The 100,931-nt window shown below is 51.0% G+C and carries 123 protein-coding genes and 3 pseudogenes; 61 read left to right on the plus strand and 65 right to left on the minus strand.

Going from position 1 to position 100,931, the window contains the following annotated elements:
• Window positions 1-231 precede the first annotated feature (231 nt).
• The 13 genes and pseudogenes from cls to Q4C79_RS00605 all read right to left on the minus strand — a co-directional run bounded on the left by cls (window position 232) and on the right by Q4C79_RS00605 (window position 13,503).
• Complete coding sequence (gene cls, locus Q4C79_RS00545) at window positions 232-1,698, minus strand: cardiolipin synthase (RefSeq protein ID WP_303089080.1); 1,467 nt, start codon at window positions 1,696-1,698, stop codon at window positions 232-234.
• Window positions 1,699-1,965: 267 nt separating this feature from the next.
• On the minus strand, window positions 1,966-2,586 hold the full coding sequence (locus tag Q4C79_RS00550; protein WP_303089081.1) for a LysE family translocator: 621 nt from the start codon (window positions 2,584-2,586) through the stop codon (window positions 1,966-1,968).
• A gap of 345 nt (window positions 2,587-2,931) precedes the next feature.
• A complete protein-coding gene (locus Q4C79_RS00555; RefSeq protein WP_303089082.1) occupies window positions 2,932-3,489 on the minus strand; it encodes a hypothetical protein in 558 nt (185 codons plus the stop codon).
• A gap of 419 nt (window positions 3,490-3,908) precedes the next feature.
• Window positions 3,909-4,490 (minus strand): annotated as a pseudogene (gene hisB, locus Q4C79_RS00560) (imidazoleglycerol-phosphate dehydratase HisB); the annotation flags it as partial.
• Window positions 4,491-4,625: 135 nt separating this feature from the next.
• Window positions 4,626-5,693, minus strand: a complete 1,068-nt coding sequence (hisC, locus tag Q4C79_RS00565; protein ID WP_303089084.1) for a histidinol-phosphate transaminase — start codon at window positions 5,691-5,693, stop codon at window positions 4,626-4,628.
• A gap of 90 nt (window positions 5,694-5,783) precedes the next feature.
• A complete protein-coding gene (locus tag Q4C79_RS00570) occupies window positions 5,784-6,440 on the minus strand; it encodes a TetR/AcrR family transcriptional regulator (RefSeq protein ID WP_303089085.1) in 657 nt (218 codons plus the stop codon).
• A 167-nt stretch (window positions 6,441-6,607) separates the two neighbouring features.
• Window positions 6,608-7,630 (minus strand): UDP-N-acetylmuramate dehydrogenase, encoded by a 1,023-nt coding sequence (gene murB, locus Q4C79_RS00575; protein ID WP_303089086.1) that lies wholly within the window; start codon window positions 7,628-7,630, stop codon window positions 6,608-6,610.
• Window positions 7,627-9,009, minus strand: a complete 1,383-nt coding sequence (locus tag Q4C79_RS00580; RefSeq protein WP_303089087.1) for an MATE family efflux transporter — start codon at window positions 9,007-9,009, stop codon at window positions 7,627-7,629. Before Q4C79_RS00580 ends, murB begins: the two co-directional genes overlap by 4 nt.
• Window positions 9,010-9,245: 236 nt before the next feature.
• Entirely contained in the window at window positions 9,246-10,040 is a 795-nt protein-coding gene (locus Q4C79_RS00585; RefSeq protein ID WP_303089088.1) for an ABC transporter ATP-binding protein, read from the minus strand.
• Window positions 10,037-10,942: an ABC transporter permease gene (locus Q4C79_RS00590; RefSeq protein WP_303089089.1), complete on the minus strand. Its 906-nt coding sequence runs from the start codon at window positions 10,940-10,942 to the stop codon at window positions 10,037-10,039. The genes Q4C79_RS00585 and Q4C79_RS00590 overlap by 4 nt, the downstream gene beginning before the upstream one ends.
• 330 nt (window positions 10,943-11,272) lie before the next feature.
• Window positions 11,273-12,307, minus strand: a complete 1,035-nt coding sequence (locus Q4C79_RS00595; RefSeq protein WP_303089090.1) for an ABC transporter substrate-binding protein — start codon at window positions 12,305-12,307, stop codon at window positions 11,273-11,275.
• A 366-nt stretch (window positions 12,308-12,673) separates the two neighbouring features.
• Entirely contained in the window at window positions 12,674-13,216 is a 543-nt protein-coding gene (locus tag Q4C79_RS00600) for a hypothetical protein (RefSeq protein WP_303089091.1), read from the minus strand.
• A gap of 107 nt (window positions 13,217-13,323) precedes the next feature.
• Window positions 13,324-13,503, minus strand: coding sequence for a hypothetical protein (locus Q4C79_RS00605; RefSeq protein ID WP_303089092.1), 180 nt, complete (start codon window positions 13,501-13,503; stop codon window positions 13,324-13,326).
• Here Q4C79_RS00605 and Q4C79_RS00610 point away from each other — a divergent pair.
• Window positions 13,502-14,182 (plus strand): sulfite exporter TauE/SafE family protein, encoded by a 681-nt coding sequence (locus tag Q4C79_RS00610; protein ID WP_303089093.1) that lies wholly within the window; start codon window positions 13,502-13,504, stop codon window positions 14,180-14,182. The genes Q4C79_RS00605 and Q4C79_RS00610 overlap by 2 nt on opposite strands.
• Window positions 14,179-14,595 (plus strand): GNAT family N-acetyltransferase, encoded by a 417-nt coding sequence (locus tag Q4C79_RS00615; protein WP_303089094.1) that lies wholly within the window; start codon window positions 14,179-14,181, stop codon window positions 14,593-14,595. Before Q4C79_RS00610 ends, Q4C79_RS00615 begins: the two co-directional genes overlap by 4 nt.
• Before the next feature lie 122 nt (window positions 14,596-14,717).
• Here the strand turns inward: Q4C79_RS00615 and Q4C79_RS00620 are convergent, their stop codons facing one another.
• From Q4C79_RS00620 to Q4C79_RS00710, 19 genes are all read right to left on the minus strand, one after another.
• The gene (locus tag Q4C79_RS00620; protein WP_303089095.1) at window positions 14,718-15,161 is read right to left on the minus strand and encodes a phage virion morphogenesis protein; all 444 of its coding nucleotides are present in this window, start codon (window positions 15,159-15,161) and stop codon (window positions 14,718-14,720) included.
• Window positions 15,158-16,075 carry a phage minor head protein gene (locus tag Q4C79_RS00625; RefSeq protein ID WP_303089096.1) on the minus strand — a complete coding sequence of 306 codons (918 nt, stop codon included), beginning with the start codon at window positions 16,073-16,075 and terminating at the stop codon, window positions 15,158-15,160. Before Q4C79_RS00625 ends, Q4C79_RS00620 begins: the two co-directional genes overlap by 4 nt.
• Complete coding sequence (locus Q4C79_RS00630) at window positions 16,072-17,595, minus strand: DUF935 domain-containing protein (RefSeq protein WP_303089097.1); 1,524 nt, start codon at window positions 17,593-17,595, stop codon at window positions 16,072-16,074. The genes Q4C79_RS00625 and Q4C79_RS00630 overlap by 4 nt, the downstream gene beginning before the upstream one ends.
• A 2-nt stretch (window positions 17,596-17,597) precedes the next feature.
• The gene (locus Q4C79_RS00635) at window positions 17,598-18,419 is read right to left on the minus strand and encodes a hypothetical protein (protein WP_303089098.1); all 822 of its coding nucleotides are present in this window, start codon (window positions 18,417-18,419) and stop codon (window positions 17,598-17,600) included.
• Window positions 18,419-19,921, minus strand: a complete 1,503-nt coding sequence (locus tag Q4C79_RS00640; RefSeq protein ID WP_303089099.1) for a terminase family protein — start codon at window positions 19,919-19,921, stop codon at window positions 18,419-18,421. The genes Q4C79_RS00635 and Q4C79_RS00640 overlap by 1 nt, the downstream gene beginning before the upstream one ends.
• Window positions 19,918-20,463 carry a DUF3486 family protein gene (locus Q4C79_RS00645; protein ID WP_303089100.1) on the minus strand — a complete coding sequence of 182 codons (546 nt, stop codon included), beginning with the start codon at window positions 20,461-20,463 and terminating at the stop codon, window positions 19,918-19,920. Before Q4C79_RS00645 ends, Q4C79_RS00640 begins: the two co-directional genes overlap by 4 nt.
• 1 nt (window position 20,464) lies before the next feature.
• A complete protein-coding gene (locus tag Q4C79_RS00650; RefSeq protein WP_303089101.1) occupies window positions 20,465-20,782 on the minus strand; it encodes a hypothetical protein in 318 nt (105 codons plus the stop codon).
• Entirely contained in the window at window positions 20,779-21,102 is a 324-nt protein-coding gene (locus tag Q4C79_RS00655; RefSeq protein ID WP_303089102.1) for a hypothetical protein, read from the minus strand. The genes Q4C79_RS00650 and Q4C79_RS00655 overlap by 4 nt, the downstream gene beginning before the upstream one ends.
• A gap of 2 nt (window positions 21,103-21,104) precedes the next feature.
• Window positions 21,105-21,317 carry a TraR/DksA family transcriptional regulator gene (locus tag Q4C79_RS00660; RefSeq protein ID WP_303089103.1) on the minus strand — a complete coding sequence of 71 codons (213 nt, stop codon included), beginning with the start codon at window positions 21,315-21,317 and terminating at the stop codon, window positions 21,105-21,107.
• Window positions 21,314-21,544: a hypothetical protein gene (locus Q4C79_RS00665; RefSeq protein WP_303089104.1), complete on the minus strand. Its 231-nt coding sequence runs from the start codon at window positions 21,542-21,544 to the stop codon at window positions 21,314-21,316. Before Q4C79_RS00665 ends, Q4C79_RS00660 begins: the two co-directional genes overlap by 4 nt.
• Entirely contained in the window at window positions 21,541-21,747 is a 207-nt protein-coding gene (locus Q4C79_RS00670; RefSeq protein WP_303089105.1) for a hypothetical protein, read from the minus strand. Before Q4C79_RS00670 ends, Q4C79_RS00665 begins: the two co-directional genes overlap by 4 nt.
• Window positions 21,731-22,135, minus strand: a complete 405-nt coding sequence (locus Q4C79_RS00675) for a hypothetical protein (RefSeq protein ID WP_303089106.1) — start codon at window positions 22,133-22,135, stop codon at window positions 21,731-21,733. The genes Q4C79_RS00670 and Q4C79_RS00675 overlap by 17 nt, the downstream gene beginning before the upstream one ends.
• The gene (locus Q4C79_RS00680; RefSeq protein ID WP_303089202.1) at window positions 22,125-22,373 is read right to left on the minus strand and encodes a hypothetical protein; all 249 of its coding nucleotides are present in this window, start codon (window positions 22,371-22,373) and stop codon (window positions 22,125-22,127) included. The genes Q4C79_RS00675 and Q4C79_RS00680 overlap by 11 nt, the downstream gene beginning before the upstream one ends.
• Window positions 22,373-22,561: a hypothetical protein gene (locus Q4C79_RS00685; protein ID WP_303089107.1), complete on the minus strand. Its 189-nt coding sequence runs from the start codon at window positions 22,559-22,561 to the stop codon at window positions 22,373-22,375. Before Q4C79_RS00685 ends, Q4C79_RS00680 begins: the two co-directional genes overlap by 1 nt.
• Before the next feature lie 9 nt (window positions 22,562-22,570).
• Window positions 22,571-23,068, minus strand: coding sequence for a glycoside hydrolase family 108 protein (locus tag Q4C79_RS00690; protein ID WP_303089108.1), 498 nt, complete (start codon window positions 23,066-23,068; stop codon window positions 22,571-22,573).
• Between the two features lie 80 nt (window positions 23,069-23,148).
• Window positions 23,149-23,421, minus strand: a complete 273-nt coding sequence (locus Q4C79_RS00695) for a hypothetical protein (RefSeq protein WP_303089109.1) — start codon at window positions 23,419-23,421, stop codon at window positions 23,149-23,151.
• 9 nt (window positions 23,422-23,430) lie between these two features.
• Window positions 23,431-24,096 (minus strand): hypothetical protein, encoded by a 666-nt coding sequence (locus Q4C79_RS00700; RefSeq protein ID WP_303089110.1) that lies wholly within the window; start codon window positions 24,094-24,096, stop codon window positions 23,431-23,433.
• A 29-nt stretch (window positions 24,097-24,125) separates the two neighbouring features.
• A complete protein-coding gene (locus Q4C79_RS00705) occupies window positions 24,126-24,686 on the minus strand; it encodes a hypothetical protein (protein ID WP_303089111.1) in 561 nt (186 codons plus the stop codon).
• Between the two features lie 227 nt (window positions 24,687-24,913).
• Window positions 24,914-25,270 carry a helix-turn-helix domain-containing protein gene (locus Q4C79_RS00710; RefSeq protein ID WP_303089112.1) on the minus strand — a complete coding sequence of 119 codons (357 nt, stop codon included), beginning with the start codon at window positions 25,268-25,270 and terminating at the stop codon, window positions 24,914-24,916.
• A gap of 212 nt (window positions 25,271-25,482) precedes the next feature.
• Between Q4C79_RS00710 and Q4C79_RS00715 the strand changes: the two genes are divergently transcribed.
• From Q4C79_RS00715 to Q4C79_RS00840, 26 genes are all read left to right on the plus strand, one after another.
• Entirely contained in the window at window positions 25,483-25,716 is a 234-nt protein-coding gene (locus tag Q4C79_RS00715; RefSeq protein ID WP_303089113.1) for a DNA-binding protein, read from the plus strand.
• Window positions 25,703-25,990 carry a DNA-binding protein gene (locus tag Q4C79_RS00720; RefSeq protein WP_303089114.1) on the plus strand — a complete coding sequence of 96 codons (288 nt, stop codon included), beginning with the start codon at window positions 25,703-25,705 and terminating at the stop codon, window positions 25,988-25,990. Before Q4C79_RS00715 ends, Q4C79_RS00720 begins: the two co-directional genes overlap by 14 nt.
• 44 nt (window positions 25,991-26,034) lie before the next feature.
• Window positions 26,035-26,886, plus strand: a complete 852-nt coding sequence (locus Q4C79_RS00725; protein ID WP_303089115.1) for a DUF3102 domain-containing protein — start codon at window positions 26,035-26,037, stop codon at window positions 26,884-26,886.
• A gap of 2 nt (window positions 26,887-26,888) precedes the next feature.
• The gene (locus tag Q4C79_RS00730) at window positions 26,889-28,667 is read left to right on the plus strand and encodes a transposase (RefSeq protein WP_303089116.1); all 1,779 of its coding nucleotides are present in this window, start codon (window positions 26,889-26,891) and stop codon (window positions 28,665-28,667) included.
• Window positions 28,668-28,874, plus strand: coding sequence for a hypothetical protein (locus Q4C79_RS00735; protein WP_303089117.1), 207 nt, complete (start codon window positions 28,668-28,670; stop codon window positions 28,872-28,874). It begins immediately after the preceding gene.
• Window positions 28,858-30,003 (plus strand): ExeA family protein, encoded by a 1,146-nt coding sequence (locus Q4C79_RS00740; RefSeq protein ID WP_303089118.1) that lies wholly within the window; start codon window positions 28,858-28,860, stop codon window positions 30,001-30,003. The genes Q4C79_RS00735 and Q4C79_RS00740 overlap by 17 nt, the downstream gene beginning before the upstream one ends.
• A gap of 102 nt (window positions 30,004-30,105) precedes the next feature.
• Complete coding sequence (locus Q4C79_RS00745) at window positions 30,106-30,294, plus strand: hypothetical protein (RefSeq protein ID WP_303089119.1); 189 nt, start codon at window positions 30,106-30,108, stop codon at window positions 30,292-30,294.
• Window positions 30,291-30,491, plus strand: coding sequence for a hypothetical protein (locus Q4C79_RS00750; RefSeq protein WP_303089120.1), 201 nt, complete (start codon window positions 30,291-30,293; stop codon window positions 30,489-30,491). Before Q4C79_RS00745 ends, Q4C79_RS00750 begins: the two co-directional genes overlap by 4 nt.
• Window positions 30,482-30,694, plus strand: a complete 213-nt coding sequence (locus tag Q4C79_RS00755) for a hypothetical protein (RefSeq protein ID WP_303089121.1) — start codon at window positions 30,482-30,484, stop codon at window positions 30,692-30,694. Before Q4C79_RS00750 ends, Q4C79_RS00755 begins: the two co-directional genes overlap by 10 nt.
• Window positions 30,694-30,933: a hypothetical protein gene (locus tag Q4C79_RS00760; protein ID WP_303089122.1), complete on the plus strand. Its 240-nt coding sequence runs from the start codon at window positions 30,694-30,696 to the stop codon at window positions 30,931-30,933. Before Q4C79_RS00755 ends, Q4C79_RS00760 begins: the two co-directional genes overlap by 1 nt.
• Window positions 30,926-31,528: an HNH endonuclease signature motif containing protein gene (locus Q4C79_RS00765; protein ID WP_303089123.1), complete on the plus strand. Its 603-nt coding sequence runs from the start codon at window positions 30,926-30,928 to the stop codon at window positions 31,526-31,528. Before Q4C79_RS00760 ends, Q4C79_RS00765 begins: the two co-directional genes overlap by 8 nt.
• Window positions 31,518-32,357, plus strand: coding sequence for a hypothetical protein (locus tag Q4C79_RS00770; RefSeq protein WP_303089124.1), 840 nt, complete (start codon window positions 31,518-31,520; stop codon window positions 32,355-32,357). The genes Q4C79_RS00765 and Q4C79_RS00770 overlap by 11 nt, the downstream gene beginning before the upstream one ends.
• A complete protein-coding gene (locus tag Q4C79_RS00775; RefSeq protein WP_303089125.1) occupies window positions 32,350-32,961 on the plus strand; it encodes a DUF3164 family protein in 612 nt (203 codons plus the stop codon). Before Q4C79_RS00770 ends, Q4C79_RS00775 begins: the two co-directional genes overlap by 8 nt.
• A gap of 55 nt (window positions 32,962-33,016) precedes the next feature.
• Window positions 33,017-33,295, plus strand: coding sequence for an HU family DNA-binding protein (locus Q4C79_RS00780; protein WP_303089126.1), 279 nt, complete (start codon window positions 33,017-33,019; stop codon window positions 33,293-33,295).
• A 65-nt stretch (window positions 33,296-33,360) separates the two neighbouring features.
• Window positions 33,361-33,822 (plus strand): gp16 family protein, encoded by a 462-nt coding sequence (locus Q4C79_RS00785; RefSeq protein ID WP_303089127.1) that lies wholly within the window; start codon window positions 33,361-33,363, stop codon window positions 33,820-33,822.
• On the plus strand, window positions 33,812-34,153 hold the full coding sequence (locus Q4C79_RS00790; protein ID WP_303089128.1) for a Mor transcription activator family protein: 342 nt from the start codon (window positions 33,812-33,814) through the stop codon (window positions 34,151-34,153). The genes Q4C79_RS00785 and Q4C79_RS00790 overlap by 11 nt, the downstream gene beginning before the upstream one ends.
• A 234-nt stretch (window positions 34,154-34,387) precedes the next feature.
• A complete protein-coding gene (locus tag Q4C79_RS00795; RefSeq protein WP_303089129.1) occupies window positions 34,388-35,494 on the plus strand; it encodes a 2-oxoacid:acceptor oxidoreductase in 1,107 nt (368 codons plus the stop codon).
• An 88-nt stretch (window positions 35,495-35,582) separates the two neighbouring features.
• Window positions 35,583-36,521 carry a hypothetical protein gene (locus tag Q4C79_RS00800; RefSeq protein ID WP_303089130.1) on the plus strand — a complete coding sequence of 313 codons (939 nt, stop codon included), beginning with the start codon at window positions 35,583-35,585 and terminating at the stop codon, window positions 36,519-36,521.
• A 58-nt stretch (window positions 36,522-36,579) separates the two neighbouring features.
• Window positions 36,580-36,915, plus strand: a complete 336-nt coding sequence (locus Q4C79_RS00805) for a capsid cement protein (protein ID WP_303089131.1) — start codon at window positions 36,580-36,582, stop codon at window positions 36,913-36,915.
• A 2-nt stretch (window positions 36,916-36,917) separates the two neighbouring features.
• A complete protein-coding gene (locus tag Q4C79_RS00810) occupies window positions 36,918-37,178 on the plus strand; it encodes a hypothetical protein (protein ID WP_303089132.1) in 261 nt (86 codons plus the stop codon).
• 2 nt (window positions 37,179-37,180) lie between these two features.
• Complete coding sequence (locus tag Q4C79_RS00815) at window positions 37,181-37,612, plus strand: gp436 family protein (protein WP_303089133.1); 432 nt, start codon at window positions 37,181-37,183, stop codon at window positions 37,610-37,612.
• Window positions 37,612-38,124 carry a Gp37 family protein gene (locus Q4C79_RS00820; protein ID WP_303089134.1) on the plus strand — a complete coding sequence of 171 codons (513 nt, stop codon included), beginning with the start codon at window positions 37,612-37,614 and terminating at the stop codon, window positions 38,122-38,124. The genes Q4C79_RS00815 and Q4C79_RS00820 overlap by 1 nt, the downstream gene beginning before the upstream one ends.
• 9 nt (window positions 38,125-38,133) lie before the next feature.
• Entirely contained in the window at window positions 38,134-39,534 is a 1,401-nt protein-coding gene (locus Q4C79_RS00825; RefSeq protein ID WP_303089135.1) for a phage tail sheath subtilisin-like domain-containing protein, read from the plus strand.
• A gap of 10 nt (window positions 39,535-39,544) precedes the next feature.
• Window positions 39,545-40,063 carry a phage major tail tube protein gene (locus Q4C79_RS00830; RefSeq protein ID WP_303089136.1) on the plus strand — a complete coding sequence of 173 codons (519 nt, stop codon included), beginning with the start codon at window positions 39,545-39,547 and terminating at the stop codon, window positions 40,061-40,063.
• 165 nt (window positions 40,064-40,228) lie between these two features.
• Window positions 40,229-40,519, plus strand: a complete 291-nt coding sequence (locus Q4C79_RS00835) for a phage tail assembly protein (RefSeq protein WP_303089137.1) — start codon at window positions 40,229-40,231, stop codon at window positions 40,517-40,519.
• A gap of 28 nt (window positions 40,520-40,547) precedes the next feature.
• Window positions 40,548-40,685 (plus strand): GpE family phage tail protein, encoded by a 138-nt coding sequence (locus Q4C79_RS00840; RefSeq protein ID WP_303089138.1) that lies wholly within the window; start codon window positions 40,548-40,550, stop codon window positions 40,683-40,685.
• Here the strand turns inward: Q4C79_RS00840 and Q4C79_RS00845 are convergent.
• Window positions 40,682-40,873: a hypothetical protein gene (locus tag Q4C79_RS00845; RefSeq protein ID WP_303089139.1), complete on the minus strand. Its 192-nt coding sequence runs from the start codon at window positions 40,871-40,873 to the stop codon at window positions 40,682-40,684. The genes Q4C79_RS00840 and Q4C79_RS00845 overlap by 4 nt on opposite strands.
• A gap of 43 nt (window positions 40,874-40,916) precedes the next feature.
• On the opposite strand from Q4C79_RS00845, the gene Q4C79_RS00850 reads away from it, so the two are divergent.
• From Q4C79_RS00850 to Q4C79_RS00945, 20 genes are all read left to right on the plus strand, one after another.
• Window positions 40,917-43,229 carry a phage tail tape measure protein gene (locus Q4C79_RS00850; protein WP_303089140.1) on the plus strand — a complete coding sequence of 771 codons (2,313 nt, stop codon included), beginning with the start codon at window positions 40,917-40,919 and terminating at the stop codon, window positions 43,227-43,229.
• Complete coding sequence (locus tag Q4C79_RS00855) at window positions 43,229-44,125, plus strand: phage tail protein (protein WP_303089141.1); 897 nt, start codon at window positions 43,229-43,231, stop codon at window positions 44,123-44,125. Before Q4C79_RS00850 ends, Q4C79_RS00855 begins: the two co-directional genes overlap by 1 nt.
• Complete coding sequence (locus Q4C79_RS00860) at window positions 44,122-44,340, plus strand: tail protein X (protein WP_303089142.1); 219 nt, start codon at window positions 44,122-44,124, stop codon at window positions 44,338-44,340. Before Q4C79_RS00855 ends, Q4C79_RS00860 begins: the two co-directional genes overlap by 4 nt.
• A complete protein-coding gene (locus Q4C79_RS00865; protein WP_303089143.1) occupies window positions 44,328-45,431 on the plus strand; it encodes a phage late control D family protein in 1,104 nt (367 codons plus the stop codon). Before Q4C79_RS00860 ends, Q4C79_RS00865 begins: the two co-directional genes overlap by 13 nt.
• Window positions 45,415-45,999 carry a phage baseplate assembly protein V gene (locus tag Q4C79_RS00870; RefSeq protein WP_303089144.1) on the plus strand — a complete coding sequence of 195 codons (585 nt, stop codon included), beginning with the start codon at window positions 45,415-45,417 and terminating at the stop codon, window positions 45,997-45,999. The genes Q4C79_RS00865 and Q4C79_RS00870 overlap by 17 nt, the downstream gene beginning before the upstream one ends.
• A 77-nt stretch (window positions 46,000-46,076) precedes the next feature.
• The gene (locus tag Q4C79_RS00875; protein ID WP_303089145.1) at window positions 46,077-46,454 is read left to right on the plus strand and encodes a GPW/gp25 family protein; all 378 of its coding nucleotides are present in this window, start codon (window positions 46,077-46,079) and stop codon (window positions 46,452-46,454) included.
• Window positions 46,445-47,587, plus strand: coding sequence for a baseplate J/gp47 family protein (locus tag Q4C79_RS00880; RefSeq protein ID WP_303089146.1), 1,143 nt, complete (start codon window positions 46,445-46,447; stop codon window positions 47,585-47,587). The genes Q4C79_RS00875 and Q4C79_RS00880 overlap by 10 nt, the downstream gene beginning before the upstream one ends.
• Before the next feature lie 3 nt (window positions 47,588-47,590).
• Window positions 47,591-48,169, plus strand: coding sequence for a phage tail protein (locus Q4C79_RS00885; protein ID WP_303089147.1), 579 nt, complete (start codon window positions 47,591-47,593; stop codon window positions 48,167-48,169).
• Complete coding sequence (locus Q4C79_RS00890) at window positions 48,170-49,741, plus strand: phage tail protein (RefSeq protein WP_303089148.1); 1,572 nt, start codon at window positions 48,170-48,172, stop codon at window positions 49,739-49,741.
• A gap of 12 nt (window positions 49,742-49,753) precedes the next feature.
• Complete coding sequence (locus tag Q4C79_RS00895; RefSeq protein ID WP_303089149.1) at window positions 49,754-50,479, plus strand: hypothetical protein; 726 nt, start codon at window positions 49,754-49,756, stop codon at window positions 50,477-50,479.
• Window positions 50,476-50,727 (plus strand): hypothetical protein, encoded by a 252-nt coding sequence (locus Q4C79_RS00900; RefSeq protein WP_303089150.1) that lies wholly within the window; start codon window positions 50,476-50,478, stop codon window positions 50,725-50,727. Before Q4C79_RS00895 ends, Q4C79_RS00900 begins: the two co-directional genes overlap by 4 nt.
• 114 nt (window positions 50,728-50,841) lie before the next feature.
• The gene (locus tag Q4C79_RS00905; protein WP_303089151.1) at window positions 50,842-51,168 is read left to right on the plus strand and encodes a hypothetical protein; all 327 of its coding nucleotides are present in this window, start codon (window positions 50,842-50,844) and stop codon (window positions 51,166-51,168) included.
• On the plus strand, window positions 51,165-51,473 hold the full coding sequence (locus tag Q4C79_RS00910) for a hypothetical protein (protein ID WP_303089152.1): 309 nt from the start codon (window positions 51,165-51,167) through the stop codon (window positions 51,471-51,473). The genes Q4C79_RS00905 and Q4C79_RS00910 overlap by 4 nt, the downstream gene beginning before the upstream one ends.
• Before the next feature lie 16 nt (window positions 51,474-51,489).
• The gene (locus tag Q4C79_RS00915; RefSeq protein WP_303089153.1) at window positions 51,490-52,041 is read left to right on the plus strand and encodes a hypothetical protein; all 552 of its coding nucleotides are present in this window, start codon (window positions 51,490-51,492) and stop codon (window positions 52,039-52,041) included.
• Window positions 52,042-52,100: 59 nt separating this feature from the next.
• Window positions 52,101-53,981 (plus strand): right-handed parallel beta-helix repeat-containing protein, encoded by a 1,881-nt coding sequence (locus Q4C79_RS00920; RefSeq protein ID WP_303089154.1) that lies wholly within the window; start codon window positions 52,101-52,103, stop codon window positions 53,979-53,981.
• Window positions 53,982-54,123: 142 nt separating this feature from the next.
• Window positions 54,124-54,303 (plus strand): Com family DNA-binding transcriptional regulator, encoded by a 180-nt coding sequence (locus Q4C79_RS00925; RefSeq protein WP_303089155.1) that lies wholly within the window; start codon window positions 54,124-54,126, stop codon window positions 54,301-54,303.
• The gene (locus Q4C79_RS00930) at window positions 54,275-55,117 is read left to right on the plus strand and encodes a DNA cytosine methyltransferase (protein ID WP_303089156.1); all 843 of its coding nucleotides are present in this window, start codon (window positions 54,275-54,277) and stop codon (window positions 55,115-55,117) included. The genes Q4C79_RS00925 and Q4C79_RS00930 overlap by 29 nt, the downstream gene beginning before the upstream one ends.
• A 52-nt stretch (window positions 55,118-55,169) precedes the next feature.
• On the plus strand, window positions 55,170-55,940 hold the full coding sequence (locus tag Q4C79_RS00935; protein WP_303089157.1) for a DNA adenine methylase: 771 nt from the start codon (window positions 55,170-55,172) through the stop codon (window positions 55,938-55,940).
• Window positions 55,941-56,372: 432 nt separating this feature from the next.
• Window positions 56,373-57,341, plus strand: a complete 969-nt coding sequence (locus tag Q4C79_RS00940) for a PhoH family protein (protein WP_303089158.1) — start codon at window positions 56,373-56,375, stop codon at window positions 57,339-57,341.
• Window positions 57,342-57,386: 45 nt separating this feature from the next.
• Entirely contained in the window at window positions 57,387-57,983 is a 597-nt protein-coding gene (locus Q4C79_RS00945) for a hypothetical protein (protein ID WP_303089159.1), read from the plus strand.
• Between the two features lie 185 nt (window positions 57,984-58,168).
• On the opposite strand, the pseudogene Q4C79_RS13170 reads toward Q4C79_RS00945, so the two are convergent.
• Window positions 58,169-58,315, minus strand: a pseudogene (locus Q4C79_RS13170) (signal peptidase); the annotation flags it as partial.
• A gap of 189 nt (window positions 58,316-58,504) precedes the next feature.
• Between Q4C79_RS13170 and Q4C79_RS00955 the strand changes: the two are divergent.
• The 6 genes from Q4C79_RS00955 to rpoH all read left to right on the plus strand — a co-directional run bounded on the left by Q4C79_RS00955 (window position 58,505) and on the right by rpoH (window position 64,227).
• Window positions 58,505-59,068, plus strand: coding sequence for a DUF4126 domain-containing protein (locus Q4C79_RS00955; RefSeq protein ID WP_303089161.1), 564 nt, complete (start codon window positions 58,505-58,507; stop codon window positions 59,066-59,068).
• Between the two features lie 29 nt (window positions 59,069-59,097).
• Window positions 59,098-59,613 (plus strand): rRNA maturation RNase YbeY, encoded by a 516-nt coding sequence (gene ybeY / locus Q4C79_RS00960; protein ID WP_303089162.1) that lies wholly within the window; start codon window positions 59,098-59,100, stop codon window positions 59,611-59,613.
• A gap of 2 nt (window positions 59,614-59,615) precedes the next feature.
• Window positions 59,616-60,452, plus strand: a complete 837-nt coding sequence (locus Q4C79_RS00965; protein WP_303089163.1) for an HlyC/CorC family transporter — start codon at window positions 59,616-59,618, stop codon at window positions 60,450-60,452.
• A gap of 135 nt (window positions 60,453-60,587) precedes the next feature.
• Entirely contained in the window at window positions 60,588-61,460 is an 873-nt protein-coding gene (locus tag Q4C79_RS00970; protein WP_303089164.1) for a DUF808 domain-containing protein, read from the plus strand.
• An 85-nt stretch (window positions 61,461-61,545) separates the two neighbouring features.
• A complete protein-coding gene (lnt, locus tag Q4C79_RS00975; protein ID WP_303089165.1) occupies window positions 61,546-63,096 on the plus strand; it encodes an apolipoprotein N-acyltransferase in 1,551 nt (516 codons plus the stop codon).
• Window positions 63,097-63,357: 261 nt separating this feature from the next.
• The gene (gene rpoH / locus Q4C79_RS00980) at window positions 63,358-64,227 is read left to right on the plus strand and encodes an RNA polymerase sigma factor RpoH (RefSeq protein WP_368492195.1); all 870 of its coding nucleotides are present in this window, start codon (window positions 63,358-63,360) and stop codon (window positions 64,225-64,227) included.
• A gap of 201 nt (window positions 64,228-64,428) precedes the next feature.
• Here rpoH and Q4C79_RS00985 read toward each other — a convergent pair whose 3' ends face one another.
• The 5 genes from Q4C79_RS00985 to wrbA form a co-directional block, all read right to left on the minus strand.
• Window positions 64,429-65,514 carry a hypothetical protein gene (locus tag Q4C79_RS00985; protein ID WP_303089166.1) on the minus strand — a complete coding sequence of 362 codons (1,086 nt, stop codon included), beginning with the start codon at window positions 65,512-65,514 and terminating at the stop codon, window positions 64,429-64,431.
• A gap of 755 nt (window positions 65,515-66,269) precedes the next feature.
• Window positions 66,270-67,154: an SPFH domain-containing protein gene (locus Q4C79_RS00990; RefSeq protein ID WP_303089167.1), complete on the minus strand. Its 885-nt coding sequence runs from the start codon at window positions 67,152-67,154 to the stop codon at window positions 66,270-66,272.
• A 209-nt stretch (window positions 67,155-67,363) separates the two neighbouring features.
• Window positions 67,364-68,872 carry a catalase gene (locus Q4C79_RS00995; RefSeq protein WP_303089168.1) on the minus strand — a complete coding sequence of 503 codons (1,509 nt, stop codon included), beginning with the start codon at window positions 68,870-68,872 and terminating at the stop codon, window positions 67,364-67,366.
• 252 nt (window positions 68,873-69,124) lie between these two features.
• Window positions 69,125-69,853 (minus strand): oxygen-insensitive NADPH nitroreductase, encoded by a 729-nt coding sequence (gene nfsA / locus Q4C79_RS01000; protein WP_303089169.1) that lies wholly within the window; start codon window positions 69,851-69,853, stop codon window positions 69,125-69,127.
• 66 nt (window positions 69,854-69,919) lie between these two features.
• Entirely contained in the window at window positions 69,920-70,519 is a 600-nt protein-coding gene (wrbA, locus tag Q4C79_RS01005; protein ID WP_303089170.1) for an NAD(P)H:quinone oxidoreductase, read from the minus strand.
• A 77-nt stretch (window positions 70,520-70,596) separates the two neighbouring features.
• Here wrbA and Q4C79_RS01010 point away from each other — a divergent pair, with 77 nt between their 5' ends.
• Entirely contained in the window at window positions 70,597-71,877 is a 1,281-nt protein-coding gene (locus Q4C79_RS01010; protein WP_303089171.1) for a YihY family inner membrane protein, read from the plus strand.
• A gap of 241 nt (window positions 71,878-72,118) precedes the next feature.
• Here Q4C79_RS01010 and dtd read toward each other — a convergent pair whose 3' ends face one another.
• The 3 genes from dtd to Q4C79_RS01025 are packed head-to-tail and all read right to left on the minus strand — an operon-like array spanning window position 72,119 to window position 73,840.
• The gene (gene dtd / locus Q4C79_RS01015) at window positions 72,119-72,580 is read right to left on the minus strand and encodes a D-aminoacyl-tRNA deacylase (protein WP_303089172.1); all 462 of its coding nucleotides are present in this window, start codon (window positions 72,578-72,580) and stop codon (window positions 72,119-72,121) included.
• 1 nt (window position 72,581) lies between these two features.
• Complete coding sequence (locus Q4C79_RS01020; protein ID WP_303089173.1) at window positions 72,582-73,343, minus strand: HesA/MoeB/ThiF family protein; 762 nt, start codon at window positions 73,341-73,343, stop codon at window positions 72,582-72,584.
• A 2-nt stretch (window positions 73,344-73,345) separates the two neighbouring features.
• Window positions 73,346-73,840, minus strand: a complete 495-nt coding sequence (locus Q4C79_RS01025) for a cyclic pyranopterin monophosphate synthase MoaC (protein WP_303089174.1) — start codon at window positions 73,838-73,840, stop codon at window positions 73,346-73,348.
• A gap of 465 nt (window positions 73,841-74,305) precedes the next feature.
• On the opposite strand from Q4C79_RS01025, the gene pgaA reads away from it, so the two are divergent.
• The 4 genes from pgaA to Q4C79_RS01045 all read left to right on the plus strand — a co-directional run bounded on the left by pgaA (window position 74,306) and on the right by Q4C79_RS01045 (window position 80,649).
• A complete protein-coding gene (pgaA, locus tag Q4C79_RS01030; protein ID WP_303089175.1) occupies window positions 74,306-76,711 on the plus strand; it encodes a poly-beta-1,6 N-acetyl-D-glucosamine export porin PgaA in 2,406 nt (801 codons plus the stop codon).
• A 269-nt stretch (window positions 76,712-76,980) separates the two neighbouring features.
• Window positions 76,981-78,873 carry a poly-beta-1,6-N-acetyl-D-glucosamine N-deacetylase PgaB gene (gene pgaB, locus Q4C79_RS01035; RefSeq protein ID WP_303089176.1) on the plus strand — a complete coding sequence of 631 codons (1,893 nt, stop codon included), beginning with the start codon at window positions 76,981-76,983 and terminating at the stop codon, window positions 78,871-78,873.
• A 124-nt stretch (window positions 78,874-78,997) separates the two neighbouring features.
• Window positions 78,998-80,227 (plus strand): poly-beta-1,6-N-acetyl-D-glucosamine synthase, encoded by a 1,230-nt coding sequence (gene pgaC, locus Q4C79_RS01040; protein WP_303089177.1) that lies wholly within the window; start codon window positions 78,998-79,000, stop codon window positions 80,225-80,227.
• Between the two features lie 20 nt (window positions 80,228-80,247).
• Window positions 80,248-80,649 carry a hypothetical protein gene (locus tag Q4C79_RS01045; RefSeq protein WP_303089178.1) on the plus strand — a complete coding sequence of 134 codons (402 nt, stop codon included), beginning with the start codon at window positions 80,248-80,250 and terminating at the stop codon, window positions 80,647-80,649.
• A gap of 433 nt (window positions 80,650-81,082) precedes the next feature.
• On the opposite strand, the gene Q4C79_RS01050 is transcribed toward Q4C79_RS01045, so the two are convergent.
• From Q4C79_RS01050 to rlmD, 6 genes are all read right to left on the minus strand, one after another.
• Window positions 81,083-81,445, minus strand: coding sequence for a roadblock/LC7 domain-containing protein (locus Q4C79_RS01050; protein ID WP_303089179.1), 363 nt, complete (start codon window positions 81,443-81,445; stop codon window positions 81,083-81,085).
• A gap of 127 nt (window positions 81,446-81,572) precedes the next feature.
• Window positions 81,573-82,202, minus strand: a complete 630-nt coding sequence (locus Q4C79_RS01055; RefSeq protein WP_303089180.1) for a peptidase M23 — start codon at window positions 82,200-82,202, stop codon at window positions 81,573-81,575.
• 1 nt (window position 82,203) lies between these two features.
• Window positions 82,204-82,740, minus strand: a complete 537-nt coding sequence (locus Q4C79_RS01060) for an ATP/GTP-binding protein (RefSeq protein ID WP_303089181.1) — start codon at window positions 82,738-82,740, stop codon at window positions 82,204-82,206.
• A 13-nt stretch (window positions 82,741-82,753) separates the two neighbouring features.
• On the minus strand, window positions 82,754-83,872 hold the full coding sequence (locus Q4C79_RS01065; RefSeq protein WP_303089182.1) for a response regulator: 1,119 nt from the start codon (window positions 83,870-83,872) through the stop codon (window positions 82,754-82,756).
• A 21-nt stretch (window positions 83,873-83,893) separates the two neighbouring features.
• Window positions 83,894-85,354, minus strand: coding sequence for a tetratricopeptide repeat protein (locus Q4C79_RS01070; RefSeq protein ID WP_303089183.1), 1,461 nt, complete (start codon window positions 85,352-85,354; stop codon window positions 83,894-83,896).
• 173 nt (window positions 85,355-85,527) lie between these two features.
• A complete protein-coding gene (gene rlmD, locus Q4C79_RS01075; protein WP_368492196.1) occupies window positions 85,528-86,850 on the minus strand; it encodes a 23S rRNA (uracil(1939)-C(5))-methyltransferase RlmD in 1,323 nt (440 codons plus the stop codon).
• 129 nt (window positions 86,851-86,979) lie between these two features.
• Between rlmD and Q4C79_RS01080 the strand changes: the two genes are divergently transcribed.
• Window positions 86,980-88,005 carry a L,D-transpeptidase gene (locus tag Q4C79_RS01080; protein ID WP_303089184.1) on the plus strand — a complete coding sequence of 342 codons (1,026 nt, stop codon included), beginning with the start codon at window positions 86,980-86,982 and terminating at the stop codon, window positions 88,003-88,005.
• 66 nt (window positions 88,006-88,071) lie between these two features.
• Window positions 88,072-88,823: pseudogene (locus Q4C79_RS01085) on the plus strand (IS5 family transposase).
• A 263-nt stretch (window positions 88,824-89,086) separates the two neighbouring features.
• Here Q4C79_RS01085 and Q4C79_RS01090 read toward each other — a convergent pair.
• The 17 genes from Q4C79_RS01090 to Q4C79_RS01170 form a co-directional block, all read right to left on the minus strand.
• Window positions 89,087-89,293, minus strand: coding sequence for a hypothetical protein (locus tag Q4C79_RS01090; protein WP_303089185.1), 207 nt, complete (start codon window positions 89,291-89,293; stop codon window positions 89,087-89,089).
• A 29-nt stretch (window positions 89,294-89,322) separates the two neighbouring features.
• On the minus strand, window positions 89,323-90,543 hold the full coding sequence (locus Q4C79_RS01095; RefSeq protein ID WP_303089186.1) for an integrase arm-type DNA-binding domain-containing protein: 1,221 nt from the start codon (window positions 90,541-90,543) through the stop codon (window positions 89,323-89,325).
• Window positions 90,544-91,311: 768 nt separating this feature from the next.
• Complete coding sequence (locus Q4C79_RS01100; protein WP_303089187.1) at window positions 91,312-91,479, minus strand: hypothetical protein; 168 nt, start codon at window positions 91,477-91,479, stop codon at window positions 91,312-91,314.
• Window positions 91,480-91,562: 83 nt separating this feature from the next.
• Window positions 91,563-93,338, minus strand: a complete 1,776-nt coding sequence (locus Q4C79_RS01105) for a DUF927 domain-containing protein (RefSeq protein WP_303089188.1) — start codon at window positions 93,336-93,338, stop codon at window positions 91,563-91,565.
• A gap of 73 nt (window positions 93,339-93,411) precedes the next feature.
• A complete protein-coding gene (locus tag Q4C79_RS01110) occupies window positions 93,412-94,032 on the minus strand; it encodes a toprim domain-containing protein (protein ID WP_303089189.1) in 621 nt (206 codons plus the stop codon).
• A 27-nt stretch (window positions 94,033-94,059) separates the two neighbouring features.
• Window positions 94,060-94,497, minus strand: a complete 438-nt coding sequence (locus tag Q4C79_RS01115) for a primase-helicase zinc-binding domain-containing protein (RefSeq protein WP_303089190.1) — start codon at window positions 94,495-94,497, stop codon at window positions 94,060-94,062.
• Window positions 94,494-94,676: a PTS sugar transporter subunit IID gene (locus Q4C79_RS01120; protein ID WP_303089191.1), complete on the minus strand. Its 183-nt coding sequence runs from the start codon at window positions 94,674-94,676 to the stop codon at window positions 94,494-94,496. Before Q4C79_RS01120 ends, Q4C79_RS01115 begins: the two co-directional genes overlap by 4 nt.
• 13 nt (window positions 94,677-94,689) lie before the next feature.
• The gene (locus Q4C79_RS01125; protein ID WP_303089192.1) at window positions 94,690-95,040 is read right to left on the minus strand and encodes a hypothetical protein; all 351 of its coding nucleotides are present in this window, start codon (window positions 95,038-95,040) and stop codon (window positions 94,690-94,692) included.
• A 142-nt stretch (window positions 95,041-95,182) separates the two neighbouring features.
• Window positions 95,183-95,392 carry a hypothetical protein gene (locus tag Q4C79_RS01130; RefSeq protein ID WP_303089193.1) on the minus strand — a complete coding sequence of 70 codons (210 nt, stop codon included), beginning with the start codon at window positions 95,390-95,392 and terminating at the stop codon, window positions 95,183-95,185.
• 2 nt (window positions 95,393-95,394) lie between these two features.
• Window positions 95,395-95,604 carry a hypothetical protein gene (locus tag Q4C79_RS01135; RefSeq protein ID WP_303089194.1) on the minus strand — a complete coding sequence of 70 codons (210 nt, stop codon included), beginning with the start codon at window positions 95,602-95,604 and terminating at the stop codon, window positions 95,395-95,397.
• A 356-nt stretch (window positions 95,605-95,960) separates the two neighbouring features.
• Window positions 95,961-96,644: a KilA-N domain-containing protein gene (locus Q4C79_RS01140; protein WP_303089195.1), complete on the minus strand. Its 684-nt coding sequence runs from the start codon at window positions 96,642-96,644 to the stop codon at window positions 95,961-95,963.
• Window positions 96,641-96,958 (minus strand): helix-turn-helix domain-containing protein, encoded by a 318-nt coding sequence (locus Q4C79_RS01145; protein WP_303089196.1) that lies wholly within the window; start codon window positions 96,956-96,958, stop codon window positions 96,641-96,643. The genes Q4C79_RS01140 and Q4C79_RS01145 overlap by 4 nt, the downstream gene beginning before the upstream one ends.
• Window positions 96,959-96,968: 10 nt before the next feature.
• Window positions 96,969-97,178, minus strand: a complete 210-nt coding sequence (locus Q4C79_RS01150; RefSeq protein ID WP_303089197.1) for an AlpA family transcriptional regulator — start codon at window positions 97,176-97,178, stop codon at window positions 96,969-96,971.
• A 147-nt stretch (window positions 97,179-97,325) separates the two neighbouring features.
• The gene (locus Q4C79_RS01155) at window positions 97,326-98,099 is read right to left on the minus strand and encodes a hypothetical protein (protein WP_303089198.1); all 774 of its coding nucleotides are present in this window, start codon (window positions 98,097-98,099) and stop codon (window positions 97,326-97,328) included.
• A gap of 117 nt (window positions 98,100-98,216) precedes the next feature.
• Window positions 98,217-98,390, minus strand: a complete 174-nt coding sequence (locus tag Q4C79_RS01160; protein WP_303089199.1) for a type II toxin-antitoxin system prevent-host-death family antitoxin — start codon at window positions 98,388-98,390, stop codon at window positions 98,217-98,219.
• A gap of 274 nt (window positions 98,391-98,664) precedes the next feature.
• The gene (locus Q4C79_RS01165) at window positions 98,665-98,787 is read right to left on the minus strand and encodes a hypothetical protein (RefSeq protein ID WP_303089200.1); all 123 of its coding nucleotides are present in this window, start codon (window positions 98,785-98,787) and stop codon (window positions 98,665-98,667) included.
• Window positions 98,788-99,452: 665 nt separating this feature from the next.
• Window positions 99,453-100,679 carry an integrase arm-type DNA-binding domain-containing protein gene (locus Q4C79_RS01170; RefSeq protein ID WP_303089201.1) on the minus strand — a complete coding sequence of 409 codons (1,227 nt, stop codon included), beginning with the start codon at window positions 100,677-100,679 and terminating at the stop codon, window positions 99,453-99,455.
• Window positions 100,680-100,931 lie beyond the last annotated feature (252 nt).

Genomic DNA, 100,931 nt, shown 5'->3' on the forward strand with positions numbered 1-100,931 from the left:
TTGTCAATTCAAGCCTCAAAAAACCGCTTCGCCGGTTAATTGTCGACAGACCCTAGGCTAAGGGATAAAATGAGTACCATTCCAAAAATATAGCAGATTTAATTAATTTTCGATACAAGGCAGCAAGCCGCAGACAGTACAAGTAGTACGGCAAGGCGCAGCAACGCCGTAGCGAAAGTTAAGTTAATCTGCTATAGCACCTATTTTATCCCTTAACTTACTGCCGATACCTTACAACAAAGGCCCTACCAAGCGCACGCTATTCTCTACCAAGCTCCACCATTTTGATCGCATTTTCCATGCTTTTACGGTTACATATTCCGATTTCGCCAGATAAGCCTGTTGTTGTTGCAAAATCATTTGAGTAATAGCTTCATCATAAATCGCCAAACTTACTTCTAAATTTAGGAAGAAGCTGCGCATATCCATATTGACGGTACCGAACAGGCTCAACTTATCATCTATCGTCATCGTTTTGGCGTGCAACAGACCTTCTTTAAACAAGGCTATTTTAACACCTGCTTTCAACAACATCGGGTAATAAGCCTGCGAAGCATAGCGCACCATAACGGAATCCACTTTATACGGCAGCACCAAAGTTACTTCGACACCTCGCCGCGCTGCCGTGGTTAGTGCAGTCAACAAAGGATCATCCGGCACAAAATACGGTGTGGTAATCACCACTTTGCGCTCAGCATTATATAAGGCGCACAACAAGGTATCGTAAATCACTTTTTCCGCCTGATCCGGCGCAGAAGGCACTACTTGCACGTTTACGCCACCCGCCGCCACGATTTGCTCTTTTCCCGGCAGAAAAGTTTTTAATGATCCCATCCTCGCTTGCGCCGTTTCCAAGCTTTCATCTTTCTCCAGCATCATATCCGCATAAAACACGGCTGCCATTTGCCACACCAGAGGCCCGCGACAACGCATCATCACATCCACCCATTCCCCGACACCTGCATCGCGCTTGAAATACTGCGGATCAACCAAATTGAAACTGCCGGTATAGCCGACCTGATGATCGACGATTAAAAGCTTACGGTGGTTACGCAGATCCGTACGGGTAAAAAAGCTGCGCCAAGCACTAACCGGCAAGGCAATCTGCACATCCACGCCTGCTGCACGCAATCTGGCCGGCCATTCACCCTGCCAAAAGCCGTGGCTACCGACCGCATCGGCCAGAATCCGGCAATCTACACCCCGTTTGGCCGCCTCCATCACCGCCTGCAACAAAGCGGTAATACGGCCTTGCGGATCAATAATATAAAACTCCAACAAGCAAGAGTGTTGCGCACCGCGTATATCTGCCAGCATATGCTCAAGAATAGTATCAGTGGTATGCAGCAATTCCAGCCGGTTCCCCACCGTAACATCCATACCGGTATTACTGCCGGCAATCCGTTCAATGCCGTTATAAGCCTTGATTTCCCACTCATCGACCTTGCCGTAGTTATCTGTCAGATAGCGGCTGCCGAATGCTTTGAAAAACGCAGTAATCTCAGCGCTGCGCTTATCCCGCCGCCGCCCCAACCGCGGCTCGCCGATTAACAGATACAGTAATGCGCCCGCTGCCGGCAGTAACAAAAGCAAAATCAGCCAGGCAAAAGCGGTACCGGTATTTTTTTGTACATACAGCACCCGCAAACCAAACAATAATGCCAATAAAATGTGCAGTAACAATAACCAGCTTTCCATCAACACCCGCCTCCTTCATTTATAACGCACACTTGATTGTCGCCGCCAAGCAGCAAACCGCCGACAGCACAAGCCGTACAAAATCGATTCTGTTGCCGCTTTAACGCTTTCTTCGGACTTTGACGCAACAACGACGCGGGTAGATATAAAATGCTTCCGCAAAAAACCGAAATCCACCCCAATCGACCACACCACTACATTCATCTCAAGCCCTATGCCATGCCTGTCTGAAAATAAAGCATTAGTTTTTTCAGACAGGCATTTTGCTTACAACATATCGTAAATCAAACCCACTGCAATCAATATAAAAATCAAACCACATAACCGGTTAAGCCACATCAGCCGTCGCCCCTGCTGCAACCATGCCGCCAATGTTTTGCCGCCGACGGTATAAATAAGCTGCCAAGTGGTTTCAATCACAAAAAAAGTCAGCGTTAAAATCAGATATTGCGGCATCATAGGCAACTGAATATTGAGAAACTTCGGAAAAAACGCAGCAAAAAACAGAATCGCCTTAGGATTAGAAAGCGACACCGCTATGCCTGTCTGAAAAAGTTTGGCCGCAGAAGGCTGAATACGCATCCCTACGCTACCCATCGGTTCTGCCGCCTTACGCCAAGTCTGGATACCCAAATACGCCAGATAAAGCGCTCCCAGCACCTTTAAACCGTCGAACAACAAAGGAGCTTGGCGGCTAAGCAGGCCGATGCCCGCCAGCGATACCAGCAGCAGCAATAAAAGGCCGAAACTCAAACCGGCCAAAGTCCATAAGGTTTTACGGAACCCGTAATTCAAACCGAACTGAAAAGCCAACAGCATATTTGAACCCGGTGTAGCGGAAATCAATAACGTTGTACTCACAAACAACAGCCAAGTTTCTAACGGCATTAGGTTTCTCTGGATGAAATGTTGGAAGAATAACGTTCAGACAGGCATTGCCGCCCAAGAACTATCCGAAAGTTTACCATTAGCCATAGTGAAAATGTTGATATAGCGAATTAACTTAACTTTCGCTACGGCGTTGCTGCGCCTTGTCGTACTACTTGTACTGTCTGCGGCTTGCTCCTTGTATCGAAAATTAATTAAATCCGCTATAACTGATGAATATCGGCTTTAACATCCCAAAAACCAAGCCGCAGCGGAAATACCGTCTGCGGCTTAGAGTGTAGGTTTGATATTCAGCCAACAGGTAAAAGTACTCTTACCGTTTGCCGGACTTTCGGCACCGTTTTCTTAAATATGTGAAACGGCAATACCGGAGGAAATTGCTTTTTGCCAAGCTTCGTCAATCTGCCACATCATCGATTCGGTACCGTAAATTTTGGCGGCATTAGGCACACCGTCGACATTAAACAGATAGTGCTCATACAAGCCGTTAGGCATCACATGATTCAACACGATTTTCAGATTGCAACCGTAACCGAGTGCATAAAATTCATGTACGGTACGGATTTCCGACCAGGCAAAACGACGGATTTCACCGCGCTCGCACACGACCAAACCTTCTTCATCGGTGGCGATATAGTTTTCTTCCATGCGAAAACCTTTGAGCGACAGCCAACTGCGCCACATAAACGCCACCACCATAGAAAGAATAATCATGGTCAGGCTCAAGCAAGTCATCGCCAGCGGGCCAAATCCTCGAGTATCAACCACAAAGACAGTTAACCCGCCGCAGGCCAGAATCGGCAGACCGAAAACGGCGATAATTTTAATCATATCCAGAATCGCCTGTTGGCGATGGTTAGTAAAATACCAAATATTACGAGTGGTGTATGGATTGTGTGTCATATTTTTGCTCCCATTCCCGTTGTGTATGATTACAAAACAATGCGACTTAAAACACCTGCTTTGAAATTAAACTACAACAACTACAAAATTTTTTCTTTTTTATCTGTTTCTCCTTACATGTTTAAAAATGCACAAACTCATCTTCAATCGGAAAAACATCGAACAAATAAGGATTAATCAGAATATTTCAAGCTCGTCTCACCGCGACATTTGCTTTTATTCCAATTCATCTTGATAACATTCTAACAATGCAATCTTGAGATAATCAAATTTCATGTTACAAATCTACAAAACAACAGGTTAAACCGTTGGTAATTACCAACGGTTTAACCTGTTTATCATTAAAACAAACGCTATATTAACATTTTAAAACCGGAATCTAACAAATATGCTCATTCTATTTCAAGAATAGAGCGATTTTACGCAGTTAATGTCCCTTTAGTGGAAGGCATTTTGCCCGCCATGCGCTCGTCGTATTCCACTGCCGTCCGCAAAGCACGGCCGAAAGCCTTAAATACCGTTTCAGCCTGATGGTGTGCATTGTAGCCGCGCAAATTATCGATATGCAGCGTCATCATGCTGTGATTGACTAAGCCGTGAAAAAATTCGCTGAACAAGTCCACATCAAATTTACCGATCATGGCGCGGGTAAACTCGATGTTATAAGTCAGCCCAGGCCGGCCGGACAAATCGAGCACCACGCGGCTCAGCGCTTCGTCCAACGGCACGTAGCTGTGACCGTAACGACGGATACCGGTTTTGTCACCCAATGCCTGCTTCAGTGCCTGCCCTAGTGTAATGCCGATGTCTTCTACCGTATGATGATCGTCGATATGCAGATCTCCCCGGCAAGTGATTTCCAAATCAATCAAACCGTGGCGGGCGATTTGATCCAACATATGTTCCAGAAAAGGCACGCCGGTATCGAATTTGGCTTTACCGGTGCCGTCCAGATTAATGCTGACGCTGATCTGGGTTTCGCTGGTATTACGGGCGACGGTTGCGGTACGCATAATGAATGTTCCTGTGAATGGTTTATCAAATATTCTGAAATCGGTACTTTATGAATAATGATTCAAAAACTAAATAAGGCTAAACAGCCATTGCCGGCAACCAGATTTTATTCCAAGTAACTTTTAGCCGAAAAAAGCATTTACCACTTCCAATACGCGGTTATTCTGCTCCGGCGTGCCGATGGTGAAGCGCAGGCATTGGTTTAATAAAGGATGGCCTCCGTGCAACTTTTTAATCAGAATGCCTTGTTCTTTTAAAGCAGTAAACAAAGCATCCGCATCGGGCACGCGCACGGTAATGAAATTGGCTTCGCTATCAAATACCTCAACATCGTCAAACTTCGCCAACTCCTGCTGCATACGTACACGCTGCCGTTTTAAAATATCCACATGCTCCAATACCCAATCGTAATGCTGCAAAGCAAAATGAGCGGTTGCCAAGCTCAACTGGTTCATATTGTAAGGCGGCAGGATTTTGGCCAGCTCATCGATAACCGAAGGATGGCCTGCTGCATAACCGATGCGCAAACCGGCAAAGCCGATTTTACTGAGCGTACGCATCACCACCAGTTTCTCCATGCTGCCTGCCAGCGGCAAAAAGCTGTCGCGGCTAAACGAACCGTAAGCCTCATCAATGACCACCACCCCCGGTGCCGCTTCGATAATGGTTTCAACCTGCTTACGCTCAAAAGCGATGCCGGTCGGATTATTGGGATAAGAAACAAAAACCAGCGCCGGCTGATGCTGTTCTATTGCCGCCAACGTTGATGGCAGACTCAGGGTGAAGTCTTCATTTAACGGCACGCCTACATAATTCAAACCGAACAACGCGGCATTATGTTTATACATTACGAAACTTGGTTCCAGCGCCAACACCGCAGCATCAGGTTTGGCCACCAATAAGCTGATCATCTGTATCAACTCGTCGGAACCGTTGCCCAGCGCTATCCGGGCGCAAGACGGTATTTGGAAGGTATCGCGCAATGTCTCCTGCAAACCGCAAGTGGCGACATTGGGATAATAATTGATGGGCGCATCCGCCAATTTAGCCGCCAATGCCTGTCTGAAAGCCTCGGGCAAGCGGTAAGGCATTTCCATCGCATCCAGTTTGATGGCACCCGGCGGGAGGGCGGCGACAGCATAAGCCGTCATTTGTTGGATATCGGTACGGATAATATCGGACACACTCATGATACTCTCTCTGACAACGAGCAAAAGAAAAGCGCTAATTTATCATAAAATCAGCGCTTACGCCCGTAATACGGGCATGTCCATACCAGATTATCCTTCAACAGGTTCAGCCAATTCTGCCATCACCTGATCGAATTCTGCCAGATATTCCAGATTGAGGAAGGGGCGCAGCAAGCTTAACGTGCGCTCGATACCGCGCAGTTTCGAGTCCTCGCTCAATCCCATACGACCGCGCATGGAGCTGTCGAAATCGAACCAGTATTTGGTGATAATCCACATATTCATCGCCAAGCTGCGCATTTCTTCTTCGGTACCTTGGATGATGCCCATCTCTGCAAAAGAGATAAGCTGGCGCACCATCAGCGGCGCAATACGGGTTTGGGTGAAATCATGGTATTCGCCCAAAAGTTCGTTACTGCGCGAAAGCAGCGAGTTGACATCGCTGAACAAGAAACGGTAGCGCCACATAATATTGTAGACACCGGCCAGATATTCCACCAATTCCACGATGCTCAAAGGTAGTGGGCGATCGGTCAGCAAAGCAAGCAACTCTTCGCTGTAACGCTTATAGAGTTGGATGATGATTTCGTCTTTATTGCGAAAATGATAATAGAGATTACCCGGGCTGATGCCCAAGTATGCAGCGATATGATTGGTGCTTATTTGCCGTTCACCTTCTTCGTTGAACAGTAATAAACTCGCTTCAATGATTTTGGTGTAAGTATTTTGACGAGGCTCTTTAGCCATGATTTTATTCCCTTATTTTTCTACCCGGGCTTCCCCTGCCCGGTTGTGTGATTTAAGTGATCAGCATCGGATTCCGAACACTATCCTGCCGGAAAACTGCATTCCCCTTCGGCCAATCGCGAATAATTACTCGAAATATGATGAATCGCTATCATACACCATAATGACTAGCGTAACCAATTAGGTTCCGCCTGCAAAACCACGCCGAAGCGTTTTTTAACGCAATCCTGTATATACTTTTCCAAATCCTTTACATTTTCGGCACAAGCATTGTCTTGATTAACCAACACCAGCGCCTGTTTGTCGTGCACCGCCGCGCCGCCAATCCGATAGCCCTTCAAGCCGCATTGGTCAATCAACCAACCGGCCGCCAATTTTACCGAACCGTCGGCTTGCGGATAATGCGGCATATCCGGATATTCCGCCAGCAAATCCGCTGCATCGGATGCCGATACCACCGGATTTTTGAAAAAACTGCCGACATTGCCCAATACGGCCGGATCCGGCAGTTTGGAAGAACGGATTTGGCATACCGCCTGCGATACATCTCTCGCACCGGGCACACGGTCGCCGCAGTTGGTCTGCAATACCGCGGCCAAATCGCCGTAGCGCGCCTTCAGCACGAAGTTTTCATTTAAAACAAACGTTACCGCCGCAATCACATAGCGGCCTTTGGCGGATTGTTTGAAGATGCTTTCGCGGTAGGCAAATTCGCATTCGGCATTACTCAATTCTACGAAGCGGCCACTGTCCAAATCAAAGCAGTGCACCGAATCGATCACTTCTTTCACTTCCACCCCGTAAGCACCGATGTTCTGCACCGGCGACGCGCCGACCGTACCCGGAATCAGGCTGAGGTTTTCCAGGCCGCTCAAGCCCAGATCCAGCGTTTTGAGCACAAAATCGTGCCAGATTTCGCCCGCTTGCGCCTGCAACCAAACCTTGCCGTTTTCCCGTTTGATTTCACGGATACCGAGATTGGCCATATGCACCACCAAACCATCGTAATCGCCGTCGAACAATACGTTGCTGCCGCCACCGAGCCACAATACCCGTTCACGCTCGAATTCGGGCAAAGCGCACACTTCAGGCAGCCGCACCGCATCAGCCAATTCCAACCAATACTTTGCCCTGGCCGGCAAACCGAAGGTATTGAACGGTTTCAAATCAACATTTTTTTGTACGTTCATTGCTGCCATCCTTTATCCGCCGCTACGGCCAAACTGTGTTTTTCCAATACCCATATTAATAACAGTGCCGCCACCGCCAGCGATACAATCAAGGCCACCCAAAAACCGAAAATATTCATACCGCCGCCGTTGGCCAGCCAATAACCCGGCAATAGTCCCAAGCCCCAGAATGAAATACCGTGTATCAGCATCGGCGCTTTGGTAACCTTATAACCGCGCAAAGCATAAGAAGCGATACACTGGGTAAAATCAAACAATTGGTACAAGGCCGCCGGCCACAACACCTGCACCGCCAGCGCCAGCACCGCCTCATCGGAAGTATACATGCTGGCCAAGGGATGGCGCAGCACGATCATCACCACCATGGTCAGCAAAGCCAATATCACGCCGAAGGTCACCGCCACGCCGGAAATATAGCGCGCCCGCACACGGTGTCCGCGCCCCAGCGTATAGCCCACCCGAACCGTGGCCGCCGTGCCTATGGCCTGCGGAATCATATAAATCAGCGTAATCAGGCTGATTACAATCTGCTGCGCCGCTACTTGGTCCGCTCCGAATTTGGCCACCAGAAACACGATAAAGGAAAACAGGCTCACTTCCAGAAAATAGGAAAAACCAATCGGCCAACCCAGTTTCCATAATTTTTTCATCGCACCGAAATCCGGCCGGGAGTAGCCGCCGGCCAAACCGAACGGTTTGAAATAATGCTGTTTTTTCACATACAGCCACAAGGCCGCCGCATTAAACCAAAACACCAGCAAAGTAGCCAGGCCGCAACCGGCACCGCCCAAAGCCGGCATACCGAATTTGCCGTAAACAAACACATAATTGAGCGGAATATTGAGCAACAGCGCCGCCCAACTCACCCACATAATCGGTTTGGGCCGGTTCAGGCTGGAGGCGTATGCATGCAAAGCGCGGTGCAGCATCGCCGCCGGCATCGCCAGCGCGACAAAGCCCAGATACCACGCCAGCATGTGTTCCACCTTATCGGATAGATCAAGATAGGCCATAAACGGCGCAATGGCAGCCAACAGCAATATCATCCCGATAAGGCCCAACAGCAAGCCGAACCACAAGCCCTGCCTACCGGTTTCGCCGACTTCGCGGTGCTTGCCCGCCCCCCACAATTGCGAAATCGTGGGATTGAGCGCCGTCATCACTCCCAATAAGGTCACGAAAACGGTCACAAAAGCCGAAGAGCCGAGCGCGACCGCCGCCAAATCGTCCTTGCCAGCCGCCCCCGCCATCACCGTATCAACGAAACCTACGCCGACTGCGGCAATCTGCGCCAACATCATCGGCATCGCCAGCTTCACCAATTCTTTGGCCTCGTGCCAAAATACGGTCGGCGAATAACGGTTGATGTCGAGTAACATAAAAAATTCCGCAAAATTAAAAAGCTGCGCGAAAGCGCAGAGTATCCGGTATCGTTGGTTTCAAAATATTTTTTCAGACAGGCATTCCTGTTTACCGGATTCGGCTAGGCCTGTCTGAAACCGATTGAAACCCCATCGTTTTTTCAGACAGGCATTCCAACTGCAATGCCTGTCTGAAAAAACAACCAGACTAAATGATAAACAAACAGCCCCGCGGGGCTGTGGCAGTGGTTATTTTAACCCAATAACAAGGCGTCGTCCGATACTTTCTCGCCCCGTGTCTGCTCGAAGAGATCCAGTAAGTCCGGCACATCCATCCCTGCACGCTGTTGGCCGGATACATCCAACACCACCCTGCCCTGATGCAGCATGACCGTGCGGCTGCCGTGATCAAGTGCCTGGCGCATCGAGTGGGTAACCATCATCGCCGTCAACCGGTTTTCCGACACAATCTGATCAGTCAGCTCCAATACGAACGCCGCGGTTTTCGGATCCAAGGCCGCGGTATGCTCATCCAAAAGCAGAATCTTAGACGGCTGCAAGCTGGCCATCAGCAGGCTCACGGCTTGGCGCTGGCCGCCGGAAAGCAAGCCGATGCGGTCGGTCAACCGGTTTTCCAAACCCAGCTTCAAAATCGACAACTTCTCGCGGAACAGTTCGCGGTTTTCCTTGTTCAGCGCAAACGTCAAACCGCGCTTGCCGCCGCGCGAATAAGCCAGTGCCATATTCTCTTCAATGCTCAACGCCTCGCAGGTACCGGCCAGCGGATCCTGAAACACCCGAGCCACCAAATGCGCCCGCTTATGGGCCGGCAAGCGGGTAACATCTTGCCCGTTGATTTCGATGGTACCGCTGTCTACCGGCAAATCGCCGCTAATCGCGTTCAAAAACGTCGATTTACCGGCGCCGTTGCTGCCGATTACGGTGACAAACTCACCGTCCTGAATATGCAGACTCATGCCCCGCATCGCCGGGTTTTCAATCGGCGTACCGGCATTGAAGGTGACTTTCAAATTATCCGCACGCATCATGATAACTGTTTCCTTTTCAAACTGCGTTTAATCGCCGGTAAACGCAAGGCAATCACCACCAAAACCGCAGTAATCAGGTTCAAATCGGTTGGTCGCACACCCAAGCCCTGCAAGAAATCGTTGCCCAATGCGAAAGCAATCAGCAAGCGGTATACCAACGCCCCGAGAATGGCCGACAAAGTAATCCACAAAATACGTTTGCTGCCCAAAAGGTTCTCACCGATGATCACCGCTGCCAAACCGATCACGATGGTACCGATGCCGCTGGCCAAATCGGCGCTGCCGGTAGTCTGCGCAAACAAAGCGCCGCCCAGCGCAATCAGCGCATTGGAAATCGCCATGCCCAGCAAAATCATTTTAGACGTCGCCACGCCCTGCGCCTTGGCCATACGCGCATTCACGCCGGTCGCCCGCATCGCCAGGCCGGTTTTGGTGTTGAAAAACCAATCGAGCAAGACTTTGGCCAACACCACGAAGCCGGCAATAATCAGCGGCTGTATCCAAAACTGGTTGCTGAAATCGGAGGCGACAAAAGGCGAAAACACGCTGGGCGCACCAATCAGCGGCAAATTGGGCGTGCCGCCGGTAATCCTGAGGTTGACCGAATAGAGCGCCACCATCACGAGAATACTGGCCAACAGCGGCAGAATTTTGAATGATACATGCAGCCAAGCCGTCACCATACCGGCCAGCGCACCGGCCAGCGCAGCAAATACACAAGCCAGCCACGGATTTACCCCCGCCATCACGCACACGGCGAACACCACCGCACCCAAAGGGAAGCTGCCGTCTGCCGTCAAATCGGGAAAATCCAAAATGCGGAACGAAATCAGTACCCCCAATGCAACCAGTGCATAAATCAGGCCGGTTTCGATACCGCCGAAAAACGCAATCAAACTCATGGAAAATCTTTCTGTTGCGGATAAAAAAGCTCGAATTGCACTTCCGCCGCCTACATCTGCAAGCTCGGTACGGAGCAAATCGGATGCTTACCTAAGACTCTCTAAAATTAAAACCGCACAAGTAGATAAGCTTATCTGCCCTTTGATTTTCAGACAGGCATTGGTTGCTACTCCAACTCACCAACCGTATCGTTAAATGCCTGTCTGAAAACACAGTCGCTTAGATTCAAAAAAGTGCGGGCGGCTTGCACCGTATCATTTTGAATCTAAGCGATTGATACAATCGGCCGCCCTCGAAGCCAGCCGATTGGTCAAGCGGCAGAAACCACCTTATTCCTGCACTTCTTTGGCTGTTTTCAACACTTCCTCAGGCAAAGTAATGCCCTCTGCCGCTGCATTTTTCTTGCTGACAAACAGATCAAGATTGGCGGCATCCATACGCGAAGACGCAATTTCGCCGGCTTTTTTACCGTTCAGAATCTCAACCACAACGCTACCGGTTTTCTTGCCCAAATCATAATAGTTCACCCCCAAAGCCGCCACTGCGCCGCGTTTTACCGAATCGGTATCGGCGGCAATCAGCGGGGTTTTCATTTCCACCGCCGCTTTATAGAGCGATTCGTAAGAAGAAACCACGTTGTTATCCAAAGAGGTATAAATCAAATCCACCTTGCCCTGCAGGCTGCGTGCTGCGGTCAGCACATCGGAAGAGCGCTGCGCCGGCGCGGCGACCACGTTCAAGCCTTGGCCGCCCAATTTGGTTTTCAACTGTTCCAACACGGTAGTGGAATTCACTTCGCCCGGGCTGTATACATAGCCGACATTTTTCAGCGTCGGTACGATTTTTTTCATTAAATCGATTTGCGGATCGAGCGGCAGCTCATCGGAAACACCGGTTACATTGGTACCCGAAGGCTGCCAGCTGGACACCAGCTTGGCGGCTACCGGATCCGTTACCGCAGAATAAACCACCGGAATGGTTTTGGTCGCCGCCACCACCGATTGGGCGCTCGGCGTTGCAATCGCAACGATTACATCAGGATTATCACCGGCAAATTTCTTAGCAATCTGCGCAGCGTTGGCGGTGCTGCCTTGTGCGCTTTGGAAGTCGACGGTCAGGTTTTTGCCTTCTTCAAAGCCCTGTGCTTTTAACTCGTCCAATACGCCTTTTCGCACCGAATCCAAAGCGGGATGTTCGACAATGGCAGTAATCGCCACTTTCTTATTACCTGCCGCAGGCGCAGCGCCGGAAGCGGCAGGAACAGAACCTGAGGCAGGCGCCTCGGCTTTTTTCTCAGCCGGGGAGCAGGCAGTTAAAACCAATGCGGCCAAAACGCTTAAAGGGAGAGCAGCATGACGTACCATAATATTCCTCGTATTTTCCAAATCATTAACGAACTGGAAAGGATATTATTGCAAGTCGTTAAAAAAAGCATCCGTTTTTCCACCATATCAACCGCATCAGGCGCTTTCTTGCCATTATAAGACACCTAATTTTTCCCGATATTAACAACAATAATACCAATAATTTCTAAAAAACAGAATATTAAATCGAAAAAACCATTATCAATAAAATTATATTATTTTTTACACAATTCTCTACAATCAGTTACACTCACCTACAAAATGCATAAAAAATGCCTGTCTGAAAGCTTTCAGACAGGCATTTCCTATAAGCAATCCGGCAAGTTTTGCCAGCTTTAGGCAAATATCGCGACAATGCCGCAATATTCAGCGGCTTTTAACAAAACGATACAAAACCTCTTCCGCGAAGCTGTCGGCCGTTTCGTTATTTTCAAAATACATCAGATTTAATTCTGCGATTTCATCCGGCGCTTCAGCCTCTTGGGGAGCCAAATTCAACACCACCCTTCCAAAGCGGCGCGGCCAGTTATGGCGCAATACTTGAACGTCGCGCACTTGTTCCCACGAAAAATCCTGTTGTACGTAAAATTCATCGCTCGGCTTGAAATGGGCGGCAGCAGCTTGCGCATCGTAATATGCCCAACGCACGCCCAAATCGTCCAACATCACCAAATAGCGCTTACCGTCGGCTTCACGGCAGTGCGCGCGCGCGGCAAACAGGGTAACCACCGCCATATACAAACAAATAAACAGGAACACCATCAACCCGTATTTCAGGTTACTGCCGCCGCCGGCCATAAAATTCACCAGCAGGGCCAGTATCATCAAAATAAAGCCGACCACCGATACGGCTGCCATATAAAAGGCAAAAGATTGCCGGTGGGTTAAAGGATAGATGTGTGACTTCATATTGCTGATAATCTGGTGTTTCTGGTCATTAAAAGAAAATAAATAGGCGCTATTTTACTGTATCTGCAAGCTTTTCACAGCTTTATTCGTTCTGTAACCGCCTGTCTTCAATATATTTTACCGTTTTTCATACGAACTTGACCTTGGCGGCCGAGAATATCCAGCAGCCGGACGAGACAAAAGTTTGCGCCAACTGCCTTACTGCCGCCGGCAAAAGCAGATAAAATAAAATTCAATATCCCCGCCGGTTCGCCGGCCTTCCGTTTCCGAAACCAGCGCTCGGCCATGATATACGACACCACTTTGCTCACTCTGTTTTTAATCGGTTTTTTCGGCGGCGGTCACTGCGTCGGCATGTGCGGCGGTCTCTCCTCGGCATTTGCCCTGCAATTGCCGCCGCATATCAACCGTTTCTGGCTGATTGTGCTGCTTAACTTCGGCCGCATCACCAGCTACACCGCCATCGGGCTGCTGCTGGGTGCCATTGGCCAAATCGGTATTTCGCTCGACCAAACCCGCATGCTGCAAAACGGCTTGTTTGTCGCCGCCCATCTTTTGCTGCTATTCGTCGGCCTCTATCTGGCCGGTATCTCCGGCTTGGCCCGCAACATCGAAAACCTCGGCAAACCGGTTTGGCGCCGCCTCAATCCGCTGCTCAACCGTCTCTTACCCATCCGCAGCGTTCCGGCCAGCTTCGCCGTAGGCATGCTGTGGGGCTGGCTGCCCTGCGGTTTGGTCTACAGCGCTTCTTTGTATGCCTTAGGCAGCGGCAACATCGTTCAGGGCGGTTTATATATGCTGGCTTTTGCTCTGGGTACGCTGCCCAACTTATTGGTGGTCGGCCTGTTGGCCGGCCAATTGAAAGGTTTTCTGCAAAACCGCAACGTACGCCTGATTGCCGGCTTATTTGTCGCCGCTTGGGCGGCTTGGCAACTGATGCGCTTTTTCCTGTTCGCACCGCAATGAATACTTCTGCTCACGCCCTTATCCGCCTGATGACACCCGCCGATTACTCCGCAGCCCATGCATTATGGACTGCCACCCCCGGCATGGGTCTCCATTCTGAGGACGATTCGCCTGAAGGCATCACACGCTATCTTCAGCGCAATCCGGAAAGCTGTTTTATCGCCGAACGTTCAGGCCGGCTGGTCGGCACCGTTCTGGCCGGGCACGACGGTCGTCGCGGCTTTATTTATCATCTGGCGGTTGCACACGATGCACAACGGCGAGGCATTGCCGATGCACTGGTGAATGCTGCGTTGCAAGCGCTAAGAACGCAACAGATACAAAAAGTGGCGCTGTTGATTTACCGTGATAATCACAACGGTAATGCATTTTGGGATAAGCGCCGCTTGAAACCCTGTGAGATAAATATATAAGGGTGGGCGCGATAATTGGGATTAAAGAGGATTAGATGGGATTGGGTGGGATGGGTGTTTTGTAAAACAGTTTCACCTGATGAAACAAAATAAACGGGCTAAGATTTGGCCCGTTTATTTTTTTATACCCCTTTTTTTAGTGCTTTTAAAGTAATGTCTACGAGTGTGCGCTCGGCTCCGGGTTGAAGTTGACCTGTTCCGCTGATGGGAAGGTATGGGCGGGCGGGGATGGTTGCTTTTCTGCCTTTGCCTGCTTGGCCGCCGAGGTGGTGGATAGCGGCGTATTTTTTGTTGCTGCCGATGCGGGCAAAGTCGTTGCCGACTTGGGTGCTGATGCTGGCGGCGAGTTGGCCGGAGAGTTGCAGGGTTTTTCCGCCGTTTTTTGCCGTACGCCGGCTGCGCGACCATTTTTTGCCGCCCCAGCTCTCGCTTTCAAAGTTGTCTTCCGTGAGGGAGGACATTTCGGCGGCTATGGCGCGCATCATGGGGCGGGTGTCGGTGGCGTTTTGGAGCAGTTGGCCAAGGCCGCGTTGCAGGTCTTTGCTGTCGAGGTCGATGGTTATCATTTTTTGCCCTTTATCAAATCCAGCACCCACGACAAGGCGGTTTTGCTGGCCGACAGCCCTTTTTTGAAACGGTTGTCGGCCATCATGTCTGTTAAGGCGGTGCGGGCGATGTCGGGGTGTACGGCTTGGGCTTTGTCGGCGGCAACGCGTGCCATGCGGTTAAGCATGGCTTGGCCTTGGTTGGCGTTGAAACCAACGTTGGGGGCGACGAAGGTGCCGTTGATGCGGATGCCGGTGCGCTGGCCGTAGCGTGCCTCGCCGGTGTATTCGTTGGTGCCGATATCGACGGTAACGGTTTCAAGCGGCGGGCTGGGCTGCACTTTGGCCGCGCCGCGCGATTCGGAAAGCGGCTTGACGCGGCAGCGGCAGCGGTAGTCGAGCGGCGGATAGAGGGTGTTCCACACGGGATCGGTGGCAGCGTACACCTTGCCATGAAGCAAGCGGTGGCTTGCGCGGGTTCGGCTGTCGTTGATGGCTACATATTCCCAATACGGGTGGGTGTCGATGCTCTCCATCATCTCGGCGTAGCGGCCGGCCATGTAGGCCGACTGCATATTGGTAAGATAGATGGTTTTGAGGCGGTGCGGGCTGCCGAGCTGTACGTTTTGGGCGTCGCCGGTATCGGGGTTGGCTACGTCTTTGCGCCCCCACCAGCCTTTTGCTTGAAGTATGGGGGTCAGTTCTTGGCTGAATTTCTCCAGCGTTTGACCGTTTTCCAATGCTTTAAGTGCCGCACTATATATATCGTCCAAAACATCCATTTTGGCGGTTTTGGCAACGGTAAAAGCGGTGGCGTGGGCATCATCGAGCATATCCTGCCAGTCCCAAGATACTTGATGGCCTTTTTGCTTCAGGTAGGCAACGGCGGCTTCGGGCTGCATACCGAACACGGCTTTAATGTCTTCGGGGTTCATCGGCCCATTTCCTCCGCAGCTTCAACCCTGCCGACCAGCCCGGCCAGAAAAATCAGCCGCGCCAGCTCGTTTTGCAGTGATTTATCGTCCATATTCGGATAGGCATCGGTCAAACGGTCGAGCAGGTTGTCGGCGGTTTCGCCTTTTTTCAGATTGTCGACCAAAGCCTCAGTCAGGGCTTGGCCTTGTGCGTTCAGACGGCCTGTATCGGGCGCGAGCGTGTCGATAACGGTGCCTGCATCGGCTTGTTCGGACAAACTTTCGGCAAATTCCGGTACGTCGGCCTGATTGGGCAAAAGTGGCGGTGTCGCAACTTTCGACGCGGCAGCATCAATTGCCTCAACATCATCATCAGACAGGTTGTAAGCCCGTTTCCAGTAGCTGTCGGACAGTTTGACGCCGCAATTAACTAAAATCTGGTCGCGTTCGGCCAGCGTTTTGTCTCCCTTTTCTAACTCGTACAACACAAATTTCGGGCGCGCCGTGCCGGCGGCGTAGTTAAGCTCAAAAATCCAGTCGATTAATTGGTTGATGCAGCCCTCGACGATGCGGCAGTCGTTGTCGCGGATGTCCTCCGTAACCTCCAAACCTGCCGCCGCGCTGGCGTGGTTGGTGTCTTTTTCGGTGGTTTGGTCTTGACCGAGCAAGGCGATGGCAATTTCCGAGCGGCAATAGCGGATAAACCGGTCGTACACGTCGGCGCTACCCTGTTTGCCAGCCGCTTCTTTGATTTCGACGGACGAATCATCGGGAATGGTGGTGACGGCATTGCCAATCAACAGCTCCAGCGCATCGAGCAGTTTTTCGGTGTCGGCATTGGTGTTGCTGCGCGGCTCGCGGCCGATAATCCACGGTGCGCCGAATTTTTCGGCGAACTCCGCCCAGAATTTCAGGCCGCCGCGTTTGAACACGGTAGGCCAATAGACACAAGACAGGTCACCCGTGCCGTAGGGGTTGGTGTAGCCGGCGTTGTGGGTCGGACAGAGGAATTTATAGGCAGGAACGGGTTCGCGCTGACCGAAATCCGTGCCGGCGGCAGTGAAATACAGTTGGCCGTCGGCATCGAACTCAAACCATTCCTGCGGTTTGGCAATGATTTTGGCGGGCAGCCATTGCTTTCCGGCCTGCCAAATAACCTCCAATGGCTGATAGCCGAACATGGCGGCATCAAGAATGCTATTGATCAGTTGATAAATATCGATATCGGCAAGCAAACCGTCTATCAGGCGTGCGGCATCGGGCGATACACCGTCATCTTCGAGACGCCACTCCATGCTGGTTACCGCCGCCTTGCGCCGGCGTACGTGGCCGGCAACGATGGCATCGCCCAATAACTCGCGGTAGACGGCGATATTGCGGCGGCCGAGCTTTTTTAAGACCAAATCGGGGTTGGGCAGCAGGCCGCCGAAGCCGCCGGCGCCGAAAAACTGCCGCATAACGGCCATATGGGCGGTAAGGTTTTCAGGCTTGGCGGCAACGGTGCCAGCAGTGGTTTTGAGTTTGAAATGGGGTTTGTTCATTTTCATGATGCCTGTAAAAATTCACACGATTCTGAACAGCCACCCTCGTTAAGGTAATCATCAGAAACGTGACCGATTAAATCTTTCAGTTTTTTCAAATCCTGAACGTCGCGGTGCTGTCTAAAAAAATGCACACGCCTGCCGTTTCGCCCATTCGTATACTGTTTCTCTATTTCTTCGGGAAACCGGAAGTATTCAGGCGCATCTTGCAGAGCCTTGAGTAACTTAGTATCTGATTTTTTAAAACACCAAACACAATTCCCAAGGTGTTCAGGTATTTCCAAATCAAACGGCTGTTTTTGCCAAAAATCCAAAACGTCCTGTTTTTCAGACGGCCACTTATCTACTAAAGGATAAATAATTTTTCGACTTTCTTTTACTCGGCGCATTTCGTCAGCGCGGATACCTATTGCTGTATCCACACCAACTGTACCGAACATCTCGCGCGCCCAAGAATTAATAACAGCCAGCTTCAGCTCGCGTGTGCAATGTGGATTGGCAATATTTGGCTTGGTGTATTTTGCAATCATTGCAGCATATGGTTCGCCATTACGTGATGCGGTATGGAAATCCACTACCTTATGCCGCGTTCCAAAGCCTTTTTTAGGATTGATGACTGCCTCTAGCCAGATAATTGGCCATTTAAAAAACACTTCAAAATTATGGATAAATTCCAGTGTTTTTTCATGTTCGCAGCCTGTGTTTGAAAACACCAAAAAAGGCTCATATTTTTGCAGCATCTCAGAATCATTCAAAATGAGATAAGCCATGTATGCACTGGTTCGACCACCGGAAAAGCTGATTATTAAAGGTTTTGTCATCATCAGAATCCGTTGGTGAAACGACTGCGTCGGCCTGCTTTGCGGCTGGACACTTTGACGGGGCCGGTATTCAGTTCGCGGCTGGCATAATGCGCCAGAACAAAGGCGATGCCCGCGTCGCCGTGGCGTTTTTGGCCGTCTGCGCCCTTGGTTCGGGCGGCGGGAATGCGCGGCACGCCGTTAATCAGCTCGAACGCTCTTAAATCGTTGAGGATATCCTCGTCTTTCGGCAGGCCGTCGAGCGTGCCGTCTTCCAGTGCGGCTTTAAATTGGGCGGTATGCAGCCGATACCAGTTTTCGGACAACATGACCGGCTCGACGATACTCACGCCGAATTTGTCCTGCATGGCTTCTGCCAGCGACTGGCCGTTGCCGCGTGCGTCGAACGCCGCGCCGCGCAGGTTGGGCAGGCCGTGCAGCAGGTGGCCGATAATCTGCTCCTGCTGTTTGAACGGCATATTGCCCAACTCCAACACAAACGGCGGTTTGAGCATCAGGTTTTGCTGTTGCAGCAACGGCACCACCACGGTGCGGTCACCCGAGCGGGCGAAGTCTTCACCGACAAAGCTCACGCGGGTTTTATCGAGGCCGTCGAGCAGCGGTTGCAGTGTGCCGGCAATCCAGTCGGACACTTCGGCGGCGCGGATATGCTCGGGCAGCAGGCCGAAGGCGTCGGTTTGGTCGTAACGGATAACGGGTGTGTACGGACTCATGCGGCTTTCGATTAGAGCGCGGTTGAGCCATTTGCCGCCGCCGTTTTTGGGAACACAGTCCAACTCTTCGCTGGCATCCTCCCCATAAAAATCGCGTATTTCTTTGCACCACGCGGCTTCGCCTTCGGGCGTCCAATCGCGGCCAAGGCGCAGGCAGATGCGGCGGTACAAGCCTTGCTCTACCGCTTCATCAAATGTGATGCGGTGGATGGAGTACGGTTTTTTACCGGCGCGAACATCGGTAATCAACTCGTTGAACGGATTGTCGACACCATCATGCGTGCTAATGATATGCACCTGACCGCCCCACATCAGCAGCGCCATTGCCGCTTTGAGCAGCTCGCCGAGCTGGTCGTGGAACGCAGCCTCGTCAATAATCACACGCCCCTGCTTACCGCGCAGGTTGCTGGGGCGGCTGGACAGGGCGGTAACCCGCCAGCCGGAGGCAAAACGGATCACAAAAGCCAGCACGGATTGGCGGTCGTCGCCTTCGACAAACACTTCTTCGGTTTCTTCGATTTCGCCGGCGGCCAGCTGGTAATGCTTCGCCCAGTTGGCACAGTCGCGGATAAATTCTAAGGCCATGTCTTTGTTATAGCCGATATACCAGGCATCCATGCCTTTCGATGAAGCCGCCAACAGCGCGGTGTCGGCGGCTTCGCCCCAGCTCAAACCGATACGGCGGGACTTTTCGCACAACTTGACTGGCGACTGATCGGCGCACCATGCCTGCTGGTACGGCAGCAGCGCCATCGGCGTGCGGTCTTCGGTTTTGCTTTCAGACGGCCTCATGTTGCAATACCCAAAATCTGTTTGCGGATGGCCTCGGCGGCTTCGTCGGACAAGCCGCCTTTTTTGGCCTGCTTGGCCACATCTTCGGCAGCGGCCGCCACTTTGGCTTTAACCTTGGCCTGATACTCTTTCAGGCGTGTGCTGGCGGAAATCAGGCCGCTGATCTTTTTCGCGCCCTCGGCCATCACGCCGAAACGGTCGAGCGCACTCAATTCTTCGTTATCCATTTCACCGATTTGCACCAGCGCGTCGAACAGTTCGGTTTGCAGCATGGCCATCAATGCTTCGCTGCGGGTGTCGCCTTCGTCGGCCGCGCCTTCGGCAATCAATCGGGCGGCTTCGGTGCTGGATTTGATGGCGGCAAAGCGGCGTTGTACTTTTTGGCCGTAGCGGTGCGCGGCGGAGCGGCTGATCTCGTAGCCCTGCTCCTGCAACCATTCGGCGATGGCGGTGTAGTCTGAAAAGCCGTTTTCCACCAGTTTGCGTTCAAACTCATGGCGGACGGCTTCGGGCAGTTGCTCGATGGTGCTGCGTTTGGCCATATCAGCTCCACACTTTTCCCGGGCGGGCAATGCCCGGGCGGCACTCCACCGTGTATTCGGCGATGTCCACGCCCAAACTGGTTAAGTCGGCAAACCATAGGCCGTGCGGGGTTTTATTGATTTCCACCAGTTTGCGGTCGGCCAAATAGTCGAGCTGCTGGCGCAGTTCGACTGAGGTGGTTTGCGGGTAGATGGCATTCATAATGTCCAATAAAAACACTTCGCTGGTGGTATGCGGGCGGGCTTTATTTAGGGTGTTGATGATGTTCCAGCGCATACCCTCCCGGCGCTGCTTGGCAATCAATTCTTCGCTAATCATTTTCGGGCGCTTTCCAGTTTGTAGATTTCGGTGAGTTTCTCGGTCATATTGTCGATTTTGGCCTCAAGTACGACCTGATTGCGAATATAATCATCGCGTAAAACATAGGTCATCGGCAGGCTGGCGTTGAATTCACCAAGTTGTTTCTCCATGCTCTCGACTTTCCCTTGCAATCGTTCCTGCTGTTTTTGCCGCTCATCCTGCTGTGCCTGAAATTGAGCCAGCAGCATTTTGCCGAAGCCCCAGCATACGCCGAGAAAGCTCAATAAAAAGCCGACCAGCTGCCAAAATTCGATGTTGATAAAGGTTTTGCTGTCCATTGTTAGGGGTATCCGTGCTCAAAATATTCTTGGCAAAACACACAGCGGGTGCAGCCGGGGACGGCTTGGCGGCGCGCTTCGGGAATCGGTTCGCCACAGTCGTCGCATTCGTAGTTGCTTTCTCCCTGATATTCAGACGACTTAGTCGCTTTATAGAGTGCTTCGGCCAAAAAGGCGACTTCGTTTTCAGACGCTTTGTCGATAATGTCGGTCATTGCTTTACTTCCTCCTCGCTCAACAAACCCGGGAATTTTTTCTTATACCGCTCGATGGCGGCGGTAAGTCTGATTTCTACCTCTTTCTTATCACTCAAGGCGATAATTGCGCCGCCCACCTTGCTCGAATAGTGGAGAGCCGGGTTTGATTGCCAGATGGACAGACGTTTTCCGTGTGGCTTCAGGTTTTCAACCGTGTACCAATACGGGCACATTTTTTCTTTCATTTTTGCTCTTTTTGGTACCATGCCTGCCAGCCTGATACTTGCGCTTCGAGTTTTTGGCAGTATGCCCCGTAGGCTGCGGCATGGTTTAACAGTTGTTCGGGAGAGCCGCCGGCCAGACGCTCAGGGCGTTCATGGCTGGCCAGCAGCTCGGAAGATACGGGAGGTAGCACAGGCTGCTCGACCACTTTAATCGGGGTAACCAAGGGCTTGGTTGTAGATGAGCAGGCTGTCAGCACCGATACCAGTAAAGCCGTTGCCGTCGTTTTTAACCACATTGGGGATTTGCTCCTGTAGTTTGGCCGTTTGAATATCCAATTGGCGGTTGGCCGCCGCCAGTTTGGCGCTTTGGTCTTGTGCGAAATCAAACCACTTTTGTTTTTCGGCGGCCGCTTCGGCCAGTTTTTCGCTGTATCGGATTTCCGCCGACAAGGCTGCTGCCTGATAAGTGCCGATGATTTCGGCCTTTTCTTTTTCGGCTGCTTCTGTGGCGGTGCGGTGGCCGTCGATGCGGCCGGCAAAGTAGACGGCTAGCACGGAAATAACAAAGAGCAAGGCGGAAAGAATGGTGCGGGTAAGCGGATTAATCGGCATGATCGGCCCCTTTGTTGATTTGGGCGACCTGCGGCACGGCGGCAATACCGCGCTTGATTAAGGCATAGCCGCCGACCATGCCGCCGTATGCCCACCACAACCACTCGGGCGCGTCGGGCTGGAGCGCGAATTTATAGGTCATCGCACAGGCGGCAACGTTGGCCCAAAATTTGGTGTGGCTGATTTGGCCGGTGGCGGGGTTGGTAAACAGGCCGCCCAGCCATTTCAAAAACTTCATCATTTTTTCAGACAGCCTTTCTTCTTACGCGCCGCACGTTTGGCGGCAGCCACGCCCGATTTACCGTGGCGCAAACTTGGGTGCTGGCGGATATGGCCAACCGAGGCGCGTGTGATTTTGAGGTCTGTGGGAAAGGGATTAGCATTGGCCAATGCCGCCAGCGTTAAGGCCATCAAGGTTTTTTTCATGATTGTCCCTTAGTTGTCGCCTGCGGCATGGATCAGATTTTGCGCCACGCGGCGTACCCAGCCTTTGCCGAAACTGCCGAACGTACCCAGCTTGGTATAAAACACCAAACGCTCGGCGTTGAAACGCAGCAGCAAATCGTCTTGAGGCAGCTTATTGATGGCGGCCAATGACACCGCACCAATCACGCCGTCGTCCGGCACGCCTGCCGCGCGTTGCAGCATACGCGCCGCATTGCCGTAGCCGTGGTTGATACACGCGTCGAAAAATTGAAAAGCCACCGCCTCGGGCATTTTGTCGGCGTGATAACGCAACCAAAACGCTTTGCGGTAAATCATGATGGCCTGAGCGCGGGTCATGGCGCGCATAGAACCGGTGTAGCCGTTGGCCTGAGCGGTGCGCTTGGTTATACCCCAGTTGGTCTCGCCGCCCGGGTCTTTCGGGTGGTTGACGTAACCGCCCTCGTGAGTGAGAACGCGCTCGATGAATTGGAAAAATTTGTCGGACATGAAAAAATCCCTGTATCGTTTGATAGATACAGGGATTGTAGGTAAGGCCGCCTGAAGCGGCTTTTAATGCAGTTTAAAACTCAATCAGTAGAAAGAGAGGTAAGAATGATTTTTTTAGGCTTACGAGAGCCATTTTTCTTTAAGTCATACTCAACCGTTACATTGGCACGGATAGTTGCATTGTTAGCGAGCTTATTCAAATCAATATCTTCAGGCAGCTCTAATTGGACACGTGAGGTAACAATTTGGTCTATAACTGCATACCACCCTGTATTTTTATCACGGTCCGTCGCACGAATTTGCACATCAATATCGGTGTAATCCTCCGTCAACGGTGTATCACGTAAATCCACCTCTTTAGGTCAGGTTGCCACAGTTTTTTGTACAACGGGTTCAATCCGAACGTTATCAGCCCCAAGTGTAACACTGCCATTATTTTTACTTGCCGGTGCATATACTTTTGCTACATTGTCTGCGGTATTTTGCTTGCTACTGCCTGTTACTTCTTTTACTACTTGAACCAAATGTTCACCATCTATGGCAATAGAATCATCAGCGTTGATTACCGTGATGATATTATTGTTTACTGCTTGTTGTGCTTGTGTCGGGCTTTTAAATAATAGGTATCCTGCACCTACTCCCAAAATAGTACCCATTGCAAGCATAATAATTCTAGACATATTAATACTTCCGTCCTGATTTTCCGTTCCTAGGAATTTTCGTATTTTAAGACAGAATTCATTAAAAGCAGCTTCATCTTTGAAAAATAAATTGAAAATAAGTTTCTCAAGGAAAGATCCTCGTTCTATTTCAGACACAGCTACTTTGATTTTCTGAATTTTGACATCAAACAGTTTATTTAAAATAGCTGGAAGATAACGGCTGGTTAGGGTCTCATAGGCTTTTAGAGAGCTAATCAAATCTGCCACTAAAACAGGCTCATCAAAGGTGTAACGAAACTCGTGTTCTACAGCAAAAACGGAATATCCTTTGCCATCTACTACAGAGATACTCTTATCAATCATCATTTCCCCTTCTATTTTCGCAATCAATAGATTTACTCAGCTTTTGCTGTCAAAACCACGCTAGGCAAATTGGTAACGGTAACTTTATAAGCAACCCCACCACGCGCCCATTCGCGGGTTGGGTCTTTTTGTGCGTTGTGGCTGTCAATCGCCATTTTGATTTGGTCATTGGTATCGCGCAGCAGTGTGCGGTCTTCAGGTGCGGTGGCTGCAATCAGTGCGGCAGCGGCTTTGAACAGTTTTTCTGCTTTTCGGGGCGCGGCATCTGTATCCCAGACTACTCGGACTGCAGAGATTTTGTCGGTTTTATCGGTATCAACGGTTAATGTGAGGCCGTCTGAAAAATCGTGCAGCAGATTCTTACCTTCTGTATTGTCGGTAGGAACAACATGCTCTGGAAGTGTCAGGCCGGTTTTTTGGTCGGCAAGCCCTTTGTTGGCCGCTTTGTGAAAATCGGCATAGCCTACGGGCATGGTTTTCAATTCAGCCTGAACTTGCTCTTGAGGCTGAGCAGAGACTGATTGTTCTTCAGCTTGGCCGCCGCATGCAGACAAGGCGAAAGCGGCGGCGATTAATAAAGTGAGTGTTTTCATTTTTATTTTCCTTAGCGACATCAGCGGATAGGTTTAGTTGTCAGAAAGATGTATTACTCAAGGTAATATTTAGACTGAAAACTATATCACAAACTATCACATATTAAGGGCAAAAAAAATACCCGATGGCGATATCGGGCGAGAGTATATTTTCTTACTTTGGATTAGGATAAACATCACAAATTATCACACGCAAGTGGCTAAAAAAACGCTTGTCCAAAGCGAGATTATTTTTTTTCAATAGTTTTAGAGATGGCAATTAGTGCGGTTTTTGCTTCATCACTAGCGGCTCGATAGGCTTCTATCAGCTTTTTTTCTTCCAATGTTATGCTTTCAGTATAAGTGGTTAAATCTACATTTGTAGTTTTTTCTACTTTTCTTTCTCCCGTCAAAATATAGTGTAGATCAACATTTAAATCGGATCTTTTTAGCAGTTCTGCCCGCAATTTATCTTCCGGAATCGAACCGCGCCGTTTACGAGCCGAGAAGGCTTTTTCTGAGAGTCCTAGAAAATCAGCAACATCTTTATCTTGTTTTAAATCAAGCTCTTGCTTTATTCGGTACAAAAAATCTACAAATTCCACATTTCACCTCTTGATAAATCTACATTTGTAGATTATTCTACACACATCAACACAAACAGAAACAAATAGACACATAAAAGGATAAAAAATTAGCCGAGCGGAGGGCGTGGCAAGAGTGATAGTACACAAATTCTATGCTGAGTTTATCTCAAAAAGATATGCGGTATTTGACTGTTTTATGTGGATTGGGTTCGCTTAATGAAAGGAATTTTATGGATAAACGGGCGGTTAATTTTGAGCCGTTGCCTTATCCGCAAACGCCAAAGTCGGCACAGCGGTATTTTTTGAAGCGCGGTATTAATAAAAGCGAATGGGCGCGCTATTTCGGGCTTGAACGTACGATTGTAGAGCACCTCCTTGGTGGAAAATTGAAAGGCAGACGCGGAAAAAGCCATGAAGCGGCAATCAAGCTTGGCTTAAAGGAGAATCCTGATGGCAAGCAGTAAAGGCACACGGGTTTTAAGGGTTTTCAAGGCGCTTGAAGCACACCCGATTATCGGGGTCAGCAATAAAGAGATTTCAGACGGCCTAGGTATATCGCCGGTGCATGTAAGCCGTGACTTGGATGATCTGATTGCTGAAGGCTTGGTGGTCAAGCTGGACAACGGCAATTTTGCTTACAGCATTAAAACGCTGCAAATCGCAGAGCGGTTCAGACGGCAACAGGAGCGGCTGCAAAGCAAGATTTCGGAAATCGGCAAACGGGTCGATGTGGATTAATTGATTTTGAAATGTGACGACGTCGTCACATTTGGAGATGAAAAATGAGTAATGAAGTTGAAGTGATGGATGTGGTCGCCGCGCAAAACTACCAAGCTGCACATAGCGTGATGGTAATGGAACAATGGGGCTACGGCGAAACCTATAACGAAGACCGCTGGATTGAGCGAGGCCGCCAGGCGGTACGTCAAACAATGGAAGGAATGTTTGAGCTTGGGCGTGCACTGATTGTTTTGAAAGAACATATGGGACATGGAAGGTTCCGTGAAACAACTGAAAAAGAGTTAGGTATCCATTATCGCGAAGCCGCTCGATTAATGGCCGCGACACAACGCTTCGCCACACCGCAGATGCAGAAAGCTGCACCTAAATTGATGGATTTGGGTAAATCCAAACTCTTGGAATTGCTGGTGGAAGAAGATGTAACGTTGGTCGGTCTGGCCGAAGGCGAAGAAGTGAATGGAATGACGCTGGACGATGTAGACCGCATGACCATTAAAGAGTTGCGTGTGGCCTTGCGCGAAAGCCGCGAAACGGCGGAAGCGAAAGACAAAGTTATCGCAGATAAAAACAAAAAGGTGGACGAGCTGGCCGAGAAGCTGGCGAAGAAAGGCACGAAAGAGCCGAGGCCGCAGGATGTGGCCAGCGAGCTGACCATGCGTTTGAGCACCACCGAAATCGGCGTGCGGTCGGATATCAGCAGACTGCGCGACCTGTTTGAGCAGCTGGTTGCCCACGGCGAGGCGCACGGGTTTGACCACCGGCCTCAGATGGTGGGTTGCATCAATCAGATTATCCGCGATGCGGAATCGCTGCGCGAGCAGTTTGCGCTACCGGAAGAAGCACCCACCGACAGTGTGCCGGAATGGCTGCAAGGCGTGGCGGACGGAGAATAAGCATGAATGCGGCAATGACGGAGCGGATGGCCGAAATCGCCCGCGAAGCCGAACAGCGCGGGCACGGCGGCAAGACGGCCTATCTGAAAGAGCAGGCGCAGGCGTTGGGGATTAGCTTGGCTACCCTGCACCGCAAACTGGAAGCGGTGGTGTTGAAGCCGAGCCGCAAGCGCCGCGCCGATGCGGGCAAATCGGCCCTGACGCGGGAAGAAGCACAAATAATCAGCACACTGGTAATGGAAACCATGCGTAAAAACGGCAAGCGGCTGACAACGGTGGGCGCGGCGGTGGAGATGCTGCGCGCCAACGGCGAAATCGAAGCCTGCCGGGTAGACGAAGAAACCGGCGAAATAACCAAGCTCTCCGACAGCACCATTGTGCGGGCGCTGCGCGAATACAAACTGCACCCCGACCAACTTTTGCAGCCGGAACCGGTAACGCGGATGAAATCGGAACACCCGAACCAGTGGTGGCAAATCGACCCGAGTTTGTGCGTGCTCTACTACCTGCCGCGCAACGGCAAAGATACGGGCTTGCGGGTAGCCGGTTATGAGGAATTTTACAAAAACAAGCCGGGCAACTTGAAAAAAATCGAGCTGGATAGAGTGTGGCGTTATGCGGGCACCGACCATACCAGCGGCACCATCTGCGTGCGCTACTACTTCGGGGGCGAGACATCGGCGAACCTGTGCGACTTTTTCATTTACATGATGCAGGCCAAAGCCGATGTGGGAAAAGACCCGATACGGGGCGTGCCGAAGAATGTGATGCTCGACCCGGGCAGCGCCAACACTTCCACCGCCTTTAAAAACTTGTGCACGGCGCTGGATGTACATGTGCAGATTAACAAGCCGGGTAATCCGCGCGCCAAGGGGCAGGTGGAAAAGGCCAACGACATTGTGGAAACGGCCTTTGAGAGCAGCCTGAAACTGGTGGAAGTACACAGCATCGACGAGTTGAACGGTTTGGCCGAACGCTGGATGCGCTATTACAACGGCACCAAAACCCACAGCCGCCACGGCATGACGCGCTATCAGGCATGGAACAAAATCAAACCCGAGCAGTTAATCCTGCCGCCCCCTGCCGAATACTGCCGCGAGCTGGCGGTAAGCGCACCGAAAGAGGCGAAAGTGTCGCCCGAATTGGAAATCCGCTTCGGCGGCCGCTATTACAGCGTGAAAGACATCCCGGGCGTGATTGTGGGGCAGAAGCTCTTGGTAACGAAAAACCCTTGGGACGAAACCGGCGCGCGCATTGCCACATGGGATGCGCAAGGCAACGAAATCTGGCAGGCGGTGGAAGCTATCGAGTTTGACGATTTCGGATTCCGCAAAGACTCAGCGCTGATGGGGGCGGAATACAAACCCGCCACCGATACGCCGGCGCAGCAAGCCAGAAAAGAGCAGGAAAAACTGGCGATGGATGCGGCCACGCTGGCCGAAGCCGAGGCCAAACGAAAAGCGAAAGCGGTGCCGTTTGGCGGGCGCATCGACCCCTACAAACATCAGGAAGACACGCTGGCGGCGCGCAACACGCTCTATATCGAGCGAGCCGGCACGCAGATGGACTACAACCGCATGGAAGTGGCCGAGCAGGTTCTGAATAAGGTGGAGATGGCCAAGCTGCTGAAACCGCGTATCGAAGCCGCAGGCGGCGACTGGAAACGGGCGGTGGCATTTATCAAGGCGCAGTATCCCGACGGGGTGTTGGCCAGCCAGCTTGACGAAGTGGAAGGCCGCCTGAAAACGGCGGGTAAGTTGAAATTGGTTAAAGGAGCTTAGATGAAATCAGAATTGGAAGTGATGATGGATATAGCGCAATACAAACGCTTGAAAAATTTAGAAGCTGCGGCTTTGCGCCTGAGTAAAGAGTACATCCCGAAAGTCAACCACGGTGCAAGCTTTATGAGCGCGAATGCTTTTGCCGCGTTGAACGATTTTGAGTGCGCGGTGCGGGAAATCGGAGAGGCCGATGAAAGCAGCATTTAAACAAATCGGCAAATCATTTGCGGCAGCGGCGGCGGAAATCGGATGCAGCAAGACTGCATTGATTAATGCGGTTCACCGCAATGAGTGGCCGAAGAAAGGCGCAGCCGAGCTGCGCAGGAAGTTAAAGCAGTTTTTTGAAACGAATGGTGCGGATATTCCCGCTGGCCTGAGAAACGAGCCGGAAGCCGCACCTGCCCCCAACCCTTTGAAAAGCGAGGACAACGATATGTTATTACGAAAAGCAACCTTAACACAAGCCGCGCGCCGCCATTTCGGCCTGCCGCGCGACCCGTTTAACGATGAAATCAACAGCGCCGATGATGTGTATCTGACGCCCGACGTGCGTTATGTACGCGAAGCGATGTTTCAGACAGCCTGCCACGGCGGATTTGTAGCGGTGGTCGGCGAGAGCGGCGCGGGTAAATCCACCCTGCGCGAAGACCTGCAAGACCGCATTATGCGCGAGGGCAAACAGATCGTGATGATCGAGCCCTATGTGCTGGCAATGGAAGACAACGACCAGAAAGGCAAAACCCTGAAGGCAGTGCATATCGCCGAAGCGATTTTGGCGGCGGTCGCCCCGAATGTGTCGCCCAAGCGCAGCCCCGAAGCGCGGTTTGCCCAAATCCACCGCGCACTGGCCGAAAGCACTAAAGCGGGGAACAAGCATGTGTTGGTAATCGAGGAAGCCCACGGACTGCCCATCCCCACCCTGAAACACCTGAAACGGTTTTTTGAGCTGAAGCACGGCTTTGAACGCCTGCTGGGCATTGTGTTAATCGGCCAAACCGAGCTGGCACAGAAACTCAGCGAAAACAACCCGAACGTACGCGAAGTGGTGCAGCGCTGCGAAGTGGTAACGCTGTTGCCGCTGACCGACGGCAAGCTGACGGGCTACCTGAAACACAAGTTTGAGCGTGCCGGCGGCGACATCGCCAAAGTGATGGACGAGAGTGCTATTGATGCCATTGCCGACCGCTTGACGGTGCGCAGCCGTACGCAACACGGCCACACGCAGCACAGTCTGCTTTATCCGCTGGCGGTCAACAATTTGCTGAGCGCGGCCATGAATCAGGCAGCCGAGCTGGGCTTTGATGTGGTTGATGCCGATGTGGTGCGGGGGGTGTGAAATGGAAATCTTGCAAGAAATCGTAGTACTGGGCGGCATCACCTATGCCTTGGTTTGCGCCATTTTCATTCTGGCCGACATTATCTCTAAATGGAGGTAATCATGAATAAATACTTATTGTTGGTTGCTACCGGTTTGATGGCGGCAGTATTGATTAAGAGTGCGCCTGAGCCTGATTTGCGCAAAGCAGATTTGAAGGAGGCGGATACCGCATATGAAAAAGCCTATGGTGGCATGAATGATCAGCAACTGGCCGCGGGCATCGTATTAGAGCCGGAGGGAGCAAAATGATTAAGAATAACCGTAAGCGCATCCGCTCCATGATTACCGAGTATCCCTGTTCTGCTGAGTTTATCGCCGATGTACTGAAGCTGCCGGTGTGGTATGTGAAACACGAGCTCAAGAAGATGGAGCGGCGCGGCGAGATTGAAAGCCGCGTATCGGTAACGTATCGGTTGAGCGAGGAAGGGGAAAAGAAATGCGTGTAGAACGGGATTACAGCAACATCAAGGCCAAAGTTTGGCGCGAACGGGCAGGCTATCTCTGCTGCGAGCTGAACAGCACCAGCGGGCAGTTTATTCTGCTGATGGTATCGGCGGATAAAGCCGACACCGAAGCCGATGTGGTTCAGACGGCCTTGAGATGCCTGAGCAGCAATGATTTGGCGGTGGCGAAGCAGGAGGCGGCGTGATGAAAAACGGATTAATTGACTTGAATAACCACCTCTTCGCATCACTGGAGCGGCTGAATGACGAAAGCATTACCGGAGAACAGTTGGAAATGGAAATATCCAGAGCTAAGGCGGTGAATGAGGTGGCGGCAAAAATTATTGATACAGCCAGCCTAGCGCTACAGTCGGAGAAGCTGAAAGCAGAATATGGCGCTGGGAACTTTAAACCGCCTGTGATGATTGAGAAAAAAGATGGCTAGGCTTCGTCGGATTGAATACAACGAAGAGGAGAAAGAGTTTCTGAAATCCAATTGCAGTATGAGCCGGCAAGAGTTGACCGATGCCTTTAACGGACGGTTCGGCCGGAATTTAAGCAAAGGAAATATTTCGGCCATGTGCAAACGCAATAAATGGCTGACCGGCCGAACCGGAATGTTTGAAAAAGGCGGCATGCCTTGGAACACGGGCTTAAAAGGTAAGATGGTAACAAAGCCCAACTCCGGTAATTTTCAGAAAGGCCACCGCCCCAAAAACAGTGTACCGGTTGGTACTCGGGTGATTGCCAAGGGATGGGTTAAGGTGAAAGTGGCTGAGCCTAATATTTGGCGTAATGAGTCGCGCATCGTATGGGAGAAACATCACGGTACGCCGGTACCCAAGGGTAAACTGCTGATACACCTTGATGGCGACTTTACCAACAACAGTATCGATAATCTTGTGCTGATCTCCCGCAAGGAGTTGGCTAAGTTAAACAAACGTCGGTTTAAAGAGGCTCTGGCCGAAGTCAAACCCTCAATGATTGCTCTGGCAAAGCTTGAAACGGCTATACAAGAAAGGAGTAAAGATGAAAGTTAAATGCCCGAGTTGCGGCGCCAGCCTAAGCCTCGATGTGCTGATTGCCCACGATGAAGCCCGCACCGCGCTGGTGGCGTTATCGGGCATATCCGACGAACTGGTGCGCGGCTGCCTAAAGTACCTGACCCTGTTTAGGCCGTCTGAAAAGGATTTGACCTTTGCCCGCGTGGCCAAACTGGTGGGCGAGATTGCCCCGATGATACGGGCCGCCGAAATCAGCCGTAACCGCCGCATCTACCCCGCCCCGCGCGAGGCTTGGATTTGGGCGTTTAACCGCTGCCTCGAAGCCCGTGATGCGGGCAAGCTGAAACCGCCGCTGACCAGCCACGGTTACCTGCTTGAAAACATCACGTTTTGGTCACCGGAGAAAACGGCGGGAATGGAAGTAGCGGTATCCGGGACAACAGTTCAGACCATCGGGCAGAGCAGCAAGCTGCGGCAAGGGGTGAATGCTCTGAACCAATGGGCGGGAGGTGATTGGATTAAGCAGGAACTGGCCGCCGGCCTCAGCGTATTGGCCACGCTGAATATGAACGGCAGACCGGCCGCCACCGATTTACCGGCCATCGCCGAGCTGTGGTACCAACAGATTATCGGCAGAGATGAGCAGTATGTGGAAGCGTTTGACCGGGTGCGTTTTCAGACAGCCTTCAAGGTATTTTTGGCCAGCAAAGAATGGCCGAATGCTTCAGACCTGATCCGCAGCCTGCCGATGCGGCTGGTACCCAGAACAATGATTGATGCGCCAAAGCAGGATGTGGCCAGCCAGCGTGATAAGCTGCAAGCGGTGAAAAACAAGATTAACCCTAAAGGAGTGATAAATGATTGATGCAAGCAAATATCGGGAAGATGCCAAAGGTAATCTGGTGCCGCTCGAAAACATTAAAGAGATCGACCTGATGCGCGATGAGTTGGTATTGGAAATCGCGAACAAGGCGGAATCGGTGGCGGCTACGCTGGCCGATTTTAAAGGCGAAGCAATGGCTGATGTAGCCGCGTTTGTGGATATTTCCGCTGAGCGTTTCGGGGTGAGTATCCCCGGCAAGAAGCGCGGCAACTTTACTCTGCACAGCTTCGATGGCCGCTACCGAGTGCAATATGCGGTTCAGGAAACGCTGGCTTTTGACGAGGGACTGCTGGCTGCCAAAGCTTTAATCGACGAAGCGCTGCACGAGATGCTGCAAGGTGTGGATAACGCCGATGTGCACACCATTGTGAACGCTGCTTTCGCGCTGGATAAGGAAGGCAATATCAGCACTACCAAGGTGCTAGGTCTGAAACGCCTGAAAATCGAACATCCGAAGTGGCAGCAGGCGATGGCGGCGGTATCGGAAAGCCTGAGGGTGCAGGACAGCAAGCCCTATATCCGGGTGTACCGCCGCGATGATGAGGGTGAGTATCAGATGATTAATTTGGATGTGGCCAAGGTATAAAGATATTTAATCCGCGCGGCACGGTTTGCCGCTTTTAAAAAACTAGGAGTGAATCATGACTAAATTTGAATTAATCGAATTAATGGCCAGTGAGGCCGGGATCAGTAAAGTTGCCGCCGGTCGTTCGCTGGATGCTTTTATGAAAGGCGTAAGCAACGCGTTGATCGCAGGCGAAAGCACTACTTTGGTCGGCTTCGGCACATTCTCGGTATCCAACCGTTCGGAGCGGCCGGGACGCAACCCGAAAACAGGCGAACCGTTGACCATCGCAGCGAGTAAGACGGTGAAGTTTAAAGCGGGTATCCCGCTGAAAGATGCGCTTAATAAAGCATAACGAAGTTTTTTATTCAGGCCGCTCTCGTATAGAGGCGGTCTCGGTAAAAGATTAAGGGGAATGAAATGAAAGAAACACCAGCGCAGAAGAAAGCCCGCCTGATTAAGCTGCTGCACGTCGCCAAAGGGCAGTTGATGATGAGTGATGACGACTACCGCACTCTGTTGGCTAATGTGTCTCGCGGCAAGAATTCCAGCACCCGTCTGAGCGTAAAAGAGTTAGAGCAGGTCTTGCATCAGATGAAAGCCAAAGGCTTTGTGGTGATGGGTGGTAAAAAGCCCAATGGTGGGAAAAAAGATATCCCAGTGTATGAGGCGAGGGATCAGGTAAAGAAAATACGGGCACTATGGTTACAGCTGCACGATATGGGCGTGCTGAAAAATGCATCGGAATTAAGCTTGGCCGGATTTGTTAAAAGGATGACGGGCATCGGACATCATAACTGGCTGGATGTCGATAATGCCGGCCGGGTAATAGAACACCTGAAGCAGTGGATTAAACGGGAGGAGAGTAAAAATGGCGGATGATAGAGTACCTGAATTGGTAGCCGACCTTGAGGACCAGATGGCCGCCTGCCTGCTTGGCTCGCTCTCCATAGAGCGCAAAGAAGCACTGGCCATCAGTAAAAAAGTGGCGCGGCACATCACGGATAACTGGGGCGGCCAGTTGATTTATATACCTAAAAACCATTTGGGTAAGATTTCAGACAGGGATTATAAAATCTATGCTGCCTTTAATGGTAAGAATCACGCGGCGCTGGCGAAGCAGTTTGATTTGACGGTGCAGCAGATATATAAAATCATCAAGGAGGTTGGCTTGGCGGAGCGGGCAAAAAATCAGGGAGATTTGTTTAAGTAGCAAGTATTTTGGAGGCGGGTTGTTTTTATAGCGGTCAAAAAGGTTTTGACCGCTTTTTTTGCGCGTTTGCGGCGCGGTTAAGGGGTTTGCCTATCCCTAGGCCGAAAACGGCTAAAATCGCGTTTTTTTGGCTTTACTTTTTTCGGCCGGTCGCCGGCAAGTTTTAATCCTGATTAAAAGATGCAAGTCTGCTTAGTTGGCACAATCGCCCTATCAAGTGATAGGGCTTTTTTTATGAGCAAACTGTTTGAGATTTTTAAGGCCGGCCGCCGCACCAGCGCCGACGGCACGCAATGGGATATCAGCGATGCCGACGTGGCGCGCGCCGCCGCGGTGTACGACCCGAAGCTGCACGAGGCGCCGATTGTTATCGGCCATCCGAAAATGGACGCGCCCGCTTATGGCTGGATTCCCAAGCTCTCGGCCGACGGCGGCAGCCTGTCGGCGGAGTTTGCACAGATGGACGACGACTTTGAGGCGGCGGTTAAGGCCGGCCGCTATAAAAAGGTGTCCGCTTCGTTTTGGCCGCCCAACCACCCCAACAACCCCGTACCCGACAGCTACTACCTGCGCCATGTGGGTTTTCTCGGCGCGCATGCGCCCGCCGTTAAAGGCTTGCGCCCCATCGAATTTGCCGACGACGAAACCGGGCTGGCCGAGTTTTCGGAGTATGCCCACCGCGCCGCGTCTATTTTCCGCCGCCTGCGCGAGTGGCTGATCGAGCAGTACGACACCGCCACTGCCGACAAGGTGGTGGCGGATTGGGAAATCCGCGACATCGAGGAGATGGCTGCGCCGCCCCAACCCGATTTATCAACCTCTCCGGCATTTGCCGACCCTATCCCCCAACCTAAAGACCATGAACCGACTAAGGAGACCGATATGGCAACCGAAGAACAACTGGCGGCCGAAAAGGCAGCCCGCGAAAAAGCCGAGGCTGAGGCAGCCGCCGCGAAAGCGGAGTTAAAAAAGCTGCAAGACGAGCAGGCCAAAGACCTTCGCGACGGCGCGCACCAACAAAATGCCGAATTTGCCGAAGGCTTGATTAAAGCGGGCCGTCTGAAACCCGCCGACAAGGCGCTGGTGGTGCAGGTGTTGGATTTTGCCGACTACCCAGAACACACCACCGCCGATTTCGGCGAGGGCGACGCTAAAAAGCCGTTGTCGGCCGCGCTGCGCGAATTTTTGGGCGCGGTGCTGCCCAAGCAGCTGCCCACGGGAGAGCTGGCCAAAGGTATGCCGGCATTTGCCGAGGGTGTAAGCCACCACGAGCGGGCAGTGGCTTACCAAAAAGCCAACGGTTGCAGCTATGAAGAGGCAGCCCGCAAAACCGCAGATTAATCTTTTGCGGGTTAACTATTCAATATTACCCGACGTCGGGAAATATGATGAATGGTAAATCCGCAACTTAACCGAAAAGGAAAAAAACATGAGCAAATATTTAGCAGAGCTGCGCGAACGCGACGAGGTGCTGACCAATTTGGCCGTCGGCTACCGCCAAGCCGGCTTTGTCGGTGAAAAAATCGCACCGGTAGTAATGGTGGAAAAAGAAGGCGTGAAGGTGCCGGTGTTCGGCAAAGGCTCGTTTGTCGAGTACGAGACCGAGCGCGCGGTGGGTGCGGCCAGCAATGTGATCACGCTTGACCGCGGCAAAACCCTGCCGGTGGTGCTCGAAGAGCACGACTTGGCCGCAGGCGTGGATTACCGCGAACAGCACGAAAGCCGCCACGACCAAAAAGCCAAGGCCACCCGCCGCGTAACCACGGGTATCCAGCTGAAGCAGGAATTGGAAATCGCCCGCCTGATCCAGGACAAAGGCGTTTACCAGTCCGGTCACAGCGAAGATTTGGCCTCGACCGCCGAGAAACAGTGGTCGCATGCGCAATCCGACGTGCAGGAAGCCATCGAAGCCGCCAAGGAAAAAGTGCGCGCCGCCTGCGGTATCCGCCCGAACGTGCTGGTAGTGGGCGCGCAGGTGTTAAGCAAATTGCGCATGAACGAAGGCTTGCGTGCCAACCTGTCGGCCAACGACCGCAAAGTGCTTTTAAATATCGACATCCTGATAAACCTGCTCGACGTGGAAGACATTATTGTGGGCGAATCGGTTTATGCCGAAGGCAGCGGTAAAGCCACTAAAGACGTGTGGGGCAATTTTGCCAGCCTGATCGTACGCCCGACCATCATTGCGGAGGGCAACGACGAAGGTCAAACCGCCTTTGCCTACACCTTCCGCCGCCGCGGTATGCCGGTTGTAGACCGCTACGCCGGCGTGGGCGGCAAGGTCGAATACGTGCGCTACACCGATATCCGCAAGGCTGCGGTGGTGGGTGGCGCGTGCGGCTACCTGTTCCAAAACCCGATTGCTTAAACCTAATTAGGCCGTTTGAACGGCAAGCCCTTTTCAGACGGCCTTTGGAGAAAAAGATATGGCTAAACAAACCAAACAGGTGGTGTTGACCACCACCGTCCGCACCACCGGCCAAGTGGTGGAAAACCGCTTTGTAACCTTTGCCGGCAAACAGGCAAAAGCCAATGAAGCCGTGCTGGGCGTGGCTACATACGATGCAGCCGAGGGCGATTTGCTGGGCGTGGACGTTATCGGTATCGCGCTGGTGGAAGCCGGCGGCGAAGTGGCGGCCGGCGCAAAAGTATCGGCAGACGCGCAAGGCTGCGCGGTGGCCGGCTCTGAAAACGTGGCCGGTACGGCTGTCGGCGCGGCCGCCGGTGCGGGCGACTTAATCCGTGTACTGCTGAAAGGTTAATCATGGCTTTAAAAGTATATATCGCAAAAACCCCGCTGATTTTGCTCGATGCGACAGGTAAGGAATATCGCGTAGAAGCCGGTGCTACCTTGGCTTTAACGCCAGATCAGTATCAGGACGTGGCGGCGCACGTTACCCTGCTGGAAACTGACGAGCCGGTGCCACCCGAACAGACTGAACCCGGGCAATCCGAACAGCCGGAATCTGAGCAACCGGAAACAAAAAACCAGAGCAAGGCTGGTCGGCGCACTAAAGGGGCTTAAATATGTATATCACCCCGGATGATTTGGCGGCCGCCATTAGTAAGGCTGAGTTGATTCAACTGACCAACGATGAGCCGCGGGCGGCTGAACCGGATGATCGTGTGGTTAATGCGGCCATCGACTACGCATGCGAGTTGGTGGACGGCTATATGCGCGGGCGTTATGAAATGCCCTTGTCTAATGTGCCGTCAATCTTGCCGAATTTATGCGTGGTGTTGGCCCGGCATTGGCTGCACAGCCGCCGGATCAACCGGGCTGATTTCCCCAAGCCGTTGCAGGTTGCGTATGAAAATACCATCAAGGTGTTGGAGAACATACGCGACGGCAAAATCCATTTGGATATACGGCGCATCGGCAAGGTGCCGGAGCCGCAGCCTGAGCGTGGTGCCTATCATGTGCGTGCGGCCGGCCGCATGGATACGAAGGGCTACTAATGGCCTCCACCCGACCGATTATTGATGCGATCTGTGAGCGTTTGCAGCAGGATATTCCTGACGCAATGGTGGATGTTTATCCGGATAACCCTCAGGAATACAACTTTATTCATCCATCGGGAACGATATTAGTCGGCTACCGCTCCAGCCGCTTCAGCGATGAAATTGGGCTGGGGCGGATATCCCAGCAGCGTGTGATGACTTTGGCGTTGACAATCATCGGGGCTAATTTGCACGGTGATTATGGGGCGTTGGCCATTCTGGACGAGGCACGTTTGTCGGTAGTGGGTTTCCGCCCGCCGGATTGTACGCCCTGCCACTTGATTAGCGAGCAGTTCGTCGACGAAGAAGCGGGAGCATGGGTGTATGAGTTGCTCCTGCAAACTGAAACGCAGCAGGTGGAACGCCTGAAAAGGCAAGATTTGAGCAAGTTGGTTGCCGTGCGGCTGCGCCGCGAGGGTGAACCTCTTGAGCCTGATTTAAAACCCGCAGCACAGTCTGCGAAGAAATAGGAGATTAATATGGCAGCAGCTTTCCACCACGGTACGGAGACCATCCGCATTGATGGCGGTTCCAGCCCCGTTTATGCCGTTGACGGGGCGATTACCGCGATTATCGGTACTGCCCCCGTCGGACCGGTCAATCAATTGACCGTGTGCCAGACCAACAAAGATTTTTCACAATTCGGCCTGAATCTCACCAACAAGGGGTTCACGCTGCCTGATGCAGCGAATATCTGGACGCGCTACAAGGCGGGTATTGCTTATGTGGTGAATGTATGTGATCCGGCAAAGCATAAGACGCAGATTGTTGATGAAGTGCTGACAGTAGATTCGGATACGCTCACGGCAAAAACCCGTTTCCCGGCATTGCAGGACGGCTTGTATGCCCTGCGGGATGGAAGTAATCTGCTGGTAGAAGGTACGGCCTATAGTATCGACAGGCTGACCGGCGAGATTACTTATCTGCGTGCACCCACTGCGCCGCGTATCAGTTATACCTATACCGACCCGACCAAGGTTACCGAAGCGGACATTATCGGTGCCTATGTGGCCGTATCCGGTAAGCGTACCGGTATGGAGCTGGTTACCGAGGGCTTTAACCGTTTCGGTGCCGACGCCAAGATTATTATTGCTCCGGAATACGATAACACCGCTACCTGCCGCGCTGCATTGGAAATTTTGGCCGCCAAGCTGCATGCGATTGCTTATGTGAATGCGCCTAAAGGGACAACTTTAAGCCGTGCTTTGGAAGGCCGCGGACCTATGGGTGTGATTAATTTCCAAACCTCCAGCGACCGCACCCATTTGTTTTATCCGCATGTAATCGGTTTGCTGGGCGTCGAGAGCCTGGCCACCCACGCCGCCGGTCTGCGCATGAAAACCGATGTGGAGAAAGGCTATTGGTGGAGTACATCCAACCAAGAGCTGTTGGGCGTTACCGGCATCGAAATCGGCCTGACCGCCCGCGTGGACGATCCGCAGAGCGAAACCAACCGCCTCAACGAAAAAGGTATTACCACCGTGTTCAATAGCTATGGAACGGGCTACCGCTTGTGGGGTAACCGCTTGGCTTGCTTCCCGACGGTGAGCCATATTAAAAACTTCGAGGTGGCGCAACGCACCGGTGACCAAATCGACGAACGTATCCGCCGGGTAGAATTGCAGTATGTTGACCGCCCGATTGATGATGCGCTGATCGATAGTTTGCTCGAATCCATCCGTACCGATATGGGTGCCGAAAAAGGTATTGTCGGTTTCTCGGTAGACTTGGATTACGGCTATGATTTGGTCGATGCATTTTCTAAGGGTCAGGTGCCGATCTGGTATGACTACACGCCCAAGCTGCCGGGAGAACGCATCACCAATACCAGCGTGATGACCCGCAAATATCTGGTTAATCTGGTATCGGGTAATAATTAAGGAGCTGCAAATGGATGATTATATCCGCGCGATTTACAATGCCAACGTTTATATTGATGGCAACAACCACTTAGGCAAGGCATCAGAGTTTAAGCTGCCTGATTTTGAGATTACCCAAGATGAGTTTGGCGGTTTGGGCCTTTTCGGCACCATCAAACTGCCGTCTGGTGCCGAAGCGCTTGAAGGGGAAATCAATTGGAACAGCCTTTATCCCGAGGTAGCCGCCAAAACCTACCACCCGTTCCGTGCCGCCCAGCTGATGGTGCGCGGCAACCAGCAACTGCACGATGCCCGCGGCCTGGTTAAAGAGGTGCCGGTGGTTACGACGGTAACGGCCACCTTCAGCAAAAACGGCTTGGGCAATTTCAAGAACAAAGAGAAGTCGGAACACTCCACCACCTATCAGGCGACGGAAATCCGCCAAGTGGTAGACGGCCGCGAAGTGCTCTACTACAACGCCTTTAAAAACGTTTTCCGCGTCGGCGGCGAAGATGTGCTGAGCCAGATGCGTAAAAACATCGGCGCATAGGCTGTCTGAAACAACAAACACCCTGCTTTACGGCAGGGTGTTTTTTTAATCGCGTCTAAAAGCAGATGCCTGTCTGAAAGCTTAAACTGGCCTCTCAAACCGATCACAGTTTGCGGGCTTATCCGGCCGCCCCGCACGGCCTGTTTTTGAAAAAGGATTACAAAAATGACCGAAGCCAGACAACTTCAGCAAGACTTGGGCGCGAACAAAGAAATTAAACTGAAATACCCGGTGCGCCTGGCTACCGGCGAAATGCTGGAAAAAGTAACCGTGCGCCGCCCGCGTGTGGGTGATTTGCGGGCGGTGATGCACTTTGCCAACGAAGCCGAACAGGGTTTGATGCTGGTATCACGCGTAACCGGCCTAGTGCCGGAAGATCTGGATATGCTGGACCTGAAGGACTTGGAGGTGATCCAAGCCACCTTTCGCACCGAAAACGAAACCGGTAGCGAATAAATCAGCGGCGTCAGTCAATCAGGAATTATTGGCCGCCGCCGCCGATGTGGCATGGTGGTTTGGTTGGAGCGTGCAGGATGTTTACAATTTGCCGCTTGATGAGTTTGAAGAGTGGCAGAAAGAAGCAGCCCGCCAAATTAAGGCGGGCTACCGGAAAGGGGTTTAGCTGTTTTTAGTCTTGAGGTGTTTGAAAAACTCAGTCATCCAACCGATTGATGTAAGGATAACAACCGTAACGGTGATGGTTGGATAAAAATGGTAAGCAATAATGGCAATCACGCCAAAAACGGCAAAGGCAAATAGCAAGCCAAAGATTGAAATCATATCGCTTACATAAGTCAATAACTCTTTCATTTTAACCCCCTTTCTGCACAATTATTACAAAGGATTTTATCCGATGTCATCAAATTTAGCAATTGCAATTACTGTCGGCGCGACCGTCGGGGGAGCGATCGCGGGAATTAAAAACCTGCGTTCGGTTGTTGGGTTGCTTAAAAATGACTCCATCAGTGCCAGTAAAAAACTGACTGTTTTAGGATCAGGTACGGCAGTCGCTGCCGCCGCGGCGGTGAACAGCATCAAAGCCGTAAGCAGCATAGTGATGAGTCTATCGGAAGAGGCTATCAAGTTTGAATCAGCGATGGCTGATGTCAGAAAAGTGGTTGATTTTGAATCACCACAAGGGCTGGCAAATCTAAAAAAAGACATCTTGGACTTAACCCGAACTATTCCAATGGCCAAAGAAGAGTTGGCCGCGATTGCCGCTTCCGGTGGCCAGTTGGGGGTGGCAGAGAAGGATTTGAAGTCATTTACGACAACCATCGCAAAAATGGCGGTGGCTTTTGATATGTCAGCGGATCTGGCAGGCGATAGCATGGCTAAGCTTGCCAATGTGTACAAGATTCCGATTGGGCAAATAGACAAGCTTGGTGATGCCATCAACCATTTATCCAATAAGAGTCCTGCAAAGGCCTCGGATATTGTCAATACGCTGGGGCGCGTCGGCGGCGTGGCCAAACAGTTCGGGTTGACCGAGCTTCAAACCGCCTCACTTTCCAACGCCTTTATCAGCTTAGGTAAAACGCCGGAGGTAGCTGGTACGGCCATCAACGGTATGCTGACTAAGCTGATGACTGCTGACAAGCAGGGCAAGAAATTCCAAGCTGTATTGCAAGGTATGGGTACCGACAGTAAGGCTCTGAAAAAAGCCATCAAAGAGAATGGCGAACAGGCATTGATGAGTTTCTTGAAGCAAATTGAAAAGTTGCCGAAAGAAAGCCAAATGGGCGCATTGGTCGATTTATTCGGCTTGGAATATGCCGATGATGTTGCCGCACTTGTAGGCGGCTTGGATACATATCAGAAGTCGATTAATGAGCTTCAAAAAGCCGGTAAAGGCGGGAAACTTGAATTTATCGGAAGTATGGAGAAAGAGTTTGCTGCTCGTTCGGCCACTACTGAAAACGGCCTAGCGTTGATGAAAAATAGTTGGGCTGAATTTATGACTGTAATCGGCGACCGTTTGTTGCCGATTATTAATCAAGTTTCCTCGGCTATGGCCGGTTTAATCCATTCGGTAACGGACTGGGCTTCTGGGAATCCCGCAGTAATAGACAGCATTATCCAATTCGGCGGAGTGTTGGCCGGTTTGGTTGTTGGAATCACGACATTCACCGCATTGATGGGTGTGGGGTCAATGGGGTTTGTGATTTTGTCAAAGGCCATTTCCGGCGTTGGTACGTTTATTGGCTACGTAACGAGATTAGTATCTTTTTTTGGGCGCGGTTTGTTATTCATTATTCGCTTATTGCCGATGCTTGGCTCCGCTTTTATGAAATTGGGTGCGTTTTTGATGGCCAACCCCATTTTCGCAGCTATCGGTCTGCTGACTTTGGCAGGCTATCTTCTCTACGATAACTGGGAGGCCGTGGTCTCTGGTGCGAAAATCTTATGGCAGGATTTGGGCGCTTTCTTCACTGTGCTGTGGAAGAATGTGACTACAGCGTTTCGGGCAGCATGGAACGGCATTCTGACTTGGTTGTCGGCGGCTTGGGAAATTATTAAGGGCTTTTGCTCGGCAGGCATTCTTGCCTTGGTTCATCTGATTCTGAGCTTCTCGCCGGCGGCATTATTTATGAGGGTATTTCAGGCCCTGTGGCGCTGGCTGGCAGGCTTGGGGGCAACATTTTACGCTTATGGCGGCCAGATGATTAACGGTTTGGTCAATGGCATTAAGGCCGGCGTTGGCCGCGCGGTGGAAGCGGTTCGGAGTGTGGTGTCTGCGGTTAAATCGACATTTACTTCTGATACTAAAGGCATGGGTATTCACTCTCCGAGCCGTGTATTCCGTAGCTATGGCGGGTATATGACCCAAGGATTGGCTATCGGTGTAAATAAGAACGCTGATCTGCCGATTCAGGCGGTCGGCACATGGGCCGGCCGTCTGAAAGAGCGCTTTGCCGACAGTATGGGGCAGCTGCGCGGCGATATTGCCGCACGCGTATCAGCAGGCAGAGCAACATTTGCCGCCGAGCGGGAGCGGCAGGCAGTGGCGGCAGGCAGCGGCGGTATGGTGATTAACTATAACCCCACCATCAACGCACCCGGCGCCGATTCCCAGCAGATTCAGACGGCCTTGGCGTTAAGCCAGCGCGAGTTTGAGGCGATGTTTAAACGGATGATGGCGGATCGGGCGCGGAGGGCTTACTGATGTATGCAATGTTGGGCGATGTGCGTTTTGAGGTATTGAACAGCTTTACATCATTGGAGGCGGATCACGCTGCGGCCTTTGCTAAACATGATGTTTTGCAGGGGCGGCCGCGCCTGCAGGCGATGGGCAACGATCTGACGACGCTGCGTTTTAGTCTGAAGCTGCACTGGAAGCTGGGCAACCCGGATACGGCCTATAACGGCTTGCTGTCCGCTAAAGAAAGCCAGCAGGCGCAGGCGTTGGTGTATGGCAGCGGCCGCTTCGTGGGCTGGTTTGTAATCGAGCGGCTGACCGAGCGCACGCTGATGCAGGACGGCCGGGGCCGCACGGCGGCGCGCGAAGTGGACGTGGAGCTGACCGAATTTGCGGGCGACCCGAATAACCCGCTGCCCACGCCTGCGGTGATGCAGGCGGGAAAGAACCCGCTGTTGTCGCTGCTGCCCGAATCTGTGCAGGCACAAGCATCGGACATCATGCAGGCAGTGGAAAAAGGCGTGCAGGTTTACCGCGCCGCCGAAAGCGGCATCGACGAGATGCAGCGACTAATAAATGCCGCCAAAGACCTGAGCAACGATACGGCGGGTGCGCTGGCGCTGGTGAGCGATGCGCTGGGCATCGGCGGCGGCGTATTGGGTAAACTCAATACCCTGCCGCAGGTAACCAGCCTTATCGGCGACTTGTCAGGCGTGGCGGTGCTTGCGGCGCAGGCGTCGCAAGCCGCAGCGGAATTGGGCGGCGCGGTGGGCAGCCTGCGAACGGCCGTTGAAAGCGATAGCTTGATTGATTGGTTAGACGGCGGAGCGAAGGCAGTAGAAAGTGCAGCATCTGCCCTGATTGACGGCTCGGCTGCGGTGGAAACCTTAACGGGCTATTTGGCGGCAAGGAGGGATTTATGAGTGCGGTTATCCGCTACACCACCCGCGACGGTGACCGTTGGGATTTGATTGCCCACAAGCATTACGGCAACGCGCTGCTGGTTGACGGCCTGATGGCGGCCAACCCGCATCTGCCGCTGGCCGAAGAGTTTAAAAGCGGGTTAACGGTGTTCGTGCCAGTGTTGGAAGCCAAACCGAAAAACAGCCAAGAGGATTTGCCGCCGTGGATGCGCTGAGTGCTTTTATCAATCTTAACGGCTTGGCGGGAAGCGGTAATACGCACCCGGTTACCAAGCCGGACTTTGTGCTCAAATACGAGCAAAAAGACATCACTGGCGACATCGAGCCTTATCTGCTGTCGCTTACCTACACCGATTATCTCGGCGAGCAATCCGACGAGCTGGAAGTGCAGTTTGAAGACACCGACGGCCGCTGGTTGCGCGGCTGGTATCCCGAGCAGGGCGACGCGCTCGCTTTGAGTATCGGCGACCAGTTCACGGGGTTGGTGGCTTTGGGCAGCTTTGAAATCGCCGAAATCGAGTATAACCACCCGCCGAGCACGGTGTCGCTGAAAGCATTGGCTACGGGTATTACCAAAGCCAACCGCACCCTGCAACCCAAAGCCTATGAAAAAACCACGCTGGCAAAAATTGTGCGGATGGTGGCAGGCCGTCTGAAACTGAAAGTGGACGGTGAATGCGAACACATCGACATCGAGCGCGTGACCCAATATCAGGAGCGCGACATCGAGTTTCTGGCGCGCTTGGCCAAACAATACGGCCACACCTTTAAAATCGTCGGCGACACGTTGGTTTTTATGAGCAACGCCAAGTTGGCCGAGCGCGAACCGGTGGCTGCGTTGGAGCCTGCCGACATGATCAGCATCCGCCTGCGCGACTTGATTAAGGGCGTGCCCGATAAGGCGGTGGTGTCGGGCTACGACCCTAAGACCAAGCAAAACATTACCACCACCCGCACGGCCAAGCCGCGCCGGAAGAAAGCCAAACACACAACATCTGGGGATACGCTCAAAATCATCGCCAACAAGGGCGAGAGCCAGGCGCAGGTTAACGCACGCGCCGATGCCGCACTCGCAGACGCCCAAGACGAGCAATGCGCGGGCGATATTACGGTGGTGGGCAACGCCAAACTGGTGGCCGGGCAAGTGATAATGCTGAAAAACCACGGCAAGTTCAGCGGCCGCTATATGGTCAAACAGGCGCGCCACAGTTACAGCCGCCGCGGTGGCTACGCCACAGACCTCGAAATCAAGATGCTGGAATACATCCCCGAAGAAGAGGAGCGTGCAGATGTTGCCCAATCATGATTTCACGGCTACGCTGCAATTCGGTATCGTGGCCGCGGTGGACGAAGCCGGACATAGCCTGCGCGTGCGCCTGCCTGCCCTTGAGAACATGGAAACCGACTGGCTGCCGATGCTCACACCGGCAGCGGGCGGCAACCAGTTTTACAGCCTGCCGGACGAAGGCGAGCAAGTGGTGTGTCTGCTGGATGCGCGCGGCGAAAACGGCGTGGTGCTGGGGGCGACCTACAACGCCGCCGACACTCCACCGGCCGCGAGCAAAGATATGTGGATGCGCCGTTTTAAAAACGGTACGGTGATTATGCACAACCGAAAATCCGGCGATGTGGTGGTGCAGACCAAGGGCACGGTTACCATTGATGCGCCAAACACAGAGATCACAGGCAACGCCACCGTGATGGGGCTGTTGACCTACGTGAGCGGCATGACGGCGGGCAACGGGGGCGGCAGCTCGGCAGCGGTGATTACCGGCGACGTGGTAGTAACCGGCGACGTGGTGGCCAACGGTATCAGCCTGACCGGCCACACCCACCCCGGCGATTCCGGCGGCACCACCGGCCAGCCCAAATAGTTTAAATCCATTTAAAAGCCTTTCCGGCGGCTATCAAGCAAAATCCCTGTATCTATCAAGCGATACAGGGATTTTCCATGCAATACGACACGCCTATTTCCAAGCATTGGCAGCTCTTGCCCGGCGGCAGCGGCTTGGCGCAGGGCGTGGACGATATCGACCTGTGTATCCACAACATCTTGTCCACCCGTAAAGGCTCGGACGTTACCCGCCCCGAATTCGGCAGCGACTACTTCGATTATATCGATACCCCGGAAGATGTGTTTGTGCCCAATGCCGTGCGCGAAGTGGCGCTGTCCATCAAAACATGGGAGCCGCGTGCGGTATTGGAGCGGGTGTCGTTTGAGGGTAATGCGCCGCACATCATGATGACGGTGCATTGGCGCGTAGCCGACGACGTGGCGGGCTCTATTAATACCACATCCGTTACCTTGGAGCGTGCATCATGGATTTAAGCAAGGTTACCCGCGCCGACGTTAAGGTCGTGGATGATGACTTGGCCAAAGTGCTGGCTGACACCATCGCCGACTATGAGGCGCGCAGCGGTAAAGTCTTGCAGCCCGCTCATATCGAGCGCCTGCTGATTAACACCTACGCCTACCGCGAGATGCTGGTGCGCAAGGCGTTTAACGAAGCCTACCGCCAGCAGCACCCGCGCTTTGCCACAGGATTGATGCTGGATTTATGCGGAGATGATGTTAATACGCCGCGGCTTGAGGCATCGACCGCGCGTTGCACCATCCGTTTTTCTGCCGCTTTGAGCGGTGTTCAGACGGCTTTTATCCCGATCGGTACGTTGGTTTCTGTGGGGGAGGTTTCGTTCGCCACCGTTGAGGCAGGTACCTTAACCGCAGCGCGTAAAACGCTGGATTTGCAAGCGGTATGCACGCAAAGCGGTGCAGTGGGAAACGGCTGGTCAGCCGGGCAGATTAACACTTTACCGCCGGCATTTTCGGGCGATGTAGAAATCAAGGCCGCCAATATTACCGTGCCGACTGGCGGCGCAGATGTGGAATCTGACGATGCTTATCGTGAGCGTATTATGCTGGCACCGGAAAGTTTTTCGGTGGCCGGCCCGGTGGGTGGTTACGAGTATTTCGCCCGACGCGTCAGCCCGACCATCTGCGATGTTTATGTGGATAACCTCAAAACGGATGCCGGAGAACCCATCGGTGGGCAGGTGCGGGTAACGGTGTTAACCAAAAACGGCCTGCCCGCGGAAGAGCTGCTGGGCGAGGTGCACAAAGCCTTGTCCGGCGAGCGCGTGCGGCCGCTGTGCGACACCGTTACCGTGGCGGCCCCGGTACCGGTCGATTACGCGCTCGATGCGGAGCTGGTTTTGTTTACGGGTGCCAACGCCGCCGAGGCGGTGGCCGAGGCACAGGCGGCATGGGCAGCGTATGAATCCGCCCGCCGCGAGCAGTTGGGCCTGGACATCGTGCCTTTGGATATCCAAACCGTGCTTAAAGTGTCGGGGGTTTATAACGTGGTGCTGGCCAACCTGCCGCTTAAGGTGGTGGCCGCCAATCAGTGGGCGCGCTGCACATCGGTGCGTATCCGCGCCGCCGACCAGCAGGCGGAGGGCTAGACAGTGAAGAAACTGAGCTACGCCGCCGTGATCGAGCGTGACCAACGTTACAAGATGCTGGCCGACCTCGGTCTGCGAATGAGCGATGTTGATGCGGCCCGGCTGATGCCGCGCCTAATTAATCTGGTTGCCCCCGAGCATTTGGAGCTGCTCGCCGAGAGCCGCAGCATACTGGGCGCTGACGGCTATTGGTTGGCCGAAAGCGACCAAATGCGCCGCCGTCTGATTAAAGGTGCATACGAACTGCACCGCTACAAAGGCACGCCGTGGGCTATCCGCGAAATCGTGCGCCGCTTGGGTTTCGGCGAAGTGCAGATTATCGAAGGTATGGGCGGTAAACGGCACAACGGCGAAATCGTGCGAGATGGCCGCTACGCCTACGGCCACAGCGACCGGTGGGCGCATTACCGCATCATCATGAACAACGTGATTACCAACGACCAAGCCGCGCTGCTGCGCCATACCTTGAGAGCCTTCGCGCCGGCACGCTGCGTGCTGGCCGCGCTCGACTATCAGGCCAGTGCATTGAGACACAACGGCCGCGCCCGCCGCGACGGCCAATTCAACAGAGGAACCGCATAAATGGCAAACTTAACCGAAACCAGCCGCTGGGAAGCGGGGATTTACCAGCTCGAAACCTCCGACCCTGTGATGGGCGGCCCCAACGGTATCGACAACCGCCCCGCGCGCGAGCTGGCCAACCGCACACTGTGGCTGAAAAACGAAATCACCAAAGCCGTACAAAGCATCGGCACCAACAAAACCGCCGCCGACGGTGCCATCGCCCTCAAAGCCGATGCGGCCACTGTGTTCACCGCAGGCGCAGGCCTGACAGGCGGCGGCAGCTTGGCCGCAGGCCGCAGTTTCGCGCTGGCCACACCGTCCACGCTCAACGGCAGCACCGCCAACTGGGTGGGCAACGGCGCCACCGGCCACACGCACGAGCTGTCCAAAGCCACACCCACATTGGCGGGCGTGGTCAAGCTGGTTAATGTGTTGGATTCGTCTGCCGCCGACGCGGCGGTTTCGGCGGCAATGGCTAAAAAACTGCAAGACGAAAAACTCGGCAACAGCGGCAACCAAACTATCAGCGGACAGTTAAATATATTTCGTAACGCATGGGAGAAGATTCGCTTCAGTAATGCTGATGGCAGCTTTTGGCGTTTTGAATCGGCACCGGTAAGTAGCGGTGAAAACGGCGCACGATTTAATTATGTCTTTACAGGTGCAGACGGATCTGAGGTTGGCCGGATCTCTTTCCCGCGTGTATCGACTGGTGAGACAGTTGCTTATCAAAGTTGGGTTAGTACGCAAATCGGTGCTGCTGTAATGCTCACCGGCAACCAAACTATAGAGGGCACAAAAACATTTTCCGCGCGACCGGTTTTCCCCGCCGGTATCAGATTATCCGCCGTAAATAAAGACGGATGGGCCGAACTTGGTATGGGGCCGAACGATATCTATATGCGCAACCCTGCCAGCAGTAAAGTACTGCAACTCAAAGACGATGGCACATTGGCATACAGTAACGACAAAATCATGTTGGCCACCGATAAAGCCAGTACGACGGCTGCCGGAATTGTGCAGCTATCGGCGGCGACTAACTCGACTGCCGTCAATCTGGCCGCTACCCCGTCGGCGGTTAAGGCTGCTCATGATTTGGCGGCCGCCGCCGCTCCGTCGGGAGCTGTGGCATTTTTTGCCGGCCAAGCTGCGCCGACCGGTTGGCTAAAGGCCAACGGTGCAGCAGTGAGCCGTACTGTGTATGCCGCTTTGTTTGCCGCCATCGGCACGCGCTACGGCGCAGGAGACGGCAGTACTACTTTCAATTTACCTGATTTGCGCGGATTGTTCCTGCGGGCTTTAGATGAAGGTAAGGGGATAGACGTTGGTCGTGTTTTAGGCTCGCACCAAACCGATGCGATGCAGCGCTGGTCTGCTGAGTTTACTTATCAGCGCGCCCAGATTAACGGGGTGGAAACCGTTAACGGTGGCATCCAATTTGTATCGACTGCCTACGGTACGCCCCAGCCGGCGTCTAACGGTTGGGCGGTATCGCGAGCGATTATCGGGCCGGATGTCAATAATTCTGCTCGCGTCGCCGGCGAAACCCGGCCGACCAATATGGCGTTACTGGCCTGTATTAAGATTTAAAGGATTGATAACATGAATCAAGCAACTAAATTAGTATGTCAACTTGATCCGGAGGGGCATTATATTGGTCAATCCGTCGCCGATCTTGACCCGATGGAAGAAGGAAACTGGCTGATCCCGGCGCACTGTATCGATCAACCTCAGCCTGAGCATAAGCCCGGGTTTGCCCCTAAATGGCATGGCGCTGGCTGGAGCTATGTGCCTGATCATCGGGGTCGTGAGGCTTACCGTACTTCTGACGGCCAACCTGTTGTGATTGATACAATCGGCGAGCTGCCTGCCGGCCTAACCTTTGAGCCTCGGCCTAGTCGTCTGCACCAGTGGACAGGGATAATGTGGGAGCTGGATGCCGGCGGCCAGCAAGCCTGGCTTGTACAGTGCAAAGAGGCGAAGCTTGCGGTAATCAATACGGCTGCCCAAGCATTTATTGATAATCAAACAGGTGCCAACCAGATTCCGGCGTTTGAGATCCAAACATGGGCGCTACAGGCAGCAGAAGCCAAAGCATGGGATATGGATAAAACAGCCGCCACTCCGGTTTTGGATCGCATTGCCGCCAGTCGGGGGATTGATGCTGACAAGCTGAAGGCAGCGGCATTGCGTAAGACGCTGGCTTATGAAGTGCTAACCGCTCATGTGGCCGGACAGCGGCAGGCTTTGCAAAGTAAAGTCGAGGCTGCTAAAACGGTTGAAGCGCTAGAGAAAATCATTGTGTCTTTTACAGGTGTTGATGCATGAAAAAATACGCGTATCAACTGCTAATTGCCGCGGACCAGCTTATCAATGCACTGTTGGGCGGCTACCCGGATGAAACCTTAAGCAGCCGGATTTATCGCAATGCCTGTCTGAAAACACCGGTCAAGCAGCGCTGGCTAATCGCTTATAAGGCGGTAAACAGTTTGTTCTTTTGGCAAGACGACCATTGCTTTTTGTCCTACCTCCGTGAACGGAGTAAAGGCCACCGGCCCGATGCTTTTGCCGAGTAAATCGTTGTGTGTTCTCTCTGTATTTTCCCGCTTTTTAGCGGGATTTTTTTATCGCCGTTTAAAAGCCGGATGGCGATGTGAGTCAGATAATGAGCCTTATTTGAAAGGCTTGGCATGTATACCAAGAACCTGAGGGTGGTGGCAGGGAAAGACCAATCTTTCCTTTTTAGGCTGTCCCGCAAAGACAAAAAAAAGGTTGTACGAACGGCGCTAAATGCAGATGTGGTACGGCTGGAAATCATGCCGATGTATGGTGTGGGTACCGCCATCAGGCCAATAATTATTGCGCGGCGCGACGCCATATTGATTTATTTCAGAGCAGATCAAACCGCAAACCTTGATTGGCAGGTGGCCGAATACCGACTCAGCCTGCTCAAAGAAAACATAGCCCACCCGATAGCCGATGGGCGTATTTATATCTCTACGGGTAGACAACTATGAGTGATAAAACATTAAGTGCTACGCCGCTGAATATCACGCCGTACGACGTGATTGTCACCGCGGAAGAGGCAACGGTTATTCAAAGCAGCCTGTATGAACTGGCGGTGGAAAAAGGGTTGTTCAGCGGTACGATCAGCGAGTTCTTTGCCAGTTTGAAGGGGGTGCCGGGGAAAGCGGCCAATATACGACTCGGTACGGTAACGGAAGGTGACAAAGCAGCCATCTCTGTATCGGGGACACCAGAAGATCAAGTTTGGGATGTAGTGCTGCCAGCCGGCCAGCGTTATTCAAGCACTAATTGGTAAACAAAAGGAGTAGTAAATGAAATATGAAGTGTTTCGTGAGACCGCGCTGCCGGTTGTTTTAAAACCTTATGCAATCTATTTGATTGCCCCGGCTGAGCGCCCTGACTATGTGGAGATGTATGTCGTTGATGCGACCGGGCGAAAACCGCGCCGCCACATCAACGAGCAAGATGTCCAGGCAATGATTAACCAAGCCATTTCATCAACCGGCCAATTAACGGTTGTTGACGACATTGCTGCGCGGGATGCCATTCTGAGTCCTAAAGGCGAAGTCATGGTGTTGGATGCCACCGGTGATCCTTCCGTGAGTACCGGCGGTGCGCGCTATCTGTACAGCAAGGGTTCTTGGGTCAAAACGGCCGAAACCGAATCTATGGATCTTAGACTCTCTTGGGATGCCATTGAAGGTAAGCCTAATGTGAGCAAAACGCAACTCGAAAATGCGGTTAGCCATTCTCACCAGCACGAAAATATGACCCAGCTGGGAAAAATCGGCGAAGACGTGGAAGGTAACCTGACATACGGCGGCAAAGTGGTAGGTATGCAATATTCAAGTCTAGGCTGGTAGTTTCATAGTGCCCGCCCGGTCGGTAGGCGGGCCGTTTTATTAACCACGTGAGCGAGCAAATGTCCGAATTAAGAGTTTTTAAAGAGGTGTCCAATCTTCCGGCCGAGCTGTTGCCTAATGGTATTTATCTTATCCGTACCGGTTCGGGGTTTGATATCAGAGTGGCGGACGCTACTGGAAAGGTGGCGCATAGTATTAATAACGGTGGCTTGACAACAGAACAGGCCGCTGCACTCAATCGTTTCCAAGCCTCTATCGGTACCGGTACCAGTATGAGCATTGCGTATCTCACTGATATCGCCAATACAAATGTCGGGGCAACGGTCGATAGGTTGGATGTAGCCTACTATTCCGCTAACACGACTAAAGGCGGCGGAATTTTCAAAAAAGTGCCTGCGACTACTGCTTTGGAAACCGGCATCGTTGTTGCCAGTAAAGACGGCCATCGTTTTAAGCGGGAGGTTGACGGCAATCGGTATGAGTTGGAAATGTTTGGATACGTTCCGGGATCATCAGATGATTCCGCTCTGTTTTTTTCGGCGCTCAAATGGGTGGCGAAGGCCGGCGGGCGGTTGGTGTTGCCTAGAAATGGCTCTTTATACCTTAATTATCCGGATTCAAGATCTAACTATATCCCGGCAGGCATCAAAGAAATTGACGGCAACGGCTGTACGATTTTCCTAATAAATCCGAGCAATAATGAGATTTGGCTCGATGATGCAACAAGTGATTTAGAGATACATCACCTAACCATTCGCCCCGGTTCTGGGGTTGCACGTAGCGGTGGCATTTTCGGGCGCGGTGGATCTCGCGTACATATTCATCATTGTGACATTTATTCCCGGGCGAATCACAACATTCTGTGCCGTATGGTAAGCATGGCCGACGGGTATATTACTCAAGACTGGGAAGTACACGACAATCAGCTAGAGCTTGATCGCGGTATTGATATTTCTCAAACCAGTGGCTCAGCCGGGGCATATATAAACATCCTGTTTGATTTAGCGCGGATTGACCCTAACAATCCAAACAACAACATGGACACTCGCTGGGTAGCCGATAAGGCAGTACCCAATGCAGAAGGACGTCGCCACCGAAACCATAAGGTGTACAACAACGATTGCAAGGGCGGCCGGTACGGAATAGCTTTGTATTTTTCCGAAGGTAGCGTTGTACGTGACAACCGAACAGAGAACAACACGCGCGGTATTGTGTTGCAAGATAAGAGCCGGGGAAACAAGATCTATAACAACCAAATTTATGACTATACAACCGGAATCCTGTTGGCCTATGAGCCGGAACTTAACGAGGTTTATAGCAACACATTGTATCGACGTGCAGGATGGGGATTTAATGGCGGCGGCCAAGGCCATATCATGTGTTATGTGCAACCGACGCGTAACACCATTCGAGGCAACAAGTGTCTTTGTGACGATGATGGCAGTCCATCATGGGGAATTATGGTTGCGGTGAATGCTAACGGGAACATTGTCGAGGACAACGAGATTTACGGTAAATTGGGTCGCGCTGCAATCGTCCTGGAATCATCATGGGGCGGAACTGCTGATAATGCGATTACCTACAGCGTAGCAAACCCTAACTGGAGCACGATGGATTCAATTGGCAACATCATTCGAAATAATATTATCGATGTATCGTCGCGGGTACCTGGTATTGTGCTGTGCTCCCGCAATGATGATACAGTCGTGCGCAAGTTGAGCGGCACCATTGTTTCGGGCAACCAATTCGGCGCTGGTACAGCGATCAGCCAATACGTCCGCTTGATTACGCAAGATCCGGCAGGTATATCCGGCACCATCGGCCACTCTAATACCTATCCGCCAACGGCTACATCGGCTAACTTTATTATGGGCACGAGTGTGGCCTGGGCCAAATTAATCTCAGAGGCAAATCGCGCCTCTGTAGCTTGGGAGTCATAAGATATAGATTAAATAAGACGGCGACGTGCCGGTGCGGGAACACCGACACGCCAGCCAAGCAGAATAGGCCTGCGTTAGCTTCAAAGCCGCCACCTCGCGAGGCAGCGGTATTTTATCACTAACGTACAAGGTACTGCGAAAAATGAAACATCGTTGCAAAAACTGTAACAAGCTGTTGGCCATCGGCACGGGCAGCTTTGAAATCAAATGCCCGCGCTGCAAAACCAACAACCATATCCGCTCTTTAACAACTCAGAATGCCACCGAGCATCCCACCTTGCAGAAAGGACGCAATGGATGCCCGGAAAACACCCAACCCTAAACCCACCGTCGGCAGTCTGTTCGCAGGCATCGGCGGATTCGACCTCGGCTTTGAGCGGGCAGGATTTCAAACGGCTTGGCAGGTCGAAATCGACCCCGTCTGCCGCGCCGTCCTCGGCGACCGTTTCCCCCATACAGAGCAACATCAAGACGTGCGTACCTGTCTGCCAGCACTCTCCCGCGTCGACGTTGTCGTCGGCGGATTCCCCTGCCAAGACGTTTCGGCAATGGGCAAGCGGCGCGGCCTTGCCGGAACACGCAGTGGGCTGTTCTTCGATGCAATGCGTATCGTGCAAACCCTTCAACCGCGCTGGCTGGTGCTGGAGAATGTCCCCGGACTGCTGTTTTCAAACGGTGGCCGCGACTTCGAAACGGTGCTTGAAACGCTTGCCGAATGCGGGTATGTGGGATACTGGCGGGTGTTGGACAGCCGTTATTTCGGAGTCCCCACAAAACGCCGCCGCATATTCATGGTCGCAGGTCTTCGAGAGCTGCCCCCCGTGGAGTTCTTGGGTGATGCCGGACCAATGGCGCGCGTATCTGGCAAGACGGAAGCGGGCAGCGCGTGGGCGGACGCTCATCCTACGCTGCTTGCGGGTTTTGCCGACGGCACAAGTATCGACATATCGGGCGGAAATATCGTCGCTGTCGAAAACAGTCGGCATCAGATGGTTGAGCGGGCGCGAACGTCTGACCATTATGGGCTTCGGCGCGGACTGGATGCGGCCAACGCTCGTGAGGCTCGGGCTGCCGGAAACGCCGTCTGCCCTCAAGTCGCGCAGTGGATTGCCGAAAAACTGATACATACCTTTTAAACATACCGAGCGCCGCGAGTGCCGTTTTTATTCTTATATATAAGGAGTCAAAATGACACCCAAACCGCAACCGCTCGTGCCGTGGATGGGCGGCAAACGCCGCTTGGCCAAACACCTACTGCCCCTGTTTCCCGGGCACCAATGCTATGTCGAGTTATTCGCCGGCGGCGCGGCGCTGTTTTTCATGCGGCCGCAACCGGCCAAGTGCGAGGTGCTCAACGATCTCAACGGCCAACTCATCAATCTTTACCGAGTGGTGCAACACCATTTCGACGAGTTTGTACGCCAGTTCGAGTGGACGCTGACCAGCCGCGAAGTATTCGCCCGTCTGCAATCCACTCCGCCTGATGTGATGACCGACATCCAACGCGCTGCCCGCTTCTTCTACCTGCAACACACCGCCTTCGGCGGCAAAACCATCGACCAACATTTCGGCACCGCCACCACGGGTGCGGGCTTTAAAGCAGCCGATATAGCAGACCGTCTGAAAGCAGCGCAGCAGCGGCTCAACGGCGTGTACATTGAGAACGAGCCGTGGGAAAAGTGCTTCAAACGCTACGACCGCGAACACACCTTCTTCTACGCCGACCCACCTTATTGGCAGCTGGCTGGCTATGACCGCGCATTCGACTGGCCGCAATACGAGCGCCTGGCCGATGCGATGGCTAATAGCAGGGGCAAGGTAATGCTGTCCATCAACGATCACCCTGACATTCTCGATCTGTTTAAAGACTTCAGCATCCGCCGCCTTGAACTTGCTTATTCAGTTGGCCGAGACAAAACGCAAAAGACCAGCGGCGAGCTGGTCATCTGTAACTACTAATAAGACAAAAGTCCCAGCGTCGGGACTTTTCTATTAGTGGATTTGTAACATGGTTACACAGTGTGCAACAAAATTAAAAACTATTTATCTCAAAAAACGCGCCGATTTATCGCGCGCGGCTTCAGCCGCTTCAGCCGCCGCGAAGACGTTTACTATCGCGACCAATGGCTGAAACCAAACGCATACGATGCAGACAATCACCCGTAGACCCGACCTTCCGGCAAAAATTCCCGCAAACGGCAAAATAATAGCCGTCTTTCGCAAAATAAAATCAAGTGCTAAGCATCAAAATGCCCCCAAGCACAGCCAATACCGCCAAACTGCAAACCGATATCATCCATCATTCGGTTTTCTTATGATAAACCCTTGAATTTCCCGAAAATCAAACCATATTGCCAGCATGACTGACTAGCGAGACAAGCAAAAGCCACCATGACACACACCGTACACCTCAAATTCGAAGATATCGACAACACCGTGCTGCAACGGCTCTCCGGCGCGCTGGATAACAACCTCTCTACCCTAGGCAAAGCGCTGAACATCCAAATCAGCCGCCGTTTTGCCGACTTCACCTTTATCGGCGAGCTGGCCCACGCCGGCCGTCGCGCCCTGCTCTCGCTGGCCGAAACCGCCGAAAAGCGCGACTTGGAAGAAAACGACATCCAGCTTGCCGCCGTTGAAGCGAAAACCGCCGACGCCGCCCACGTCGAGCAGCGGCAGGACAAACAATACTATCTGCAAACCAAACGCGGCAGCATAGGCGGCCGTACGCCGCGCCAAAACGGCTACATCCGCGCGCTCGTCAACCACGACATCGTGTTCGGCCTGGGCCCCGCCGGTACCGGCAAAACCTATCTGGCCGTGGCCGCTGCCGTCGATGCGATGGAAAAACATCAAATCGAGCGCATCGTATTGGTGCGCCCGGCGGTGGAAGCCGGCGAGAAGCTCGGTTTCCTACCCGGCGATTTGGCGCAGAAAGTCGACCCTTACCTGCGGCCACTCTATGATGCTTTATATGAACTGATGGGCTTCGACCGCGTAACCAAGCTGTTGGAAAAAGGCCTGATCGAAATCGCCCCCTTGGCCTATATGCGCGGCCGTACCCTCAACGGCGCCTACGTGATTCTCGACGAAGCGCAAAACACCACGCCCGAGCAGATGAAAATGTTCCTCACCCGCATCGGTTTCGGTGCCAAAGCGGTGATTACCGGCGACTTAAGCCAGATCGATCTGCCGAAAAACATTAAGTCCGGCCTGAAAGATGCCAAAGAAAAACTGCGCGACATCGAAGGCATTTATTTCCACACCTTCACCAGCGAAGATGTGGTGCGCCATCCTTTGGTGCAGAAAATCGTCGAAGCCTACGACGCGGCCGATGCGCAAAACACCCATGCCGAATAATTTTCAGACAGGCATTGTTTAACACCGTTACAGGAAAAAGCCACCATGCAAAACCTCGCCTTTCCGCTGCACTTCTCGTTTAAAGTACTCACTCCTTCCAACGATTTTTCGGTATTCGACGCCAACAACCAAGAGGTTGCCTATACCCGCCAGAAAATCTTCAAAATCAAAGAGGCGATACAGGTTTACCGAAGCAGCGGCCGGCAAAACCTGCTCTACACCATCAATGCCGACCGCATCATCGACTTCAACGCCTCCTATACCTTCCGCGACGCGGCGGGTAACGTATTCGGCGCCGTCAAACGCTCGGGCATGAAATCCTTGTGGAAAACCCATTACCAAACCAGCGACGCCGCAGGACAAACCGTATTTTCCCTGCACGAAGAAAACCCGCTGGTGGCAGTGGTCAACGGTTTTCTGGAAGAAATTCCTTTGGTCGGCATGTTAAGCGGCTTTTTCCTCAACCCCAGCTACGCCATCAACGACGCCCAAGGCCGCACCGTCTTCCGTCTGCGCAAACTGCCCTCCTTCTTCGAGCGCAAATTCCGCTTGGAAAAAGTCGGCGAAGCCGCGCCGGAACAGGAACAGCTGGCCCTGCTCTCCGTGATGCTGCTGATGCTGATGGACGGCCGCGACGGTTAACCAACCAGATCGAATGGTTTGCACGGCAATGCCTGTCTGAAAACCGTTTTCAGACAGGCATTGCCGTGCAGTAAAAGATAAACGAAATGCAAACATTCCCATTTCGCAAAATGCAAGCTTTGCAAAATATCCGGACGTGGATGAAGTTTGAAGCGTAGCAGCACAGCGAGTGCCGACATATCAAGAGACCTTTGCAAAACCCTCAGATCTGGATGCAGTTCAAGGCGTAGCAGCGCAGCGAGCGCAGACATATCAAGTAGATAGGCAAGCGAGCGAGCAGCACACAACGCAGAAATGCGCCACAGATGGGGGTTTTGCAAAGGTCTCAAAATAAATAGGCAACCAGCAAGCAGCGCGCAACGAAGAAATTCGCCGCAGACGGGTATTTCGCAAAGCTCTCAAAATGCCTGTCTGAAACCGAACAAAGCCCATTTTTACGACCGTTAAAACATGCCCCGAGCATTCGGATAAACGTTTCGTTATAATAGCCGAAACCTTTTAACCACCCGCCCCAACCCGCCATGACATTCACCACCCTCGTCAGCATCGCACTCGGCATCGGCCTGGCCGCCAGCTCGGGTTTCCGCGTGTTTCTCCCGCTGTTTGCCCTCAGCCTGTCCGCCTATTTCGGGCTGTGGCCGTTAAACGAAAGCTGGCAGTGGCTGGCCTCGCCTGCCGCCGTCACCATCTTGGGCGTGGCCACCCTGGCCGAAGCCGTCGGCTATCTGGTGCCTTATTTCGACCACTTGCTCGATACGCTGGCGATTCCCTTGGCCGGCCTGGCCGGTACCGCCGTGGTTGCCTCCACCGCCGCCGATCTCAGCCCTGCCGTAACCTGGGCGCTGGCGATTATCGCCGGCGGCGGTGCGGCGGCAGCGATTAAGGGCACCACCGCCACCACCCGCGTGGCCAGCACCGCCGCCACCGGCGGCTTGGCCAATCCGGTCGTATCGCTGGCCGAAACCGGCATGGCGGTTTTGATGACGGCGCTCAGCCTGTTTTTACCGGTTTTGGCCGTATTATTGGTGATAGCTCTGGTAGTGTGGCTGGCTCGCCGTTATACCGCCCGCCGTCACACGCTTTAATCTATCCTTATCTTTTATCTATCCGTTCCATGAAAACCGCCAAACGTTACGCTTTTTTGCAACAGCTCTCCCAGCGCTTTCCCTTCCATTTCGACAACCTCAGCAGCATCGATAAGCTGCCCGGCGAACGCGATTTCCGCCGCTGGGTGTGGCAGGCGGTTAAAAACGAATACCGCCGCGCCGAAATCAGCCTGCTGCTGCTCGATGAAGACGAAGCGCGCGCCTACAACCGCGATTACCGGCAAAAAGACTATGCCACTAACGTATTGAGCTTTGCCCTCAACGAAGGCGAAAACGGTTTTGACGCTGAAAACGACGTGCTCACCGGCGATTTGATCATTTGCCCGCAAGTGGTGTTGCGCGAAGCGGCCGAACAAGGCAAAACGCCCGAAGCGCATTTCGCCCACCTCACCCTGCACGGCGCCCTGCACCTGATGGGCTACGACCACATCGACGATAACGAATCCCAAATCATGGAAGCACTTGAAATCAAGCTGATGAATCAGTTAGGATACGGCAACCCTTATTCTCAGGATGAATACTGACTATGGACGAACACTCGTCGAAACCAGGCTTTTTCGAACGCCTGATCAACCGCATTGCCAACGATGCCCCCGAAACCTCCGAAGAAGTCGTCGAACTGCTGCGCCAGGCGCACGAACAGGCTGTGTTCGATGCCGACACCTTGCAGCGCATGGAAAAAGTGCTGGATTTCCACGATCTCGATGTACGCGATGCGATGATTACCCGCTCGCAGATGGATGTGATTAAAGATTCCGACAGCCTCGAGCGCATCGTCGCCCATGTCATTGAAACCGCCCATTCGCGTTTTCCGGTCATCGGCGAAGACAAAGACAACGTTCTGGGTATTTTACATGCCAAAGATTTGCTCAAAGTGGCCTTCGGCAACAACGAAACCTTCAATTTGGAACAACTGCTGCGCCCTGCGGTGTTCGTCCCCGAGAGCAAAACACTAAGCGCCCTATTGAAACAGTTCCGCGAACAGCGCAACCACATGGCGGTGGTGGTGGACGAATACGGCGGCATTTCCGGCTTGGTCACCTTCGAAGACATCATCGAGCAGATTCTCGGCGACATCGAAGACGAATTCGACGAAGACGATTCGGCCGACAACATTTTCGCCGTATCCAGCGAACGCTGGCGCATCAACGCCACCACCGAAATCGAAGACATCAACGAATTTTTCGGCACCCAATTTAGCAACGAAGAAGTCGATACCATCGGCGGCCTGATTATTCAAGAACTGGGGCATTTGCCGGTGCGCGGCGAAAAAGTCACGCTCGGCGGGCTGCTGTTTACCGTCGCCCGCGCCGACAAACGCCGCCTGCATACCTTAATGGCCATACGCGCCAAAGAAGACTGAACTTCGCTGTCCATGCCTGTCTGAAAACCAATATTGTTTTCAGACAGGCATTTAAAAAGCCTTATCCGTTATAATGGCTCCTTTCATCCGAATAACATTCATATAAATTCATACATTCTAGGACACCCGCACAACATGGCTTTCTCTTCTCTGTTCACCCTGCTCGACGACATTGCATCCATTCTCGACGATGTTTCCCTGATGACCAAAATGGCGGCCAAGAAAACCGCCGGCGTGGTAGGCGACGACTTGGCGCTCAACGCCAATCAAGTCACCGGTGTCAAAGCCGACCGCGAGCTGCCTATCGTCTGGGCCGTAGCCAAAGGCTCCTTAATCAACAAAGTAATACTGGTACCGGCAGCGCTGTTGCTTTCGGTATTTGCTCCCGTATTGATCGTTCCCTTACTGATGATAGGGGGTGCTTACCTCTGCTTCGAAGGCGTGGAAAAACTGTTGCACAAATTTCTGCATCGTGAAGATGAGCAAACACCGCAGGTAACGCCCGATGAAATCAACAGCGAAAAAGAGAAAATCAAAGGCGCGGTGCGCACCGATTTCATTTTATCCGCCGAAATCATCATCATCGCATTGGGCGTAGTGGCCGCATCGCCCTTATCGGTCAAAATTTTGGTGCTCTCTTCCATCGGCATCGGCATCACGGTTGCGGTATACGGCTTGGTGGCGGCCATCGTAAAAGCCGACGATTTCGGTTTGCATCTGATGCAAAAAGGCGGCGGCGCAGCCGCTGTCGGCAAAGCCATCGTCAGCTTTATGCCGTGGTTTATGCGCTCTTTGAGCGTTATCGGTACCTTGGCGATGTTCTTGGTCGGCGGCGGCATTTTTGTTCACTATGTCGGCCCGCTGCATCATTTCCTCGAAGTACGCGGCTGGGCGGAAGGCCTGATGGGCAACCTCGCCAGTTTGGTGGTCGGCGTTATCGTCGGTGCCATTGCCTGCGCAGTCATCCTGCCTTTGGTGAAAGCATTCAGCAAAAAGAAAGCCCATTAAAGCGTTCACGTTTTTCCATTGACCCTTATGCCTGTCTGAAAACTTTTTTCAGACAGGCATTCCCCCACTTAAGCTCCACCCGTTCATGATACCTTTTACCCGTCTCGATGAATTTTGGCGCAAACCTGCCGTTTACTGGCCGCTGCTGCTGGCATTGGCCGCCGCCACGCCGCTCACCTTCGCCCCGTATTACCACTTCTGGCTGATGCCGCTGCTGTTCGGCGCCTTTATCCGCCTGCTCGAATTGCGCCCCGAGCGACAAATCCGCAGCGCCTACCTGTTCGGCCTTATCGCTTACGTCTGCCAGTTTTACTGGATACACACCGCCCTGCACGACGTTTCCGGCCTGCCCAATCTCTATGCCGTACCGCTTACCTTCCTGTTACCCGCTTATTTGGCACTGTTCCCGATGCTCTCGGTGTGGTTGTGGCAAAAAACCCGCCTGAGCCGCCCGCTGAAAACCGGCCTGGCGCTGCCCGTTTACTGGACACTCGCCGAATTCGCCCGCGAGCGCCTGCTCACCGGTTTCGGCTGGGGCGCGCTCGGCTATTCCCAAATCGCCGATTACAGCCCGCTGGCCGGTTTCGCCCCGCTGGGCGGTATCCATCTGGTTACCTTGGCCACCGCCTTTGCCGGTGCCTGGCTGGTTTTGCTGATTGATAATCCGAAGCAAACCCGCCAACGGCTGGCCGCACTGTGCGCTTTAACCACCCTGTTTGCCGCCGGCACGCTATTGCGCCAAACCGATTTCACCCGCCCCGACGGCACCCGCGCCAGCGTGGCCCTGCCGCAGGGCAATATTCCGCAAACCTTAAAATGGGAAGCCTCGCAGGCCGAAGCCACCCTGCGCCGCTACTTCGATTTGGTCGCCCAAAGCCGCGCCGACATCGTGATTTTGCCGGAAACCGCCATCACCGTCATGCTGCAAAACCTGCCGACCGAAGTGCTTGATGCCTTTGCCCGCCAAGCCGAAACCAACGGCAGCGCACTGGCAGTCGGCATCGCCCGTTATACCGATAGCGGCGAACAATATGAAAACGCCGTTATCAATCTGAGCGGCTACCGAAGCGCACAAGGCTTCAACATGCCTTATTACGCCAAAGACCACCTGGTGCCGTTTGGCGAATACAAACCGCTGCCTTTCATCACCGAACCGTTATACCAAATGATGAACATGCCGCTTTCCGATTTCAAACGCGGCGGCGCCGATCAAGCGCCGTTAATCATGGCCAACCAGCGTGTCGCCTTCAATATTTGCTATGAAGACGGCTTCGGCGACGAATTAATCGCACCGGCCAAACGTGCCAGCCTGCTGGCCAACGCCAGCAATCTGGCTTGGTACGGCAACTCCAACGCCATGTACCAACACTTACAGCAGTCGCAAGCCCGCTCGCTGGAGCTGGGACGCTACATGGTACGCGCCACCAATACCGGCGCCACCGCCATCGTCGATCCCAAAGGGCGCATCCGCCAAGCCGCACCGGCCGACACCACGACGGTATTAAGCGGCACTGTCGAAGGATATACCGGCGAAACACCGTATATGAAACTCGGCGGCTCTTGGCCTTTAATCACCGCCTTGATCGCGTTGGCCGCCGGCTTATTCGGCTTCGGCCGCCGCCAAACTCAACCATAAATCCAATTCAATGCCTGTCTGAAAAAATTTCCTATTTCAGACAGGCAAGGCATAATTCCGACAAAATCACTCAAATATTAAAAACCAATCAAAATTTAAAACATACAAAATTTTACCTATTAAGTGTAGAACTAAACACGGAACTTGTGTCTAATGGATACATACACCAATGTATGGCTTCATATACAGTACATAACAATGGTGCTAGAATGAAGCGCCCTATCATAACAACAAGCAAAACAAACAAGGAAACGATATACAATGAGCATGAATCAAGCCTTTGCATTACCCGTACCGAGCGGTCACGGCAGCTTGGAGCAATACATTCATACCGTTAACAGCATTCCCATGCTTTCCGCCGAAGAAGAATTGCGTTTGGCGGAACGCCAGATTAAAGGCGACCTCGAAGCCGCCAAACAACTGATTCTCTCCCACTTACGCGTGGTGGTTTCCATTGCGCGCGGTTACGACGGCTACGGCCTCAACCAAGCCGACCTGATTCAGGAAGGCAACATCGGCCTGATGAAAGCCGTCAAGCGCTACGAACCCAACCGCGGCGCCCGCCTGTTTTCCTTTGCCGTGCATTGGATTAAAGCCGAAATCCACGAATTCATCCTGCGCAACTGGCGTTTGGTTCGCGTAGCGACCACCAAGCCGCAACGCAAACTGTTTTTCAATTTACGCAGCATGCGCAAAAGCCTCTCCGCCCTTTCTCCGAAAGAAGCGCAGGCAATTGCCGACGATCTGGGCGTAAAACTCTCCGAAGTGATGGAGATGGAACAGCGCATGACCGGCCGCGACATCGGCATCTTAGCCGACAACAGCGACGACGAAGACAGCTACGCCCCCATCGATTGGCTGGCCGACAACGATAATGAGCCGACCCGCCAAATCGAAATGAAAGCCAGCCAAACCCTGCAAACCGAAGGTCTACAAAACGCACTGGCCAAGCTGGATGACCGCAGCCGCCGCATTGTGGAAACCCGCTGGCTGCAAGACGACGGCGGTTTAACCCTGCACGAATTGGCCGCCGAATACGGTGTATCAGCCGAACGCATCCGCCAGATCGAAGCCAAAGCCATGCAGAAACTGCGCGGTTTTCTGGCAGAAGAAGGCCAAAACGAGCTGTAACCTATATTTCATGATTTGATTCTTGTAAGCAAAGCAATGCCTGTCTGAAAATAAACCTTTCAGACAGGCATTTCGTTTAGTGATGAGTAATTTTGATATATAGCGGATTTAATTAACTTTCGATACAAGGCAGCAAACCGTAGCAGTACCAGTACTACGGAACCGCTTCTGTTGCCGCCTTTCAGCAATAAGCATTATTAATCAATAACGCGTTACCACCGCCAAACCGCGATCGGCATGTTCTCCTAACTTTTCACTGTCGACAAAACGTACGCGACCGCCGGCCGCCAATACTTTTTCGATCATTTCATCGACAATATCCTCATAAGCCTGTTCGCCTTTGGCTTCATCGATGCTGATTTCAGTAAGCTTGCGGCCGTCTTCACTCACTCTCGCCGGAATATGCAAATTTTCTTCCACCACCAGCAATTCGGCACGACCGTCTGACACGGCTTGCCACACTTCGTTCAGGCCGCCGACAAAGAGTTTGTTACTTTTAGCATTGGTTAATTCATCAAATACTTTGGCGCGCTCGGCAGCCAAGGCTTCTTTGATTTCCGGCCAAACGGTTTTGCCCAGTTCGTGCGGATTATCGCTATTGTGGCCGCTATGGATAAACAGCATTACTTGCTCGCCGATACCGGCACCGTCATTGAAATGGCCGATGTTGCGGTCAACGCCCACCACCACAATCGGAGCAGACAATTGTTTTTCCGCCTCCAATAAGGCTTGGCCAACTTCACGCATTTTGTCGGTGACGATTTGGTCACGCACATGGCTGATGTCTTGGCTCGGATTGGCTTCGGCTACTTGGTTTTCAACGCTGAACGGGAAGCCGAATTCGTGCACCTCGTTTAACTGATCTTGGCGGCCGACAAACAAGCGTGTGCCGTGCTCGCTCAAAACAACCAACAGATACAATGGGCTGCGGTTCATTGCAAACACCAAATCACGGGTTAGGAAATTGTCCGCAATGGTTACCCGCTCAGGTACGCGGAAAGGCAAACGGAACATTTCGTCATATTCGGCACTGGCAAAAATCACCAGGCCGTCAAGGTTGTGTTCGTTGTCTACAGAATCGGCCAAACGATTGATTTTATCAACGATTTCAGAGGTTTCACGTTTACCGAATTCTTCCTGCAAACGGCTCACCGCTTCCGATACCAAATTTTTCAAACGGATGATGTCTTTATCGTTATCGGGCGAAGTGCGGTAAGTCGGCAAAGTAATGGTTACGCTCGGGTAAGATTGCTTGGCTTGTACTTCTTTGATGGTATTCAGATTCATCGCATATTCCTTTCGGTCGGATGGGTGGAAGACGTTTTGCGGAAATTTTCCGCAAACTGCTGTGTTCGATGAATATATTTTCAGCGTACATTAAGCGGAAAATATATTCACCGCAGATTAAAGCGTGTAGTCGACGGCATTTCAGCGGTATTTTTGGTTACAATCCGCATCTGCTCCGTTAGGTAGCGTAGCGGACTTGGAAGCTAAAATGCGCGCAAGATGTTCAATCTTGCTGTGCTTTTTGCCTTGCATCTGCGGATTTTCCCTTAAAAAACCGCTTCAAAAACATGATGACTACACGCTCTAGGCCTTCTGTTGAAATTTGAAATACTGCGTTTGCTGCTTCAGCCTGTTTCTTTATTTTTTAAATTAACATTTTTATCATCAGCAGGCAATTACATATCCTTACACTTAAAAAATCTTCGAAATCACCTTTCTTCAAAAGAATTACTTTATTTCACTACATTCATTTAAAACAAGATTAGGATATTAATACACCCAAACGTTAGCCTGACTTTGCAATTTCATACACTAACCCCGTTTAGTTAATAATATTTTTACCCATGCATGCATGTGTCGCAAAAGCAAGCCGGAACGGGCAACAAAGACGGAGCCGAAGTGATTGAATCCGCTATAAAATGCGCGCAAGGTGTCCAATCTTGCTGTACTTTTTGCCTTGCCTCTGCGGATTTTTCCTCAAAAATCTGCTTCTCCAGCTTTCTGACGCCCCTAACTCCAGCTTAGCAGCTCACTGTTCACTGCAAATGGTTGCTGTTCATATTCACGGTAGGCGTAACGCTCTTTTCGGCACACAACACCACCATCAAATTGCTCACCAATTGCGCCCGCTCGGTGTTGCTCAATTCCACCGTTTTGCGGTCGTGCAGCCGTTGCAGCGCCATTTCTACCATGCCCACCGCGCCTTCGACGATTTGTTTTCTGGCCGCCACCACCGCAGTAGCCTGCTGGCGTTGCAACATCGCCATCGCAATTTCCGGCGCATAAGCCAGATGGCTGATGCGTGCTTCCAGCACGTTCACGCCTGCCCTCGCCAAACGCTCGTTCAACTCCTGCTCCAGTTTTTCATTGATGCTGCCGGTACTGTCGCGCAAGGTAACGTCGGCGGAGCTGTCTTCGCTGTGGTCATAAGCATAGCTGCCGGCCAGATTGCGCACCGCCGCCTCCGACTGTATCGCGACAAAGCGTTCGTAATCGTCCACCGCAAACACTGCCTTGGCGGTATCGTCCACCTGCCACACAATCACCGCAGCGATTTCGATCGGATTGCCGGCCTTGTCGTTTACCTTCAGAATCTGGCCGTTTAAATTGCGCGCCCGCAGGCTGATTTTCTGTTTGCCGTAAAACGGGATGATGAAACGCAGGCCGCTTTTCTTCATGCTGCCCATATAAGTTCCGAGGAAAGTGGTCACCACCGCTTCGTTCGGATCGATAACCGACAAACCTTTGAAAATCAGCAAGGCCAATATGCCCAAGGCAATCATGGAAAAACTGATTTCACCGCCGTTTTGTAAAAACAGATAACCGACTGCTGCCAGCAGCGCCAGCCCGATCAGTAAAAAACCGTAGCCGCTCATGGAAAACAGCAGCGATTTTTCCGATACTTCGTTTTGATGTTCCATGTTCCCTCCTGAAATAAAGTTTAGCCTGTGATTCTGTTATAAGCCCATAAAACGATTTTTTCAATACAGTGTAGCCGAATGCCTGTCTGAAAATAAAAAGCCGCCTGCATATCAGCAAACGGCTTTTCTCTGAACTCAATTTTTTACCGGATTTCAATCCTGATCCGGCTGCATCCAGTCGGCCAGAATTTCACTGATTTCCTGCCACATTACAACAGGCCCGGTTGGCCCAGCGCAGGATCGCTCGCGCGGGCGGCTTCGGCATCGGCCACGGTTAAGCCCAAGGCTTTGGCCACGCCTTCGCCGTAGGCCGGGTCGCATTTCACGCAGTTGCGGATGTGGCGGTATTTGATGAAGTCCGGCGCATCGCCCATGGCGGCGGCGGTGTTGTCGAACAGGGCTTGTTGCTGTTCGGCGTTCATCAGCTTAAACAGCGCGCGCGGCTGGCTGAAATAATCATCATCGTCTTCGCGGAAGTTCCAATGGGCGGCATCGCCGTTGATTTTCAGCGGCGGCTCGGCGTATTGCGGCTGCTCCTGCCATTGGCCGAAACTGTTGGGCTCATAATGCGGCAGACCGCCGTAGTTGCCGTCCACGCGGCCTTGGCCGTCGCGGGCGTTGCTGTGCACGGGGCAGCGCGGTGCGTTCACCGGAATCTGGTTGCGGTTTACGCCCAAGCGGTAGCGTTGCGCGTCGGCATAGTTAAACAGGCGCGCTTGCAGCATTTTGTCGGGCGACACGCCGATGCCGGGCACGAGGTTGCTCGGTGCGAAAGCGGATTGCTCCACGTCGGCAAAGAAGTTTTCGGGGTTTTTGTTCAGCTCGAACTCGCCCACTTCGATCAGCGGGTAATCGCCTTTCGGCCATACTTTGGTAAGGTCGAAGGGATGGTACGGCACTTTTTCGGCATCGGCTTCGGGCATGATTTGCACATACATTTTCCATTTCGGGAAATCGCCGCGCTCGATGGCTTCGTACAAATCTTTCTGATGGCTTTCGCGGTCTTTGCCAACTACGGCTTCGGCTTCGGCATCGCTCAGATTTTCAATGCCTTGCTGGGTGCGGAAGTGGAATTTCACCCAGAAGCGTTCGCCGTCTTTGTTCCAGAAACTGTAGGTGTGCGAACCGAAACCGTGCATGTGGCGGTATGATTTCGGAATGCCGCGGTCGCTCATCACGATGGTAACTTGGTGGAAGGCTTCGGGCAGCAGCGTCCAGAAATCCCAGTTGTTGGTGGCGCTGCGCATATTGGTGCGCGGATCGCGTTTCACCGCTTTGTTCAAATCGGGGAACTTGCGCGGGTCGCGCAGGAAGAACACGGGGGTGTTGTTGCCCACCATATCCCAGTTGCCTTCTTCGGTGTAGAACTTCAGCGCGAAACCGCGGATGTCGCGCTCGGCATCGGCCGCGCCGCGCTCGCCGGCCACGGTGGTGAAGCGGGCGAACATTTCGGTTTTTTTGCCCACTTCGCTGAAAATGGCGGCGCGGGTGTAACGGGTGATATCGTTGGTTACGGTGAAGGTGCCGAACGCGCCTGATCCTTTGGCGTGCATGCGGCGCTCGGGAATCACTTCGCGCACGAAGTCGCCGAGTTTTTCGTTCAGCCACAAATCCTGCGCCAACAGCGGGCCGCGGGGGCCGGCGGTGAGGCTGTTTTGGTTGTCGGCAACGGGCGCGCCGTTGCTCATGGTGAGATGGGTTACCGGGCATTTGCTCATGTTCGTGATCCTTTGGGTTAATGGTTGTTGTGTTGTTAATTAGGAATAATAAGTTGGGTTTCTATAGTATGAATGTATTCGTTGTTCAGTTGCTTGCGGTTCTTGTTAAGCTGTGAAAACACTATACCTAATTATTTTAGCTATTAAAACTATTAAATCAATTTAATTTATATATCAAAAAAAAGAACCGAATGCCTGTCTGAAAAAGTTTTCAGACAGGCATTCGGTTTTGGTGTGAACCATCTTACCGGTTTAGCGTTTGGCCAAACCTTTCTCGTTCAGCAAAGGCAAAATATCGGGGCGGATGGGGTGGCACAATGCGTTTTTCACTTGTTGCGACCAGTCCAAATCCAAATTGCTGCGTTCCTTGTAATAGGTTTTTACGATTTCGTTATAAGCGTTGAGTTTTTCGTCGTCCAACGGCCGGTAGCCGTTTTCCGATACCACGCATTCTTGGGGCAGGCGCGGCCGCATGATCGGATCTTGCGCGGGATGGCCCAGCGCCATGCCGAAAAGCGGCATCACTTGCTCGGGCAAATCCAAGATGGCGTTGGTTTCGCGGATATTGTCACGCAGGCTGCCGATATAAACCCCGCCCAAGCCCAATGATTCGGCCGTGAGCAATACGTTTTGCGCCATGATGCCTGCATCTATGGCGGCCATCAGCGTCATTTCGGTCCAATCGGTTTGCGCATCGTGGGCGATTTTTTTGTGTTTGGCCAAATCCAGGCAAAACACCAGAAACTCGGCGCTGGTTTCGATATAGTGCTGGTTGGCACCGACCGCACGCAGCTGTTTGCGCTTTTCAGGGTCGGTTACCCGCACGATGTGGGTGGTTTGCAGAAAACTGGAAGTAGAAGCCGCCTGCCCGGCCTGCAAAACGGCTTCCAGCATTTCGGGCGCAATCGGCTCGCCGGTGAATTTGCGGATGGAACGGTGGGACAAGGCGGTTTCGAGCGCTGGTTTGCTGTGTAAAGTCATTCGTTTCTCCTAAAGTATGGGTGTTTTTCAGGCAGGCATTTTGACCAAAATGCCTGCCTGAACAAATCAGGCCAATTTGCGTGCCAATTCGGCCAAACGCTTGCCTTGGGTAAATGCAATCTGCTGCTCTTCGGCGCTCAATGAGCGACGGTTATTGCCGGCCACATGCCCTGCGCCGTAAGGCGAGCCGCCGCCGGTAGTATTGTTAAGCGCGCTTTCCGAATACGGAATACCGCTGATTACCATGCCATGGTGCAGCAGCGGCAGCATCATGGTTAACAAGGTACTCTCTTGGCCGCCATGCGGCGAGGCGCTGCTGGTGAACACGGTTGCGGGTTTGCCGATTAAATCGCCGGATAGCCATTGCGGGATGGTACCGTCGAGGAAATATTTCATGGCGGCAGCCATATTGCCGAAACGGGTGGGGCTGCCCAAAGCCAATGCGGCACAGTTCTTCAAATCTTCGGCGGTGCAATAAGGCGCGCCGCTATCGGGGATATCGGCTTCTACCGCTTCGCAAACGGCAGATACTTTCGGTACGGTACGCAACACCGCTTCGCAGCTGGGCACGCTCTCTACACCGAGTGCGATTTGGCGCGCCAAATCGGCAGTGGTGCCGTGCTGGCTGTAATACACGATTAAAACAGTTAGGGCTTTTTGGCTCATCAGTTAATTTCCGTTACAATATTTATTTTATGTTTACTCAATCCGCCGATATCACTAAAACGGAGAAGGGAAAGATTATGCTGAAATCCGAACGCTTGCAAGCTTGGCAGCAATCCCGCGCTTACTGCTTTATGCTTTTCGTATGGCAGCGCTTTATGGAAGTGCGGGTACCGCAAATCGCCGCCAGCCTTACCTATACTACCCTGCTCGCGCTGGTACCTATTTTAACTGTGACACTGGTGATCGTGTCTGCGTTTCCGATGTTTAGCGACTTATCAGCCGACTTCATCCAGTTTATCAATATGATGCTGGTACCCAGCGGCGTCGACGTGATTCTCGATTATATCAACCAGTTTAAAGCCAAAGCCAGCAACCTCACCGCCATCGGTATTATATTCCTGATGATCTCTTCACTGATGCTGGTGCAAACCATAGACCAGACCTTCAACCGTATCTGGCGGGTGAACACGCAGCGTCCTTGGTGGATGCAGCTGCTTGTTTACTGGGCACTGCTGACCTTCGCGCCTTTGGTATTAGGTGTGAGCATCTCGGTGTGGGGGCTGATGCTCCAAAGCAGCCGGCTCGATGTTTATTTCCCGTTTCTGGCCGATGCGCTGCGTATCGGAACCTCGCTTCTGTTCAACACCATCTTGTTGTGGCTGCTCTACCGGTTGGTACCGAACCGTTTTGTTCCTGCCCGTCAAGCGCTGATCGGTGCGGTGTTTACCGCCATTGCGCTGGAGCTGTTGCGTTCGGGCTTTGCTTTCTATATCGGGCGCTTCAAAAGTTATGAATTGATTTACGGTGCTTTCGCCGCCATTCCGCTGTTTTTATTATGGTTGCAAATGCTGTGGTTGGTGGTGCTTACCGGTGCGGTGCTGACTGCCTGTTTGTCTTATTGGCAAGGCGAAGCGTTCCGCCGCAGTTTCGATGCGCGCGGGCGTTTCGATGATGTGTTAAAAGTCCTGCTGCTGCTGGAAGAAGCGCAGCACGAGGGCAAAGCGCTTACTGTGCGCCAACTGCGCGAGCATGTGAATATGGGCTACGACGAATTGGGCGACTTGCTGGAGAAGCTCGCCCGCCACGGTTATGTTTATCCCGGCCGCCAGGCTTGGGTGTTGAAAATGTCTCCGGAAAATATTGATTTGAGCGATTTGTTTTATCTGTTTGTTTACCGGCCGCCGCGCCGGCAAACCGATCACGTGAGCGCTTCGGTAGCCAGCATCATGCAGCCTTGCTTGGAAGCCATGAATATTTCTCTGGCGCAATTTAGCGACCACACCAAAGCAAACAGTGGCGATATTGGCCAAGACCCGGCCACGCAGCCGTTGCCCCCCGCGGAAAAATTTAAAAAATAGTGTTGCCAAACGCATCTGCATCTGCCGAAACTTACTGCTTAAAATGCCTGTCTGAAAAATATTTCAGACAGGCATTTCTTAGATTATCACCATTCCGGTAAACATCATTTACTTGGCAATCGGTTTTGGTGACCAAGATTTAACACGAACAAAGTGACGAAGCCACAAACAGTGCAGGCAACTTAACTTTCGCCATGCCTGTCTGAAAACATCCTGTGTCAAACATATGCACACTATATGATTAAAATTGTTTCCGAGAATCCAGCAACAAAGTTACCGGCCCGTCGTTACACAACTCAACCTGCATATGTGTCTGAAACCTGCCGGTTTCCACCACCAACCCATACGCACGCAATAAAGCCGCTACGTCCTCATACTTGGCATTGGCAACCTCCGGCGCGGCAGCTGCCGATAAAGAAGGCCGACGCCCGTTACGCGCATCGGCATATAAAGTAAATTGCGACACCAGCAAAACACTGCCGCCGATATCTTGTATCGAACGGTTGAGCCGGCCGTTTTCATCTTCGAAAATCCGCAGATGCGCGATTTTATCGGCAATATAGCGGACATCCTGTTCACCGTCTTCATGTCCCACCCCCAGCAATACCAATAAGCCCGCACCGATTTGGCCGCAAGTTTCGCGCTTTTCACCCGCCAACACATCGACCTGTGCCCGCGTTACCTTTTGGATAACCGCCCTCATCTTATTTTTCCTCAGAATGTCTAACGCCGCACACCGGGCAGGCCGGATTTTTAGCCAAGGCAAACCGCTGCCAGCTCCCGTCCAACGCATCGTATACCGAAAGCTGCCGGTGTGAGACATTACCGATGCCCATCAAAGTATTCAAAGCCAATACTGCTTGCGAGGCACCCACCACGCCCACCAGCGGGCTGAACACACCAAACAGCGCGCAAGCGCCGTCATCCGCATTTTCGCCCTCAAACAAACAGCCATAACAAGGCGCATCGGGCAAATCCGGCCGGAACAGTGCCAATTGCCCGCTGAAACGTACCGCCGCACCGGATACCAAAGGCGTCGCCGTCGCCACACAAGCTTTGTTCACTGCTTGGCGCGTCGCAAAATTATCGCTGCAATCCAATACGATATCCGCCTCGGCCGCCAATTCACGCAAACGGTTTTCAGACAGGCATTCATTCAATGCCTGCACTTCAATACGACTATTGAGTGCACGCAACCGCTCGGCTGCCGCATCTGCTTTAGGTCTTTCCAAATCAGCCTCGGTAAATACCACCTGCCGCTGCAAGTTGGTATCGGATACCGTATCGTGATCAGCAATCAGCAACCGACCGACCCCGGCAGCCGCCAGATAAGGCAAAGCGGCGGAACCGAGCCCGCCGCAACCAATCACCAACGCGGTAGCCGCCAAGAGCTTTTCTTGTCCTTCGATACCGATTTCGTCCAAGAGCAGATGGCGGCTGTAACGCAGTAAGTCCCTATCGTCCATACTTAAAAACTGATGTTTTCGAAACTGCTGTCAACAGCAAAATCATTAGACTCAGCGCGGCTGGTCGACACCATCTGCACTTGCGTAACCGTCATTTTCTTATCAACCGTTTTGAGCATATCGTAAATTGTCAGCAAGGCCACACTTACACCGGTTAAAGCCTCCATCTCCGCCAGCGCCGTAGTGCTGCTGGTCGCCACTGTTGCTTTCAGACGGCTGACATCCAAATCCACCTCAAAATCGACCCGTACATGGCTTAACCCATTGGAATGACACAACGGAATCAGCAACGAAGCCTGCTTGGCCGCCTGTACGCCCGCCACCCGCGCGATACTCAGGATGTCGCCTTTCTGGATGTTGTCCACCAACAATTTAACCGTACCCGGCCCCATATTAATGTATCCGCTGGCTACCGCAACATGCTCGGGCGGCTTGCTGCCCAACCCTATAGTCTTTTGCGGCGGCTGCTCGGCCGTTTGATTGAGTTCTTCAAACATAAATATTCCTCAAATAAATTTATTTATTAAAATCTGACCACCTTCGACAAAACCTCCCATATGTTTGCCTGGTGAATATTTTGTCCCGTACTTGAAAATAGCTCCCTACCTGCCAGCCTCCCCTTCGGTCGGAAAGATACTTTGCCATTTTAAAATATTTTTTAGATTTAGCCCATTCAGGCAATGCAAGCCACCCCTTCTCCATGCATCTTCTTCAGACAAAATATAGAAAGTGTGGCGAATACGCTACCCTCAAACTCCGCTTAGACCACTAAGCTACCGCTAAGAGTTCAGAAAATACCTTTTGCATCCAATTTAGGTAACATAGTAAAACAATAATTACATCAACAATTAAGTTTTATGACACATTTTAACGTCACCATGAATATTACAGTACGCTCCATAACGCTACTCACATCCTAATTGTCGTAACCCACACGGAAAATCTCGCAGGAAACCGTTTTAATGAAACCATTCAAACTTCAAGCCCTATCTCTTTGTCTTATCGCGCTCCCCCTGTCTGTTCTAGCACAAGATGTTAACGCCGAACGTGAAAAATGGGCTTTGCATGCCCGCGGCGGCGAAAACCAACTGGCCGAGTCTATTGATGCCCTAAACAAACTTTACGCTCAAAGCAAAGATGCCAAAGTACGAGCCGATTTGATTGCTTTATTGGTGCGCCAAGGCAACGGTAACGAAGCCTTGCGGGTATGCGATAACTGCAAAATCGACCACTATTCGCTGGATGAATTGCAAAATCTTGCCAAAGCCGCCCGCGACAACAAACAATTCGGCCAAGCACAAGAATTCTATAGCGCATTACAACAACAAGGCCCCAGTCTGAAAATCGGTTTCCTCGGCGGTGCACTCACAGCCGTGGATGCTCACGATTATGCAGCGGCCAAAAATCAGATCGCAGAATATCAACGCCGCTTCGGTAGCGACGAAGACATCCAGTTTGCCGAACGCTATATGGGCGAACAGTCGCAAAGCCTTACCGAACGGCTGACCGGCCTGCAACAACAACTGTCGGCCAATCCCGATAACAAAGAACTGGTGCTACAAGTTTACCGTACCGCCGCCCAACTGCGCGCTTTCCCGATTCAAGAAGAGTTGGTAGCGAAATATCCGAATTATTTTAGCGATAGCGACCGTTTGTGGTTAAAAGAAGGTATGGCGGTTAACCAATATCGTCTGGCCAGAACCACCGGCGATAAAGCAGGATTACAAAGCGCCTATGATGCACTCAGCGAAGTCGTCAACCAATCAGCAGAAGGAAGCGCTTTGAATACTCAAGCTTTGCGCGACCGCATGGCCGTAGCCGTAGCATTAGAAAAAGGCAAACTGGCTCTTGCTGATTACAATACATTGGCACGACGCGGCACGCAGCCTGATTACGTGCAAGAACAATACGCCGAAGCACTTGCCATCAACGGCGATCCGGTTACCGTACGCAAAGTCTATGAAGGTATCGCCTCTCGTCAGAGAACAGCTGATGGCAAACTTCCTGCCGATCTCACAGAAAAACTAGTACAAGCCAACGCCGACACCGGCAATTATACGCAAGCGCAGAACCTATTAAATAATTGGAATCCCAATAAATATACCAACGATTTCACCCGTACCTCGCAAGTCGATAATCCGTATTACGATAAACAATATTTCTGGAATGCACGCTTGGAAGCTTGGAACGGCAATATAAAAGGTGCGATCAAAATCATGGATAACTGGCTGGCCGACTACCCCGGCGACCCTTGGGCTATGGCATTACGAGGTGACTTAGCACAATGGAACGGACGTGAAGACGAAGCTCTTTCCTGGTATGAACAAGCCAAACAACAGCTTCCTAATGATAGCCAAGCTTGGCTGGATCGCAGCATAGGCGGCATTCTCAGCGAAAAAGGCAATTGGGCGGGCCTAGAGGAAATGGCGGCCAAGATTGATCGCAACGACCCCGAATACCAAGGCTTCTGGAAAATGTACGATGAAGCTCATGCCGCCCAGTTTCAAGCCTCTTACGGTATTACCCATGCCACATCACCCCGCGACAGCGGCAACGAATGGGAGCAAAGTACCACACTGTACAGCCCCCGCAGCAAAGGCGGGCATCGTGCCTATATCCACCAGCAATCCGGTTATGTCCCCAACCACGGAGACCCTTTGCGGCACGGTAGGATCGGAGCGGGAGGAGAATTCAGCCTATACCCGATCACCTTGAACGTTGAAGCCGGCCAAGGTACACACCTGAACGAAAAAGCCTATTTCGGCGCAGGCCTGAACTGGCGGGTAAACGAGCAGTTCAGTCTAAATGCCAGAGCGGAAAAAAATAGCGCCAACACACCTACCAAAGCCTTGTCGCAAGACGTTTACGCCAATGAATACAGTCTCAGCGCCAACTATAATCCCAGTGGAAATACCCGTACTGGTTTTGGTGCCAGCATCATGACTTTTGATGACGATAACGTACGCAAAAGCGTCTATGGATGGGTTTCCCAACTGTTGTTCCAACACAACCGTTGGAAACTGGATAGCTCGCTTTGGGCCGATTACAGCAACAACAAAGATACTCCGTCGGCGTATTACTACAATCCGAAAAACAGCCGCAGCCTTAGCGGTAATCTGGATTTATCCTATTTCAACCTCCTACCTAACGGAATGCGGCTTACCCATCACATTAACGGCGGTTTAGGGCGTTACTGGCAGGCAGAGCATTCCTCCGAAAATACTTGGATGCTGAAATACGGTCATGACTGGAACTTAACCAAAAATATCGGCCTAGCTTATGAATTTGGCCGCAAACAAGCAATTTACGATGGCAATCCCGAGTTCCATAACTTCGGCAACGTAAATCTGAATGTCCGCTTCCGCTAAACATTGATAGACCGATAGAATGATAGTTACCCGAAATAATGACATAAAGCGATAAGCCAAAGGTTGTACAAACAAGGTACGAGCAGACACAAGCAACCGCTGCCACTGTCATAAGCGGAGTAATTATTAAAAACAAAAACAGAATGAAACCATACCAACACAAAACGTATTGCCGACAATAAAGCTTTCAGATAGGCATTTCTTCCAGATGCCTGTCTGAAAAACGGTCATACTAATTATTTTAATCAATTGCAGAAAAACCAATCCTTATGAACTACAAACATTTACTTAGCGCACTCGTGCTATCAGGCATGATGGCTACCTCTTTCGCAGCAACAAATCCTGCTTTCGGTATTTTGTGTTATCACAACGTAGTGGATGAATCATCACCTCTCAATCCCGACAGCAATCATGACGGTTTGACCGGTAATATTGAACGCCAATATTTCCCACAAACTATTACTGTTAACCGTTTGATTGAGCATTTCAACTGGTTGAAGGGTAACGGCTACACTCCAGTAAGCTGGCAACAGATTTTAGACGCCCGCGCAGGCAAAACCACTTTACCGGCCAAGCCCGTGCTGCTCACTTTCGATGACGGTTATTCCAGCTTCTACACGCAGATTTACCCTCTGCTGAAAGCCTATAAATATCCGGCTGTATTCGCATTAGTGACCAGCTGGATGGAAACTCCGGCCAATGGCAACTTCATGTACGGCAATCAAAAACTGCCGCGTAATGCCTTAATTACTTGGGAACAAGCAAAAGAAATGAAAGACAGCGGTCTTGTAGAAATCGCCTCGCATAGCCATGACCTACACCGCAGCCTGAAAGGCAATTCTTTCGGTTCTCTTTTTGCCGCCGCCCTGCCCGGCAATTATCAGAATGGGCGATACGAAACTCCGGAAGAGTACCGCAACCGTGTCCGCAACGACCTTATCCGTTCATCCGATATCATTGCGCAAAGAATCGGCCAACGTCCGCGAATTATGATTTGGCCTTATGGCCAATTTACCGAAACCGCTGTCCAAATCGCACGAGAAGCAGGTCTGGAAAGCGACATGACGCTCTACGATCTCAAACTGAACCATGCATCTACCCGCCACTTGGGGCGGTTACTTCTTGATCATGAAACCGGTTATTCCATCATCAAGACCTACCTAGAAGGCAAAACACATGAACTCGATTTTCAACGTACCGTTCAAATCGATCTAGATGATGTATACAACCCAAATCCCGCACAAACCAACCGTAATTTGGATAAATTACTTGAGCGGGTGAAAGCCATTGGAGCCAATACCGTTTATCTGCATGCTTTAGCAGATGAAAACAATGACGGCATTGCCGAAGCAGCCTACTTCCCCAACCGGCATCTGAAAATGAAAAGTGATTTATTCAGCCGCGTAGCCTGGCAATTAATAACTCGGCTCGAAGTGAAGGTGTATGCCCAAATGCCGATGGTAGTATCAGATGCCGATACAAATAGCAACAATCGTTCAAGTGTAAGCCCAGCACAACAGAGCCAACGCTTATCACTCGATACACCGCAGAATCGACAAACTACGCAAGAAATTTATGAAGATCTGGCTTTCTCCAGCCGCTTCAACGGTATCTTGTTCCAAGACAACCTTTCTTCTTTAGGCAGCCGTGGTTCTTCAGCCGAAGAAGGTGAAAAGAGCAATGATCTGATTGCTTATTCCAACCAACTCAAAGCAGCTTTGCTAAAATATAACTTGAATGGCAAAAATATGCTAAAAACAACTCGAAGTCTGTATGTTGGTACTGAAATGAACAACGAGACACAAGAATGGCTAACAAAAAAACTATCCCAATACCATTCCCACTACGACTACACCATATTGATGGCCCTACCGCATCAGGAATATCAGCAAAACACCTCCTCGCGGCAAGCCAATCAATGGTTAAATCGTTTAATTGATCTTGTTAAAGACAGCAAACTTCAACGAAACCACGTAATAGTTGAACTACCATCTTACATCAGGCATGCTCAACAACCACTACCCGAGCAAGACCTGATCCGCGGAATGAAAACTTTAAAAAGTAACGGTATGCTCAGTTACGGCTATTCGCCGGATGATTTCCAAAACAATCGTCCGAATGCCTCATCAATAAAACCGGTTTTCTCCAATTTGCGCCGCTAATTCTGAAAACCAAATATCGAGCAACCAAAAACCAGCCGGGCATTTTCTGCCCGGCTAAATATGAAAACGCTAAGCAAGCAACTAAAAACTCGGTTCATACCGACGAAGAAAAAGAGCACCTTCCATGAAATGGTATGATTATCTGGCCGTTTTCGTCATGATGTATCCTGGCGTAATGGCTATCTACTGGACAATAACCGGCGTACTATATTTTCTGTTCTGGGAAAACCGGGCAAGAGAGCCAGAATTTGCTTATGATGATGACGCTCCGATGGTAAGCGTCCTTATTCCATGTTACAACGAAGCAGATAACCTCAATAGCTCCATCCCCCACCTATTGAACCTGGAATATCCTAACTACGAGCTGATCTTCATCAACGACGGCAGTAAAGACGATACTTTGAAAATTATCCAAAGTTGGGCAAAAATGGCCGAAAAAGTCGTCGCCGTGGATCAGGAAAACGGTGGCAAAGCTTCTGCAATGAACAATGGCCTGCGACATGCACGAGGCAAGTACATTGTCGGCATCGATGGCGATGCCATTCTCGATTATTACGCCATCGATTACCTGATACAAACCATGGAAAGCGATCCTACCCTTGGCGCTGTAACCGGCAACCCGCGTGTACGCAATCGAAGTACCGTGTTGGGTAAACTTCAGGTAGCCGAATTCAGCTCGATTATCGGCTTGATCAAACGCTCGCAAAGCATTATGGGTACATTGTTTACCGTCTCCGGCGTTATCATGTGCATACGCAAAGACATTGCAAATCAAATCGGTGGCTGGAGCGATAATATGATTACAGATGATATCGACGTCAGCTGGAAAACCCAAACTGCCGGTTATAACATCGCCTATGAGCCACGTGCTCTATGCTGGGTACTAATGCCTGAAACCATAAGGGGCCTTTACAAACAACGCCTACGCTGGGCACAAGGCGGAGCCGAAGTAGTAATGAAATATTTCTCCTCTGTTTGGCGTCTGCATAATTTCCGATTATGGCCTCTTTATTTCGAATACATCGTTACCTTGATTTGGGCATACAGTATGTTCGGTATGATGTTCTACGGCTTCTATCAGCTAGCGGTCAACGGTAGTATCAGCAACTTTAATCTATTAGAAGTGAGCAGCATCATTACCCTGATCCTATTCATGATGCAATTCTCTATCAGTCTGCTGATTGACAGTCGGTACGAAAGCAATCTGTTCCGCTATTTTGTCAGTTGCATTTGGTATCCCTATGTATTCTGGTTACTCAATAGCTTGACTCTGGCGCACGGTTTCCCCAAAGCCCTGTTTCGTAATAAAAACCGTAAAGCAACTTGGGTCAGCCCAGACCGTGGCGTCCAATAACTCTTTGAGGGAAAATCATTATGCTCAATGAAAAAGCACAAGATTTACGTGACCAAATGGTCATCAACAAAGCCTTGAATCCCAACCGGAGCATTAGTGTAAAAAGTTGGATAATCTTCTTTATTACTTGGACACTCTGGCTAACCGCACTTTATTATTTAGTACGAAACTCGCAAGAAGTGTTTAACACCACCATAGTCGGCGGCTGGACTATGCTCGAACTTATCAAAGGCGTTTGCATTATTCTTCTGATTCAACTGAATATTTTGTTCATCTGGTCAAATATCGTAGTACGCAAAGTAAACCAACGCCGCAAACAACGAATGACAGCCCTGCGTGTTCGGCAAGCAATCGAAGAAATCCACTATCCGAAAATCACACCCCAGCCACGTCGTAAACGGTCCAATACAGATATACGATAAAAAACAGAAAGCTTTTCCCGATTACGCTTCAGTTTGAATTCTTTACAAAAAAGCGATCGAATATAATTCTCCTCATGCTCGGTCAACTTTTCTTTCTGTATGCTTAAAAACGGCAGACAGTATGTTTTCGTTGGGATAATCGGAATTCAAGACACAGTTGAACGATTGAGTATGGCGCTCATAAAGACTAATTGAATAAAATCAGTTTCAATGAAAACGACACGCAAAAATGTATACCTACAAAAGATTAATCCGCTATATGTGATGCATTAAGCGATTGTTTATAGGCAACTTCATGGGTATTTGAGCTATAAAAAGTTGGAGACCAACCTAAATCTCCATTCGATCTTCTTTTGTAAGAATAAAAATGCCTGTCTGAAAATTTTCTGATAGTAGAAACTTTTCAGACAGGCATTTCTTAACTATTTAAATCCTACAAAATATCAGCAATATGTTTAGCAGCACGTTTGGCATCCAACAGGATCAAGCCTAGTTTACCGGTTTCCTTAGCAATCAAGGCCAATACTGCATCCGAACCAGCCTGATTCAACAGGATATAGCCGTTTTTACCTTTTACCATTACCTGATCCAATTCACCGCAAGCCAATTCGCCTGTGGCGTGATTACCCAAAGCTAATAATGTAGCAGACATGGCACCCACCCGGTCTTCATCCAAGCTTTTCGGCATCAAGGTCGCAATCGGCAAACCATCCGTAGAAATAACGGCAGAAGCAGTGATGTCCGGCGAGGTGGCATTCAAGTCACTCAACACAGAGATTAAAAGTTGTTCACGCATGTTTTTATTCCAAATTAGTTTGATTATTTATGTGAGTAAAAATAACTTTCCAGCCGTTTATTCAAATTTGCCTCCCCATAGCCTTCGGCAAATTACAGATACCGGAAGTTATCTCATACACTAAAGTTTATCTGTTGCACAAGACCTTAACTAGGGAAACAAAAGCTTCTTTATTAAGATCAGGAATACCACCTACCACCAAAATCAGCTTCGAATGACCAACATACAACGGGAAAAAGGTGAGTTCAGACTGACCGGAAGGTTCACAAATTCCCCAAGCATTGTGGTGGATATTCAAATTGTTTTTCAACAATAGTTGATGGCGCTCACCCAAGGCGGCAATTTCACTGGCAAGAATCCCAACCTCTTCCGCCGTTTCATGATGGAAACCTGCATTGGCAAAATACAAGCCATTCTGATCAGCTAACAACGCTTTACCTACACTGGAGAGCTGTTCCAGCAATTCAGGTAATTGATCATCAGAAAAGTACTGCTCTTCCTCTTGCTGTGTTTCTTCACCATAAAGAAACTCCAAACGTTGTAAGCGGTACAGTAAACTTAAGGAAGTTTCAATATCAGTACTATCGGTCCACGCCAACAGCTTCTCGGGACTGATTAACTCATTAGCATTCGCTTTTAACAAGCCATGCAATAAAGTACGACTGGCGCTGGCCGTATTATTAGATACGGCATAATATGCCCCCGCCGGTGTAATGCGCGGATATAAATTTGACTGTAAAGAAAGTGTCGTATCCATCTTATACCTCTAAACCTGGGTCGATCGAAAACAGCATAGCACTGACCAACTGTTTCACATCGTCTTCCTGACGAGCATCTACTTCGAAAACCGGAACATTAAAGTTATGCTGCGCCAAATATTTCTGATACACATCTATACCGGGCAAGGAGCGGACATCCATCTTGGTTACACCTACTACCAAAGGAGCGGTTTTCAGTAAATCCTTAAAAGCTTCCAAGAAAAAGTTCAAATCTTTCAAAGGATTGGTTCTCGTATTATCCAATAACAATACTAAACCCATACTTCCCTTGCTCAGAATTTCCCACATAAAATTAAAGCGCTCCTGACCAGGGGTTCCATATAAGTGAACTTTAGTATTTTCATCAAGACGAATCACACCGTAATCCATTGCTACAGTAGTGTAGCCCTTACGCACCAAAGTCATATCAGATGCGCGCGCATCAGTTTGTACAGGCGGATCATCCGATAATGCGCTGATTGCGGTAGTTTTACCCACACCTACCGGACCAGTAAAAATGATTTTATTTTCTATCATTTGAAGGCACTCCTTATTTGCCCGTCAGTTTACGCATCAAGCGGCTCAACAGGCCACGAGGTTGCTCTTTGCTACCACCAGCCGCACGCTCGGCTGCTTGGGACATATTCTTATCTGTTTCATCGGCACTGTTTACACTAACTTGCTGCTGTACTTCGGCTGCTTGTGAGCCAGCCACATGTTGATGTTCAGTAAACTCACTATCAGTCGCCAGAAAGCCGGTTACATACGTAGCAGCGATGTAATTCAGGATATCCGACATATCCAAAGGCATCACTTTGTATAATACATTTAAGTTTACCGATGTTTTTGTCAAGAAAGCCGATAACCGCATGGATTCGGGAACCGGCGCCAAGCGTGTCAAGTTTGGCCAGCGCTTCAAAGTAAATACGCTTTGTGGCGTCAGGGGATAAACCAAGCGTCCGCGCGCACTCCAAATGGCCATCTGCCACAAACACGACATTATCGTTACTTTGGCCTTTTCCTTCCATTGCGGATTATCAGGTACTGCTTTAGCAATGATTTCCAGCGTATCATCCTTACACATACGCTCCAACTCTTCTGCGCTAACCGTCAATAATACGCGCTGAATGCTTGGAAACACGATCAGTACCGGTTTGCCGTTGTGTAGCACTGCAGTATCATGCGTACGGCTACTTGCCACCTTAAGTGCGCCCAATAAACCACTCTGCGGGTTAAAACGCTTGATATTGGTTTTGCGATGTCCTGCATCGATATCTTGTGTTGGCACAGCAGGGTTTAAACCAGCCAGTTTTTCTGCAGGCTGAAAAATACTACCGCCTTGCGCCAGACTGCGCAGCGTTGGAAACAAAGTATCGAACTTAACGGGTTTATTTAGATACGGTGCCGTCATAATGGGTTCGTTTTGTGAAAAAATCACAACCGGGATATCCGGATATTCTTTTTTCATTTCTTGCCATGGCAGAATTCCTTTTCCATTGTCAATGTCTACCAACACCATATCCGGTTTCTGGCCTGAACCTTCTATAACAACCTCGTAATTGGTTGTATTGTGCATCTTAAATGCCATACGGAAAATAGCTTCTTGCTGCTCGCTAAAGTCTTTAAGCATTACCCGTACTGTTTTGATTTTTGGTAACAGACTATCCATTATCAGTACTCTTTATAATATTTATTTAGAAATTTGCTGAACACGTTGTACCAATTGGCTCATCGCCAATACAACTTCTTCAGGCAGGCTGTTTACACGGTCACGCAGAAGCTTGAGGAATTGCTCCAAACGTACCCAGTCTTCCGAACGTTCATACAAATCAAATAGTGTGATGTAGAGTTGTGACTCTTCGGGATATTGCAGAACCGCTTGCTCTAATGTACTAATGGCTTGATCCAATTGGCCGTACATCAACAAAGATTCCACCTCTTTCAAGGCTACATCAGACGGAGAATTGCTATCGCTCACCACTGAGTCGTTTTGCAATACGAGGTCGCGGTATTTCGATCTTAATTGGCGTGCGGAAGGCTGCAAATAACCCTTTGCCAGTCCAATTTCACGAATTTGCTGTTCGTTTGGTCCCTTTTCCAGCTCATCAAACAATTCGTGTTGGCCCAGATTGTAACCCCAGCCAAGCATTCGCTCTTTAACCTGACGTCCATAAGAGCCTAGAGAATAGTAGAGTTTCCATAAGTGGCCGGCAAACTGTTCGACCTCATTATGTTGATAATCCAACTTTAACGCATCGATAATCAGAGAAGCCGGTTTCTCAGACTTCTGAATAGCACGATTGTATTGCTGTACTGCCGCCTCGTAGCCCATTTGGTTTTGCAACAATTTGGTACTGCGCTCTGGTTTCACAAAGCTGATTACGGCACTCATCTCTTCAGCAGACAAATCACGCAACTCATAAGTGCCTTTGGCAACCACAATCGCACTACGCTTCGCATTGCGCTGTGTAGCACGGGCATTCCCTGAAAAAGAAGACGAATGTTGAGATACCGTATTTGCGGATTCCGAATCATCAGTACCCAAACCGGTTTGCTCACCAATTTGCTGTGCCACTTCTTTCATGCCCCAACTGAGTTGATTCTCAGCCACTACACGTAACGAAAGATTGTGAGGTTCAACTGATAAACCTTCACGCACATAGTTGGCCAAATCGTCTACACTCAACACCTCGCCATGTTTTGACAATGCAGAGGCCAATAGATCGATATTACCGGTACTCAAACTGAGATTTGCCAGCTCATGTACCAACTTTTCCGGGGCGCGTTCAATCTTATCAAGATAGCCTGCCAGCGAAGCGGCCGCTTTATCTTCATAACCGAACTGTTTATACACCTGATACTCTGTCAGAGGATCAACTTCCTGCGCAGATACAGAGGCCGCACCGGGATCAATGCTTCCGCTTTCCCATTCCCAATCCTGTTCGTCTGTTTTGTCAACGGTTTGATTGATTGTATCCAACCAATCTTCGGACTGCTGACCACCAGACGCAGCTTGGCCGCTACGTGCGTTAGACGCACCTCGACCATATTTTGCGTTCATGTTGGGTGACACTTTGTTTTGCTTGATACGTATAAAGAAAAATACGATCACCAAAGCTCCCAACAATCCTATTAGCAGCGAGTAATTCAATTAACTCTCCCGAATTTATACATAGAGCTCCAATGTTTGTGTTGTATGGAATCCATCATAATTTCACCATAAAATCCAATGACATTAAGCCGTTACTTTCTAGCATTTAATAATAGCATGACTTTCACATACCCTGTATCCCGCAAACATTTTTTAACAAGCCACACAGCCGGCTATCTTTCAAAACAACCGATAGATTCAATGTGTGCGGTTTGAGGAAATAAATTAATCACTCCTACCTTCTTGAATTTATATCCCTTTTCAACCAGAAAGGCGGCATCACGCGCCAATGTTGCAGGATTGCAGGAAACATACACTATTTTGTCTGGCAAATAAGGAGGTCTCAGCGCCCTAATCACCTCCTGCGCTCCGCCGCGCGGCGGATCCAATAATATTTTGTCCAACCTGCCCCATGAAGCAATTGCTGCCGCATCAACTCGAAAAAGATTGGAAGCAACGAAGCGAGTATTACCATCCAAACCGTTCAATTCAGCGTTCAAAACAGCCATTTTTGTTTGCTCTTCAGAGCCTTCTATACCAATAGTTAGCACACCGCTACGCGCAATTGCCAGCGTAAAATTGCCTAAACCACAAAATAAATCAGCAACCCGTTCACCCCGCTGCGGCTCCAGCAGACGGATTGCCCGCTGAACCATCAAAGCATTGACTTGATGATTCACCTGCGTAAAATCACCAGGCCGATAATTAATACGCAGATTAAACTCAGATAAGCCGTAATATAGCTCTGTCTCTCGAGGCGGGTAAAAGGGTTGCGCAGCACATGTTCCGGTTTGCAGCCAGATTTGCCAAATATTACCGCTCCGATCTAAATGCCTGTCTGAAAACTGTCGCAATAACGCCAACTTCGACTTATCCAATCCCGTCTCAGTAGCAACAGTCAGTACACTAATGCCCTCTGCGTCCGAGATTTCAATATGACGAACAGCTGCCTCCTCCCCCCAACACTGCAACATTTCTTGCAATTCAGGCAATATTTCAGAAATATGAGAGGGCAAAATGGCACAAGTTTGAATTTTTACTACCCGGTTACTCTTATTCGCTTTAAAACCAGCATATAGCCTACCTTTTTCATCTTCGGCGACCGCCAACCGCGCACGTTGCCGATAACCCCACGGACTACCATAAATCGGTGGCAGTACCTGCTCGGCACTTACTTTACCTATTCGCTGCAACTGATCTTCTAGAGCGCGTTGCTTATAGGCGACTTGCGCTTCATGCTGTGCATGTTGCAACACACAACCGCCACAGTCGGAAAAATGCGGGCAACGCGGCTCAATACGCTGTTCCGAGGCGAGCAACACTTCTACGGTTTCCGCCTCGTCAAAATGCTTCTTACTTTTTGTTATCCGACAGTTTACTTCTTCACCCGGCAACGCACCTTCAATAAAAACCGCCTTACCATCAATCCGAGCCACTCCCCTGCCTTCATAATCAAGAGCATGAACATGTACGTTTCGAATGATTTCTTTATCCATGATACCCATCATCGCCGTTCAACTGTTACTCACACCGAAAAAACGATATTTTCGCACAAAATTTTATAAGATACGGTATCATTTAGCTTATATATCCAATATATCCAAACCCATAACAGAATACACAACATGAAAACACAAGGATTCGGCTTGCTTGCCCTAATCACCGGCACAGCAGCTGTCGCAGCGCCGCATACTCCGTTACCGGATGTTTCCCCTATCACTCCAGGACAACATGTCATCATTAACATCCCGCAACAGCGGTTATTTTTATATGTCGACGGGAAACTCAGCAAAATTTATCCGGTAGCCGTCGGCAAAGCGAACACTCAAACCAATCTTGGGCGTCACATTATCGGTGCCAAAACCTACAACCCGACTTGGCATATACCGAAATCAATTCAAAAAGAATTAAACAACGGCCAAACTACCGTCCCTCCCGGCCCTAAAAATCCCCTAGGCCCCGTTTTTGTCCGTATGGGAGATCCCAAGCTTGGTTTAGGCATCCACGGCACCAATGCCCCATCCAGCGTACCGGGTGTTCGCAGCCATGGTTGTGTCCGCATGAAATCGCCAGATGCATTGGAGTTCGCAAAAACCATTACCTCCGGCTCACCGGCAGACGTAATCTATCAAATGGCCTCCGTCAACATCGATGCCAATAATAATATATGGATAGCCGCCTTCCGCGATCCTTACAACCAAAAAAACCTCGATACCACCGCCTTGCGTAAAAGTATCACCGCTTGGGCCAAAGCCCACGGCAAAACCGTCCACACCAAACGCTTGGATATCGTATTAAAAAGCCGAAGCGGAGCCTTAAACTGCATTACCTGCGGCTCGGCAGCCGGAAAAATAAACGGTTCTCTACAATCTCTGGCCTGGACCACTGGCTCCGGAGAATTGTCCAAACCCATTGTTACACCGCCGAAACCCGAACCAACCGATCAAGTTTTGCCAGAAGGCAGCGAAATCGAAGTGGAAGAAGATGCGAGCGCCGCTACAGCAACACCGGCTCCCCTGCCAACCGAAACCACCCAATCCGAAAATGGTTCCGTAACGCCCCTCCTTTCAACCAGCCCTGAACAGCAACCGGCACCGGTTAGCAAACCAGCCAGCAATGAATATATCGAACAAACCGACAACCTTTTTTAAACAAATATATTGATAAAACAATACTAGGTTCTGTCGACATTCAAGCTTTCAGTGTATCCTATCCTCATGACCAGATATATTCTTACCGATGCACAGTGGGCAAAAATTGAGCCTTTATGCCAAGGAAAAGTTGGCGATGCCGGCCGAACCGCTGTCGATAACCGATTATTTATAGAAGCCATACTATGGATTATCCGTACCGGCAGTCCTTGGCGCGATCTGCCCGAAGAGTTCGGTAATTGGAAAAGTATCCACAAACGCTACCGCAGATGGGTCTTGGCCGACCGTTTTCATCATATTTTTGAAGAACTGAACCGTGATCTCGATATGGAGTATGTCATGATTGACGGCACAATCATCAAAGTTCACCGCCACGGTCAGGGTGCAAAAGGGGGACTCGAAATCAGGCCATCGGCCAATCCAAAGGCGGGATGACGACCAAGATTTTGGCTATGGTGGATGCTTTGGGGAACCTGATTGATTTCAAACTGATGCCTGGTCAGTGCAATGACATTTGCGGCGTAGAACCGCTGATTAAAGACAAGGAATTTGATGCTTTATTGGAGGATAAAGCCTTTGATGCCGACTGGCTGGTCGAAGAGTTGACCGAAAGGGGGAGTAAGGTGGTTATTCCGCCGCGTAACAACCGCAAATTGCAGCGGGAACACGACAAGATGATGTATTGCTGGCGACATTTGATTGAGAACTTTTTTTGCAAACTCAAAGAATTCAAGAAGATTGCGATGCGCGCAGAAAAAACCGACCAATCTTTTGCTGCCAATATTTACCTTGCGGCTGCCGTATTGAAATTAAGGTAAACTTGAATGTCGACAGACCCTAGCGGTCTTGCGAAGCTAAAATGCTCGCAAGATGTTCAATCTTACTGCGCTTTTTGCCTTGCATACGCGGTTTTTGCCTCAAAAAACCGCTTCGCCAGTTAATTGTCGACAGCCCCTAGGCAGATAGCCTTATGAAAGTTCGTCATAGCTGTATTGGTCTAAATAATACATTACCAAACATTCTAGATAATGATAAAACATCCTATGGTCGCTAGATGGTTCATATTTCCGATAATTTAAAATTATTGATTGCCCGCAAAACTATCATCTAGGGTTGCTTTTACATCTGCAAGATACAGTAAGAACCTTGCTATGGTGTATATATCAGCCTCTTCACCATTTGCATTATTTACATTATCTGCAATAGCAATATACTTCAATACGTGTTCAAAATTAATGTATTTATCATCTTCGTCTATTATTCTGTCCAAAATGGATTTTCTACTCATCTTTACCACATCCTTATATCAATAACTTTTCAGACAGCCTTTGCTTCCCCGCCTGCTTCAAGCATGGTTAATGCTTCCCGATAATGCCCGCGCAATAGGTCGCTATACCATTGCATAAACTCTGTACGTTCGGCCATGTAGTCCGTGCGGTTATAGACTGCTCTGATTTTGTTGTCGTCAATATGGGCAAGCTGCCGTTCGATGGCATCGGGGTTAAAGGCCTGTTCGTTTAATATGCTACTTGCCAAGCTGCGGAAGCCGTGCGGTGTGGCAATGCCTTTGTATTCCATTCCGTTAATGATTTTACCTGCCGTGTTTTCGCTGATATGGCCGTCTATGGCGGTGCGACTTGGGAACAGAAACGGGCTGTGCCCTGTGATGGCGTGTAGCTCTTGCAATAATTCAAGCGGCCAGTCTGCCAGCGGGATAATATGCGCTCGGGGGCGTTTCATACGCTCGGCAGGTATCATCCATGTTTTCTTGTTAAAGTCGATTTCTTGCCATTTGCCACCGCGTATTTCGGCATTGCGGGCAAAGCAAAGCATAATCAGCATCACGCATAGGCGGTTTTGCTGATGTGTATCGGCCAGTATCAGCCGTCTGAAAAACTCGGTTAGTTCTTCGCGCGGCAAGGCGGGCATATGAACGGCCTGCCGTTTAGGCAGATAACCGACAAGCGGGGCGGCAGGGTTGCCGTCGGTAAGCTCCAGCAAAGCGGCATGGTTGAAAACGCTGCCTATCCATTGCCTGATTTTTTCTGCCGTTTCCAATGCGCCCCGCTCGGCGATATGTTCGATTACGTTTTTTATATCGCTTACCCGTAATTCTTTAATCGGACGGTTGCCGATATGCGGGAAAACGTCTGCTTCAAAATACTGCATAATCCGCGCCGCGTGTTTCTCTTTCCAACGCGGCAGGTTCTTGGTGTGCCATTGCTTTGTTACTGCTGCAAAGGTGTTCAGCAAGGCTGCTTGCCGCTCCTGTTTGGCCTGTTGCTTGGCTGCGCTGGGGTCTTGGCCTGCTGCTATCATGCGGCGGGCGTTTTCGGCTGATTCTCGGGCTGCGCTCAATGAAACGGCAGGATACTTACCGATTGATAACAGCTTCTCTTTTCCGTCTATGCGGTATTTCAGCCGCCACAACTTACCGCCTGCTGGTGTAACCTGCAAAAACATACCCCCGCCGTCTGCCAGTTTGTATGGCTTGTCGGCGGGCTTGGCATTCTTTATTTGGCGGTCGTTTAGTGACATTTGGGGGTATTTTTTACAGGGTATTTTTCAGATACCCCCGAATACACCCCCGTTTTTTGGTTTATTCAATTAGACAGCATTTTATTGCGTTAGACAATCAAGGCTGTTAAAACACACCCTTAATCAGGCTGAAAGCCTTGCTATGCTTGGATTTTGGTTTATGGAATTAGACGGCATTAGGCGTAAAAAAACAGCCCCGAAAGGCTGTTGTTTTTTGAGTTTGGTGCGACGGAGAGACCCTAATTTTTCATTCAAATATATGATTTTAAATAACTAAATTTATTCAATATTTTAAAATACCGTAAAAAATACCGCAAATTTGCAAAAGTCACCCATTTTTCGCCCTGTTTTTTGCTCTCCGGCATAAATCAGATTTAGGCCGCCTGCATCATTTTTCAGACTGCCTAACCTATCGGCTGAAACAGCCCCATCATACCCCAAATTGAAAATAAGCGTATATAGGTACTAAAAAACAGCGGGAACAGCGGGAACGCGGGACCATTTGACTTAAGCGATTGATTTTTGGTAACAAAATGTTCCCGCTCCCTTTTTAGCCAGCGGGAACACTTTCCGCCAAAACTGCCCCAATTACCATCTATATCAATGATTTAAAACAATAAATATCGAAAATATACCAGCGGGAACAGCGGGAACGTTTTCAGGCATTAAGCCGCTTGGCCGTCCGACCGGACGTTTCTTTTTACCGATCATGATCGAACTCCTAAATAAAAAAGCCGCCTGAAAACAGACGGCTTGATTCAAATAAAATTAACGAAAATCCACTTTACAAGGCGTGCGTGCAATGATTTCACGCGCCTGTATCACGGACTGTTTCAAGTCTTCACGCAATGATTGCATCTCTGATGGTGTCAACGCCTGAACGGTGGATTTGTTTGTTGATTCAATAGGATTTTTTCTCTTTTCGTCAATACTCATTTCAACATCTCCATAAATAATTCCTGCCATTGCGTTTCAGTCCAAGATGTCATTAAATTCAGACGGCCTTTGCTTGGCTGGTGTTATTTCGGCTCGGGCGGCTCAATGTCGATTAGTACATAATGCGCCCCATGCCCGCGCTTTTTGTGGGTAAAGCGGTTTTCTTTTTCGTTACGCTTTAGCCAGTCTGCATCATGTAACACACGGCAAACCTTATTCCGTTCAAAGCTGCCGCATATTTCGTCAAGAAACACGGCGGGAATAATCCAATACTCATCGGTTTCTTTCTGCTCTCCTCGCTTAATCCAGCCCGCATGATTGCGGTCGGTGCTGCCGCCTATGGTGCTGTTCCAGTCGGTAAATCTCACGCTCTGCCCAAACCGCTGCATAAAGTCGCTTGTCTGCTCTCTGATTTTCTCATCTTCATATTTGCCCGTTCCATTGGTCGCTAACCATTCGTCAAAGCATTGTTTCACACCGGCCATGCCCACACCAGCGGGCAAGCCGGTAACAGGGGCGGCCATCTCTAGGGCGGCTGAAACCAATGCAAAGCGGCGGGCAACACGGCGGGCTTGGCCGGAAAGCTCGGGCAATGTCGCCATAAATGCGGCGATACGCTCTTTAATGGCTGCCGGTGTGGTTTGGTCTATCAGGCGGATAAATGCGCGCCCCGCGTGGCTGTGGTGCTGCTCTGCGGCTTCCTGCAAATGCTCCGACAATAACGCGCCATCGGTAAAGCCGTGCAGCGTGTCATAAATGCCGTATTGTGCAGCGGCTCGGATATTGGGTAAGCGGGTTGCCTGCCCTGCGTTCCAGTCGTTATCTGCTTTCAGAATGCTGCTCGGTGTCTTTTCGCCGGTGGAAAGCATCAACACACGCCAGCGGGTCAAGGCTCGGTTGCCGCCGTCTTTTGCGCCCTGTGCTTTGTTCACGCCATTCATCAGGCTATACACGGTATTACCTATCACTTTGGGCGCGGCTTGGCTGATTTCGTCCAACACTAACAGGCCGTCATTGCGGGCGGCTGCGGTGTTGTTAAACGCTAAGGCCGTACCTTGCCATGTCATGATGCTTTCAGACGGCTTGCCCCATACACTCAAGGCCACACGCGCGGCGGTCTTCTTGCCGTCCGATGAATCGCCATACAGATGAAAACCGCCTGATTCTTCGCCCAATAACGACAATAGCGGCGCGGCTAAGGCGGTACCAAGGGCAAGGCATAGGCGGCTGTTACCGGCTGCATAACGGGCTATTTGCTGTTGCCATGCTTCCAGCGTTCCCGCCGGTGTGTAGGCTGCTGCTTGGCTGGTGTCGCCATTGTAGATAATGCGCGGTGCTTCTTTGCTATCGTGGATTGCTTCACCATTGGGCAACAGGTAAACGCCGTCATGCCAGCCCGCGCGGTCGGTAATGGTGTAAGGGGTGTTGCTGCCGTGGTTTTGCAGATAATCGGATAAACGCTCACGCTTCACGCGCCCGCTCAAGATGGTAATGCCGTATTGCTGTAATTGCCGCCAGCCTGCATTGCTGCCTATATCGGCCTGCGGTATGGCGGCCTGTTTGGTTTGCCGTGTCAGGCGGTCGCGCCATTCAATTATGCGGTAATGGCTGCCTTGTTCGTCTATGCCGCGCCCGATTAAGGCTATCGGGTCGGCCAGCAATAACGGCGGCTGTTCGTGGGCGTTGCCGTCTTTGTCGTGGGTAATGCCGATGTAATGCACACCATTGCTTTTTACTTCATAGCGGGGCTTTAACTGGTAGCTTTCACCGCCATTGCCGCCCACACCTTCAAACATTTTAATAAAATCGGGTTTGCTGCCGGTGTCGGCCTGCTTGTCTTTCTCTGCGGTGGTTGTCATAATTCAATCTCCGTTAAATGCTTTATCTGTGCGCAAAGGCCGTCTGAACATTCAGGCGGCTTTTGCTTTGCCGTCAATCGTTGATACCGCCCGCCGCTTCCGCTGCTTGAATGGCGTTCAATTCGTCTAGGGCATCGGTGTCGGGGGTGTCGCTTTTCCAAGTAAACACGTCTAAGCCTGCCTGTATTGCCCGCCGTGCCAGCTTGTCGGCCGCTTCCAATCCTGCGGGGTCATGGTCGGCGTAAATGCCCAATGCCTGCAATTCAGGCGGCCATTTGAATGCTTTCAGGCCGCTGGTGCTTAAACAGGCTGATACCGGCCAGCCGGTTAATTCATGCGCGGCTAAGGCGGTTTCTATGCCTTCACACACCATCAGGGCATTGTTTACCGGCTGAAACAGTCTCACGGCATGGCCTGATAACCAACTCATACCCTCAAATCTCACTTGCATTTTTTTCGCCGGTAATTGCGCTCCCGTTTCAGGGTGATGCAGATTCAATTTAGTGTGGCTCTGCGTATGGCTGCCGCTGTCGCCCTGCGGTTTGGTGTAGCAGCGTTTCAGGTAGGTAATGTGCAAACCTGCAAGTGTGCCGTCTGCTTCGGTAATGGCGGCAACCATGGCGGGAAAGCGGCCTATTTCTTTCCAGCCGTCTGAACATTCCGCCCAATACGGCAAGGCGGCGTGATACCGCAATGCTTCGGGGTATGGCTCGGCTATGGTTTAGCCCCTGCCTTGCAGATACCCGCTAACAGGGTCGCCATCGCTCACCGGCGCGGCTTGCTCCCATATCGCGGCCAGTTTGTTCAGGCGGTCTTTGGGCGGTGTTTTAGGGGGCGGTGCCACACGCGGCGCGGCGGTCGGTGCTGGCGCGGTCATGCCCAATACGCCGGCAACGGCTAACGCTGCTTCATGGAATGAATAGCCGAAATAGTGCATCAGCAAATCAAAGCCATCGCCTGCGCCGTTTTTGTAGTGGGTGCAGATAAAACCGCCGTTGCCGCCTTTATCGTCAAACCGGTAGCGGTCTGTTCCGCCGCAAGCGGGGTATGGCTGGTGTTTGTTGGCCAGGCTTTCAGACGGCAAACCAAGCGCGGTTAAAATGCCGTGCCAGTTACCAGCGGCGCGTTGTCGGATTTCGTGATGATCAAGGCGGCTCATTGTGCAGCTCCTTTCGGTATCGGCTCATAAACAACGGCGGCCATCGGGTCGGCGGTATAGACTTGCTCCCATGCGGCGGGCTGCTCTGCTGCCACTGGTTCAGCGGTTGCGGGCTTGGTGCAGGCATAGGCGGTCATGACAACGGCGGCGGCCAAAGCGGTGCGGATAGCGTATTTCATGGCGGTTATCCTTTCAGTCGCGTTGGTTGGCGGTATAGTCCAAATCATTAGCCCACTCGTTTAACATGGTTCGGCTCTCGCCCAATAGCAGGGTTTGGGTCAGGCCGTGGTAAAAGTCGGCTCCCTGTGATTCCACGTTCTCTTGCGGTATTGAGTTCATTACTATGCCCATACCGTGCTGAATATCGGCAAGATGGTTTTCCGCGCCCTTCATCAATTCGGTTAAGACTTCCGTTTCCTGCTTGCTCAATTGGCGAATTTGCGGCTCGGCCAGTTTGAACAGGTTGTCCAACAAGCTGCAAAGACAGGTATAGCCTGCGGTAGCGTTGATGGTTTTAGGGGTGTTGGTGGTGTTGGTTTTCATGATATTTGCTCACTTTCCGGCGGTGCTTTACTTTTGTCATGACTGATATAAATCAATCACTTACAGAAACACACGCCCAATTAAAGATGTAGTTCCCCCTGCTGTAACGCATATCAGCAATAGCAAGGGCGGTTATTGGGGCTTAGTTTGGCGTGTGGCCGTCTGAAAGCTGCCAGCCGTAACGACTGCAAAACAAACGCACGGCCAGTAATGCGCTCTCACGCGTGTAAGCAACGGCAATACGCTGCCAGCACTGATTGTCGGGGCGCATGATTTCAACCGTGTAGCTGGTGTGTGGTTGGTCGGTATCCCATGTGTCGCGGTAAACACGATAAGCGGCGGTGTAATTCATGGTTACACCCCGCCCGAAACGATACGGCAAACACACCAGCGGCGGCCGGTCTGAATGATGTTGAAACGGTAATTGAGTTTGCAGCGTTGCAAGCGGTCGATATGGCGGCCTGCTTCGGCCAGCGTATCAAAGCTGCGGATTTTTTGAGAAATAATCGGGCGCGTGAATGCGCTGCGGATAGGCTTTGCGGTCTGTGTTTGATGATTCTGCATTTTGAATGCTCTCTTTCATGTTGGCTTAATCAAGCCGCTGCAACTTCTCACGGTTGCGGGGCGGCAAGCAAAGGGCAAAGGGTGAGAAACTGGCAACATGAACCAGCAAGGCATAGCCTTACTTTGCCCCCGCTTACCATTGAAAGAGATAATGCAAGGGGAAACGCAAGCGTAAAAAATCCGCTTCAATCCTGTGAAGATTTGGGCGGCTGCTTGCCATGTTGTTCAGCTTCTCACGGCTGAATCTGCTATTGAACAGATGACCGTATTATTGCCTGATTGCCCGTTACTCTGCAAGCGTGCTGCAATTACCAAAGGGTAACGGCTTGATTAAGCGGGGAATGTTTTCAGACGGTCTAAGCAGTTAATACCGCCTGTTGCTGTATAGCGGCACGGGTCGGGGCGGCCATGGTAAACAACAACTGTTTACGCTCTTGATATGGCAAGCCTTGCCCGATTAATGCGCTGTTTTGTGCTTCAAGGCGGATTAATGTTTTCAAGGCGGTTTTATCCAGCTTGGCGCGGTCTATCGCTTCGCGCTTGCCTGTCAGGGCTTCATTGCACAAAAGGGCTTCATTGCTGTAATGGTGTGATTGGGTGCCTTTGCCTGCTGCTTGGCGGCTTGCCTGCAAGATTTCAGACATGATTTGATAGCCTAGCTTGCTTTCGGCTCTTGCTGATTCCCATGCTTTACCGCCACTCATGATTTCTTCAATTTGTTCATCACACCAAACCGCAAAATCAACATCACACCAGCGGGCAAAAGCTACGGCTAGTTTCGGGTGCAGCCATGTGCCTTGCCTGCTTAAGTCATTACCGCCTTTAATGGTTTTTACGAAGTGAGATTTTCTCACTTCGGGTTTATTCTGCTTCTGTGCTTCAGCCTTGCACAAAGCCGCTATATACCGCTCTGTATCGGGCAAACGTAACCAGTCGATAGGCCGCTTGCCAAACATGGCCGCTATTTCGGTTGCGTTAAACCATGCTTTGCGGTCAGCGGTAACTCCGCTGCCGTTATAGTTCAAAATAAGCAATTTCATACCCCTGCTCCTTTCTCTACTGCCAGTGCCAGCGTGAAAATGCCATGCTTCACGGTCTTGCCGTGCTTGTTAACGTGTGGCTGCATGGTGCAGATGATTGGATAACCTGCCGCCCGTAATTCACTGATACGCGCGGGAAAGCCCATAATGCCCATTTGCGCGGCCTGATAGTGGGTCAGGCTCTGCCCGCTCTGCAACACGGCTAGGATTTCGCCGCATTGAGATGTGGGCGAAAAGCGGTTATCATGGCGGGCGTGGTGAAGGCCGTCTGAAATGCTCTTGCTGGTGTTTCGGGCGGTTTTGTTTTGTTGCATAGCGTCCCCCTTATACTCGATTGTTTGCGGCCAAATTACCGATATAGTCGCTGATTTCGCTTTCCAGCCATGCGGTGCTGTTTTCCCCTACTTTAATCGGGCGCGGTAAGTCGGCACGGTGGTGGCGGCTCTTTGGGTTGTTCCAGTTCCACCATGTGGAAACAGAAACGCCAAACAGGGCGGCGCATTCTTTGGCACGGATAAGTTTATTTACTTGCACTGGATAGATTCCTATCGCGTTGTTTACGATAGGTGCATTTTGCAAAATAAAAATGCATAAAAAAATGGAATTAGGATTTTATTTAACCTAATTCCATTCAGTGAAAGCCTTATAAATAAAGGCTAGAAAGGTAGATTACCTTTAAATTTATTTCTGTGGTTTACGTCCAGTCGATGCCCATTCAGGGCGGATAACCTGCGCTATTCTGCTTGCCATGGTTTGGGTGATTTTGTCGTTTGAATGGCTAACTACCCATGCGGCAATATCTGCATTATCAGGGTGAGTATCTCTCTCAAGTGGGTTAGCATTACCCCAAAATTTTGAAAAAGCAGAATTAGCAAGTTTTAAAGCTAATGGCCGCTCATGGAAAGCCCTCTGTTCAGTCTCATCATTTTCACTAGCACTTATTCCAAGTTCTGCAAGTAGTGCAGCATTCTTCATTTCTTGTATTTTCTCTTTTTCCTGTTGTATATCCGCTAAAACTTTATCAACATTTGGTAAATCTACATAATCTTTATGAAGAATCCTGTGGGCATATTCTATTACTTGGCTCTTGAACAGAAAAAAATCAGTTTTAAAAAACTCCTCCCCTTCAAAATCAAATTCGGCTATGCTTTGTAAATAAAGATAAAATGGTCGTGCTATATCGCTTTTCCTATATTCTGTTTGCGTGATATCCAATCTAAAGGCATCTTCATCAATCATGCCGTCATCAGTAAAAGAGCCTTCTTCTTCGTCTCTTAAAACCGTTACATGGCCAAAACCATCATTTAACCTTTCGTTATAATCAATCAGTAAAAACCTTGCTATATCTAATAAATGCGCTTCTCCTCCATCTGCCCTTTGAATATACTTCAATGCATTTTCAAATGATATGTAAAGGCTATTCTTTTTTTCTAGCTCCTTTTGGATAAAACTCATCTCTACGCTCCCCTGCGCTCTTTCCCCATCAAAATCAAAACCACACCAGCAAGGCTAGGGAATGCCCTGTTTTCGCCGTTGGTAGCTAATCGCGGGCTAGGTGTGGCGGTAAACGTTTCAGACGGCCTTTGCAGTTTCCTGTGTTTGGCCGGTCAATTTCAGATATTCCGCATAAGTCATCAATACAAATTCAGGCTTGCCCCGATTGGTTACGATAACCGGCGTGGCTTGCGCGGCCTGCTTTGCCTTTCCGCGTTGCTGGTTAAATTCGCGGCTTGTCATGGTTTTCATGATTGCTTTTTCCTTACTCGGAATCATCGGATAATGTAGCTACATTTTACCATGCAATAGACGGCATTCAACGTGATTGCATAACTTAGGCAGCAAAAAGCCCCGCCGCATTGCAAACGGTCGGGGCTGTATTTTTCGGGCTTCAGTTTTATACAAAATTATACATAGCATGGCTAATTATACAAATGCTGTATAACGCGCAAAAAAACACCAGCGGCGCGGCTGGTGTTGGGGTAAATCTGCTACACGGTAAGCATTGGCAATATGGCCGCCGTTACCAATCAAAATCAGGTATCGTAAAATCAACATTGGTAAAATCTACATCCAAAATTAATGCGTCGATAGCTTGGCTAAAATCCGATTGCAATTGAACAAAATCTACTTGCTGGTCTGTCATTGTGTTAATCCTGTTTTGATAATTTCAAATAAAAAAATTCCCTGCCATTGTTGAAATGGTCAGGGTTTTGTTTTGGCTCCCCAAAGTCAGCTAGGCGTTTCTTTACGTTATAAAGATAAAGCATCATCCATTCCCTCGCGCGTATTGCTTTTTCCTGATATCAGGAAAATGGTCTAATACTTACTTCATCCATTCTCGCGTTCTCGCGCGCGCGCGCGTATTGCTCCGAAAACTCATCATTTCCCGCTATATGCTTAGGGCATTATAGCAGCTTACTGCCAAAGGTAAAAATACCCAATACCCGTTAATGGCTCAAATTTCCGATTTAACAGCATTTATCCCAAAAGGTATGCAAAGGGGGTATTTCCAAGCCAAGAAATGCGCTCTGTGATGAAATTTACCGCCCTGCTGTCGATTTTCTGAATATGCAGTCATCACACCGACAATTTAATCAGCAACCAAAGCGGAAAAACTAAAAATGTTCCCGCTGCGTTCCCGCTCTGTTCCCGCTGATAGAATATGGTTAATTATAAAAATATGTATATATATTATATGGTTATGTATTGATGTTCCCGCGTTCCCGCTGTTCCCGCTGTTTTTCTCGCGCGCGTATGGTGTTTTTCTCAAGGCAATAAAAAACACCAGCCGATTAAGCTGGTGTGTTTTCAGACGGCCTTTACTTCCCCGTCTGCTTCAAGCATGGTCAGTGCTTCCCGATAATGGCTGCGCAATAGATCGCTATACCATTGCATAAACTCGGTACGTTCGACCATATAGTCGGCGCGGTTATAGGCCGCTCTAATCCTGTTGTCGTCAATGTGGGCTAACTGCCTTTCAATGGCATCGGCATTATAGCCCTGCTCATTCAGAATGCTGCTTGCAAGGGAGCGGAAACCGTGGGGCGTGGCAATGCCGTAATAACCCATGCCGTTGATGATTTTGCCTGCGGTGTTTTCGCTGATATAGCCATCGGCGGCGGTGAGGCTGGGAAATAGATAGGGGGTATCCCCTGTTTGGTCGTGCAGTTCGTTTAACAGCTCAATCGCCCAATCAGATAAAGGGATTATATGCTCACGCGGTCGCTTCATGCGCTTGGCTGGGATAGCCCATACCTTGCGCTCAAAGTCGATTTCCTGCCATTGGCCGCCGCGTATCTCTTTATTGCGGGCAAAACAAAGCATAATCAGCATAATACAAATACGGTTTGACGGCTTGCAGTCTGCCAGTATCAAACGGCGGTAAAACTCGGTCAGCTCTTCACGCGGTAAGGCGGGCATAGGGCGCGTTTCAGACGGCTTGATATAGCCTTGCAGCAAGGCGGCGGGATTGCGGTCGGTCAATTCTTCAAAGCCCGCATAGGTAAATACCGCGCCTATCCATTGTCTGATTTTCTCGGCGGTTTCTGATACACCCCGCTCGGTCACTTTATCCAATACGGCCTTTATCTCTTTCTTGCCGATTTCGTTTATCGGCATTTCGCCAATAACGGGGAAAACATCGGTTTCAAAATACCGCCAAACACGGGCGGCATGATTGGGCTTCCAGCCTTTGCGCATGATGTTCTTTTCGTGCCATGCCTTGGTAACGTGGGCAAAGGTATTGAGTAAGGCCGCCCTACGCTCTTGCTTGGCCTGCTGCTTCATGGCGGCGGGGTCTTGGCCTTGGGCAACCATACGGCGGGCATTCTCGGCTGCTTCTCGGGCTTCCACTAAAGAGTTTTCAGGGTATTTGCCGATTGATAGGGTTTTACGTTTTCCATGAATGGAAAAATCAAGCCGCCATAACTTACCGCCGCTGGTGTTGATATACAAATATAAGCCGCGTCCATCATTCAGCTTGTAGGCTTTATCAGCGGGTTTTGCATTCTTTATTTGTCGGTCGTTCAAGGGCATTTTACGGTACTTTTTTAAAGGTATTTTTCTACTACCGTATAAAATACCGTAAATTTATGGTTTATTCAATTAGACGGCATTAGATGATATTAGACAGCAAGAAAGCATTGAATCAGCCTGAAAGCCTTGTCAGTATTGAATTTGGTCGATTGCGTTAGATTGCATTAGACAAAAAAAATACCCCTAAAAGGGGTTGGGTGGTGCGGACGGAGAGACTCGAACTCTCACACCTCTCGGCGCCAGAACCTAAAT

Origin of the sequence: Neisseria sp., from assembly GCF_030523955.1 — a bacterium.
Classification (GTDB): domain Bacteria; phylum Pseudomonadota; class Gammaproteobacteria; order Burkholderiales; family Neisseriaceae; genus Neisseria.

What these genes read in the sequence shown, in the direction of transcription:
- Q4C79_RS01125 (WP_303089192.1), bottom strand. Translation starts at nt 95,040, where the DNA reads ATGAAAACCAACACCACCAACACCCCTAAAACCATCAACGCTACCGCA.
- Q4C79_RS00655 (WP_303089102.1), bottom strand. Translation starts at nt 21,102, where the DNA reads ATGGACAGCAAAACCTTTATCAACATCGAATTTTGGCAGCTGGTCGGC.
- Q4C79_RS00770 (WP_303089124.1), top strand. Translation starts at nt 31,518, where the DNA reads ATGAAAGTTAAATGCCCGAGTTGCGGCGCCAGCCTAAGCCTCGATGTG.
- Q4C79_RS00595 (WP_303089090.1), bottom strand. Translation starts at nt 12,307, where the DNA reads ATGGTACGTCATGCTGCTCTCCCTTTAAGCGTTTTGGCCGCATTGGTT.
- Q4C79_RS00930 (WP_303089156.1), top strand. Translation starts at nt 54,275, where the DNA reads ATGGATGCCCGGAAAACACCCAACCCTAAACCCACCGTCGGCAGTCTG.
- Q4C79_RS00830 (WP_303089136.1), top strand. Translation starts at nt 39,545, where the DNA reads ATGGATGATTATATCCGCGCGATTTACAATGCCAACGTTTATATTGAT.
- Q4C79_RS01145 (WP_303089196.1), bottom strand. Translation starts at nt 96,958, where the DNA reads ATGCAACAAAACAAAACCGCCCGAAACACCAGCAAGAGCATTTCAGAC.
- Q4C79_RS00790 (WP_303089128.1), top strand. Translation starts at nt 33,812, where the DNA reads ATGGCGGATGATAGAGTACCTGAATTGGTAGCCGACCTTGAGGACCAG.
- Q4C79_RS00675 (WP_303089106.1), bottom strand. Translation starts at nt 22,135, where the DNA reads ATGCCGATTAATCCGCTTACCCGCACCATTCTTTCCGCCTTGCTCTTT.
- Q4C79_RS00990 (WP_303089167.1), bottom strand. Translation starts at nt 67,154, where the DNA reads ATGGAACATCAAAACGAAGTATCGGAAAAATCGCTGCTGTTTTCCATG.
- Q4C79_RS00680 (WP_303089202.1), bottom strand. Translation starts at nt 22,373, where the DNA reads ATGAAGTTTTTGAAATGGCTGGGCGGCCTGTTTACCAACCCCGCCACC.
- pgaC (WP_303089177.1), top strand. Translation starts at nt 78,998, where the DNA reads ATGAAATGGTATGATTATCTGGCCGTTTTCGTCATGATGTATCCTGGC.
- wrbA (WP_303089170.1), bottom strand. Translation starts at nt 70,519, where the DNA reads ATGAGCCAAAAAGCCCTAACTGTTTTAATCGTGTATTACAGCCAGCAC.
- Q4C79_RS00630 (WP_303089097.1), bottom strand. Translation starts at nt 17,595, where the DNA reads ATGAACAAACCCCATTTCAAACTCAAAACCACTGCTGGCACCGTTGCC.
- Q4C79_RS01105 (WP_303089188.1), bottom strand. Translation starts at nt 93,338, where the DNA reads ATGACAACCACCGCAGAGAAAGACAAGCAGGCCGACACCGGCAGCAAA.
- Q4C79_RS00580 (WP_303089087.1), bottom strand. Translation starts at nt 9,009, where the DNA reads ATGTTACTCGACATCAACCGTTATTCGCCGACCGTATTTTGGCACGAG.
- Q4C79_RS00870 (WP_303089144.1), top strand. Translation starts at nt 45,415, where the DNA reads ATGTTGCCCAATCATGATTTCACGGCTACGCTGCAATTCGGTATCGTG.
- Q4C79_RS00715 (WP_303089113.1), top strand. Translation starts at nt 25,483, where the DNA reads ATGGATAAACGGGCGGTTAATTTTGAGCCGTTGCCTTATCCGCAAACG.
- Q4C79_RS01060 (WP_303089181.1), bottom strand. Translation starts at nt 82,740, where the DNA reads ATGATAGAAAATAAAATCATTTTTACTGGTCCGGTAGGTGTGGGTAAA.
- Q4C79_RS01050 (WP_303089179.1), bottom strand. Translation starts at nt 81,445, where the DNA reads ATGCGTGAACAACTTTTAATCTCTGTGTTGAGTGACTTGAATGCCACC.
- Q4C79_RS01045 (WP_303089178.1), top strand. Translation starts at nt 80,248, where the DNA reads ATGCTCAATGAAAAAGCACAAGATTTACGTGACCAAATGGTCATCAAC.
- Q4C79_RS00585 (WP_303089088.1), bottom strand. Translation starts at nt 10,040, where the DNA reads ATGATGCGTGCGGATAATTTGAAAGTCACCTTCAATGCCGGTACGCCG.
- Q4C79_RS00690 (WP_303089108.1), bottom strand. Translation starts at nt 23,068, where the DNA reads ATGTCCGACAAATTTTTCCAATTCATCGAGCGCGTTCTCACTCACGAG.
- Q4C79_RS00755 (WP_303089121.1), top strand. Translation starts at nt 30,482, where the DNA reads ATGCGTGTAGAACGGGATTACAGCAACATCAAGGCCAAAGTTTGGCGC.
- Q4C79_RS00945 (WP_303089159.1), top strand. Translation starts at nt 57,387, where the DNA reads ATGCAAAACCTCGCCTTTCCGCTGCACTTCTCGTTTAAAGTACTCACT.
- Q4C79_RS00760 (WP_303089122.1), top strand. Translation starts at nt 30,694, where the DNA reads ATGAAAAACGGATTAATTGACTTGAATAACCACCTCTTCGCATCACTG.
- Q4C79_RS00740 (WP_303089118.1), top strand. Translation starts at nt 28,858, where the DNA reads ATGAAAGCAGCATTTAAACAAATCGGCAAATCATTTGCGGCAGCGGCG.
- Q4C79_RS00735 (WP_303089117.1), top strand. Translation starts at nt 28,668, where the DNA reads ATGAAATCAGAATTGGAAGTGATGATGGATATAGCGCAATACAAACGC.
- Q4C79_RS00550 (WP_303089081.1), bottom strand. Translation starts at nt 2,586, where the DNA reads ATGCCGTTAGAAACTTGGCTGTTGTTTGTGAGTACAACGTTATTGATT.
- Q4C79_RS00570 (WP_303089085.1), bottom strand. Translation starts at nt 6,440, where the DNA reads ATGGCTAAAGAGCCTCGTCAAAATACTTACACCAAAATCATTGAAGCG.
- Q4C79_RS00605 (WP_303089092.1), bottom strand. Translation starts at nt 13,503, where the DNA reads ATGGCCGAGCGCTGGTTTCGGAAACGGAAGGCCGGCGAACCGGCGGGG.
- Q4C79_RS01120 (WP_303089191.1), bottom strand. Translation starts at nt 94,676, where the DNA reads ATGAAATACGCTATCCGCACCGCTTTGGCCGCCGCCGTTGTCATGACC.
- Q4C79_RS00805 (WP_303089131.1), top strand. Translation starts at nt 36,580, where the DNA reads ATGGCTAAACAAACCAAACAGGTGGTGTTGACCACCACCGTCCGCACC.
- Q4C79_RS00820 (WP_303089134.1), top strand. Translation starts at nt 37,612, where the DNA reads ATGGCCTCCACCCGACCGATTATTGATGCGATCTGTGAGCGTTTGCAG.
- Q4C79_RS00665 (WP_303089104.1), bottom strand. Translation starts at nt 21,544, where the DNA reads ATGAAAGAAAAAATGTGCCCGTATTGGTACACGGTTGAAAACCTGAAG.
- Q4C79_RS00815 (WP_303089133.1), top strand. Translation starts at nt 37,181, where the DNA reads ATGTATATCACCCCGGATGATTTGGCGGCCGCCATTAGTAAGGCTGAG.
- Q4C79_RS00920 (WP_303089154.1), top strand. Translation starts at nt 52,101, where the DNA reads ATGTCCGAATTAAGAGTTTTTAAAGAGGTGTCCAATCTTCCGGCCGAG.
- Q4C79_RS01010 (WP_303089171.1), top strand. Translation starts at nt 70,597, where the DNA reads ATGCTGAAATCCGAACGCTTGCAAGCTTGGCAGCAATCCCGCGCTTAC.
- Q4C79_RS00640 (WP_303089099.1), bottom strand. Translation starts at nt 19,921, where the DNA reads ATGAGGCCGTCTGAAAGCAAAACCGAAGACCGCACGCCGATGGCGCTG.
- Q4C79_RS00940 (WP_303089158.1), top strand. Translation starts at nt 56,373, where the DNA reads ATGACACACACCGTACACCTCAAATTCGAAGATATCGACAACACCGTG.
- cls (WP_303089080.1), bottom strand. Translation starts at nt 1,698, where the DNA reads ATGGAAAGCTGGTTATTGTTACTGCACATTTTATTGGCATTATTGTTT.
- Q4C79_RS00635 (WP_303089098.1), bottom strand. Translation starts at nt 18,419, where the DNA reads ATGATGACAAAACCTTTAATAATCAGCTTTTCCGGTGGTCGAACCAGT.
- Q4C79_RS00590 (WP_303089089.1), bottom strand. Translation starts at nt 10,942, where the DNA reads ATGAGTTTGATTGCGTTTTTCGGCGGTATCGAAACCGGCCTGATTTAT.
- Q4C79_RS01165 (WP_303089200.1), bottom strand. Translation starts at nt 98,787, where the DNA reads ATGACAGACCAGCAAGTAGATTTTGTTCAATTGCAATCGGATTTTAGC.
- Q4C79_RS01115 (WP_303089190.1), bottom strand. Translation starts at nt 94,497, where the DNA reads ATGAGCCGCCTTGATCATCACGAAATCCGACAACGCGCCGCTGGTAAC.
- Q4C79_RS00615 (WP_303089094.1), top strand. Translation starts at nt 14,179, where the DNA reads ATGAATACTTCTGCTCACGCCCTTATCCGCCTGATGACACCCGCCGAT.
- Q4C79_RS00645 (WP_303089100.1), bottom strand. Translation starts at nt 20,463, where the DNA reads ATGGCCAAACGCAGCACCATCGAGCAACTGCCCGAAGCCGTCCGCCAT.
- dtd (WP_303089172.1), bottom strand. Translation starts at nt 72,580, where the DNA reads ATGAGGGCGGTTATCCAAAAGGTAACGCGGGCACAGGTCGATGTGTTG.
- Q4C79_RS00685 (WP_303089107.1), bottom strand. Translation starts at nt 22,561, where the DNA reads ATGAAAAAAACCTTGATGGCCTTAACGCTGGCGGCATTGGCCAATGCT.
- Q4C79_RS00785 (WP_303089127.1), top strand. Translation starts at nt 33,361, where the DNA reads ATGAAAGAAACACCAGCGCAGAAGAAAGCCCGCCTGATTAAGCTGCTG.
- Q4C79_RS00555 (WP_303089082.1), bottom strand. Translation starts at nt 3,489, where the DNA reads ATGACACACAATCCATACACCACTCGTAATATTTGGTATTTTACTAAC.
- Q4C79_RS00800 (WP_303089130.1), top strand. Translation starts at nt 35,583, where the DNA reads ATGAGCAAATATTTAGCAGAGCTGCGCGAACGCGACGAGGTGCTGACC.
- Q4C79_RS01170 (WP_303089201.1), bottom strand. Translation starts at nt 100,679, where the DNA reads ATGCCCTTGAACGACCGACAAATAAAGAATGCAAAACCCGCTGATAAA.
- Q4C79_RS01135 (WP_303089194.1), bottom strand. Translation starts at nt 95,604, where the DNA reads ATGCAGAATCATCAAACACAGACCGCAAAGCCTATCCGCAGCGCATTC.
- Q4C79_RS01055 (WP_303089180.1), bottom strand. Translation starts at nt 82,202, where the DNA reads ATGGATACGACACTTTCTTTACAGTCAAATTTATATCCGCGCATTACA.
- Q4C79_RS00890 (WP_303089148.1), top strand. Translation starts at nt 48,170, where the DNA reads ATGGCAAACTTAACCGAAACCAGCCGCTGGGAAGCGGGGATTTACCAG.
- Q4C79_RS00855 (WP_303089141.1), top strand. Translation starts at nt 43,229, where the DNA reads ATGTATGCAATGTTGGGCGATGTGCGTTTTGAGGTATTGAACAGCTTT.
- Q4C79_RS01080 (WP_303089184.1), top strand. Translation starts at nt 86,980, where the DNA reads ATGAAAACACAAGGATTCGGCTTGCTTGCCCTAATCACCGGCACAGCA.
- Q4C79_RS00810 (WP_303089132.1), top strand. Translation starts at nt 36,918, where the DNA reads ATGGCTTTAAAAGTATATATCGCAAAAACCCCGCTGATTTTGCTCGAT.
- Q4C79_RS01095 (WP_303089186.1), bottom strand. Translation starts at nt 90,543, where the DNA reads ATGTCACTAAACGACCGCCAAATAAAGAATGCCAAGCCCGCCGACAAG.
- Q4C79_RS00750 (WP_303089120.1), top strand. Translation starts at nt 30,291, where the DNA reads ATGATTAAGAATAACCGTAAGCGCATCCGCTCCATGATTACCGAGTAT.
- Q4C79_RS00915 (WP_303089153.1), top strand. Translation starts at nt 51,490, where the DNA reads ATGAAATATGAAGTGTTTCGTGAGACCGCGCTGCCGGTTGTTTTAAAA.
- Q4C79_RS00700 (WP_303089110.1), bottom strand. Translation starts at nt 24,096, where the DNA reads ATGATGATTGATAAGAGTATCTCTGTAGTAGATGGCAAAGGATATTCC.
- lnt (WP_303089165.1), top strand. Translation starts at nt 61,546, where the DNA reads ATGATACCTTTTACCCGTCTCGATGAATTTTGGCGCAAACCTGCCGTT.
- Q4C79_RS00745 (WP_303089119.1), top strand. Translation starts at nt 30,106, where the DNA reads ATGAATAAATACTTATTGTTGGTTGCTACCGGTTTGATGGCGGCAGTA.
- Q4C79_RS01130 (WP_303089193.1), bottom strand. Translation starts at nt 95,392, where the DNA reads ATGAATTACACCGCCGCTTATCGTGTTTACCGCGACACATGGGATACC.
- Q4C79_RS01155 (WP_303089198.1), bottom strand. Translation starts at nt 98,099, where the DNA reads ATGAGTTTTATCCAAAAGGAGCTAGAAAAAAAGAATAGCCTTTACATA.
- Q4C79_RS00600 (WP_303089091.1), bottom strand. Translation starts at nt 13,216, where the DNA reads ATGAAGTCACACATCTATCCTTTAACCCACCGGCAATCTTTTGCCTTT.
- Q4C79_RS00860 (WP_303089142.1), top strand. Translation starts at nt 44,122, where the DNA reads ATGAGTGCGGTTATCCGCTACACCACCCGCGACGGTGACCGTTGGGAT.
- Q4C79_RS00835 (WP_303089137.1), top strand. Translation starts at nt 40,229, where the DNA reads ATGACCGAAGCCAGACAACTTCAGCAAGACTTGGGCGCGAACAAAGAA.
- Q4C79_RS00625 (WP_303089096.1), bottom strand. Translation starts at nt 16,075, where the DNA reads ATGAACCCCGAAGACATTAAAGCCGTGTTCGGTATGCAGCCCGAAGCC.
- Q4C79_RS00780 (WP_303089126.1), top strand. Translation starts at nt 33,017, where the DNA reads ATGACTAAATTTGAATTAATCGAATTAATGGCCAGTGAGGCCGGGATC.
- Q4C79_RS00660 (WP_303089103.1), bottom strand. Translation starts at nt 21,317, where the DNA reads ATGACCGACATTATCGACAAAGCGTCTGAAAACGAAGTCGCCTTTTTG.
- Q4C79_RS00650 (WP_303089101.1), bottom strand. Translation starts at nt 20,782, where the DNA reads ATGATTAGCGAAGAATTGATTGCCAAGCAGCGCCGGGAGGGTATGCGC.
- Q4C79_RS01025 (WP_303089174.1), bottom strand. Translation starts at nt 73,840, where the DNA reads ATGTTTGAAGAACTCAATCAAACGGCCGAGCAGCCGCCGCAAAAGACT.
- pgaA (WP_303089175.1), top strand. Translation starts at nt 74,306, where the DNA reads ATGAAACCATTCAAACTTCAAGCCCTATCTCTTTGTCTTATCGCGCTC.
- Q4C79_RS00620 (WP_303089095.1), bottom strand. Translation starts at nt 15,161, where the DNA reads ATGATAACCATCGACCTCGACAGCAAAGACCTGCAACGCGGCCTTGGC.
- Q4C79_RS01140 (WP_303089195.1), bottom strand. Translation starts at nt 96,644, where the DNA reads ATGAAATTGCTTATTTTGAACTATAACGGCAGCGGAGTTACCGCTGAC.
- Q4C79_RS00765 (WP_303089123.1), top strand. Translation starts at nt 30,926, where the DNA reads ATGGCTAGGCTTCGTCGGATTGAATACAACGAAGAGGAGAAAGAGTTT.
- Q4C79_RS00995 (WP_303089168.1), bottom strand. Translation starts at nt 68,872, where the DNA reads ATGAGCAAATGCCCGGTAACCCATCTCACCATGAGCAACGGCGCGCCC.
- Q4C79_RS00825 (WP_303089135.1), top strand. Translation starts at nt 38,134, where the DNA reads ATGGCAGCAGCTTTCCACCACGGTACGGAGACCATCCGCATTGATGGC.
- ybeY (WP_303089162.1), top strand. Translation starts at nt 59,098, where the DNA reads ATGAAAACCGCCAAACGTTACGCTTTTTTGCAACAGCTCTCCCAGCGC.
- Q4C79_RS00610 (WP_303089093.1), top strand. Translation starts at nt 13,502, where the DNA reads ATGATATACGACACCACTTTGCTCACTCTGTTTTTAATCGGTTTTTTC.
- nfsA (WP_303089169.1), bottom strand. Translation starts at nt 69,853, where the DNA reads ATGACTTTACACAGCAAACCAGCGCTCGAAACCGCCTTGTCCCACCGT.
- Q4C79_RS01020 (WP_303089173.1), bottom strand. Translation starts at nt 73,343, where the DNA reads ATGGACGATAGGGACTTACTGCGTTACAGCCGCCATCTGCTCTTGGAC.
- Q4C79_RS00850 (WP_303089140.1), top strand. Translation starts at nt 40,917, where the DNA reads ATGTCATCAAATTTAGCAATTGCAATTACTGTCGGCGCGACCGTCGGG.
- Q4C79_RS01100 (WP_303089187.1), bottom strand. Translation starts at nt 91,479, where the DNA reads ATGAGTATTGACGAAAAGAGAAAAAATCCTATTGAATCAACAAACAAA.
- Q4C79_RS00985 (WP_303089166.1), bottom strand. Translation starts at nt 65,514, where the DNA reads ATGAATCTGAATACCATCAAAGAAGTACAAGCCAAGCAATCTTACCCG.
- Q4C79_RS00725 (WP_303089115.1), top strand. Translation starts at nt 26,035, where the DNA reads ATGAGTAATGAAGTTGAAGTGATGGATGTGGTCGCCGCGCAAAACTAC.
- Q4C79_RS00845 (WP_303089139.1), bottom strand. Translation starts at nt 40,873, where the DNA reads ATGAAAGAGTTATTGACTTATGTAAGCGATATGATTTCAATCTTTGGC.
- Q4C79_RS00955 (WP_303089161.1), top strand. Translation starts at nt 58,505, where the DNA reads ATGACATTCACCACCCTCGTCAGCATCGCACTCGGCATCGGCCTGGCC.
- Q4C79_RS00900 (WP_303089150.1), top strand. Translation starts at nt 50,476, where the DNA reads ATGAAAAAATACGCGTATCAACTGCTAATTGCCGCGGACCAGCTTATC.
- Q4C79_RS00720 (WP_303089114.1), top strand. Translation starts at nt 25,703, where the DNA reads ATGGCAAGCAGTAAAGGCACACGGGTTTTAAGGGTTTTCAAGGCGCTT.
- Q4C79_RS01065 (WP_303089182.1), bottom strand. Translation starts at nt 83,872, where the DNA reads ATGGATAGTCTGTTACCAAAAATCAAAACAGTACGGGTAATGCTTAAA.
- Q4C79_RS00775 (WP_303089125.1), top strand. Translation starts at nt 32,350, where the DNA reads ATGATTGATGCAAGCAAATATCGGGAAGATGCCAAAGGTAATCTGGTG.
- Q4C79_RS00730 (WP_303089116.1), top strand. Translation starts at nt 26,889, where the DNA reads ATGAATGCGGCAATGACGGAGCGGATGGCCGAAATCGCCCGCGAAGCC.
- Q4C79_RS01090 (WP_303089185.1), bottom strand. Translation starts at nt 89,293, where the DNA reads ATGAGTAGAAAATCCATTTTGGACAGAATAATAGACGAAGATGATAAA.
- rpoH (WP_368492195.1), top strand. Translation starts at nt 63,358, where the DNA reads ATGAGCATGAATCAAGCCTTTGCATTACCCGTACCGAGCGGTCACGGC.
- Q4C79_RS00795 (WP_303089129.1), top strand. Translation starts at nt 34,388, where the DNA reads ATGAGCAAACTGTTTGAGATTTTTAAGGCCGGCCGCCGCACCAGCGCC.
- Q4C79_RS00895 (WP_303089149.1), top strand. Translation starts at nt 49,754, where the DNA reads ATGAATCAAGCAACTAAATTAGTATGTCAACTTGATCCGGAGGGGCAT.
- Q4C79_RS00880 (WP_303089146.1), top strand. Translation starts at nt 46,445, where the DNA reads ATGGATTTAAGCAAGGTTACCCGCGCCGACGTTAAGGTCGTGGATGAT.
- murB (WP_303089086.1), bottom strand. Translation starts at nt 7,630, where the DNA reads ATGAACGTACAAAAAAATGTTGATTTGAAACCGTTCAATACCTTCGGT.
- Q4C79_RS00925 (WP_303089155.1), top strand. Translation starts at nt 54,124, where the DNA reads ATGAAACATCGTTGCAAAAACTGTAACAAGCTGTTGGCCATCGGCACG.
- pgaB (WP_303089176.1), top strand. Translation starts at nt 76,981, where the DNA reads ATGAACTACAAACATTTACTTAGCGCACTCGTGCTATCAGGCATGATG.
- hisC (WP_303089084.1), bottom strand. Translation starts at nt 5,693, where the DNA reads ATGAGTGTGTCCGATATTATCCGTACCGATATCCAACAAATGACGGCT.
- Q4C79_RS00935 (WP_303089157.1), top strand. Translation starts at nt 55,170, where the DNA reads ATGACACCCAAACCGCAACCGCTCGTGCCGTGGATGGGCGGCAAACGC.
- Q4C79_RS00705 (WP_303089111.1), bottom strand. Translation starts at nt 24,686, where the DNA reads ATGAAAACACTCACTTTATTAATCGCCGCCGCTTTCGCCTTGTCTGCA.
- Q4C79_RS00965 (WP_303089163.1), top strand. Translation starts at nt 59,616, where the DNA reads ATGGACGAACACTCGTCGAAACCAGGCTTTTTCGAACGCCTGATCAAC.
- Q4C79_RS01160 (WP_303089199.1), bottom strand. Translation starts at nt 98,390, where the DNA reads ATGAAAACCATGACAAGCCGCGAATTTAACCAGCAACGCGGAAAGGCA.
- Q4C79_RS00905 (WP_303089151.1), top strand. Translation starts at nt 50,842, where the DNA reads ATGTATACCAAGAACCTGAGGGTGGTGGCAGGGAAAGACCAATCTTTC.
- Q4C79_RS00970 (WP_303089164.1), top strand. Translation starts at nt 60,588, where the DNA reads ATGGCTTTCTCTTCTCTGTTCACCCTGCTCGACGACATTGCATCCATT.
- Q4C79_RS00875 (WP_303089145.1), top strand. Translation starts at nt 46,077, where the DNA reads ATGCAATACGACACGCCTATTTCCAAGCATTGGCAGCTCTTGCCCGGC.
- rlmD (WP_368492196.1), bottom strand. Translation starts at nt 86,850, where the DNA reads ATGGATAAAGAAATCATTCGAAACGTACATGTTCATGCTCTTGATTAT.
- Q4C79_RS00910 (WP_303089152.1), top strand. Translation starts at nt 51,165, where the DNA reads ATGAGTGATAAAACATTAAGTGCTACGCCGCTGAATATCACGCCGTAC.